The sequence below is a fragment of the Rhizobium sp. 1399 genome, from assembly GCF_031455475.1.
In the GTDB taxonomy this organism is placed as follows: Bacteria; Pseudomonadota; Alphaproteobacteria; order Rhizobiales; family Rhizobiaceae; genus Rhizobium.
Genome location: NZ_JAVDSU010000007.1, coordinates 166,699 through 280,436, shown reverse-complemented (window position 1 = coordinate 280,436; position 113,738 = coordinate 166,699). Strand labels below are relative to the sequence as shown.

The window sequence follows — 113,738 nt, the reverse complement described above, 5'->3', positions numbered from 1 at the left end:
CGGCGATCATCGCGAAGACTTCGAGCTGGCGGAAGAACTCGCCGAGATCACGACGCTCGAGGGAATCGTAGAAAGGGGCGTTCCATTCGTTGAGGATCACCTGTCCATAGGCGGTCATCAGGATGATGACGACAAGCAGGATCGCAAGTCCCACGACCTTGCCGCGAACCTGCGAATTCCAGAATGCGGAGAACATCACTCCAAGCCGATATGTCAGGCTGAGATCATACCCCACCCGGTCCTGACTCTGGATGCCCTTCCCCCCTTTGACGTCATTTTTCATTATTTTTTCCAAAATCGCCCATCACACCATTAATAACATGGGGGCGTTACTGGTCCATCAACAGATTCCACCACCCATAAAGAAAGCGTGATGGCTTGTGCAGCTGTCTCTATTGACAGTTGATTCGCAGCGCGACTGGCGCTAATTAGGATGCCTCGTGGTGATTTGGCCGGCCGGCTTGCAGCCACGTTAAATAAATCGCTAAAGGGCCGCGTGCGGACCGGTAGCGATTCTTTCGCCGCCGGTTTTTTATTTTGATCGAGTTGACCGCAATGCCCATCAAGATCCCCGATACGCTGCCCGCATTCGAAACCCTCGTGAACGAGGGCGTGCGGGTGATGACCGAAACGGTGGCGATCCGCCAGGATATCCGCCCCTTGCACATCGGGCTGCTCAACCTCATGCCGAACAAGATCAAGACCGAGGTGCAGATGGCGCGCCTGGTGGGTGCTTCGCCGCTGCAGGTAGAACTCTCGCTGATCCGTGTCGGCAACCACAAGGCCAAGAACACTTCTGAAGAACATCTGCTCGCCTTCTACCAGACCTGGGAGGAAGTGAAGCACCGTAAATTTGACGGCTTCATCATCACGGGTGCGCCGATCGAGACGCTGCCTTACGAGGACGTTACCTATTGGAAGGAAATGCAGCAGATTTTCGACTGGACGCAGACAAACGTCCATTCGACCATGAATGTCTGCTGGGGTGCGATGGCGGGGATTTATCATTTCCACGGCGTGCCGAAATATGAACTGAAGGAAAAGGCCTTCGGCGTTTACCGCCACCGTAATCTCAAGCCCTCTTCCGTTTATCTCAACGGTTTCTCTGATAATTTCGAGGTTCCGGTGTCGCGCTGGACCGAGGTGCGCCGGGCCGACATCGAGAAGGTCGACGGCCTCGAGATCCTGATGGAATCGAGCGAGATGGGCGTGTGTCTCGTCCACGAGCCGAAGGGTCGGCGGCTTTATATCTTCAATCACGTCGAATATGATTCCACGTCTCTTTCGGACGAATATTTCCGCGACGTGAATGCTGGCGTACCGATCAAGATGCCGCACAACTACTTCCCGCATAACGATCCGGCGCTCGCGCCGCAGAACCGCTGGCGCAGCCATGCGCATCTGCTTTTCGGCAACTGGATCAATGAGATCTACCAGACGACGCCCTACGATATCGAAGAGATCGGCTCGGACATCTGAGCGTCACCGGTCCAGTTTAGAAATGATGCCGTCGCATTTCTGCGACGGCATTTTGTTTTCCGGCCCTGCCCGGTTGCGGTTTGCGGCGAATGGGGGCAGGTTCCGGTTCCTGAATTCTAGGGATGGAGTAAGCGTCGATCATGACGGACAAGTTGGAACGGGAAGTTTTCGGACAGACGAAGGACGGGGAGACCGTCCATCGCGTCGTCATCCGCGGCGGCGGACTGACGGTCAAGGTATTGAGCTGGGGCGCAGTAATCCAGGATATCAGCCTCGAGGGCCATAATGCCCCGCTGGTGCTCGGCTTCGAGGATTTAGGCAGCTACCTCGCGCATTCGCCTTTCTTCGGCGCGACACCGGGACGCTGTGCCAACCGCGTCGGCGACGGCAAGTTCACGCTCGACGGCAAGGACTACCAGCTCGAACTGAACGAGAAGGGTGTCACTCATCTTCACGGCGGCAGCAACAATATCGGTACGCTCGTTTGGACGATCGTCGAGCACGAGACCGACCGTGTCGTGCTGAAGATCGTCGATCCCGATGGCCGCGCCGGTTATCCCGGCAACTGCACGATCCAGGCGACCTATCGCGTACATGGCAATGGCGAGCTTTCCGTCAACTACGAGACGACGACGGATCAACCGACGATCGCCAATGTCTGCCAGCACTCCTATTTCAATCTCGATGGCCGGGAGGATGCGCTGGCGCATGACATCATGATCGCTGCCGACCACTATCTGCCGACCAATGAGAAGCAGATACCGACCGGCGAGATCCGCTCTGTCGAAGGCACGGCGTTCGATTTCCGCGCGATGGCGCCGATGAAGCGTTTCGCCGGTCAGGAGCAGGCGCTCTACGATCATAATTTCTGCTTCTCGAGCGAGCGCACGGCCAAGCGCTCCGTCGTACTTGCCCGCAGCCTGCATTCCGGCGTCTCGCTGGAAGTGCGCACGACCGAGCCTGGCGTACAGTTCTATGCCGGCTTCAAGCTCGGCGTGCCGGTGCCGGGTCTCGGGGGCCGCAAGTATGCGCCATTCGCAGGCTTCTGCCTGGAAACGCAGATCTGGCCTGACGCCATCAATCACGCGGATTTTCCGAACGCGGTTCTGCGTCCAGGTGAGGTACTGCGGCAGGAAACGGATTACATCTTCACGAAGAACTGAGTTCAGCTATCCTGTCAGGATCAATGAAAACCCTCGCGGTGTCCCGCGAGGGTTTTTCTTTTTGGTGAAGCGAATCCGACTTGCCGATTGGTTCTAAATAGGTTCTATTATACGTCCATGGATAGAACCAGTCTGATAGCGGAACTGAATGGTCGTGGGCTGCGCGATGAGGCGGCAACGGGGCCGCTTTACAAGCGGCTGGCGCAGGCGCTCACGGGCCTCATTCAGGAAGGTCTGCTGAAGCCCGGAACAGCGCTGCCCGGCGAACGCGATCTAGCGGAAGCCCTGAAGCTTGGCCGCGTGACGGTTCGGACAGCCTATCGCGATCTCATGACATCGGGTGCGCTGGAATCGCGCCACGGCAGCGGCACCTTCGTTTCCAGCAAGGTGGAGCGCATGGAGCAGTCGCTATGGCGGCTTTCCTCCTTCTCGGCAGACATGCGCTCGCGCGGACGCTCGCCGGCGGCGAAGATCCTGTCGCGTACCATCAACAATCCGTCTCCCGAAGAATCCTTCCTGCTCGGCCTCGGTGTCGATGAGCCCGTGCTGCGGCTCGACCGCCTTCGTCTGGCTGACGGGCTGCCCCTCGCCATCGAACGCGCGGTCGTGCCGGTCAAGTTTCTCGGCGAGGATGCCGGCGGTGAAGGCTCGCTCTATGATGCGCTCGCCCAGAGCGGCCACAAGCCGGTGCGCGCCATGCAGCGGCTGACCGCCGTCACGCTCGATCCTTCATCGGCGGCTATCCTCGATGTCAAGGCCGGTGCGCCGGCGCTTCTGATCGAACGCGTTTCACGCCTGGAAGACCAGCGCGTCGTTGAATACACCCGCTCGCATTATCGTGGTGACGCCTATGATTTCGTCGCCGAACTGAGAATTGGAGATGACCTATGAGTGAGAACCAGTCGTTGATGCTGCAGGAGGCGGGCCAATCGCCCGAAGTGGTCGCTACCCTGCTCGAAAAGGAAAAGCCGGTCTTCGCAGAAATCGCCCGGCTGTTCTCGTCCGCCCGCCCGAGCGTGGTGACGACGGCGGCTCGCGGCTCTTCCGACCATGCGGCGACCTTCTTCAAATATCTGTTCGAGATTACCTGCGGCGTGCCGGTCGCCTCGATCGGGCCGTCTATTGCTTCCGTTTATGGTGCCTCCCTGCATCTGAAGGGCGGCATCCATTTCACCGTTTCACAGTCGGGCGCGAGCCCTGACATCGTGGCGCTGCAGGAGGCGGCCAAGAAGGGCGGGGCGACGACGATTGCCGTCGTCAACGTCACTGACAGCCCGCTCGCCAAGCAGGCCGATCTCGTTCTTGGCCTCAATGCCGGTGCTGAAAAGAGCGTTGCGGCGACCAAATCCTTCATCGCATCTGTTGCCGCCCTCGCTGGCGTGACGGCTGCGATCAGCGGCAAGGCCGATCTGCAGGCGGCGCTCGAGAAGCTTCCGGCCGCTCTTTCCGCGACGTCCGGCATCGAAACCAAGGCAGCCGAGGATGTGCTGTTCAATGCCGCCTCACTTTATACCGGCGGCCGCGGCACGGCTTTCGCCATCGCTCTCGAGGCGGCCCTGAAGGCCAAGGAGACAGCTGGTCTTCACGCTGAGGCCTTCTCTCTTGCGGAACTGATGCACGGCCCGATGCGCCTCGTACAACCTGGCTTCCCGATCATCGGTTTCGTGCCTGAAGATGCCGCCTACGACAACAATGTAAAGGCGCTGGAGCGTCTGCAGAAGCTTGGCGCTACCACCGTGCCCTTTTCGACGAAGCCGCTCGCCGGCGTCAATCTGCAGGTTCCGACGACCGGCAACGGTCTCGTCGATCCCCTGGTTTCGCTACTCGTCTACTATCGCCTGATCGAGTCCGTCACCCGCCGGAAGGGCTTTGATCCGGACAAGCCGGCCAACCTTCTCAAGGTGACGGAGACCGTCTGATGACCCGCAAGATCTTCACCGGCGCGCGTATCTTCGATGGCGAACGTTTCCATGACGAACGGGCGCTGATCGTCAAGGACGGACGCGTCGAGGCGATCGTCGGCCTGAATGATCTGCCCAAGGGCGAGGTCGTGACACTTGATGGAGGCGTGCTGTCTGCCGGCTTCATCGATGCGCAGGTCAATGGCGGTGGCGGCCGCATGCTGAACGACGAGCCGTCGCCGGGTTCGATGTACATGATCGCCGATGGGCATCGGCCGTATGGAACGACGGCGCTGCTGCCGACGCTGATCACCGATACGGCCGAAGCGACGGTTGCCGCGATCGAGGCGGCGAAAGTCGCGGTGAAGACCAACCGTGGTGTTGCCGGCCTGCATCTGGAAGGTCCGCATCTGGCGCCGGCGCGCAAGGGTGCGCATCTCGCCGAGCTGATGCGTCCGGTCGAGGACAAGGACGTCAAGGGCTTTATCGCCGCGCGCGAGGCGATCGGCACGCTGCTCGTCACCATGGCGGCGGAGCAGGTGACAGTTTCGCAGGTGCGTGAACTGAGCGAATCGGGTGTCATCGTCAGTATCGGTCATTCCGACAGCACCAGTGAGGCGGCGGAAGCCCGCTTCGATGCCGGGGCTCGCGGTGTGACGCATCTCTTTAACGCCATGAGCCAGCTGGCGCACCGCGCGCCGGGGCTCGTGGGTGCCGCGATCGACCATCCGGCCGTCTGGTGCGGCATCATCGCCGATGGCCACCACGTTGATCCGAAGGCGCTGCGCACGGCGCTGCGTGCCAAGCGCGGCGAGGGCAAGCTTTTCTTTGTGACCGACGCCATGTCGCTGGTCGGCTCGCAGATGGATACGTTCACGCTGAACGGCCGCACCGTGCGGCGCGAAAGGGGCGGCTTCTGTTCGAAACTGGTCCTTTCGGACGGCACGCTAGCGGGTTCGGATGTCGACATGGCTTCAACGATCCGCTACGGCGTCACCTATCTGGAACTGACGCTTGCCGAGGCACTCAGGATGGCGACGCTCTATCCGGCGCGTTTCCTTCGGCTTGCCGATCGCGGCCACCTTTCGCCAGGCGCGCGCGCCGATCTCGTGCATTTCACCGATGCAATCGAAGTGACGGCGACCTGGCTAAACGGCGAAGCGGCTTGAAGGAGAGCGGCGGATGAGTGACATCACGGACGCGTATTTCTCCAATCTGATCGGCCGGCTGGAAGAGTTGAAGCGGGCACTGGCCGAACCAATGGCGCAGGCCGCCGCCGCGATCCTTGAGGCTGCCCGTGGCGACAAGCGTGTCTATGTCTTCGGAACCGGCCATTCGCATATGCTGGCGGAAGAGGTGCATTACCGTGCCGGCGGACTTGCCTTTACCGTGCCCGTTCTCGTCGGCTCGGCCATGCTGCATGAGGGTGCGGTCATCAGCTCGGTCTATGAGCGCACCCAAGGGCTGGTGCGGCCAATGCTGGAGCGTTACGGCATGCAGCCGGGTGATGTGATCATCATCGCCTCCAATTCAGGCGTGAATGCCGCGCCGATCGAGGCGGCCGACTACGCGCGCGAGATCGGCGCCAAGGTGATCGCCATCACCTCGATCGCCTATTCGACGGCGATCGCCAATGGGCGCCGGCGGCTTGCCGATGTGGCCGACGTGGTGCTGGATAACGGGCTGCCGCCGGGTGACGCCGTTCTTGATCTCGATGGCACGGGCCTTCGGGTCGGGCCGGTCTCGACGGCTGTGGGCGTCACCGTCATCAATGCCATCTTTGCGGATGTCGCCTCCGAGCTTTCGAAATCGGGCGATGCGCCTGTTTACCTCAGCGCCAACATGCCGGGCGCTGCAGAAATCAATCAGAAGCTGGTGAAGAAATACCGGCCGCGTAACCCGCATCTCTGAGCAGGAGGCCGGCGTTTTTGCCGGTCGTTGTCTATTGGCGCTGCCGGAAGCGAATGAGTATTTCCGATCAAATGAAAACGGCCCGAAGCGGTTGCTTCAGGCCGTCCGAATGTCTGGAAACTGATGCAATCAGTTCTTGGCGCGCTCGACGTAGGAATTGTCTTCCGTTGCAATGACGACGCGGGTGCCGGCATCGATATGCGGCGGAACCAAAGTGCGGATGCCGTTCGACAGGATCGCCGGCTTGTACGAGGAGGATGCCGTCTGGCCCTTCACGACCGGTTCGGTCTCAACGATCTCGAGGGTGACGTGGCGCGGAAGTTCGAGCGCCAGCGGAATACCTTCGTGCATCGACAGGATGCAGGTCATGCCTTCCTGGAGGAAGGCCTTCTGGTCGCCCATGGTGTCAACGTCGACGACGACCTGATCATAGGTGGCCGGGTTCATGAAGTGGAAGCCTTCGCCGTCTTCATAAAGGTACTGGAAGTTCACATCTTCGACGAAGGCGCGCTCGACCTGCTCGGTGGTGCGCCAACGCTCGGAAACCTTCACGCCGTCAACGATGCGGCGCATGTCGACCTGGGTAACCGGCGTGCCCTTGCCCGGGTGGAAATTCTGAGCCGTGAGAACGACGTAGAGCTTGCCGTCGACATCGAGAACGTTGCCCTTGCGGACCGAAGAGGCGATGACCTTGACCATAAGACTTCCTTGTAAGTCGGCTTTCGGCGTCGTAGAGGACAGTCAGAATGGCCCTGAAGACGCAAAATGTTTTTTCTTCGGGGCGGCACTAACCTAAAATCGTGTAAATAGCCACCCCATCCCGGCCGAATCCGGCAAGGAAAGCGTTCAATGAACCTCACGAGCGCCACAGCGTCTCCCTGGTGGACACCATCAGTGCATGCCGATCGCCGCCCGTTCCTTATCGGGCGTAACGCGATCCAGTCAGCGCTGCGAGGTTATTTCGCCCGTGAGGATTTCATCGAGGTCGATACTGCGACGCTGCAGGTGTCTCCGGGCAACGAGGCGCATCTGCATGCCTTTGCGACGCAAGCGCTGACGACGGACGGACAGGCTGCGCCCTTCTACCTGCACACGTCGCCGGAATTTGCCTGCAAGAAGCTTTTGGCCGCCGGTGAAGAACGCATCGCCTGCTTTGCGCATGTCTATCGCAACCGCGAGCGCGGGCCGCTGCATCATCCTGAGTTCACAATGCTCGAATGGTATCGGGCGGGCGAGAGCTATGAGAGCCTGATGATGGATTGCGTGCGTATGCTGGCGCTCGCTGCCGAAACGGTGAAGACCGCAACGCTTACCTATCGCGGCACTGAGTGCGATCCCTTCGCCGGGCCGGAGCGCATCAGCGTTGCAGAAGCGTTCGGTCGCCATGCCGGCATCGATCTTCTGGCTTCTGTATCTGCTGACGGCTCGACCGAACGCGACCATCTTGCCGCTGAAATGCGGCGGGTCGGCATGCGCGTTGCCGATGACGATCATTGGGCTGATCTCTTCAGCCGGGTGTTGGTGGAGAAGGTCGAGCCTTATCTCGGCTTTGGCCGTGTCACCATTCTCGACGAATATCCTGTTTCGGAAGCGGCTCTTGCGCGGCCTTCGGCGCGCGATCCGCGCGTAGCGGAGCGCTTCGAGCTCTATGCCTGCGGGGTCGAGCTTGCCAACGGCTTTGGCGAACTGACAAATGCCTCCGAGCAGCGGCGCCGTTTCGAGATCGAGATGGCGGAGAAGATGCGGGTCTATGGCGAGACCTATCCGCTCGACGAGGATTTTCTGGCGGCGCTGGCAATCATGCCGGAAGCGAGCGGCATCGCGCTCGGCTTCGACCGGTTGGTGATGCTGGCGACAGGTGCGTCGCGGATCGATCAGGTGCTCTGGGCGCCGGTCGCGGAGTACGGCCGATGAATGTCATGCGTCCGATCAAGAGCGTCGACGATCTCGTCAGGGCGGGGCTGGTCGAGGACGCGGAGCGACTGGCGCTCGATGAGGTCGCCGCGCGCTATGCCATCGCGCTGACACCTGCCATGGCAAGGTTGATCGATTATGCCGATCCGGCCGATCCGATTGCCCGGCAGTTCGTGCCCGATGTGGCGGAACTCGTTACCACGCCCGAGGAACGGGCCGACCCCATCGGGGACCATGCGCACAGCCCGGTCGAGGGCATCGTGCATCGCTATCCGGACCGCGTGCTGTTGAAGGCCGTGCATGTCTGCCCGGTCTATTGCCGCTTCTGCTTCCGGCGCGAGATGGTGGGGCCGCAGGGGCTCGGCATGCTCGATCCGGCGGCGCTGGCTGCAGCCGTCGACTATATCCGCGGGCATGGCGAGATCTGGGAAGTGATCCTGACCGGCGGCGATCCGCTGGTGCTTTCACCAAGGCGTCTCGGCGACATTCTAAGCGAGCTTGCTGAGATCGAGCATGTGAAGATCGTGCGCTTCCACACGCGCGTGCCCGTCGTCGATCCGCAGAAGATTGATGCGGAGCTGATTGCGGCGCTGAAAGCGAGTGGCAAGACTGTATATGTCGCGCTTCACGCCAACCATCCGCGTGAGCTGACGACTGAAGCACGCGCCGCCTGCGCCCGGCTGGTGGATGCCGGCATCGTCATGGTCAGCCAGTCGGTGCTCCTGAAGGGCGTCAATGACGATCCCGACGTGCTGGCAGAACTTATGCGGGCCTTCGTCGAGACGCGCGTGAAACCTTATTATCTGCATCATCCGGACCTTGCGCCCGGCACCAGCCATTTCAGGCTGTCGATAGAAGAGGGGCAGAAGATCGTTGCCTCGCTTCGCGGCCGCATCTCCGGTCTCTGCCAGCCCACCTATATTCTCGATATTCCCGGTGGTTACGGCAAGGCTGTCATCGGCGAGAGCGCTGTGAAGGCGACCGGGGAGGGCTGCTACTCGGTGTCGGACTATCGCGGCGGCGAGCATTCCTATCCGCCTGCCGGTTAATGCAAAAGCGTGCTCCCGGCGTACCATTTCTGCACTCGATACAGCCGGGGCCATTTTCTGCCGGTCGTCTCGGGCTACATCAAACTATTGATAGGAATGAAGTATTAGGCCGCAAGCGGGCATGATTTGTAAAATGCAAAGTATGAATGATAGTCATATTTAACTAATTACATTAGCGGAATTTTCTGTTTTCCGCACTAAAAGCACTCCCATGAAAAGGCGATGAATGCCGGCTCAGGATCATGAAAATCTGGAGTTAATGGGATGAACAAGACAATCCGCGACCTCGTAGCCAAGTTCGGTAAGCTTCCTGTTCCTGTTGATCAGGTTGCCGACGATGCGGATCTCTACGCTGCGGGTCTGACGTCCTTCGCCTCGGTGCAGCTCATGCTTGGCATCGAAGAGGCATTCGATATTGAATTTCCTGACAATCTCCTGAACCGCAAGTCCTTCGCAAGCATCTCGGCGATCGCCAAGACGGTCGATCTCATCCGGGATAGTCGAAAGGTCGCCTGATGAACTTCCCGGTCAAGATCACGGAAGACAGCCTGGTCGCAAGGGCTGCCCGCGTCGCAGAAATTGCGGCAAAACATGCGGATGCCGTCGATTTCGAAGGCCGGTTCCCGCAGGAAGCCGTCAACGCGATGAAGACCGAGCGCCTGCTCGGCATCCAGATTCCCCGCCATCTCGGTGGCGAGGCCGCTTCCATCACCCAGATCGCCGAATTGTGCTCGATTCTTGGCCAGGCCTGCGCGGCAAGCGCGATGGTCTTCGCCATGCACCAGATCAAGCTTTCGAGCCTCGTCGAACACGGCGTCGACAGCGAATGGCATAGCGCCTTCATGCGCCGTATCGCCGCCGAACAGCTCCTGATCGCTTCCGCCACCACCGAAGGTGGGATCGGCGGCAATCTGCGCAACAGCATCTGCGCCATCGAAATCGACGGCGATATCTGCAGGCTGCAAAAGGATGCGACCGTCATTTCCTATGGCTCGCATGCCGATGCAATTCTTATCACCTCGCGCAGCCATCCGCAGGCCGCTTCTTCCGATCAGGTACTGACTGCCTTCCTTAGGGATCAGTACACGCTCGAAAAGACGCATATCTGGAACACGCTCGGCATGCGCGGTACCTGCTCCGACGGCTTCCTCTTCAAGGGTGAAGCGCCGGCCGCACAGATCCTGCCGAAGCCCTTCGCTGAAATCGCTGCGCAGTCGATGCTCGCCTCCTCGCACCTGCTCTGGAGCGGTGTCTGGTATGGTATCGCAGTCGATGCCGTTTCCCGTGCCCAGGCCTTCGTGCGTGCCGCTGCCCGCAAGTCTCCCGACGCCACGCCGCCCGGCGCGCTTCGCCTCGCGGAGGTTTCCAACCTCCTGCAGATGGTGAAATCGAACGTCGTTGCCGGCCTCAAGGCCTATGAGGATGCCAAAACTGACGGCGACAAGCTCTCGTCGATGGGTTTTGCCGTGGCGATGAACAATGTGAAGATCGCCTCTTCGGAAACGATCCTGGAAATCGTCAATCATACCATGCTGATCTGCGGCATCATGGGCTACAAGAACGGTACGCCCTTCAGCCTCGGACGTCATCTGCGCGATGCCCATTCCGCACAGCTCATGATCTCGAACGACCGCATCCTCGGCAATACGTCGAGCATGCTTCTTGTCCATAAGCAGGACACTAGCCTACTGGGGTAAAGCCATGGATATGCAGACTTCGTTTCTGGACCGGCTCTTCGAGTCAGGTCTGCTGATCGATACCGGCGTTGACGGTCTTTATGGCCGCAGCGGCCAGTTCGAAGATGTCATCGCTGCCTTCGAGCGGCTGATCGATAAGTTCGGCGGCGCCGATGGCGCCGAGGCGATGCGTTTTCCGCCCGGCATGAACCGCGCGCTCTTCGAAAAGAGCGGCTACATGAAGAGCTTTCCGCAGCTTGCCGGCACGGTGCACAGCTTCTGCGGCAGCGAGCTCGACCATATGAGCCTGCTGCAGTGCATGGAAGTCGGCGAGGACTGGACCAAGGACCAGAAGGCGACCGACATCGTGCTGACGCCGGCAGCCTGCTATCCGCTTTATCCGACGGTCGCCAAGCGCGGCAACCTGCCGGCCAAGGGCGGTCTCTTCGATCTGCAATCCTATTGCTTCCGTCATGAGCCTTCCAAGGATCCGGCCCGGCAGCAGCTTTTCCGCATGCGCGAATATGTCTGCATGGGCACCGAGCAGCATGTGACCGATTTCCGCCAGAGCTGGATGGACCGCGGTGTCGAAATGATGAAGCAGGTCGGTCTCGACGTGACAATCGACGTTGCCAACGACCCGTTCTTCGGCCGTGCCGGCAAGATGATGGTCAACAACCAGCGCGACCAGAACCTGAAGTTCGAGCTCTTGATCCCGATCACCTCCTCTGCAAACCCGACGGCCTGCATGAGCTTCAACTATCATCAGGACTCGTTCGGCGTGAAGTGGGGCCTGAACCTTGAAGACGGCAGCGTGGCCCACACCGCCTGCGTCGGCTTCGGGCTGGAGCGCATTGCGCTCGCGCTCTTCCATCATCACGGCCTTGACGTCAAGGAATGGCCGGCAAGTGTGCGGAAAGTCCTGTGGGGCTGAGCGGCTCGATGACATCGGTCTTTGCGGGTATCGATCCCGATACCTACAGGGCGCATGCGCTGCATTCCGGTGAGCGCATGTGGCCTGAGACCAATTGCTACATCGATCTCTGGATCGAGGTTCTCTCGACCTTCGGCGTTGTGCCGGAAGCAATGCTCGGTTTCACGTTGACCCAGGATTTCGAGGGCGACCAGTTCACCTTCTTCAAGGTGCCGCTGGAGGATCTCGAAGCGCTCTACGGCATTCGCGCCACCGAGCTTGCGATCTACGACCGCGTCGAGCGGCATATCGAGGTGCAGATCGCCCGCGGGCGGCTCTGCCTCATCGAGATGGATTCCTTCTACATGCCGGATACGCGCGGCACCGCCTACCGGCAGGAACATGGCAAGACCACAGTTGCGATCAACCGGCTGGACTTTGCCGGCAAGCGTGTCGACTACTTCCATAATGCCGGCTATTTCCGCATCGAGGGCGAGGATTTCGACGGCTTGTTCCAATCCCATCTGACGGATGAGGATGCGCCGTTCCTGCCCTATACCGAATTCGCCAAGTTCCCGGAACGCCCTGTCGGCGAAGCACATCTGCGCGAGGTTTCGCGGCGGCTCCTGGGCTTCCATTTCCATCGCCGCCCAAGCGCCAATCCGATCCGCGCCTTTGCCGAGGTCTTTCCGTTGCAGGTTGAGGCAGTAGCCGATCGGTCCTTCGGTTTCTTCCACAAATATGCCTTCAACACGCTGCGGCAGGTAGGTGCGAATTTCGAACTCGCGGCCGATCATCTGACTTGGCTTTCAGCCGGCGAGTTTGGTGTTGCGGCCGGAGAGGCGCGCCGGATCTCGGAAGTGGCGAAGTCGGTTCAGTTCCAGCTTGCCCGCGCCGTCACCCGCCGCAAGTTCGAGCCTTTGAAAGCGGCACTTGATCCGGCAGCCGATGCATGGGATTCGATGATGGCATCGCTCGCGGAGCGAGTCTGAGGCCGGAGATCTGACCATGCGGGGGCGGTTGGCAAGCATCGGGGCTGAGGAAAGCTTGCTTTCCGAAGGGTGGAATCTGGTTCTGACCGAGCCTGGCGCCTGCGCGACACCCCACGACATCCATCTTTCGGCGCAGTTCATTCCTGCACCTGTTCCCGGCACCGTTGCAGCGGCGCTCGAAAGAGCAGGGCTGTTCGACCGGGAAAATCCACAGCCGCTGAACACCAAGGACGCCTGGTACCTGACCCGCCTCTTCGATACGGAGCCGGGTGAGGCGATCCTGCGTTTTGAGGGGCTGGCGACAATCTGCCATGTTTTTCTCAACGGCCAGGAAATCCTCTTTTCCGAGAGCATGTTCACTGCGCACGAAATGCCGGTTACGTTGACAGGTGGTGATGAACTGGCGCTCTGTTTCCGGGCGCTTGGCCCTCGTCTGTCGGAGCCCGGGCCGCGTGCTCGCTGGCGACCGCAGATGATTACGCCTCAAGGGCTGAAGAATGTCCGCAACACGCTGCTCGGGCATATGCCCGGCTGGTGTCCCGAGATCCATGCCGTTGGGCCGTGGCGGCAGATTTCGCTCGCGCGCCGGGGCGTGGCCTCGGTCGATCATGTTTCGGTGCGCGCGGTGTTGGAGGAAAACGGCGCGGGGCGACTCAGCGTTTCGCTTTGTACCGCTGGCGAAGAGCCGGTGATGCTGTTGCGTTGCGCCGGCGCCGAGCAGGGTTTCGAGAAGATCGGCGATCGGCATTATTCGGCGATTCTCAAGCTTTCCGACATTGAGGCGTGGTGGCCGCATACGCATGGTGTGCCGCATCTCTATGATGTGACGCTGGTTATCGATGGCGAAGAACATTCGCTGGGCAAAGCCGGCTTTCGCCGTATCGAGGTTGACCATGGCGCTGATGGCAATGATTTCGCGCTTGTCATCAACGGCGAGCGGGTCTTCTGCCGCGGCGCGGTCTGGACAACGGCCGATATCGCACGGCTGCCTGGCGAGCGGGCCGATTACGAGCCTTTCCTGCGGCTTGCTGCCGAGGCTGGCATGAACATGATCCGCATCGGCGGTACCATGGCCTATGAAACGCCCGACTTTTTCGCGCTCTGCGATGCGCTCGGGCTGATGGTCTGGCAGGACTTCATGTTCGCCAATTTCGACTATCCGAAGAATGACAAGGCTTTTATCGGCCATGTACATGCCGAGGTGGAAGAGTTTCTGCACAGCGTACAGCTCTCGCCCTCGCTTGCCGTGCTCTGCGGCGGCAGCGAAATCCACCAGCAGGCGGCGATGTTCGGTCTGCCCCCAGATTTCTGGAGCGGGCCGATCACCGACGAGATCATCCCGGCGATCTGCCAGCGCATGCGGCCGGATGTGCCCTATGTGCCGAATTCGCCCTATGGCGGGGCGATGCCCTTTTCGCCCAACGCCGGCGTGACGCATTATTACGGCGTCGGCGCCTATATGCGGCCACTCGAGGATGCGCGCCGCGCCGAGGTGCGCTTTGCGGCCGAAAGCCTCGCCTTTGCTCATGTGCCGCAGCAGCGGACCTTGCAACGGCATCTCGACGTGCCCCCAGTTCACAGTCCGCTCTGGAAAGAGCGGGTGCCGCGCGACCGTGGTGCTTCCTGGGATTTCGAGGATATCAGAGACTTCTATCTCGGGCTTCTCTACGATCTCGATCCGGCCAGGCTCCGCCGCGACGATCCCGAGCGTTATCTCGATCTTTCGCGCGCCGTGACGGGAGAAGTGCTGGAGGAGACCTTTGCCGAATGGCGACGCAAGGGATCGTCCTGCAATGGCGCGCTCGTCTGGACCCTGCAGGATCTGTTGCCAGGTCCCGGCTGGGGCGTGATCGACTCCACCCGCGAGCCGAAGCCTGTCTGGCATGCAATGCGCCGCGCCTTCCGTCCGGTGCAGGCAGTTTTTACGGACGAGGGGACGAACGGCCTCTATGTCCACGTCATCAACGAAACCGATAAGGTGGTCGCTGTCGAACTCGATGTCGCCTGCTTGCGCGAGGGGCGCCAGCAGGTCGCGAGCGGCAGCAAGGCTTTCAATCTCGACCCGAGAAGCGTTGAGCGTATCGCTTGTACCGATCTCTTCGGCGGCTTCTTCGATGCGACCTATGCCTTCCGTTTCGGTGCGCCATCGCATGACGTCAGCGTCGCCTGGCTGCGGTCGACGATGGACGGCACGTTGCTCGCGCAGGCTTTTCATTTTCCGCGCGGCCGAGCCAAAGCCTTCCACGACGCGACGATCGAGGCGTCCTTCATGCGTGAGGGCGATGATTGGGTCATTGCGCTTGCGACCGATAGGTTGGCCCAATCTGTCCATATCGATGTCGAAGGCTACCGGGCGGAAGAGGACTGGTTCCATCTGGCACCAGGCCCTGCCAAGCGAGTGAAGCTCATCGCCGCTGCGGGCACTGATGGCGATGCATTGCCGACGGGTGAAATCAGGAGCGTCGGCGCCGCGCGCCGTTTCGCGCTTTAACGGCCAGGGAGCGGTCATGACGATCAGAGTGCAGGCGGAAGAGGCTTTGCGGGGCGTCTATCGGAACGTGCGCGGGCATCTGCTGCAGCGGCTGATCGTCAAATCGCGTCTCGCCTTCAATCCGCGCCGGCCTGTCGAGATCGTCGGCTATTTATCGATGGCGGCGGGTGTAGGCGAATCCGCGCGACTTTGCGTTGCCGCGCTCTCGCACGCGGGCCGTGAGATCATGCTTGCTGATGTCAGCACGCATCCGGACGAAGGCAAGCTGGTGGAGTGGGCATCTACACAGGTTTCCGACGGCCAGCCGGGAAGCCGCATATGGCATCTCAATCCGCCCATGCTGCCACGCGCGATCCTGAAGAAAGGCCTCGGCAATTTCACCCGTGCCTTCAACATCGGCTACTGGGCCTGGGAGCTTGAAGTGGTGCCGGCGGAATGGCGCAATGCCATGCACTATATGAACGCCGTCTTCGTTCCCTCGGAATTCACCAGGCGGGCAATTGCGCCGCATACGACTGCACCTGTCATTGTCGTGCCGCACCCTGTTACCGAGCGGCCGGCGGCTGACGGTATCAGGCAGAAATTCGGAATTGCCGAGAATGCTTTCCTCGTATCGTTCATCTTCAGTGCCGGCTCCTCGATCAACCGCAAGAACCCACAGGCGGTGATCGAAGCCTTCAGGCTCTTCAGCGCCGAATGCCCCAATGCCTTCCTGCTGATGAAGGCGAGCGGCAACCCGGCCAGAGACGAGGCGCTTCGGGCACTCATGCGATCCGTGGAAGGCGACCGCAACGTCAGGATCGTTACCGACAATCTGGCGAGTTCGGAGATCAACGGCATTATCCGCGATTCCGACGCCTATCTTTCGCTGCATCGCTCGGAGGGTTTCGGCCTGACGGTGGCTGAAGCGATCATGCACCGCACGCCCGTCGTCTCGACAGGATGGTCGGGCACGGCCGATTTCTGTGATCCCGACAATACCTGGCTGGTCGAGCCTTCGCTCGTTGCCGTCGTCGACAGCCATCCGGAATTTGCCGATCTCAAGGATGCCGTTTGGGCCGATCCCTCGCCAGTGGCCGCGGCAGCGCATTTGAAGAGCATCTATTCCGATTCTGATGGTGCGAGGCGAAAAGCGGAGGGGGCTCGGACCTATCTGATGCGCCATCTTGCCGAGCACAGTTATGACAAGGCGCTTTCGAGGCTTTCGGCGATGCAGGCAAGCTAAGCTGAGCGCTTCACTCCCCTTTATTTTAACATTTCCAATTTAGAGATGGCTTGTTTTCGGCCGCGATGCGGCTTCTAACGGATGGACGGATGTCGAAGGGCATTATTGCAAACTCGGTGATGAATGCGGCGGCGGGCATGCTGCTTCTGGTGACGGGATTCGTATCCTCGATCATAACCGCACGCCTGCTCGGCCCCGAAGCCAACGGCATCGTCGCCTTTTCGCTCTGGCTCGTTGTCACAGGGGCCTCGATTGCCGAGCTCGGCTCCAGCATCACGCTTCTGAAGACGCTGCCGCAGCTTTCGGCGCAGGGCTACAGTTTCGAGCAACGTAGGGGATTTGCCTCGATCCTGGTTACCTTCATGGTCTGCTCCACGTTGGTGCTGCTGGGGCTCTATGCCCTGTTCTTCCTGACATCGGAGGAAATGCACTGGGCCGATACCGCGCCGTCGGTGGCGCTTGTGACAGGCATTCTCTTCTTCGTCCAGGCGATTGGCTCCTTCGTCAAATTCTACCTCATCGGCGAAAAGCGGCTTGGCACCTTCTTTCAGCTGACGCTGATCGTCTCGGTCTTTCAGCTTGTGGGTGTGGCGGTCGGTGCCGTTTTTTATGGGGTGCTGGGCGTGCTCGTCGGATATGCGCTCGGCCAGCTCGTGCTTTTCGTCGCTACTTTGCCGATCCTCTTTACCCGTCGTGACCGCTGCGGCGTCTCGCTCAAATATCTGGCGTCGTCGTCGGTCATCCTGTCTATGCAGTTCATCATCGATTCGATCTTCCTCAACCGCATTGAACTGCTCTTTCTGCAGCAGTTCTGGTCGGTGGAAATGGTCGGTTTCTATGCTGCCGGCCTGTCGATCGCCAATATCGCGCTGCAGCTTCCCATCCAGATGAGCGGCAGCCTGCTGCCCTATTATTCTGAACGGCGGCATGCCAGTGCTGACTCTAAATTCCCGGTCGAGGCCTTTGCCGCCGTCATCCGCAGCATGGCCTATATTGTGCTGCCCATGAGCCTCGGGCTCGCTGCGATCTCTACTGAACTTGTACATGTGGTCTTCGGCGAAGCCTTCGACCGAAGCGGCGGAGTTGTCGCCCTGCTTGCGCTTGTCGCGCCTGCCTACACTCTCATGCAGGTTCTCAGCCTGTACCTGCTTTCAATCGACAAGGCCAATGTACGGTTGAAAATCAGTGTGATAGGTGGCCTCCTGATGGTAGTGGGTTGTTTACTCATCGTACCTAGTCTTGCCGCCGAGGGTGCCGCGCTTGTGCGCATAGCCGTATTTGTTGCGATGTCGGTAATGATGGTCAGGCAAACGGGATTCGGAACTCAGCTTTCGGGCCTTTATCTCAGCCTTACGAAGATTACTCTCGCGGCGGTATTTTGCGGCTGCGGTGCCATTACTGCACTTGAGCTCATCCAGGGTCCGATTGGTCTTGTCGCGGCGATCATCGCTGGCACATTTACTTATTTTGCTGCGTTGAAAGTCCTGCGCGCCGTTCCGGCCGAAGATATCCAGGTGCTGCGCTCGATCCTCGACAAGATGCCGGCGCTGCTGAAGGGACCGGCAAGGCGCGTGGTCAATTTCATCACCCCGCCGACCCCAGAAGGAGAAGCGAAGAAGCCGGTCAACGAAGAATTCTCGCGTGAACCAGCAGAAGGCGCCGGCCGTGCCGCTGCTCTTCCCGTTGTCTTCGATGGCACGATTGGTCTGTTCATGCCCGAAAAGCCTGATGTCGCAAGACGCTCGGCTGCCGTCCTCTTCGTCAGCCCCTGGGGTTTCGAGGAAATGTGCACGCGGAAATTCTATCGTGTGGCGGCAGAGCATTTTTCCGATATCGGTGTACCGAGCCTGCGGTTCGACTATACGGGCACGGGTGACGCACTCGATTTCGGAAATCAGACGCCGAGCCTGGAAATCTGGAAGAACTCCATCCGCGCGGCCGCTGTAAAGCTGAAGGCTCTCAGTGGTTGCTCCCAGATCATCCTTGTCGGCCAGGGTCTCGGCGGCACGCTTGCTCATTTGACTGGCCATTCGATCGAGGGCGTCGACAGTGTTGTGCTGCTTGCGCCTATTTTGAGCGGCAGAGGCCATCTGCGTGAAATCAACATGTGGTCGCGGATCATCCATGCCGACCTCGGTCTCGGCAAGGAACATGCGCCGAGCGCCCAGGTGCAGATCGCCGGTCTGACCTTGCCCGACGCGATTGCTGCGGAAATCGGCAAGCTCAATATCAGTTCACCGCAGGACCTGGCGGCGCCGAATTACCTCATCCTCGAACGCCCGGTTCGGGTTGACGATACGGCCTTCGCCGACGCACTGAAGGCGCTCGGCGGCAATGTCGAGCAGCGCGTGTTCGAAGGTTATGACGAGCTGGTCACGAACCCGCTCTTTGCCAAGACGCCGATGGCAGTCATCGACCTGCTCGCCGAATGGCTTGTCGAGACAACCACGCCTGCCGCATCCGCGGGTCACTCTCCGCAGGAGGTCGAAAACCAGCCACTCGCGGGTGATGGTTTTGAGGAAATTCCGGTTCGTTTCGGAGCCTTCCAGCATCTGATCGGCGTCATCAGCCGGCCGCAGGGCGAGATCAAGGGTAATGCCGTGCTCTTCATGTCGACGGCCTATGACCGGCATGCGGGCTGGGGTCGTACGACTGTCGATATGGCGCGTGAGCTCGCCCGCCAGGGCGTCGTTTCACTCCGCTTCGATTCCGCCAATGTCGGCGACAGCGTTCCGCGGCCGGATGCGCCGGAACAGGTTCTCTATTCGGCGACACAGACGGAAGACGCGCTCGCCTCGCTGGATCTCTTGGAAAGCTTTGTCGCCGGACCGATCATGGTCGCAGGTCGCTGCAGCGGCGGTTATGTGGCCCTGCGCGCGGGCATCGAGGATGAGCGTTTGAAGGCGATCGTTTCCATTAATCCCTTCGTCTACTACTGGGATCCCGAGATGCCGGTGCGGCGCGAGCATGTCGTCTCTGTTCCGCGCAGCGTCGACGACTACGGTCAGCGGATGATGCGGTTCGACACGGTCAAGCGGCTGTTCCGCGGCGAGGTCGATGTCTTTGCGGCCCTGCAGAACATCTTCATCGCGATCGGCCGCCGGCTTTCGCCGCGCATCGCGCCGCTTGTCGAACTCATCCCAGGCCGCCGTCATATCGCGCGGCAAGTGCGCCAGTCCTTTGCGGCGCTTGGCAGGCGCAAGGTGCCGCTGACGCTGATCTACAGCGAAGGCGATGTCGGTCTCGACCACATGTATTTCCACTTCGGCCCGCGCGGGCACAAGTTTACACGGCACCCGAATGTGCGGGTGGTGATGCTGCAGGATGCCGATCACAACCTGACACCGCCGGAATCGCGCAAGCTGGTGCTGGACGAGATCGTCCGGCTTGCGAAGGCTTGAGAATTTCCTGATTTGTTGGAGCAATTCCCGCAAAACCGTGCAGCGGTTTTGTGTTCGGAAATGCTCTAGGTGGCAATGCCGATCGACCGGTAGAGGTCGATATAGCGTTCGGCGACTGCGTCCCACGAATAAGCGTGCGCGGCCTGAACAAGGCTCTCCCGCAGCGCTGCACCCTCGGCGCTTACTTTCCGGTAAGCTTCCTCGATCGCGTCAGCGGCCCGATCCGGCTTCATGAAGTCGGCGAGAATGATCTCCTCGTGCCGTCCGGCAAGTACGCGGTAAGCCTCATTGGAGTTCAGGACCGGCTGCAGGCCGGCACTCATCGCTTCCAGCGCAACGAGGCCGAAACCTTCATATTCCGAGGCGGAAGCGAAGAGGGATGCTTTTGCGATGATCTCGCGGATCGATTGATTATCCGGCGAAATAGTCAGGGTGATCGCTGTGTCCAGCGACCTTGCGGTGATCTCGCGCCTGAGATCGGCGGCGTTGAGATCGGATTCGGCGCCGATGATATCGAGACGCCAGTCGGGATTGCGTTTGACGAGCGCTGCCGTTGCATCCAGTAGCAGATCGAGCCGTTTGTTTACCGAGAAGCGCCCGATAGTGACGACGCGCCGTTCAGGGGTGCGCGAGGAGGCATTGGCGAATTTGCCGATATCGGCACCATTCTCGATGGTAATGCCATCGGGGACGATCTGGATGAACTGGCTGAGATCTGACGCGCTGCAGCAGACAACGCGGCTATAAGCCAGTGCCGAGCGCCGTGTCAGCGTCCTGAACCAAACCTTCTTGATGGCCAGGAATTTCTTCGTGTGAAAGAAGCCGCCATGGGTCGTGACGACCATGGGCTTGCGATGCAGGAACCTGCCCCAGGCGAGTGCGTCGAAGAAGAAGTCGATCGCATGGACATGGATAAGGTCGGCATCGCCGATATGACGGAACACCTGCGGCGCCAGCGGATAGCGGCTGCTGCCCGACCAGGGGATGCGCACGATCTCGATGCCGTCGATGGTTTCGTGCGCCGGCAGCTTGTTTTCAAGTGCCGTAAAGAGGGAATTGAGCGTGACGACGCGAACACGATATCCGCGTTTCAGGGTCTGGCGGGCGAGATTTGCGACCACATCTTCCAGGCCGCCGCGGTTCGGCAGAAACTGGCGCACGACATGCACGATGAGAGGCGCAGCATCAAGCTGCGGCCTTTTTTCGACGGTCTCTGTCATGGAGACGGACATTTCCCACCTATTCTCTGTGGGAATGACCAGCCACGCCGGCCGTTAAGGTGCGGTATATGAAGATGCACCTCGAACGGCTTTATTTGCAAAAGGGTTAACCGGTTCAGAACGCCTTGAAGGTCAATGTCGTCAGCGAACGGACGATGCCCGGGATGTTGGCGATGTTGTCATTGATGAACTTGCCGATATCCTGGCCTTCTTCGATGTAGACCTTGAGCAGCAGGTCGTAATTGCCTGATGTCGAGTAGAGCTCCGAGACCAGTTCGGTCTTGTAGATGGCGTCGGCGACCTCGTAGGTCTTGCCGGGGGCGCACTGGAGCTGGACGAAGATCGGCTTCATGGGAATTTCCTGCATCGAATTCTGATGGCGCGCATAATGGTCGAAACCGCTGCTGCGATGCAAGCCTTCCTTACATTTCAGAACCCGAACGGGCTTCGGAGACAATCCAGTCGCGGAAGGCGGCAAGCGGAGCGTAATCTGCGCGTTCCGGCGGAAAAGCGAGATAATAGCGTTCGCGGCTTTCCATCTCGCGGTCGACGGCGGGGATGAGATCGCCGCGCTTCAGTTCTTCCTGGATGAGGAAAGTCGGCAGCAGGGCAACACCGAGGCCGGCGATTGCCGCTTGCGCTGCCGTCGCAAACTGGTCGAACAGCATGCCGTGCACGCTTTCGAAGACGACGCCGTTGTCGGCAAACCAGCGTTCCCAGGCGTCGGGCCGGGTTGTCAGATGCAGGAGGGGCGCTGTCAGCAGGTCTTCCGCGCGGGAAATCGCGTTGTGTTTGAGGAAATCCGGGCTGCAGGCGGGCAGCGTGCGTTCCGACATCAGAAAGGCGAGTTCCGCGCCCGGCCAGTGGGGATGACCGAAGTGGATGGCAGCATCGATAGAATCAAGGCGGAAATCGAAGGAGGAGAGCCGAGTCACGAGGTTGATCGTGACGCCCGGATTGGTGGCAAGGAAGCGGCCGAGGCGCGGCGCCAGCCAGCGCGTGCCGAAGGTCGGCAGAATGGCGAGGTTCAAAGTACCGCCATGCGGGTTAGCGCGCAGATTTAGCGAGGCGCTGGAGATACGCCGGAGTGCCTCGCGGATCTCACGCGCGTAGGCGTCTCCGGCAAGAGTAAGTCGCACGGTCTGGCGTTCGCGTAGGAAAAGCTCGACGCCGAGTTGTTCCTCCAGCGCCTTGATCTGGCGGCTCACGGCGCTCTGCGTCAGGTCGAGTTCGCGGGCGGCTGACGTAACGCTGCCGGTGCGGGCGACCGCTTCGAAGGCGGCGAGGTGCGAGATCGACGGCAAAAAACGTCTTGGTGAGAGCATGATCATTCCATTTCAGAATGAACTATTTCCGAAACGTCGATATTCACCGCTTCAGCGGCCTTGTAAAGAACTTCATCCTGCAAAATCGGAATGAACGCGGAGTTTTCTCATGCCCGGCGCTTTCGTCTCCACAGATCGCATCCGTTCGCTTTTCACCGAAGCCATGTCGCAGATGTACCGGACGGAGGTGCCGCAATACGGAACGTTGATCGAGCTCGTGGGGGAGGTCAACGCCGAAGTCCTCGCGAGAGACCAGGAACTGAGCGGGCGGCTTCGGCGTGCAGGCGAACTTGAGCGCATCGATGTCGAGCGCCATGGCGCGATCCGTCTCGGAACGGCCGAAGAGCTGTTTACGATCCGGCGGCTCTTTGCCGTCATGGGGATGCAGTCGGTCGGTTATTACGATCTGTCCGTCGCCGGCGTTCCCGTACATTCCACCTGCTTCCGGCCGGTGGATGAGGCGGCGCTGAAGGTCAATCCGTTCCGCGTCTTCACCTCGTTGTTGCGCTTGGAACTGATCGAAGACGAAGAGTTGCGCGCTGAAGCCGCGGCAATCCTCGCCAGACGGCGCATCTACACACCGCGTGCCATCGCCCTCATCGAACAGCATGAAAAGGCCGGCGGTCTGACGGAAGCGGAAGCTGCGGAATTCGTTGCCGAGGCGCTGGAAACCTTCCGCTGGCACGGCGAGGCGACGGTCAGCGCCGAGACCTACAAGCGTCTGCATGATGCCCACCGCCTCATTGCAGACGTCGTCAGTTTCAAGGGGCCGCATATCAACCATCTGACGCCGCGCACGCTCGATATTGATGAAGTGCAACGGCGCATGCCGGAGCGCGGCATCACGCCCAAGGCCGTCATCGAAGGCCCGCCGCGACGCAATTGCGATATCCTGCTGCGGCAGACGAGCTTCAAGGCTCTGGAAGAGCCGATTGCTTTTGCCGGCGAGGCCGGGACGACATCAGGCACGCATACGGCCCGCTTCGGCGAGATCGAACAGCGCGGCGTGGCGCTGACGGCCAAGGGGCGGGCGCTCTATGATCGGCTGCTTGCCTCGGTGCGAGGCGAAGTGCAGGTCGGCGCATCCGGCGCTAAGGCCGGCGACTACGATGCCGAACTTGCCGGGCGTTTCAAAGCACTGCCGGACAGCTGGGACGAGCTGCGGCGCGAGGGGTTTGCCTTCTTCCATTATTCGGCGACGCCCGAAGGTATTGCGGCCAAGGGACAGCTGCCCTCCGATCCGGACGCGTTGATCGCTAGGGGCTATCTGCGGTTCGATCCCATCATCTACGAGGATTTCCTGCCGGTCAGCGCGGCCGGTATCTTCCAGTCGAACCTCGGCACGGACCAGCAGCAGAATTATGCGACACGCTCGAATCGGGATGCCTTCGAGGAGGCGCTCGGCGCGAAGGTCCAGGACGAGCTCGCGCTCTATGCCGAGCGGCAGGCCGCCTCGCTCGACATGGCCATGGAAAAGCTCTGCCTTTCCGGCCTGGAGCTAAAGACGGTCGCCTGATATTTGGCCGCTTCCGCAAGGGCGGAGGCGGCGCTAGAGTGCCGATTTCGATCCTGACTGGACTGTCCGATGCTCAATGATCCGCGCTCCCACGGCCTGTGGGAAAAGACTGCTCCCCAGCCACCCGTCACCTCTGTGCTGGAAGGCGCTATCGAGGCCGACGTCGTCATCGTCGGTGGCGGCTATACGGGTCTTTCTTCCGGCCTGCATCTGGCCGAAGCCGGATCGCGGGTCGTGCTGCTCGAGGCCAAGGAGATCGGCTTCGGCGGCGCAGGTCGCAATGTCGGCCTCATCAATGCCGGCATGTGGGTCATGCCTGATGACCTGCCCGGTGTGCTCGGCCCGGTTTATGGCGAGCGTCTGCTCGACCTGCTTGGCAACGCGCCACGGCTGGTGATGGAACTGATCGAAAAGCATGGCATTGCTTGCGAGCTCGAAAAGCAGGGTACGCTGCATTGCGCCGTCGGTCCGGATGGGTTGAAGGAAGTCGAGGAGCGCTACAAGCAATGGTCGGCGCGCGGCGCGCCCGTCACATTGCTCAATGCGGATGAGACGGCAAAACGCATCGGTACGAATGCCTATGCCGGATCGCTGCTCGATATGCGGGCCGGCACGCTGCAGCCACTTGCCTATGCGCGCGGGCTTGCCCATGCGGCGCAGAAGGCGGGTGTCGTGTTGCATACGGCAAGCCCTGTTATCGCAACCGAGCGGCAGGGCAGCCGCTGGGTGGTAAAGACGGCGCGCGGACAGGTGAGCGCCCACTGGATCATCGTGGCGACCGACGCCTACAGCACCGGCCCCTGGGAGCAGGTGCGCAACGAGCAGGTGTTTCTGCCCTATTTCAATTTTGCCACCGTGCCGCTCGGCCACAATCTGCGCCAGTCGATCCTGCCCAATCGCGAGGGTGCGTGGGATACAAAGGAAATCCTCTCCTCCTTCCGGATGGATCAGGCCGGCCGCCTGGTCTTCGGCAGTGTCGGGGCGTTGCGCAATACTGGCCTTTCCGTGCACAAAGGCTGGGCGAAGCGCTCGCTGAAGCGGCTTTTCCCCGAGATCGGCGATATCGAATTCGAGTGCGAATGGTACGGGCAGATTGGCATGACCGACAATGCACTGCCGCGCTTCCACAAATTCGCTCCCAATGTCATCGGCTTTTCGGGCTATAATGGCCGTGGGATCGCGCCCGGGACAGTGTTCGGCCGCACTTTGGCGGAGCATATTCTTGGCCGGATGGCCGAAGCGGATCTGCCTTTGCCGCTGACCGATCCTCGCGAGCCGAGCTTCCGCGCACTCAAGGAATTATGGTACGAAGCCGGCGCTCAGGTCGCCCATTTCGCCGATGCCCGTTTCTGAGAACAACAAGAATGGAACCAAGACAATGACCATCGCCGTCCTCGATCTCGCCACCGAAACCGCCAAGCTGCTCGCCGATCTCGGCGTCGATGCCAACAGATATACCGGCGGTACGCTTTCGGTGACATCACCGATCACGGGCAAGGAAATCGGAAAGCTGAAGGAGCATTCTGTTGCGGACGCCAAGGAGGCGATCGACGCGGCGCACAAGGCTTTCCTCGAATGGCGTGCCGTTCCGGCGCCGAAGCGCGGCGAGCTGATCCGCCTGCTCGGCGAAGAGCTGCGGGCCTCCAAGGTTGCACTCGGCCGCCTGGTCTCGATCGAAGTCGGCAAGATCACCTCTGAGGGCCTCGGCGAAGTGCAGGAAATGATCGATATCTGCGATTTCGCAGTCGGCCTTTCCCGCCAGCTCTATGGCCTGACGATCGCCACCGAGCGCGCAGAGCACCGGATGATGGAAAGCTGGCATCCGCTTGGCGCCATCGGCATCATCTCGGCGTTCAATTTCCCTGTGGCTGTCTGGTCGTGGAATGCGGCACTCGCCATCGTCTGCGGCAATTCCACGGTCTGGAAGCCTTCGGAAAAGACGCCGCTGACGGCGCTTGCCGTCCAGGCGCTGTTCGAGAAGGCGCTGAAGCGTTTTGTTGCTGAAGGCGGCAAGGCGCCGGCAAATCTCTCGACGCTCCTGATCGGTGGCCGCGAGGTTGGCGAAGTGCTGGTCGACCATCCGAAGATCCCGCTCGTTTCGGCCACCGGCTCCACGGCCATGGGCCGCGCCGTAGGTCCGCGCCTGTCGCAGCGCTTTGCCCGCGCAATCCTGGAGCTTGGCGGCAACAATGCCGCAATCGTCTGCCCGACGGCCGATCTTGATCTGACGCTGCGGGGCGTTGCCTTCGCGGCTATGGGCACGGCCGGCCAGCGCTGCACGACGCTGCGCCGTCTCTTCGTGCATGAGAGCGTCTACGACCAGCTCGTTCCGCGGTTGAAGAAGGCCTATGGTTCGGTGACGATCGGCAACCCGCTGGAAACAGGCACGCTGGTTGGCCCGCTGATCGACGGGCAGGCCTTTGACAAGATGCAGACGGCTCTCGGCCAGGCAAAGGCCGCCGGCGGCGCTGTCGTAGGTGGTGAGCGCGTCGAGAACGGTTCGGCAGAAGCCTTCTATGTTCGCCCCGCACTCGTCGAAATGTCTGAGCAAACCGGCCCGGTCGAGCAGGAAACCTTCGCGCCAATCCTCTACGTCATGAAGTATAGCGATTTCGACGCTGTGCTGGAGCTGCACAACGCTGTGCCGCAGGGCCTGTCGTCCTCGATCTTCACCAACAATATGCGCGAAGCTGAGACCTTCCTGTCTTCGCGCGGTTCGGATTGCGGCATCGCCAATGTCAATATTGGTCCGTCCGGTGCTGAGATCGGCGGAGCCTTTGGCGGCGAGAAGGAGACAGGCGGCGGCCGTGAATCCGGTTCGGATGCCTGGAAGGCTTACATGCGACGCTCCACCAACACCGTCAATTACGGCAAGACGCTGCCGCTGGCGCAGGGCGTCAAGTTCGACGTCGAATAAGCTAACGCATTGGAATCTAAGAAGCGACGCCTCGCCGGCGTCGTTTTTTTTGACGAAATCCGGATTTATTCCCCGCGAAGATGAAAGATTGAGTCAAGATAATGTGATGTTATTTTTGACCTCGAAACTTGAAGTAATCAGTCAACAAAAATATACGCCTGCCATCACCCTTGGGAGCTCGGGTGACATCGCCACGGAGGCCATCATGAAAATTGCTCTTAACCGTCTTTCCGGCGCGCTTGCGCTTGCCGCTTCACTTCTCGCAGCCACCGCGCTCGCAGGCAGTGCCAATGCGCAGCAGTCTGAAGGCATCGTCGTCTATAATGCCCAGCACGAAAGCCTCGGCCGCGAATGGATCGATGCCTTCACCAAGGAGACCGGCATCAAGGTCACCATGCGCCAGGGCAGCGATATGCAGTTCGCCAACCAGATCATCCAGGAAGGCGATGCTTCGCCCGCCGACGTTTTCCTCACCGAAAACTCGCCGGCCATGACGCTGGTCGATGGTGCCGGCCTGTTTGCGCCCGTCGATAAGGACACGCTGGAGCAGGTTCCGGAGCAGTATCGCCCGGCCGACGGCATGTGGACCGGCATTGCCGCGCGCACCACGGTTTTTGCCTATGACAAGACGAAGCTGACCGAAGACAAACTGCCGAAGTCGATGCTCGACCTGCAGGACCCGGCCTGGAAGGGTCGCTGGGGCGCGGCTCCCGCAGGCGCCGACTTCCAGGCAATCGTTGCCGCCCTCCTGCAGCTGAAGGGTGAAGACGCCACCAAGGCCTGGCTGAAGGGACTCAAGGACAATGCCACCCCCTACAAGGGCAACAGCGTTGCCATGAAGGCGGTTAATGCCGGTGAAGTCGAAGGCGCGATCATCTATCACTATTACTGGTTCGGCGATCAGGCCAAGACCGGTGAGAACAGCAAGAATATCGGCCTGCACTATTTCAAGAACCAGGATCCGGGCGCCTTCGTCAGCGTTTCGGGCGGCGGTATCCTGAAGTCCACGCAACACATGAAGGAAGCTCAGGCTTTCCTGAAGTACCTCACCAGCAAGGCTGGCCAGACCGTGCTCAAGGACGGCGATTCCTTTGAATACGCCATCGGCAAGGATGCAGCCTCCAACGACAAGCTGGTACCGCTTGCCGACCTTAACGCCCCAAAGGTTGAAGCCTCGACGCTCGACAGCAAGAAGGTCGTGGAGCTGATGACGGCCGCCGGCCTTATCTAACCTTTCTGCCGCAGTCTTCTTCCAGCCAAAACTATTGCTTTTGGCTCAAGAAAACCTTAGGGCATGACGAAATCTGGCAACCGCTCCTCAAAGGCGGTTGCCTTCCTTTTTCAGCGTGTGAAGGCATCGGCCTTGCTGCAGGACAATAGATTGCTCGCATCCAGCAACGAGGCGCCAAGGGCCTCGCGAATGGTTTTGCCGCGCTGGCGCATGCCGCACGCTTCCGTCGTTCTCGTCGCATCAATCGTAGCGATCTTCAGCCTCGTGCCGCTCGGCTTCATCGGCTGGGTGACCTATGATGTCGGCTGGGAAACGGTAAAAACGCTGGTCTTTCGCCCGCGCGTCGGCGAGCTTCTCATCAATACGGTTCTTTTGGAATCGATCACCGTTCCGCTGTCTATCGCGCTTGCCGTCACACTCGCCTGGCTGACAGAGCGGACGGATATCCCGTTCGCACGGCTCTGGGCGTGGCTCGCTATTGCCCCGCTTGCCGTGCCGGCCTTCGTGCATTCCTATGCCTGGGTCAGCCTGCTTCCAGGCATGCGCGGGTTGCAGAGCGGCGTCTTTGTTTCGGTGCTTGCCTATTACCCCTTCCTCTATCTGCCGGTTGCCGCGGCACTGCGCCGGCTCGATCCGGCCATCGAGGATGCCGCTGCTTCGCTTGGCCTCGATCCGTGGCGGGTCTTCTTCCGCGCGGTCCTGCCGCAGCTTCGCCTGGCCATCTGCGGCGGCTCGCTGCTGATCGCGCTGCACCTGCTGTCGGAATACGGTCTGTTCGTGATGATCCGCTTCGACACGTTTGCAACCGCGATCGTCGACCAGTTCCAGTCTTCCTACAACAGCCCGGCTTCCAACATGCTCGGCGGCGTGCTCGTCGCCTGCTGCCTGTTCCTGCTCGGCCTCGAGATCCTGCTGCGCGGCAATGAGCGATATGCACGCGTTGGCTCCGGCTCAGCGCGCCCGGCAGGCCGTCGCCGGCTCGGCTGGTTCGTAGTGCCCGCCGTGGCGCTGCCGATCGTCCTCGCAGCGCTGACGCTCGGCGTGCCGCTGATCACGCTCGGGCGTTGGCTCTATCTCGGCGGGCTCGGCATCTGGCGCATCGAGGTGGCGAGTGCCTTTGCACAGACGATCGTTCTCGCCGTCGCCGGTGGCGTGCTGACGACGATCGCTGCTGCCCCTATGGCCTGGCTCTCGGTGCGCGCGCCGGGCCGCCTCCAGCGCATCCTCGAAGCCTGCCACTATTATGTCGGTTCGCTGCCCGGTGTCGTCGTGGCGCTTGCGCTTGTCTCGATCACCGTCCGTCTCATCCTGCCGCTCTACCAGACCTTTGCAACGCTGCTCGTCGCCTATGTACTGCTCTTCCTGCCGCGCGCCATGGTCGGCCTGCGCGCCAGCATTGCGCAGGCGCCTGTCGAGCTGGAGCGGGCGGCAATGGGGCTTGGCCGCACGCCGGGACAGGCCGTGCGCCAGATCACCATGCGGCTCGCAGCGCCGGGGGCCGCCGCCAGCGTGGCGCTCGCAGCACTCGGCATCACCAATGAACTGACGGCGACGCTGATGTTGTCGCCAAACGGCGTCGATACGCTGGCGACGAAATTTTGGTCGATGACCAGCGAGATCGATTATGTCTCTGCAGCACCCTATGCCTTCATGATGGTCGTGCTGTCGCTGCCACTCACCCTCATGCTCTATGCCCAATCGAAACGGACTGCCGGCCAATGACGCTGCTTACGATCGACGCTATCAGCAAGCGTTATGGGCCGGTTCAGGCCCTGAAGGATATCTCGCTTGAAGTGCAGGCGGGCAGCCGTACGGCGGTTGTCGGTCCCTCCGGTTCCGGCAAGACGACGCTGCTGCGCATCATTGCCGGCTTCGAACAGCCTGACGCCGGCCGGGTAACGCTCGATGGTGAGGTGCTCGCTGACGGGCCGGCGTGCGTTCCCGCCCACAAGCGCGGCATCGGCATCGTCTCGCAGGATGGCGCGCTCTTTCCGCATCTAAGTGTCGCAGAAAATATCGGCTTCGGTTTCGAGCGCGGCGCGCCGGATCGCGAAAAGCGAATTCGCGACCTTCTGGAAATGGTGGAGCTGGAAAACAGTATGCTGGATCGCCGCCCGCACCAGCTTTCGGGCGGCCAGCAGCAGCGTGTGGCGCTTGCCCGTGCGCTCGGCCGCCGGCCGCGCCTGATGCTGCTGGATGAGCCGTTTTCGGCCCTGGATACGGGGCTGCGCGAAAACATGCGAAAGGCCGTGGCCCGCGTGTTGCAGGCCGCCGGCATCACCGCCGTCCTCGTGACCCACGATCAGGGTGAGGCCCTGTCCTTTGCCGATCAGGTTGCGGTATTGCGCGAGGGGAGGCTTGTGCAGGCCGGCACGCCGCAGACGCTCTATCTCAAGCCGCGGGATCGCGAGACCGCGCTTTTCCTTGGCGATGCGGTGATGCTGCCGGCGATCATCAAGAATGGTTTTGCCGATTGTGCGCTCGGCAGCGTGCCGGTTGAGGGAGCCCATCAGGGCAAGGCGGAAATCATGCTGCGGCCGGAGCAGATCCGCGTCGTTGTCGGTGAGGACAACGCGAAATATGGCGGGCGTGTCGTGGATGTAGAATTCGGCGGCGCGACCTGCACGGTGGCGGTGTCGCTTGCCGCTGTCGCCCTGCCGCCGATCCTCATCAAGACATCGAGCGTGGCGTTGCCGGCGCGGGGCGATCTCGTTCGCCTCGATATCGCCGGCAAGGCGCATGTCTTTTCGCGGTAAGTTCAGCCTGCCTTCAGAACCAGCTCCTGCGGCTCTTCGCCGGCCAGCCAGCCGCCGGTGAAGCCAGCGCGCTCGAGGCCGAGGCGGATGACCGGCGACTTGCGCATCAGCTTCCAGATGAAGTCTGAGCGGTCGTTCTCGACCGTCATGACGAGGAGGCCCTGGTCTATGGCCACGGTTCGGTCATCGACCCAACCCTCAGGCCGCTTGGTCTGGACTGTCGGGTTGAAGCCGCCAGGGAAGCCGCCTTCCAGGAGCAGGTTCGGATAGGTCGTCAGCAGCGCCTTGGTGCCGTCCAGGGCAGCCTGCCGGTCGTAGGGCAGGCAGCCGAGCGCTGCCCAGGGCGCGATCGTGCCGTCATCGGGGCCGAGCGGAGCACCGCGGGCGGCATAACCCAGTACTTTCGGGCTGCGGCCACCGCGCATGCGCCGCGTCGGCGGCGGGCCATCGCAAGCCGTGAAGCCCCAGATATCCTTGCTGTAGCCGACGAACTGGCCGGGATTGCGTTCCGCGTAGTCGCGCTGGACGTTGATGACGACCTGCGTGTTGCGGAAATAGTCCCAGTTCCGCTCGACCATCGGCTTGTCCTGGATGCCTCGGAAATCGATCCAGGCATGGGAGAAGAGATGGATGAAGAGCGGGCCGGCATAGAGATAGGGCTGCTCGTTGAAAATCATCCACGAATAGCTTGCCGTGAAGGCGTCATAACTCGATTGCGGGATCGGGTAGGTCGGTGATGCCAGCGCCAGTGTGTAGAGAATGATCGCTTCATCGAAGCCATGGTAGCGCCAGCGCAGAAAGCCCGAAGAGGGCTTCCAGCCCATCGAGATACAATCGCCCTTGTTCAGCGCCCAGCGCCAGTCGACGCGCTCATAGATGAATTTTGCGAGCGCGCGAATCTCGGTCTCGGTTTGATCCTCGCCGTCGAAATATTGCGCGGCGGTCAGGATACCGGCGACGAGCAGAGCAGTATCGATGGTCGAAAGCTCGCTGTTCCAGGCGCGGTTGCCGGTATCCACGTGCAGGAAGTGGTAGAAGAAACCGCGATGCCCGGTCGCGTGGCGTTCCGTGCCCTGCTTGGCGTTGGCGAAAAAATGCAGCGTGTTGAAGACGCGTTCGGCAGCTTCCGCGCGGCTGATCCAGCCGCGCTCGACGCCGACGGGATAGGAGGAAAGTCCGAAGCCGACCGCGGCGATGCTCGCCGGCACGCCGGGGATCGACGTATCCGGCACAAGGCCGTTTTCAGGATTGGAGTATTTCAGGAAATATTTGAACGCTGAATGCTGCAGCCTGTCGACTAGCGCGGCATCAATGTCTTCAATCCGTTGCAGCATGTGCTCCTGCCCAACTGTTCTATCGCCCCATGCTTCAACATGGTGGCTGCCCCCAGGCAAATCAAACCTTTTTGATTCGCAAGGATAAGAGAACACAAACGTCGCCGATTGGCGTTAATAATTCCCAGTGAAATAATATCTGGAATAAATGATATAAGCGATGCAGCAAAAGGGATTAAACCGCACCCCCCGGGGATGTGGTTTAATCCCTTGCAATACCCACCATCCTTAAACTGTCGGTTGAGCCTCCTGGACTAGCTCAGGCGGCTTCCTCCATCCGCACCATATGGCCTGCTACGACCTCGCGGAACTGACGCTTCGGAGGCACGTAACCCACGGGGCGGACGGGGCTTTTCAGTTCGTCGGTGCCGAGGTTGCGGCGGATGCCGCGGCGGGCGGGATCGGGCACCGGAACAGCCGCCATCAGCTTCCTGGTGTAGGGATGCTGCGGATTGCGGAAGAGCTCTTCGCGCGGGCCGATCTCGACGATCTCGCCGAGATACATGACCGCAACGCGGTGGCTGACGCGTTCGACCACCGCCATGTCGTGGGAGATGAAAAGGAAGGCGAGGTTGAGGCTCTGCTGCAGATCCATCAGCAGATTGCAGACCTGCGCCTTGATCGAAACGTCGAGGGCGGACACGCTTTCATCTGCGACGATCACCTTCGGGTCGAGCGCAAGAGCGCGGGCGATGCAGATGCGCTGGCGCTGGCCGCCGGAAAATTCATGCGGGTAACGCTTCATCATGTCCGGCTTCAGGCCGACGCGTTCGAGCAGGTCGGCGGCTTTTTCGCGGGCCTGAAGACGGGTGCCTAGACCATGTTCGACAATGGGTTCGGCGACGGCAGCCCCTATCGTCATGCGCGGATTGAGGCTGGCGAAGGGGTCCTGGAAGATCATCTGGATGCTGCGGCGCATCTGACGCAGGCTGATCGCGTCGAGGTTCAGCACGTCATAGCCGTCAAGGCTGACAGAGCCGGCGTTCGGCTGCACCAGGCGTGTGATCGAACGTCCGGTGGTGGATTTGCCACAGCCGGATTCGCCGACGAGCGACAGCGTCTCGCCCTGGAAGAGTTCGAAGGACACATCCTCCACGGCGTGGATGGCGCCGGTCTTGCGGCCGAGGAAACCGCCGCGAATATCGAAGCGGGTAACGAGGTTCTTCACTTCGAGGATCGGCGTCTTGCGGCGGTCGACGGTTTCGGCCACTTCTACCGGCTCGCGGCGTTCGCCGGTCGCGGTGTCGATCACCGGGAAACGCAACGGCCATTTGCGACCATCCATCGAACCGAGCCGCGGCACGGCAGAGAGCAGGGCGCGTGTATAGGGATGTTTGCCGCGATTGAATATATCGTCTGTCGTGCCGGTTTCGACTGCTTCGCCGCGATACATGACGATAGTGCGATCGGCGATCTCGGCGACGACGCCCATGTCATGGGTGATGAAGAGAACGGACATGCCTTCCTCTTCCTGCAGCACCTTGATGAGATCAAGGATCTGGCCCTGGATGGTGACGTCGAGCGCGGTGGTCGGTTCGTCGGCGATCAAAAGCTTCGGCCTTGATGCGAGTGCCATGGCAATCATAACGCGCTGGCGCATGCCGCCGGAAAACTGGTGCGGATATTCATCGAAGCGGGATGCGGCGTTCGGAATGCGCACCTTCTCCAGGAGGCGGATCGTTTCGGCTCGCGCGTCAGCCTTGCTGATATCGCCGTGGCAGGTGAGTGCCTCGGAAATCTGTCGGCCAATGGTGAAGATCGGGTTCAGGCTGGTCATCGGTTCCTGAAAGATCATGGCGGCATCCTTGCCGCGCACGGAACGCATCTCCTTGTCGGAGAGGGAAAGGATATCGCGCCCATTGAGCGTGATGCTGCCCTCGACGCGGCTTGAGCCCTTGGCGAGCAGGCGCATGATGGAAAGCGAGGTGACGCTCTTGCCGGACCCGCTCTCGCCGACGATGGCGACTGTTTCCCCCGGCATGACATCGAAGGAGACGTTGCGGACGACGGATCTCCATTCGCCGTCAGATAGAAAGGAGGTCGTCAGATTCCGGACGGAAAGAACCGAAGAGACGGATGCTGCAGGCTGATCACTCATATCGTTCCCTTATTCTTTTGTGCCGGAAGCAGGTTCTTCTTCCGGAGGGGCTTCAGGTCTTCAAAGGCGTGGCGAAGGAGGCCGACGGCCGTCCTTCCGCAATGCGCACCGCTTCCAGCGCCGCGATCTTTTCATCGATCTCGCGCCTGTCAATCATTCCGTTCGGGTTCGCTTTGGTCGCCATCGTTTCGGCGACATGCATGTAGCGCTCCTGCGCCACCGCAAAGAGCCGGCGCAGTTCGGCGAGCGGGTCGGGATGATCGTCCGCGCGGATGCTAAGCCAGGGATAATCCTGATCGCGGTGGACGAGGAGAGCGGCAGACTGCTTGCCACGCTTGTCGCCGCCGGCATCTTCGCCAGCCTGCATGGCTTCGAGCAGGCGCTCGATGAAGGGCTTATCCAACGCCTTCTTATAGGTAGCAAGCGTCTCTGCGACGACATTGGGTCCGGCCAGCATATTGCCGGCGACGGAAACATTGTCGTCGATCAGATGACCGGCCCAGTCGATGCATTGGGCGCCGGTGAAGGCGGCGTTGCGGCCGCGCGCATCGATCAGGTGAAGCTGGCGCTGGTCTCGGCCGGCATCATGGGCGGTCAGTTCGGTGATGATCTCATCCGGCGCCTTGCCGGTGGCAAGCAAAGCGAGCCCATCCGTACCGTAGAGCGGGCTTACGAAAGCCTGCGTCGCGACTGCGCCGATGCCGCCGCGGATATGCGGCACCAGCCCGCCGACCGCAAAGAAGCGGGTGGCGACGGCAATGCCGAGATTGCCTGTCTCAGGATCACGGGCGACGATGGACCAGGTCATACCTACCTCCCGATCGCATAGGCCTGCATGAGGCGCGGCGTGGCGGCGGCACGCAGCAGGCCGTCGGCATCGCGGCGGGCTGCCGTCAGGCGGCCGATGGTCCAAGGCTCGGCGACGGTGAGCTTGTGGCCGCGGGCACGCAGACTGTCGAGTACGGCAGCGCTGAAATTGCCTTCCACCATCAGGCCGCCCGGTTCACGCGTGCGCGGATAGAAGGAGCCGGGGAAATGCGAGGTGTGGAAGAGCGGCTGGTCGATTGCCGCCTGCAGGTTCATCTTGTGGTGCACATACCGCAAGAAGAAGGAAAGCTGCCACTGTTCCTGCTGGTCGCCGCCGGGCGTGCCGAAGGCGAGCGTCGGGCGTCCTTCATAAAGGCCGAGCGAAGGCGTGAGCGTGGTACGGGGGCGCTTGCCAGGAGCAAGCGACGTTGGCAGTCCGGGCTTCAGCCAGAACATCTGGGCCCGCGAATTCAAGCAGAAGCCGAGGCCCGGAACGATCGGCGAGGACTGCAGCCAGCCGCCCGAGGGGGTGACCGAGACCATGTTGCCTTCACGGTCGATGACGTCGATGTGGACGGTGTCGCCGCGCTTTTCCGTCAGATGCGCCATGGTCGGCTCGTAGACGGCGCCGGTCTGGGAATCGGCGCCGAGCATGTCCATCGTCACATCATATTGTTGCTCGAAACCCGCCACCTTGCCGGGGCGAAGATCGAAGGAGGCTTCGCCCGTGATGAGCTTGCGGCGGGCGGCGGCGTAGGTGTCCGACAGAAGATGATCGAGCGGTATATCGGCGAAGGCGGGATCGCCGTAATAGACTTCACGGTCGGCGAAGGCGAGTTTCATGGCCTCGGTGACAGTATGGACGAAATCGGCGCCATCGGGCGTCATCGAGGCGATGTCCATATCCTTGAGGAGCGACAGCGTCTGCAGGAAGACAGGACCCTGGCCCCAGGGGCCGATCTTGGCGACCGTCCAGCCGTGATAGTCATAGGTCAGCGGCTCCTCGATCGTCGCCGACCAGTTCGCCATATCGTCTGCCATCAGCACCGCCTTGTGGCGACTGCCGCTTGCATCCATCACTTCGGCCGTCTTCAGATAGTTTGCGATCTTTTCGGCAACGAAGCCGCGGTAAAAGGCGTCGCGGGCCGCTTCGATCTGCGCCTCGCGGCCCTGCTTTGCTTCCGCTTCGGAAATGATACGCTTCCAAGTTTCGGCGAGAACCGGGTTCTTGAAGTTGGAATGTGGCTCGGGAACTGAACCGCCCGGCACCCAGGTCTCGTAGGAGGTCGGCCATTCCTTTTCGAAGAATTCGGCAAGACCCGTGATGGTGGCGGAGACGCGCGGCAGCATGGGATGGCCTTTTTCGGCGTAATAGATTGCCGGCTCCAGCACGTCGCGCACGCTCAGCCTGCCGTAGTCGCGCAGCATCAGCATCCAGCCGTCGAAGGAGCCGGGAATGACGGTTGCAAGCAGGCCGTCGCCGGGGATCAGCTTCAGGCCCTCGGACGTATAGTGCTCGATAGTCGCGCCTGCCGGGGCAGGGCCTTGAGCACAGATGACCTCGACCTTGTCCTTCTTCTTCGAATAGATGATCGCCGGCATGTCGCCGCCGGGGCCGACGAGGTGCGGCTCGAGGATCTGCAGGGTGAAGCCGGCAGCAACCGCCGCATCGAAGGCGTTGCCGCCCTTTTCCAGGATGCTCATGCCGACGGCCGAAGCGATCCAGTGCGTTGAGGTGACGACGCCGAATGTGCCCAGAATTTCGGGGCGGGTCGTGAATGCGGTCATTTCATATGTCCTTTCGAAGAGTCATGCTTCGCGCGGATCGAGCGCATCGCGCAGGCCGTCGCCCAAGAGATTGAAACCGATAACAACGAGGAAGATGGCAATGCCGGGCCACATCGCCATCCACGGCGCCTGGCTCAGGAAGTTCTTGGCAACGTTCAGCATCGAGCCCCAGCTTGGCGCCGGCGGCTGCTGGCCGAGGCCGAGGAAGGAGAGGCTGGCTTCGGCGATGATGGCGGTTGCTATCGTCAGCGTCGCCTGCACGAGGATCGGCGCGAAAACATTCGGCAGGATGTAGCGGGTGATGATGCTGAAATGGCGAAGACCGATGGAACGCGCGCCTTCGATATATTCTTCGGTCTTGACCGCCAGTACCTGGCCACGCGTCAGCCGCACGAAGATAGGCATGGCCGAAAGGCCGATCGCGATCATCGCATTGCTGAGGCTCGGGCCGAGGAAGGCGGCAAGTGCGATCGCGGTGATCAGGAAAGGCATCGCCAGGAAGGCTTCGGTGATGCGGGAGATGATCATGTCGATCCAGCCGCCGAAATAGCCTGAGATCAGGCCGAAGGGCACGCCGACGAAAACGGCGATCGCCACGGAAAAGACGCCGGCCATCAGCGAGGCCTGCGCGCCCCAGATCATGCGGGAGAGAATATCGCGGCCGATGTCGTCGGTGCCGAGCCAATGGGCCGCTGACGGCGCCTTGCGGATCGTCGACCAGCTCGTGGCGTTCGGATCGGGGAGCGGCAGGAGCGGCGCGATGATGGCAAGGATTGCGAAGAAGGCGATGATGGTGAGGCCGACGAGCGCACCCTTGTTGGCTTTCAGCTTGCGCCAGGCGCGGCTCGGCGAACGCTGCTCTGCAGACGTGATGGGCGCGGCTGCGACTTGATCGATTGCGGTCATAGCGAAGCTCTCATGCGCGGATTGAGAAGGACATAGAGCACATCGGCTACGAGGTTCATCAGGATAAAGCCGATCGCCGTGCAGATGACGACGCCCTGGACGACAGCATAATCGCGGTTGAAGACGGCATCGACGATGAGTTTTCCGAAGCCTGGAATGGTGAAAATCTGCTCGGTGAGGACCGCGCCGGCGAGAAGTTCGCCGAAAAGCAGAGCGGTCAGTGTGACGATCGGCAGAACCGCGTTGCGGAAGCTGTGTTCCAGCACGACGGAGCTTTCCGGAAGTCCCTTGGCGCGGGCGGTACGGATGTAGTCGGCGCTCAAGACGCTCAGCATTGCCGAACGCGTGTGGCGCATCAACGTGGCGGCGAGCGCGTTGCCGAGCACGAAGGAGGGCATCAGCATGGTTTGGATCGAGCGCAGCGGATTGGAGAAGAAGGGCTCGTAGCCTGAAGCTGGCAACCAGCCGAGATTCACCGAGATCAGCAGGATCAGCATGATGCCGAGCCAGAAATTCGGGATCGACAGGCCGGATAATGCGATGATGTTGGCGAGATAATCGATGATCGTGTTCTTCTTGACGGCCGCCAGAATGCCCATCGGCACGCCAATCACGAAGGCGAAGATCATCGACATGATGGCGAGCTGGATGGTGACCGGCAGTTTTTCGGCCACCAGTTCGAGAACCGGCTGGTTGGTGCGCAGCGAAATGCCGAGATCGCCCTTCAGGGCCGAGCCCAGCCAGTAGAAATACTGGTAAGGAACGGGGTCGTTGAGGTGATATTTTTCCCGCAGGAATTCCAACACCTGCGGATCGCGCTCTTCGCCGGCCATGGCCAGAACCGGATCGCCTGGTAGAAGTTTCTGCAGCGAGAAGACAAAGACCGAAATGATCAGCAAAGTTGGAATGGCGACCAACAGCCGCTTGGCAATAAACCTGTACATGGGCGCTCCGATACCATCAACGGAACGCGGCGAGGGTCGCCGCGTTCCTGAAGCGTGTGGCTATCAGCCTTCCTTCTTCACGCCGACGAGGCGGATCATGCCGTCGGGCGAAGCAACGAAGCCGGTGATGTTCTTGTGCAGCGCCCAGATCCACGACTGGTGGCCAAGGAAGATGATCGGCAAATCGTCATTGAGGATTGCGGTCGCAGCATCATATTTCTGCTTGCGCACGGAATCGTCAGGGGACTGGCGAGCCTCGTTCAGCAGCTTGTCGACGTCAGCATTGCAATATTTGCTGTCGTTCAGGCCGGCGCCGCAGGTGACGAACTGCTGGATATTGCCGTCAGGATCGACGCGGCCGGACCAGTCGGAGCGGCTGAGCTGGTAGTTGCCGGCGGTCTGCTCATTGAGCAGGGTCGCAAATTCCGTCGCTTTCAGGCTGACATCGAAACCGGCTTCGGCAACCATGGACTGGATGATCTGCATCATCTGCATCGTGACCGGGCTGTTCGGAACCTGCATTTCGACCGACACGCGGTCGAAGCCTGCAGCCTTGACGAGGGCCTTTGCCTTTTCGACGTCGCGAGCCTGAACCGGGACATCCTTGTCGAACCACGGACTGCTCGGCGGGAAGGGCTGGTTGCCGGCAACGCCGGTGCCTTCGAAGACGATCTGCATGGCAGCATCTCGGTCGATTGCCAGCGAGAAGGCCTGGCGCAGACGCTTGTCCTTGCCCAGCGGGTTGTCGGCGCGCGCACCATTGCCGACATTGGCATAGATGCCGAGCCAACCGGTATTGACGACATCCTTGTAGACGAGGTTCGGATCGCTCTTGACCGTCTCGGCGTCGGTTGCGGCCAGGCGTTCGATCATGTCGAGATCGCCGGAGCGCAGGTTGGCGAGGCGTACGGTCGAATCCGGGATCGGCAGATAGGTAAGCTTGTCGATGAAGACATTGTCCTTGTTCCAGTAGTCCTGGAACTTTTCGAGCACGATACGGTCCTGCTGGACGCGTTCGACGAATTTGAAGGGGCCTGCGCAGACGGGATGGTCGCCGAACTTCGCGCCGAGTTCCTTTGCGGCCTTCGGCGAGACGATCATGCCCGCGCGGTCGGAAAGTTGGGCCAGCAGGGTGACGTCGGGGCTCTTCAGCGTGAACTTGACTTCATACTCGCCCGTCGCCTCGACCTTCTGGACGGAGCTCAGCTCGCTCTTGCGACGCGATTCCGGCAGGGTCATGTTGCGCTCGATGGTGGTGACGACGGCTTCAGCATTGAAGGGCGTTTCGTCCTGGAACTTCACGCCCTGGCGAAGCTTCATGGTGAGCGCCTTGCCGTCGGCCGACCAGTTCCATTCCGTCGCAAGCTGCGGCACGATCTTCAGGTCGGGCGAGACGTCGACGAGCTTGTCGCACATTGCGGTATAGACGATGCGGCCGACGAAGGTGCGCGACTGCGCGGGATCAAGCACGTCTGCATCGTCCTGCAGGCCGATCTTCAGTTCGACCGCGAAAGCGGGAAGCGCAAAGAGCGCTGCCGCTGTGGCTGTGGTCAGCAATCTGGCGAATTTCATTTCATTCTCCTCTGTTATGTTTTTGTTTCACGTTTGTCGTGTCGAGCCGGCGGTTATCTCCGCCGTGCTTTTCCCCGCTCAGGTAGATTCCTTCTCGACCTCCGTTTCGCTGTGGTCGAGAGAGGTGATGCGGATGAGGCTTTCCTGCAGCGTCAGCAGATGCTGGCGCATGGCCTCGCCGGCTTTTCCCGGATCGCGGGCGGCGATAGCATCGACGATGGCTGTGTGCTGGCCATGGGTGACTTCGCGCGTGCGGCTGGCGCTGCGGGCGCGCTCGCGGATCGTCTGCCAGGCTTCGTCCTGGCGCACTCGGTTGATGACGTCGAAGATCGTCAGGAAGAATGTATTGCCGGCGCATTGGGCGATCTGGCGATGCAGCGCGCCATCCCAGAGTTCGCGGCCGTCGGCATCCGTGCTTTCGTAGATCTTTTTCACCAGATCATACATGCGCTCGACGTCGGCGGCCTTGGCGCGCATGGCCGCAAGCTGTGCAAGCTGCGGTTCGACGCGCAGGCGCACTTCCATGATTTCCATGAGATCGGTGTCGGCGATGATGGAATCGACATGGTTGCTCCAACCGTCCGGCCGCTTGCCAGCAAAGGTGCCGGAGCCTTGCCGGCGCCAGATGCGGCCTTCGGCTTCCAGCACTTCCAGCGCGCGCCGGATGGAGCGGCGACTGACGCCAAGGATTTCGGAGAGCGTACGCTCGGTTGGCAGCTTGCCATCGGCATCGAGACTATCCGACTGGAGGAGAGCTCTCAGCTTCTCCAGCGCATAGTTCGAATTGCCTTGCGTTTCGTCCATGATTGACTGAACCAATTTAATATTGGTTCAATGCAAACCAAATCCGGCAGATCGTCAAGCGCTTTTTTGTGCAAATAAATATCTGCCCGTTTATTGGTCGAATGGCATGGATTTGCGGCAGATCCAAAGGCAGGCGCACGTTTTGACGAGAACCGCACGCCAGGCAAGCGTGCGGTACCAAAAATCAATTGGTTCGTCTTTCAAGCCTCAGCGGTTCGCGGAGCGCGCAGAAAGGAAAGCCTGCGGCTCGAAGCTGAAATCCTTGTCGAAAGGATAGGTCGGGTGCTCTTTGCGCAGGCGCGGCAGGCGCTCGACGAACTGGTCGACGACGCCGGCCGAGAGCGCCATGAGATTGGGATTGGCGATCGGTGCGAGTTCCGGCGAGAGATAACCCGACTTGACGACGACGATCTTTGCCGTGCGCGGATCAAGACCGAGGCGGGTAAAATCGGCGATGTTGTGATAGGGGCGGCGCTTGGCGGAGAGCACCAGATCGATGCCATCGATCGAGACAACGGCCTGGCGGTCGGCCGCGTCAGCGGTCTCGTGCAGGAACTTCACCATGAAGCGTCCCGTCACCGGCTTGCTGCCCTTGGTATCGAGCGAGGCGCCGACCGTCAGCTCCAGAGCGGCACCGACGCCCACAGCATAGCAGGTCTCGGTGGCCGCCTTATCGGCGATGCCGGCGAAGACGACACCGGTGGCGCCCTTCGCAATCAGTTCGGCCAATACGTCGGCTCGGTCGCCCACGCCGCCGCCAGTCGGGTTGTCACCGGATTCGGCAAGCACGACGGGGCCGGTGGGACTAGCGATGGCCTTGGCGACGCATTCCTCGATCGAGCCGGTCTCGCAGCCGAACACGAATTCCTCACGGACGTCCCAATAGGCCTTTGCCAGGCGCTTTGCCTCGCGCTCCAGCACCGCGCGGTCGGTGCCGGTCATGATGGCGGCAGCGGTGGCGCGGGGTTCGTCAGCCCAGACGTAGCCGACCATCAGCGAAGCATCCCAGACGCCGTCTAGCGCGTCGATGCCGGGCAGTTCGGCGTAAAGGCTCTTTGCCGGTTCATCGACGGTGCTGGTGCGTTCGCCCGGCAGGACGGCGGGGATCGGCGCCCAGAGCAAGGTGGGCTTCACGCCGGTCTTCAGGCTTTTCACCAGCATGGAGACCGAGCGTCGCATGGTCTCCTCGACATCGATATGCGGCGCAGTGCGATAGGTGGAATACATATCGAGCGCATCGAGGATGCGCTGGGTGACGTTGCCATGCAGGTCATAACTGGCCGAAACCGTGCAGTGATCGCCAACAAGCGCGCGAGCAGAACTGATCCAGTCGCCTTCTGCATCCTCCATGCCCTCGACATACATGGCGCCGTGCATGGCGAGATAGAGGCCGTCGAGCGGCAGCAGGGGCTTCAAGCGTTCCAGGAACTCAGTCTTGAAGGCCTCATAGGTGTGGCGCGCGACCGGGCCGCCGGCAATGGCACGAGCATGGATCGTCGGCAGGAATTCGGCGTCGTAGTCCCCAAGGAAGGCGAAATAGGGGGCTGCCAACAGTCCCTCGCCGCGCACCACCCGGAAATCCTTCTCCTCGTTCAGGACGGGATTGTATGTGCTGCATTCGATGTGAATGCCACCGACGGCGATGCGCATGGGAAACCTCAGCTTAAATTGGGACCAATCAGGAAATTATGGGCGGCGATGCTGGCGGCGCCCCGCGCCCAGACGTCACTATCGACGCGACGGGTGCGGATCGGCGTCTGGCCGGCATAACGCGGAAGAACATTGGCTTCGATCGCCTGCTGCACGACCGTGCCGAACAAGCCTTCGAAGGAACCTTCGACATGGGTGACGAGGATCATGCCCGGATCGTTCATCTGAATCAGATGCGAGATCGCCAGGCCAAGAGCCGCGCCGGCCTTGTGGATGATGGAAATCGCTTCGGCCGTGCCGTGCGATGCTTCCTCTTCCAGTTCCGACAGCGAGGTGCATTTCAGGCCGGCGGCTCTGGCCATCTCCTTAATCGCTTTCATGGAGGCGATCGTATCCAGGCAACCGCGTTTGCCGCAACGGCAGGGTGCACCGCCGGGCTCGATCGTCGCATGGGCGATTTCGCCCGCACCGCCATGATTGCCGCGATAGAGCTTGCCGTCGATGAAATGGGCACAGCCGATGCCGTCTCCCAGCGAAACGACCGAGAAATTCGGCGTGTCGCGGGCAATACCGAACAGTTTCTCGCTGACGGCGACGGCCTTGGCGTCGTTTTCGATGAAGGTATCGACGCCGCTTGCGTGGCGGATGATTTCGGCAAGCGGCACATCTTGCCAGCCAAGCAGGGTGGACTGCACGCAGGTTGCCTGCCTTTCATCGACGAAACCGGACAGCGCCACGCCGATGCCGGCAAGCTTCGAGCTTGCCTGCGGGTGGCCCTTCAGGATTTCCGGCAGGCCGTAGGCGATGGCATTGGCGATGACCTTGGGATCACGGGAATGGGGCAACTGCTGACGGGCGATGATATTGCCGTTGAGATCGCTGAGGATCATCGGAGCGGGATCTTCAAGAAGCGAGATGCCAATGAAGAAGGCGCATTCGGGTTTCAGGTCGAGCAGCACGGAGGGCCGGCCCTGGCCGTAGATGGTCTCCGTCTCGTGCAGCACGCCGCGATCGATAAGCTCGCGGGCAATGCCGCTCATCGCCGCTTTGCTGAGCCCGATCGCGGAAGCAAGATCGGTCCGGCTTAAAGGGCCCGACTCGCTTATGACCCGCAGGAGCTCGCGCTGCGACGAATTGAACATACAAATTCCCGATCTGCCGACGTGCTATTTTGCCTTGACAATAAGTTTACAAAATGAACCAATCAACCCAAATAAATTACAAAATTGATCAAAGCCGACCTGAGAGCCGGTTTCAAGAATCAACAAGAGGGTGAACCAATGGAAATCATTCGCAAGAGATTTATCAGTACTCGCCATTTCGCATTGAGCTGCGCTGTTGCCGGAGCGCTGTTTGCGCCGTTTTCGGCCTTCGCTTCCACGCTGACGGTCATGCAGACAGAAGCGCCGCGCTCGATGGATCCGGGTGATCAGACGGCGACGTTTACAGCCGCGGTTCTGGACCCGATGTATGAGGGCCTGCTTTCCCGCGCCAAGGATTTGAGCCTGCAGCCGGCGCTCGCTATGGAATGGTCGAGCGATGCCGCCGGCATCGTCTGGACCTTCAAGCTGCGCCCGGGCGTGAAATTTCATGACGGCACGCCGTTCGATGCAGATGCCGTGGCGAAGAATTTCGCCCGCCATCTCGACACCAAGCGCGGCCTTGCCGCTAGCGGTCGTCTGCGCACCTTTATCGACAGCGTTACGGCCATCGATTCCTCGACCGTGCAATTCAAGCTCAAAAAGCCTTACCCGGCCTTCCTAGCGCTGCTGACCACAGGCGCCTGCCTCATGGTCAGCCCGTCCGCGGATGCTGCCGGCACGATCGGCAGCAAGGCCGTCGGCACCGGCCCCTATAAGCTGCAGGAATACAAGTCCGGCGAATATGTGCTGGAAACGAAGAACACCGACTGGTGGGGAGGCGCGCCGAAGGGTGCCGACGAGATCAAATGGACCTGGACGGCCGAGCCGTCGGTCATGAACATGGCGCTGCAGACGGGTGATGCCGATATCGTCAACCCGCTGCCGGCGGCCTTTGCCAAGCAGCTCGCAGCAAATCCGGACATGAAGGTCAACAAATCAGACGGTTCGGCCGTGTTCTGGGTATCTCTCAACACCAAGCTGAAGCCGCTCGACGATGCGCGCGTGCGCCAGGCTCTGAACTATGCGACCGACCGCGACGGTCTCGTCAAGGCGATCATGCAGGGCAATGCTATGCCGGCAAATTCGCCGTTGGCGCCGGTCACACCCGGCTATGACAAGACGCTTGCGCCCTACACCTATGACGTCGACAAGGCGAAGAAGCTGCTCGCCGATGCCGGCTATCCCGATGGCTTCTCGATGACAACCATCGTGCAGGAGCCCGAGGGACGCATCGGCGAACTGCTGCAGGCCATGTGGGCGAAGGCCGGCGTGAAGCTTGACGTGCAGCGCATGGAAAGCGGCGTCTGGGCGAAGGCGGCCTTTGCCGATCCGGCTGGCAAGGCGGCTGCCAATACGGGTTCGGTGATCGCGTCGTGGTCTTCGGGCGTCAATGGCGCCGACCTACAGTTCCGTCCGCTCTATTATTCGGCAAGTGCTTCGCCTGCCAGCGCCAATCTCGGCTTCTTCAACGATCCGAAGCTCGATGAGTTGATCGACAAGGCAGCCTCGACGCTGGACGAGACGGCGCGCAATGCGATCTATGTCGATGCCCAAAAGGAGGTCAACGAGCAGGCACCGCACGTTCTCCTCTATACGACGCAGGATCTCTATGCCGCCCGCAACAATGTGAAGGGCGCCTGGGTCATCCCGGGAGGCCAGGTCGTGGTCAAGGAAGCCACCAAGGACTGATGCGTAACCGGGCGGGCCGCGCAATGCGCCGTCCGCCTGCTTCACTGACAATGACGGTCCGATGAAAGCCTATATTCTCAAGAAGCTGCTCGCATTGCCGCTGATCCTGATCGGCGTGTCGCTGCTCATCTTCATCGCCATCCGCGCGCTTCCCGGCGATCCGGCCCGCATGATGGCCGGCCCCGAAGCCACGCAGGAGGCGGTCGATAATATGCGCGCCCGCCTGGGGCTCGATCGCAGCATTGCCGAACAATATGGTTCGTTCGCCTATGGCGCCGTCAGGGGCGATCTCGGCATGTCCCTCAAGTCGAAGCTGCCTGTCGTCGATGAAATCGCCGAGAGGATGCCCTTTACGCTGGGTCTTGCTATCACCGCCTATCTGCTGGCGATTGCGATCGGCGTGCCGGCCGGCATGATCGGCGCGATCTACCGGCATGGCTGGCCGGACCAGGCCGTGATGTTGCTTGCCATCGCCGGCGCTTCCATTGCCAATTTCTGGCTGGCGCTGATGGCGATGAACACGTTCTCCGTCAGCCTCGGTTGGTTGCCGCTTCTTGGCGCCACCTCGTGGAAGAGCTTCATCCTGCCGTCGATCACACTCGCGGTGCTGCCGATGGCTGTCATCGCCCGCATGACGCGCTCCAGCATGATCGAAGTGCTGGCACAGGATTATATCCGCACGGCGCGAGCCAAGGGTGTGGCACCCAGCTCGATCTACTGGAGCCATGCGCTGCGAAACGCGCTGATCCCGATCGTCACTATCGTGGGGCTGAATTTCGGCAGTCTGATCGGCGGCGCCGTCGTCACCGAATCGGTCTTCAACTGGCCTGGCATCGGCCGCTTGCTCGTCGATTCGGTGCGCTATCGCGACTATCCGGTCATCCAGGGTGTGACGCTCGTCGCTGTCACGGGTGTCGTCGTCATGAATTTCCTGGCGGAAATGGCGATCGCCGCGCTCAACCCGAAGATAAGGTTCGACTGATGGCAATGAGCGAAGCGGAAAAGGTTTCGACCGGCAACAGCGGCTTGCGCCGCGCCTTGCGCTGGCTTGCGACGCATAAGGGCATCACCATCGGCGGCGGGTTTATCGGCATCATTGTGCTGATGGCGATCTTTGCGCCACTCATCACCTCGGCCGATCCTTATTCGCAGGATCTGCTTTCGACCATGCTGGAACCATCCTGGGAACATCCCTTCGGCACCGACGATAACGGCCGGGACATTTTCGCCCGCGTGCTCTACGGCGCTCGCATTTCGCTGCTGGAGGTCATTCTCAGCGTCGGGCTTGCCATCATGGTCGGCGTGCCGCTTGGCATTGTCTCGGGCATGACGGGGCGCTATGTCGACCAGGCAATCATGTGGTGCATGGATATTCTCTTCGCCTTTCCGGGCATCGTACTCGCGATCCTGATCGTCAGCGTGCTCGGCACCAGTCTCGTCAACCTGCTGATCGCCATCGCGATCTTCTCGGTCCCAGTCTACGCGCGGCTCAGCCGCAACCTGACGCTCGGCCTCAAGGCGATGGATTATGTGGAGGCGGCGATCTCGCTCGGCGTGTCGCGCCATCGAATCATGACGCATTACATCCTGCGCAACGCGATCGGCCCGATCATCGTGCAGTCGACGCTGACGGCAGGCACCGTCATCCTGTCGGCCGCAAGCCTGTCATTCCTCGGCCTCGGCGCGCAGCCGCCGCTACCAGAATGGGGTGCGATGATGAGCGACGGCCGCAACTATCTCGGTCTCAACATCTACATGTCGCTCTTTCCGGGTCTCGCGATCATGGTCACCGTGCTCGGCTTCAACATTCTCGGCGATGGCCTGCGCGATCTACTCGATCCGCGAAAATAGCAAATAAACGCAATGCGCAATGTGTTGCGCGGTAAGCAGGACCGATTGTCCAGGAGTCGAGCCTCGTTTGGAGCCCTGCCTGCGATGTATCACCATCGCCACGGAGAAGGCTGTGCTCATCCGTTCGCGCATCATTCTCCGTCGCCCGGCCCAGGAACCCTGCGCCAGATCCTGGCATTGCAAAATCGCTCGATGGAGAAAACAGATGAAAAAATCCTCGCTCTGTTGAAAAAGTTGGGCTTGGCGCATCCTCTCACACCCGGCGACCTAGACAGCGAGCAAGACTGGTCCACTTTGCTGTCACCACGCGAACAAAGGCTCGTTGCACTTGCAAGCGCGATTATCACAGCTCCATCCTATATTCTGCTGAGAAGGCCGATGCCGTCTTCGGCCACGAACTTCTGCCCGACATCGTCGGGCTCCTGGCGGAACGAGGGATTGCGTGCGTCAACTTCGCCGAACCGGGTGATCCACGCGCAGCCTATGATGCCGTTCTCGAATATCGTTCGGACGGCTCTTGGAAGTGGATCGACCAAAATCGGAAGGAGTGACTATTCCAGGGGCTGGGCGATACCTTGTTCATGATCGACTCGTCCTTCATCGAGCCATCGGATCAGAGCCGGTGGCGGAGGTTGAACAGCTGAGCTCGCGAGCGCCGTCACAACCAGCCGCCTGAAAATCCCGCTCGTCTCAATCCGATTACGATCGGCTCGCAGTTACGCATGATATTCCACAGCAAGGCGGTTCGGTAATTCTCGATCATCAGGACGACAGGCCCTTGGTCGATGCCGAAATGGTAGGGGCTGACCCACCATCCTTCATCCTTGTCTTCCATCGTATATGTCTGATTGAACGATGGTCTGAATCCATAGAGGCGCGTCATGCCAAGCTGCATTCGAGCAAAGTTTCGCACGGTTGGGACAACGATTTCCGGAGCGAATGGCAGCGAGGCGACCACGACCCACGGAGATACGGTTCCGTCATCCGGTCCATAGGGTGCGCCACGCGCAGCGTAGTCGAAGAATTCCCTGTCGATGCCGTCCACGTTTCGCTTTGTCCACCCGGGTCCATCACTTGCTGTAAAACCCCAGCAATGTTCGCCGTAGCCTTCGAAGTTCAGCGGATTGCGGATTGCATATTCCTGCTGAACGAAAGTGGCGTGTCGGCTGTTCCGGAAGTAGTCGCTGTCATGCTCGCGCATGAACGTGTCGCGAATTTCGCGAAAATCGATCCACATATGCGAAAGCTGATGCGTAAAGAGCGGGCCGGAATAGAGCAGTTCGCGACCAAAGATGTTTCGCCATTCGTAGCTCTCCGTATAGGCCCTGTAACTCTCGGGCGGCAGCGGGTGGCTGGGCGAGCCGAGTCCGAGAATGTAAAGAAGCAGACCTTCGTCATAGCCGCGCCACCGATAGGGAATAAATCCGTTTTCCGGCCGCCAGCCATGGGTGAGGGTAGCCCCGTTGTCACGCGCCCAATTCCAGTCCACGCGCTCATAGAGCGATTTGGCGAGTGCGCGAACCTTTGCCTCGTCTTCGGTGTCTGCGTCAAAATAGGCCGCGACGGTCAAAGCACCTGCGAACAGGAAGGCCGAGTCGATGGTTGACAACTCGCACTGCCAAACCCGTCGTCCTGTCTCAATGTCCAGGAAATGGTAGAAGAAGCCCTTGTAGCCGGACGCGTCAGGTTCCGGTCCCTGGTGGCAGGACATCAGGAATTCCAGTCGACGCCGGGCGATCTTGGCGGCAAACTCGCGAATGACGATGCCGCGCTCCACGACGACAGGAATGGTGGCAAGCGCCATGCCGACGGCAGCAATACTTGCCGGTGCGCCGGCCTGTGTCTTGTCCCGAACCAATCCGTTATCCGGATTCGTGCAATGCAGATAGTAGAGCAATGTCGTGAACTGAAGACGACCGAGATCCTCCTCCGTCGGCATTCGGTTCAGTTCGGGATCGGTGGACAGTAACTCCGACATGATAGGTTAACCGAGGAGATCAGATGGTTTCGTCGAGCATCTGGAGGCGGCCTCGATAGGACGCCTGCCGGCATGATCGTTTGCGCGCAACGCGTAGCCTAGGCATTGTCTCCCTCTGTGGAGGTCGCAGCCTTCGCTTTCTCCGCACTCTTGACGCCCCATGTCCAGCCGCTGATCTGCGGCATGTCATCACCGTGCGCTTCGATATATTGGCGATGCTCGATCAGCCTGCCGCGGATCGCCTGCTTGAAGTAGGCCGCGCGCGCGCCAAGTTGCGGCAGCCGATCGATCACGTCTTCTACGAGATGAAAGCGATCGAGCTGGTTCAGAACGACCATGTCGAACGGTGTCGTGGTTGTTCCTTCCTCCTTGTACCCTCGAACATGCAGATTCTTATGGTTGGTCCGTCGATAAGTCAGCCGGTGAATCAACCAGGGATATCCGTGGAACGCGAAGATGATCGGCTTGTCCTTTGTGAAAAGCGCATCGAAGTCAGGGTCCGAAAGCCCATGGGGATGTTCGCTTGAGGGCTGCAGCTTCATCAGATTGACTATATTGATGACCCGCACCTTCAATTGGGGGAGGTGTTCTCGGATCAGCTGGACGGCAGCGAGCGTTTCCAGAGTCGGCACATCGCCACAGCAGGCCATGACCACATCCGGTTCCGAGCCTCGGTCATTGCTGGCCCATTCCCAGATGCCGAGGCCTTCGGCACAGTGTTTGATGGCCTCATCCATAGTCAGCCATTGGGGCGCGGGCTGCTTGCCGGCCACAACCACATTCACATAGTTGCGGCTGCGCAGACAGTGGTCGGTAACGGATAGAAGTGTATTGGCGTCCGGCGGAAGATAGACCCGGATAACCTCCGCCTTCTTGTTGATCACATGGTCGATGAAGCCCGGATCCTGATGAGAAAACCCATTGTGATCCTGCCTCCAGACATGCGAACTCAGGAAGTAGTTCAGCGAGGCGATCGGTCGCCGCCAGGAAATGTGGTTACACACTTTCAGCCACTTGGCGTGCTGATTGAACATCGAGTCTATGATGTGAATGAACGCCTCGTAGCAGGAGAAGAAGCCGTGACGCCCGGTCAACAGATAGCCTTCAAGCCAGCCCTGGCATTGATGCTCGCTTAAGACCTCCATGATGCGGCCGTTAGGGGAAAGGTGGTCGTCCTCGGGATAGATCTCGGCCATATAGCAACGATCGGTGACCTCCAGCACGTCCTGCCAACGATTGGAATTGTTCTCGTCGGGGCTAAATAGCCGGAAGTTCTTGTTGCGAAGGTTCAGCTTCATCACGTCGCGCAGGAACTTGCCCATGACGCGAGCGGATTCTGCGGTCACCGATCCGGGCTTGGGCACCGAGACGGCATAATCGCGGAAATCCGGCATCTTCAGATCGCGTAATAACAAACCACCGTTTGCGTGCGGATTGTCGCTCATCCGGCGATGTCCCGTCGGTGCCAGGGCAGCCAATTCAGCCCGCAGCCTTCCGTCGCCGTCGAAAAGTTCTTCGGGTCTGTAGGTCTTCATCCAGTGTTGAAGCACCTTGATATGGTCCGGTTTGTCCATATCGCCCATCGGAACCTGGTGCGAGCGCCAATAGTCTTCGCATTTCTTGCCGTCGATTTCCGACGGGCAGGTCCAGCCCTTCGGTGTGCGGAAGACGATCATCGGCCAAGCCGGACGGGTAACATTCCCCTTGTCCCGCGCTTCCGCCCAGATCGTCTTGATCGTCGCGACGGCGGTGTCCATGGCTCCGGCAAGCTGCTGCTGCACCTGATCGGGCTCATGGCCTTCGACGAAGAGAGGCGCATATCCCATGCCCTCGAAAAACTTCTCCAACTCCTCCCTGGGAATACGGGCAAGGAAACAGGGATTGGCGATCTTGTAGCCATTGAGATGCAGGATCGGCAGAACGCATCCGTCGCGAGCGGGATTGAGAAACTTGTTGCCATGCCATCCCGTGGCGAGGGGGCCGGTTTCGGCTTCCCCGTCACCGACGACACAGGCGACGATCAGATCGGGATTGTCGAAGGCTGCGCCATAGGCGTGGCTGAGTGCATAGCCGAGCTCGCCACCTTCATGGATGCTCCCCGGTGTTTCGGGAGCGACGTGGCTCGGGATGCCGCCGGGAAAGCTGAACTGCTTGAAAAGCCGTTTCATGCCCTCCTCGTCCTGGCCAATATTCGGGTAGAATTCGCTGTAGGTTCCCTCCAGATAGGCATGTGCAACGAGCGACGGTCCACCGTGGCCGGGGCCGATTACATAAATCATGTTGAGATCGTCGCGCTTGATTACCCTGTTAAGGTGCACATAGAGCATGTTCAGGCCCGGCGAAGTTCCCCAATGGCCGAGCAGCCGCGGCTTGATGTGCGCGCGTGCGAGGGGTTTTTTGAGCAAGGGATTGTCGAGCAGGTAGATCTGCCCGACTGACAGATAGTTCGATGCGCGCCAGTAAGCATCCATCAGGCGGAGTTCCTCGGCTGAGAGCGTTGCTTTTCCATGCGACGCTACCGAGGCTGTTTTTTTCATCACTGCCGTGTCGGGCGAAACCATCTGAGTCTCCCAATCAAAATGACATTGCTGAATCTCATGAGGCCTTTTTCATGAAGGCCGGGGCAGTCTCATGTCGGCGCTGTGGCACTATTGAGGAGGAGATTCCGGGAAATGCTCCACCACGCCGTGGACACCGTTGACGCCCTCCGCCAGAATCCGCGCGGCCCTGCGGCAAGCCGCCGTTTCGACGTTGCCCCACAAATGCACGATCCCGTCAGCGACCGTGACGGACACGTCCAATCCTTCCAGGCCGGTATTTTCACCGAGCCGAACGAGAATGCTGCGGCGAATGGCTTCGTCTCCAGCTGCTGTGTCGTCTGGTTTTGCGGAGTAGATTACCTGCAGAAGGTCGGCGCGGCTGACGATGCCGACCAGTTTACCGTCCCGCAGAACCGGAATGCGCTTGATGCCATGGTCCTGCATGAGGCTGGCGACACGCGAAAGGGGGGCATCCTCGTCAATTGTTACAGGATCGGGCGTCATGACGTCACCCACTCTCCAGCCGCATCGCTTGACGAAGGCGTTCGCTCTATCATCGGCGCCAACCCCCATGTCCGCCTTCAGGACGAATGCGCCACTCGACAGTTCCGTTCGGCGGATCAGATCGCCCTCGCTGATGACGCCCAGCAAGCGCCCACCGTCGTCAACGACAGGAGCGCCGCTTATGTGCTGATCGGACATCAGCTTGGCTGCATGCCGAACGCTATGGTCAGGTGATAATCCGACGACCTTTGTCGTCATTACATCTTTGACCAGCATGTCGATATAACTCCGGCTATATCCTCTCAAGATACTACAGTTAGCTGTCGCTAATTTAAATCCATCATTGGGTTCGGCAACAAGCGTTCACCATGCGTCGTGAGGAGACAGAACGACGCGGACCCTGTCCGCCTGCGCAAGGTGTGGAAAAACCTAGCCAGATACCGCCGTCGTTTGCATTGAGTAGGATCAATCGGGGCCGAAAGTTGTGAAGGAAACCGTGACCGATGGTTTTATGAGGATCGATCTGCGGTGGTGGTGCAGCCGGAGCGTTGGGCAGGAAGGCACCCGAAGGATATCAGTCTGACTGAAAGCGGACGCTGTTAGCGAGATCGCGGGTACCGTCAGTATCCCATCAAAGGTGTGAAGTAGCCGATCGGCTACGTCAAAAGAGGCCTGAGAGCGTGGCCACACATGGAACCCAACATCTTCATTGATATGAGAAGGAAACTGGAGCGGGCGAAGGGATTCGAACCCTCGACCCCAACCTTGGCAAGGTTGTGCTCTACCCCTGAGCTACACCCGCTCAAATCCGCACCGGTCCGGGGTAGTAAGTAGCGGACCGTGGGCGCCACCTTGCGGCGACGGGCGCTATATCGCCCAAACGATTTTCAAATGCAACAGGGAAATGACGGAAAAACGAAGAAAAGTTCTAGCGGTGGAAAACCGGCTTCGGAAACGCCGCGAATGCAGGGCAAAGCGTCGGTCCTGAAGATTGCCAAGCTCATGAGGCAGACGTAAGCAGACAGTCCAATCTGCCTTTCTCCTGTCTGATGGAATGACGATGACCGAAAACAAGCCCAAGACTCGCCAGGATCTTCTCGCCTTTCTCGACGGCCTTGGCATTGTCCACAGCACCAAGGACCATGCGCCGGTCTTCACGGTGGCCGAATCGGTGGCGCTGCGGGATGAGATCCCGGGCGGGCATACCAAGAACCTGTTCGTGAAGGACAAGAAAGATCGTTATTTCCTGCTGACCGTGGAAGAAAATGCCGCCGTCGACCTCAAGCAGGTCCATACTCTTATCGGCGCTTCCGGCCGCGTCTCTTTCGGCAAACCCGAGAAGCTAATGGAATATCTTGGTGTCATTCCGGGCGCTGTCACCGCACTCGGCGCGATCAACGATGCCGGCAACAATGTCACCTTCGTGCTCGATGCGGATCTGATGCATGACGAGATCATCAACTGCCATCCGCTTTCCAACGATGCGACGACTTCGATCGTCAGCGCCGATCTGATACGATTCATGGAGGCGACTGGGCATAAGCCGCTTGTCTTGAAAGTGACGTCCTGACATACGATTTTAGCGCTATCAGAGAACGCCGGCAGATCGGCGCGGCGGGAGATACCTATGAGCGGCAGCGACAATCCTTATAACGGTTCCTTTGGCAACCAGATGTCGGCAACGGCAAGTTATGGCGCGGTACCTCAGCCTGCGGCGGGCGGCGGCTATATCAAGGACACGACGACGGCGAATTTCGCGAAGGACGTTCTCGAGGAATCACGCAACCAGCCGGTGCTGGTCGATTTCTGGGCGCCATGGTGTGGCCCGTGCAAGCAGCTGACGCCGGTCCTGGAAAAGGTTGTCAATGAGGGTCAAGGCCGCGTCAAGCTCGTCAAGATGAACATTGACGATCATCCCTCGATCGCCGGCCAGCTCGGCATCCAGTCCATTCCAGCCGTCATCGCATTCGTCAACGGCCGCCCGGCGGATGGCTTCATGGGCGCGGTGCCGGAAAGCCAGGTTCGTCAGTTCATCGATCGTCTTGCAGGTCCTGAGGGTGCGGATCAGGCTGCCGAAATCGAAGGTGCTCTGGCGCAGGCTGGCGAACTGCTTGCTGCCGGCAACATCAACGAAGCGGGTCAGCTTTATGGCGCGGTCATGCAGGCCGATCCGGAAAATGCCAAGGCGCTTGCCGGCATGGCCGAATGCCTGATCGCAGCCGACCAGCACGGTGAAGCCCGCCAGATGCTGAGCGAGCTGCCGGAAGAGCTTGGCAAGGATGCCGGCATCCAGGCGGTCCTGAAGAAGCTCGACCAGATCGAGGAAGCCCGCAAGCTCGGCGATCCCGTCGCCCTGGAGCGCGAGCTGGCATTGAACCCCGATCATCATGAAGCTCGCCTGAAACTAGCCAAGATCCTCAATGTCGAAGGCAAGCGCGAGGAGGCGGCCGAACACCTGCTCACCATCATGCGCAAGGATCGCGCCTTCGATGATGATGGTGCGCGTCGCCAGCTTCTGCAGTTCTTCGAGGTTTGGGGCTTCAAGGATCCGGCGACGGTTTCGGCCCGCCGCAAGCTTTCATCGATCCTGTTTTCCTGAGTTTGCCGCATCCGCCCTTGCGTTTTTACGCAAGGACACCACATTTCTCGTGAGGACGGGCGCCGCAGATGCGCGCGCCGAGAGAGCGCGGGACTAGTCTTCATGCAAGTCGGCAATGCGAGATATCTGAAGCCCGGCGATCTACCGGATGAGATTGCAGTTTTTCCTTTGACCGGTGCGCTTCTTCTACCTGCCGGGCAGCTGCCGCTCAATATCTTCGAACCGCGTTATCTTGCGATGTTCGATGCCGCACTGACTGGAAACCGTCTGATCGGCATGGTGCAGCCGGCACATGGCGAGCATGAAGACAAGACGCATGCCCCTGAGCTTGCGGCTGTCGGCTGCCTCGGCCGGATTACCTCTTATGCCGAAACCGGTGACGGGCGCTATATCGTCTCGCTCACGGGCGTGTGCCGCTTCCGGCTGCTGGAAGAGAGATCGCATGGCCAACCATTCCGCAGCTTTCGTATCGCGCCGTTCATATCAGATCTCTCCGCCGAGAACGAAGAAGATGCCGTTGACCGCAGTGCGCTGCTGACGGCTTTCAAGGCCTATCTTGATGCCAATAAGCTCGAGGCGGACTGGGAGAGCGTTGAGCGGGCGAGCAACCTTACCCTCGTCAATTCGCTGGCGATGATGTCGCCTTTCGGCCCGGCCGAAAAACAGGCGCTCCTCGAAGCGCCCGATCTCAAGACGAGGGCGGAAACCCTGATCGCCATCACCGAAATCGTGCTTGCCCGCGTTTTCGGCGATTCCGATACCGTGCTGCAGTAGAGGGCGCGATGGACGAAAAACTGAGCCGGGTCGATCCCAAACTTCTCGAACTTCTCGTCTGCCCGCTTACCAAGGGACGGCTTTCCTATGACCGAGAGCACAACGAGTTGGTCTCGGAAAAGGCGCGTCTTGCCTATCCGATCAGGGACGGCATTCCGATCATGCTCGTTTCGGAAGCGCGCACACTCGAAGACTGAGCTCTAAAGAGTTCCTTTGTTTTTACGCAATTCCGGACGCAAAACCGCAGCACACTTTTGCTGGAATTGCTCTCATTCAGATCGTTTCGCCCGACAGCAGCCGCGGATTGTCTCTGGCGGTCGTTCCAGCCGCCTGGCCGATGAAGAAGGATTTCAGGCCCGGCAGGCGATCGACGATGCCGAGGCCAAAGTCCCGGGCGATGCGGATCGGCGCCATGTCATTGGAAAACAGCCGGTTCAACACATCTGTCGTGACGCCCATGCGGAAGGTATCGAAGCGGCGCCAGCTCTGGTAGCGCTCCAGAATATTGATGGCGCCGATGTCGAGCCCAAGGCGATCGGCGTCCACGATGGTTTCGGCGAGGGCGGCCACATCCTTGAAGCCGAGATTGAGGCCCTGGCCGGAAATCGGATGGATGCCATGTGCGGCATCACCGGCAAGCGCAAAGCGCGGCGCGACGAAGGAGCGCGCGAGTGTGAGGCCGAGCGGGAAGGCGCGCTTGTCGCCAACCACCTTGAGAGCGCCGAGCTTGTGGCCGAAGCGGCGTTCAAGTTCCTCCTCGAAAACCAGATCGTCGGCGGTAACGAGACGGTTGGCGTCATTCGTTCGCTCGGTCCAGACTAGTGACGAGCGGTTGTTGCGCAGCGGCAGGATAGCGAAGGGGCCGGATGGCAGGAAATGTTCTTCGGCGCAGCCGTGGTGCGGGCGCTCGTGCTCGACGGTCGTGACGATGCCGGACTGACCGTAATCCCAGGTGACAGTCTTGATCCCTGCAAAATCGCGCAGTCTGGAGCGCACGCCATCGCAGGCAACCAGCAGGCGCGATTGCAGCGTGCTGCCGTCGGACAGGCTGATCTCGATATCGGTATCACCCGTCTTCAGGCCGGTGGCGCTCAAGCCATGGCGGATTTCGATGCCGAGCCGCTCGCAGGCGCCGCGCAGCGCGCCGACCATAACGACATTTGGGATCATGTGGGCAAACGGCCGGCCATCGGCGACTTCGCCGTCGAAGGTCAGGAAGATCGGGCGGACAGGATCGGACATCTTGGAATCGGTCACGATCATCTTGGTGATCGGCTGTGCCTCCGGCTCGATCTCGTTCCAGATGCCGAAGACTTCGAGCATCTTCGTCGCCGCAGCGATGATGGCGGAGGCGCGCATATCCTTTTGCCAGGCATGCTCGGGTGCTGCCTCGACGACGGCGATATTGAGATGCGGGGCGGCCTGCTTGACCGCCACGGCCACAGACAGGCCAACATAACCCCCACCTGCAACCAGCATGTCCAGCATCGTCCGCTCCTGTTACTTTTTACGACTAGATGCGATCTATATAGATCATCATATTACCACTTCCTACCGCCGGGAGCAGAACAAATGACGGAACAAACGGGTAAGCCTACCGCTATGGAAACATTGATTTCGACGCTCGATATCGAGCCGATCGAGGTCGATATTTTTCGCGGCCGCAGTCCGCAGGTCGGCTGGCAGCGTGTGTTCGGCGGGCAGGTGATCGCCCAGGCGCTGATGGCGGCGCAGCGCACTGTAGAAGGCGAGCGGTTCATTCACTCGCTGCACGCCTATTTCATGCGTCCCGGCGATCCCTCCGTGCCGATCATCTATCAGGTCGAGCGCATCCGGGACGGGTCGAGCTTCAACACACGCCGGGCCGTCGCGATCCAGCACGGCAAGGCGATCTTCGCGCTCTCGGCCTCGTTCCAGGTCGAGGAACCGGGCTTCGATCATCAGATCCCCATGCCGCCCGTGCCGATGCCGGAAACGCTGCTCGGCGAACAGCAGATCAAGGAGCAGTATCTCGCTCATGCTCCGGCGGCGGTGCGCAAATATTGGGAGCGCGAAAGGCCGATCGAAATCCGGCCCATCTCGCTCAAGCACTATTTTACGAGTGAGAAGCTCGAGCCGCGGCAGGATGTCTGGGTTCGTGCTACCGGTCCCGTGCCCGACAACAGGCTCTATCAGGCCGCCGTGCTTGCCTATCTCTCGGACATGACGCTGCTTGATGCATCGCTGCATGCCCACGGAACGTCCATTTTCGACCAGAACCTGCAGGTTGCAAGCCTCGACCATGCCATGTGGTTCCACCGTCCCGACAAGCTTGATGACTGGCTGCTCTATACGCAGGACAGTCCGTCGGCTTCGGGCGCTCGGGGATTGACTCGCGGTAGCCTTTTTACTCGATCCGGTGTCCTGATCGCGTCGGTGGCGCAGGAGGGTCTGATTCGGAAAAAGGCAAATGAATAAATAATGTGCATATTTATAAATTTGCGCATTATTTGTGCGCTTATTGGCCCATCATTTGCCTGTTTATTGGCGTCTTCAATTATAATCTTTATATTTCAATAACTTATAGACTGCCGCGAATCTGGCACGTCCTTTGAATGTCTATCGCCGGTCGCTGGTCAAGAAACCGTCAGCGGCAAGGAGAGTCGGCTCCGCGCCGAGGATAACGAAGGATGGGAAACCAGATGAAAATTGTGATGGCCATTATCAAGCCGTTCAAGCTCGATGAGGTCCGCGAAGCCCTCACGGCGATCGGCATTCAGGGCCTGACTGTGACCGAAGTGAAGGGCTACGGTCGCCAGAAGGGGCACACTGAAATCTATCGCGGCACTGAATATGCGGTCAGCTTCCTGCCGAAGCTCAAGATCGAAATCGCGGTCGCATCCGAAATCGTCGACAAGGCGGTAGAGGCCATCGCAGCATCTGCCAAGACCGGCCAGATCGGTGACGGCAAAATCTTCGTCTACTCGATCGACCATGCCGTGCGCATCCGTACGGGCGAGACCGATTCAGAAGCGCTGTAAAAAGAACGGCAGATCAAGGAGCTATTTCCAATGTCAATTTCGAAGTTTTCCTCCAACATCGCACGGGTAGGCGCCCTTTCGGCCGCTCTCCTGGCGCCGGTCGTCGCTTTCGCGCAGGAAGCAGCCCCGGCAGCCGCTGATGCTGCAGCCGCCGCTGCTCCGGCCTTCACCATGGACAAGGGTGACAATACCTGGATGCTCGTCTCCTCGGCGCTCGTCCTCCTGATGACGATCCCCGGCCTTGCGCTTTTCTACGGCGGCCTCGTGCGTGCCAAGAACATGCTCTCCGTGCTGATGCAGGTCTTCATGATCACCGCCGTCGTGGCGCTGATCTGGGTGACCTACGGCTATTCGCTCGCCTTCACCGACGGTGGCTCGCTGAACAGCTTCGTCGGCGGCTTCTCCAAGGCTTTCCTCGCCGGGGTTAATACCTCATCGCTAGCAGAGACCTTCTCGAAGGGCGTCGCCATCCCTGAATACACCTTCATCGTATTCCAGATGACCTTCGCCTGCATCACGCCCGGCCTGATCGTCGGCGCATTCGCCGAGCGCATCAAGTTCTCGGCCGTCATGCTGTTCGTCGTGCTCTGGGTTACCTTTATCTACTTCCCGATGGCGCACATGGTCTGGTTCTGGGGCGGTCCGAGTTCCTACACCTCGCCGGCCGGCCTGATCTTCTCCTATGGCGCAATTGATTTCGCCGGCGGCACGGTCGTTCACATCAATGCCGGTATCGCCGGCCTCGTCGGCGCGATCATGCTCGGCAAGCGCACCGGCTATAAGAAGGAGATCATGGCTCCGCACTCGATGACGCTCACCATGGTCGGCGCATCGCTGCTCTGGGTCGGCTGGTTCGGCTTCAACGCCGGCTCTAACCTCGAAGCCAATGCCTATGCATCGCTCGCCATGATCAACACCTTCGTCGCGACGGCCGCCGCCGCCGTGTCCTGGTGCATCGTCGAAAGCTTCGCTCGCGGTAAGGCCTCCATGCTCGGCGGCGCTTCCGGCGCCGTCGCCGGCCTCGTCGCTGTCACTCCGGCGGCAGGCTTTGCCGGCCCGATGGGTTCGATCGTTCTCGGTCTCATCGTCTCGCCGGTCTGCTACTTCTTCGTCGACGTCGTGAAGAACAAGTTCAACTATGACGACAGCCTCGACGTCTTCGGTGTCCATTGCATCGGCGGCATCATCGGCGCTCTCGGTACCGGCATCCTCGTCAACCCGGCCCTCGGCGGCGCCGGTATCGTCGACTATTCGACGGCTGATTTCGCTGCCTCCTATGCCGGCACGGCTACGCAGGTCCTGGCCCAGGCCAAGGGCGTGCTCACGACGCTGCTATGGTCGGGCATCGGCTCGGCGATCCTCTACAAGATCGTCGATGTCATCATCGGCCTGCGCGTTTCGGTCGAGGCCGAGCGCGAAGGTCTCGACCTCGCAACGCACGGCGAAGCCGCTTACCACTCCTGATCGCAGGGTTTGCGGCGCCCGACACAAGGGCGCCGCTGAACGGCCCGTCGCGGCCTATCTAACCATAAGCCGCTCTTGGCCCGGACCTTCACAGGTTCGGGCCCTTTTCTTTTTAGTGATCCGGCATATGCATGGTTAACATCGCTTTAACTCTACTTTGATTAGGTGGAGCGGACGCATTTGGCGCGGCGAAGCATTGGCGATTCGCGTGCCCCCAGGCATTGGACGGGTTAGACACATGGCAAGAAGCACGTCGCCGGCGATGGATGGTCGTCCTGACCGGTTCTCCTTCTCGGCATTCATGCTGCGGCAGATCCAGGCTCTTACCGGCTTTGCGGTCTTCCTGGTCTTGGCGCTCGCGGTCGCGGCGCTTGCAACATGGAACGTCACCGATCCCAGCTATTCCTACGCCACCGGTAACCTGCCGACCAACATACTCGGTTATAGCGGTGCTGCCTTTGCCGACGTCGCCATGCAGTTCCTGGGGCTCGCAAGCGTCGTCTCGATGCTGCCGATCGTCGCCTGGGCGCTGGCGCTGATTTCCGGCCGTCGCATCAGCCGCATTCCGGCGCGCGCCGGCGCCTGGCTCGTGGGCACCATACTTTCTTCCGCCGTCATCGGCTGTTTTCCACCACCGCTCACCTGGCCGATCCCGAACGGTATTGGCGGTGTTATCGGCGACATGATCCTGCGTTTTCCCGCACTCTTTGTCGGCGCTTATCCGACCGGCGTTTTCGCCACCGCAGTCGGCTGCATCTTCGCCGTCCCGACCGCGTGGATGATGCTCTTTGCAGCCGGCATCGTCGGACGCAGCGAGCTCGATGAGGAGGAAAACGAAGAAGAGGATTATGTCGATACGCGCAGCAAGGTGCGTGTCGTCGGCGATGAGGACGATGAGGACGATGGGTCCCGCTGGATGGCCTTTAGCGGTGCCATGACTCACGCCTGGTATATGAACCAGGCGCGTTTCCGACGGCTTTTCGGCATGGGACCGCGCAAGCGCCGCCAGAGCGATTTCGAATCGCCCTATGACTTCAACGATGACGAATTCGGTACGCTGAACGAGCCGGTGCGCGCCAAGCCCGCAGCGCGCGGCGAGCGCATGGATCCTTCCATGGAGCCGCGTTCCGCTTCGAGCCGTCGGGTCGTTTCGGCGCCTTCCGTCTCGCTCAACGACGATGAGGACGAGGACGACGATCCGCCATTCAATACCGACATGCCGCCGCGTCCGGCCGATATCCTGCCTGATGACGATGATGACGATTGGATGATCCGCGCGCCGGCCAAATCGGCCGGTAAACCCGAGCCGCGCGTCATTCCTGCCTCCGCCCGCCCAAAGCCCGGCGCCCGCGTCGAGCGCGAGGCGCAAGGTTCGTTCATCCGGCCGGAAGGCTTCCAGCTTCCCTCCATGCATCTGCTTGCGGAGCCGAAGAATGTCGTGCGCGATTCCACGCTTTCGGCCGATGCGCTGGAGCAGAATGCCCGCATGCTGGAAGGCGTGCTGGAAGATTTCGGGGTCAAGGGCGAGATTATCCATGTTCGCCCCGGTCCGGTCGTCACACTCTATGAACTGGAGCCGGCACCCGGCATCAAGTCGTCCCGCGTCATCGGCCTTGCCGACGATATCGCCCGCTCGATGAGTGCTATTGCCGCCCGCGTCGCCGTCGTGCCGGGCCGCAATGCGATCGGCATCGAGCTGCCGAACCAGACGCGTGAAACCGTCTATCTGCGCGAGCTCATCGCCTCGCGTGATTTCGAAGGCTCCAAGGCGAAGCTTGCCATGGCGCTCGGCAAGACGATCGGCGGCGAAGCCGTGATCGCCGATCTCGCGAAGATGCCGCATCTGCTGGTGGCCGGTACGACCGGCTCGGGTAAGTCCGTCGCCATCAACACGATGATCCTGTCGCTGCTCTACCGTATGACGCCGGAGCAGTGCCGCCTCATCATGATCGATCCGAAGATGTTGGAGCTCTCCGTCTACGACGGCATTCCGCATCTGCTTTCCCCTGTCGTCACCGATCCGAAGAAGGCTGTCGTCGCGCTCAAATGGACCGTCCGCGAGATGGAAGAGCGTTACAAGAAGATGTCTAAGATCGGTGTTCGCAACATCGACGGCTTCAATACGCGCGTCGAGCAGGCACTTGCCAAGGGCGACACGATCTCGCGCACGGTGCAGACCGGTTTTGACCGGCAGACCGGCGAAGCGGTCTACGAGACCGAAGAATTCGATCTGCAGCCGATGCCCTATATCGTCGTCATCATCGACGAAATGGCCGACCTGATGATGGTCGCCGGCAAGGATATTGAAGGTGCCGTGCAGCGCCTCGCGCAGATGGCGCGCGCGGCCGGTATCCATGTCATCATGGCAACGCAGCGTCCGTCAGTCGACGTCATCACCGGCACGATCAAGGCGAACTTCCCGACCCGCATCTCCTTCCAGGTTACGTCCAAGATCGACAGCCGCACGATCCTCGGCGAGCAGGGTGCCGAACAACTGCTCGGTATGGGTGATATGCTCTATATGGCAGGGGGCGGCCGCATCCAGCGCGTCCATGGTCCGTTCGTGTCCGACGTTGAGGTCGAAGAGATCGTCTCCTACCTGAAGACGCAAGGTTCGCCGCAATATCTCGATGCCATCACTGCCGATGACGACGAGGACGGCGATTATGGTGGCGGTCCGGCAGGTACGTCAAATCTTGCCGATTCCGAAGATCCCTACGATCAGGCCGTCGCCATTGTGCTGCGCGATGGCAAGGCCTCTACTTCCTATGTTCAGCGCAGGCTCGGTATCGGATATAATCGTGCGGCATCGCTGATCGAACGCATGGAGCAGGAGGGCATCATTGGCCCTGCCAACCATGCCGGCAAACGTGAGATTCTCGTGCCGACGGATGGAGATATCCTCGACCGTTGAGGAAAGAATATTTGATGGCGCAGCCCATCTGGTGGAAACCTCGGAGGATGTAATCCGTTACCTTTCACCGGGCGATCGCGGCGCCTTGAAGACGCCGCCTTTCGGCGGCATGCAGACCGCATACAGGAGGTTCACATGACCAACTCCGCGTCCATATTTTCCGGCCTGCCGGTAACCCGCCGTGACGTTCTTGGCGTCTTCGCTGTTGCCGCCGTTGCAAGCGCCGTTCCGTTTCCCGCTCTCGCCCAGGTCGCCCAGGCGGCAGCACCCGCTGCCAACAGCGCCACGGCACAGGCGATTGCCGATCATTTCTCGGGCGTCGCCACCATGCAGGGCGAGTTCGTGCAGTTTGGCCCCCGTGGCGAACAGACCGGCGGCAAATTCTTCATCGAGCGTCCCGGCAAGCTGCGCTTCAACTATGACGATCCGTCGCCGATGCGCGTCATTGCCGACGGCAGGAACGTCGCGATCGGCAACGTGAAGCTGAAGACCTGGGATCTCTATCCGCTTTCCAAGACGCCGCTCAGCCTGTTACTTGCGCCGCGTATCGACCTTTCCGCCGGAATGGTGAAGGGCGTGAAGCAAGAGTCCGATTTGACGACGATCTCGCTCGGCAACAATACGGTGTTCGGCAACTCGACCATCACGATGATGTTCGACCCGAAGACTTATGACCTGCGCCAGTGGACGATCACCGACAACCAGGGCAAGGACACGTCGGTGATGATCTTCAACGTGAAGACCGGCGTTGCCTTCGATGAGCGTGTCTTCCGCGTGCCATACGAGGATATCAAGGGCACCTCGGCCAACCGGGATTGATGCTTTTCGGTTGATCGCCGGCCGCTTTTGCCTGCGGCCGGTTTTCTCGCTCACGCCTTTGCTCTAAAGCCTTTTCAGAGGGATCTGAAAGGGCATCGGCATGAGCTTCTCCATTACCACCTGGAATATCAATTCGGTGCGGCTGCGCATGCCGATCGTCGAGCAGCTCGTGCTGAAGCACAGGCCCGATATCCTCTGCCTGCAGGAAACCAAGGTTACGAACGACCTCTTCCCGTTGGCACCGCTGCGCGCCATGGGCTACGAGCACATCATCATCCACGGCCAGAAGGGCTATCATGGCGTTGCTATAGCCTCCCGCGTGCCGCTGACCGAAGACCACCGGCAGGACTACTGCAATGTCGGCGACGCGCGCCACATCTCGGCGGTCTTCGAGCGCGGCAACCGTCGCATCCGCCTGCACAATTTCTATGTTCCTGCCGGCGGCGACGAGCCGGACCGCATGATCAATCCGAAATTCGGCCACAAGCTCGATTTCATCGAGGAGATGAAGAACCTCAAGGCGAGCGCCGAGCCGAACACGTCAGCCATTCTCGTCGGCGATCTCAATATCGCGCCGCTGGAACATGATGTCTGGTCTCACAAGCAGCTTCTGAAGATCGTCAGCCATACGCCGGTCGAAACCGACGGGCTGCTCGAGGTGATGAAGCGTGGCGGCTGGCACGATCTCATGCGCCAGCATGTGCCTGCCAATGAGAAGCTCTATACGTGGTGGAGTTACCGCGCGAAGGATTGGGAAGCTGCCGACAAGGGCCGGCGTCTCGACCATATCTGGTCTTCGCCCGACCTCGGTCCGCATCTGCAGCGCATCGAGGTACTGAAGGAAGCACGCGGTTGGGAGCGGCCATCCGACCATGTGCCGGTGACCGTACATCTCAACCTCTGAAACGTCAGCTGAAACGGTGAAACTGGCTTGCGGCCTGTGCCGCGAGATCGGCAATACTGTCGCGGATACGGTTTTCCATGATGCGCGCCGCCGAGGGATATTCCTCGATCAGGCGAAGGAACAGCGCCCGCGTAATGCGGATGATGCCGGTATCTTCGCGGGCAATTGCAGTGAACTTGCGCTCCACCAGCGTTATAAGAGCCAGCTCCGAAATCAATGCACCGGGGCCAGCGATGGCTTCGGTCCGTGCCATGCCATCCGAGCCCGTCACGCTGAGTTCGAGGCTGCCGCTCGTGATCACATAGGCGCTTTCGGCGGGTGATCCCTGACGGAACAGCATCTGCCCGGCCGCAATCACGCGACGGTCTGCGCCGAAGGCAATCAAGCGCAACTGGTCGTCGTTCATGTCCTTGAAGAGCGGAAGCTGCGCCAGCAGATGGATATCGTCGGAAAGAGACATGCTACGGGATGATCTTGTAGCCGCCGTTTTCCGTCACGAGGATCTCGGCGTTGGACGGATCCCGCTCGATCTTCTGGCGCAGACGGTAAACGTGGGTTTCCAGCGTGTGCGTGGTGACGCCGGAATTGTAGCCCCAGACTTCTTCCAGCAGCACGTCGCGGGTCACGACCTTCTGTTCGGCGCGGTAGAGGTAGCGGATGATCGCCGCCTCCTTTTCCGTCAGACGGATCTTCTGGCCGTTATCTGTGGTCAGCAGCTTCTGGCTCGGCTTGAAGAGATAAGGGCCGACAGTGAAAGTGGCATCTTCGCTCTGCTCGTGCTGGCGAAGCTGCACGCGGATGCGAGCCAAAAGCACGGCGAAGCGGAAAGGTTTTGTCACATAGTCGTTGGCGCCGGCCTCAAGGCCAAGGATCGTGTCCGAATCCGTGTCATGACCGGTCAGCATGATGATCGGCGCCTTGAAGCCACCCTTGCGCAGCAGCTTTACCGCCTCGCGGCCGTCCATATCGGGCAGGCCGACGTCCATGATCAGCAGATCGACCGGATTGGAGCGGGCGGCCTGGACGCCCTTGCCCGCGGTCGCTTCCTGCAGGACCGAGAATTCCTCATACAACGACAATTGCTCCGTCAGCGTCTGGCGAAGGTCGTCGTCGTCATCCACCAGAAGAATGGTGCGTGCGGTCATGCGGGTGCGTCCTTGCGTTGGTCAGATACTCCTACGCCAAATTCCACATTTGGCAAGGATTGGCGATCTGCTGCTGTTGCTGCCTAGGGTCTCATATGGTTTCAATCGAAGCCCAAGGCAATTCAAGAACATGCGAGAAAAATGGAAAAAGCAAGGCGAGAGCGAAATGGGCAGCCCTCAACGCTCGTGGTGCGTGCCGCGCCGGGCAAGCCAAACAGAGCCATCGTCCGTTTTGGCCCGCTCACCTTGCCCGCCGCGATCGGCCGTAGCGGCCGGACCGTGATCAAGCGGGAAGGCGACGGGGCGACGCCGATTGCTGCCATGCGGCTGCTCTACGGTTTCCGGCGCGGCGAACGAAACGGCCGTCTCCCTACAGCGCTGCCCATCAAGCGCATCCACTCCGACATGCTGTGGTGCGATCAGCCCACCGATGCGAATTACAACAGGCTGGTCAAGGCGCCGTTCAAACCGAGCCATGAAGAAATGAAGCGGAAGGACGGACTCTACGATATCTGCTTGGTGCTCGACTGGAACATGACCTCCCGGGCGCGCAATCGCGGCTCAGCGATCTTTTTCCATCTGATCCGGCCAGGATACGAGCCGACCGCCGGCTGTGTAGCGATCAGCGCCCGCGACATGCGCCGCATTCTGCCTCACCTCAGAAAGGGAACGATCCTCCGCGTTCTCTGATTGTATTGCGGGCTCTCTGTCCTATATGGACTTTCGACCGGATGCGCGGGCTGCGATGCGTCCAGGGAAAACCGCTTCGCGGCTTCAATTCATGCCCCATTCAATTCGTGTCTTTGGCCATTCCTTCAAACTTCCGGAGATATATTGTGACCACTCAGCCCATCATTACTTTCCACGACGGACATTCCATTCCCCAGGTGGGTCTCGGCGTCTGGCAGACGCCCCAAGATATCGCGGCTCCGACCGTGCGCACCGCACTGGCCGCCGGCTATCGCCACATCGATACGGCGTCCGGCTATGACAACGAAGAGGGCGTCGGCGAAGGCATCCGCTCCTCCGGCATCGACCGCAAGGATATCTTCGTCACGACGAAACTGCGCAATACCGACCAGGGCTATGACAATGCACTGCGTGCCTTCGAGGTCAGCCTGCAGAAGCTCGGTAGCGATTATATCGATCTCTATCTCATCCACTGGCCATCGCCGCATCGCGGGCTTTATCGCGAAACCTGGAAGGCTTTCGTGCGCTTGAGGGAAGAAGGTCGCGTCCGCTCCATCGGCGTGTCGAACTTCTATCCAGACCATCTCGACCATATCGTCGGCGATACAGGCGTGGTTCCTGTTATCAACCAGATCGAGCTGCATCCGGACTTTCAGCAGAAGGCGGCGCAGGAGGCGCATAAGAAGCTGAATATCGTCACGGAATCCTGGAGCCCGCTCGGTCAGGGCCGCTTCATTTCCAATCCGATCATCGGTCAGATTGCTGCCAAGCATGGCAAGACGCCGGCGCAGGTGATCATCCGCTGGCACATCGATACCGGCCTTGTCGTCATTCCGAAGTCGGTGACGCCCTCGCGCATCGAAGAGAATTTCAACGTCTTCGACTTCAAGCTGGATGGCGAAGACATGGCAGTGATCGCCAAGCTCGATAGCGCCGGCGCTCGCATGGGTCCGGATCCGTACACGGCGACGTTCTAAGCCTTGAACAGATGGCCCCCACCGGGCTGGAGAGGGTCATCTAATGCTGCAGCCGATCAATAATTGCAGCTCGAGCCGCTCCCTGGATTGAAACGGAGGTTGCAGTCCATATCCAAGGGGCGCTTCCTATCCATCCGATAGGGCGTGGGCCCGGCGAGCGGGGCTGGCATGCCGACGGAGCCGGTCGTTTCAGATGAAACGCCAAAGGCCTTGGCAGGGTACCAATAGCCGTCTGGCCCTCGGCGATAGCCTTCACGCGGATTCTCGTAGCCACGGTAGCCATTCCAGCTGTGCTCTCGCGTAGCGACTTGTTCCACAGTGCCGGGTGTTTCAGGCGACGTGCCCATAGGCACCGGCGCCGCAAGGGCAGCATTGGCTGCTGCGAGGCAAAGGACTGCGCCGAAGGCTATCGGCAAGCGCTTGATCAGTGTCTTGTTCATAGCTCTTCTCCGTTGAAATCAATGGAGACCCCACCTCCGGTCGTTGTCTGCGAAACGGCGGGCGTCATTCGTTAACGGGCGAGTGGCAGGAAAGAAGCAGGGATTTTCGGTCGACAGATGAAATTTCATCCAAACGTCACATAAAACATATGATTTCACGCCGATTCAACCATCGAGCAGCAAGATAGCAGCTTTAGAGAATGCCTACCGACAACGGCGCCTGCTGGCGCCGCGGCCGGTCGGAGCGAGAATATTCGATCCAAAGAGCGTGATCGCTATTTCACCAATAAAAAGCCCGGCGCGGAGTGAACTGACCCCGAAGGTTGTCGTCCAACTTTCGGGAGTTAGTTCAGAGGCGCCAGGCTTTTTTAGGTTCAGTCCTCCGAAAGAGCCTAGTTCCACTCGCGGATATCGACGAAGTGACCGGCAATCGCGGCTGCGGCGGCCATGGCCGGCGAGACGAGATGCGTGCGGCCCTTGAAGCCCTGGCGGCCTTCAAAGTTGCGGTTCGAGGTCGATGCGCAGCGCTCGCCCGGCTTCAGGCGGTCGTCATTCATGGCAAGGCACATAGAGCAACCCGGCTCGCGCCAGTCGAAGCCTGCGGCCTTGAAGATCTTGTCGAGACCTTCGGCTTCCGCCTGTTCCTTCACGAGACCGGAGCCCGGTACGATCATGGCATCGACGGTCGAGGCAACGGTCTTGCCTTCAACGACCTTGGCGACCTCGCGCAGATCCTCGATGCGGCCGTTGGTGCAGGAGCCGATGAAGACGCGGTCGAGGGTGATATCGGTCATTTTGGTGCCCGGCTTCAGGCCCATATAGTCGAGCGCGCGCCATTTGGAGGTGCGCTTCGTCTCGTCCTGGATATCGTCAGGGTTCGGTACGATACCCTGTACGGAAATCACGTCCTCGGGTGAGGAACCCCAGGATACGATCGGCGGCAGGTTGGCAGCATCGAGCACTACGACGCGGTCGTAATGAGCGCCTTCATCGGTCTGCAGTGTCTTCCAGTAGGCAATCGCCTGTTCCAGCGCCTCGCCCTTCGGCGCACGCGGCTTGCCCTTGATGTATTCGAAGGTCTTTTCGTCAGGGGCGATCAGACCAGCGCGGGCTCCGCCTTCGATCGTCATGTTGCAGATCGTCATGCGACCTTCCATCGACAGCGCGCGGATAGCTTCGCCCGCAAATTCGATGACGTGGCCGGTGCCGCCGGCCGTGCCGATCTCGCCGATGATGGCGAGGATGATGTCCTTGGCGGTTACATGCGGCGGAAGCAGGCCGTCGACCCGCACCAGCATGTTCTTCGCCTTCTTCTGGATCAGCGTCTGGGTCGCCAGGACATGTTCGACCTCGGAGGTGCCGATCCCATGCGCCAGCGCGCCGAAGGCGCCGTGCGTCGAGGTGTGGCTATCGCCGCAGACAATGGTCATGCCGGGCAAGGTGAAACCCTGTTCCGGACCGACGATGTGAACGATGCCCTGACGCTTGTCGCTTGCCGAGTAATACTCGACGCCGAATTCGGCTGCATTGGTTGCCAACGCTTCGACCTGGATGCGGCTTTCCTCATTCTTGATGCCGAGATGGCGGTCGGGTGAGGTCGGAACGTTATGGTCGACGACGGCAAGCGTCTTTTCAGGCGCGCGAACCTTGCGGTGGGTCATGCGCAGGCCTTCGAAGGCCTGCGGCGAGGTGACTTCATGGACCAGGTGACGGTCGATATAGAGAAGACAGGTGCCGTCAGGCTGTTCATCCACCAGGTGGTCGGCCCAGATCTTGTCGTAAAGGGTACGCGGTGCGCTCATGGCTATAGTCCGTTTTGGCTGGAGCATGGAATTTAAGGATATGGCGGACAGGCTCCGCCGGCCGTCATTCGATCAACGAAGTCGGCTGTTGAGCGCACCGGAAACGGACGCAAAGAAACGTGCCGGCAGGCGATAATGGTCCTGCAGCACGAAAATATGCGCACCGATGCATCTGAACTTGGATTCCATGGCGCTGGATATAGCGATTTTTGATCGAAACGGCAATTCGAATCGTGCGACGGCTCTAGCGTCGCGGCATCTGCTTCATCTTCTTCTCGATCCGCCGCAGGAAGAGCGACAGGCCGATTGTCAGGATCAGGTAGATATAGGTGACGATCGAATAGGTCTCGAAGAAGCGGAAGGAGCCGGAGGCATAGACCTTGCCCATCTGCGTGATGTCGGCGACGCCGAGGACGGAGACGAGGGAGGAATCCTTCACCATCGAGACGAAGTCGTTGGAGAGCGGCGGGAAGATCACCCGGATTGCTTGCGGGAAGACAACGAGCCTGAAACGGCGGTAGCGCGACAGGCCGAGCGACTTGGCCGCCTCGATCTGGCCGATATCGACCGACTGGAAACCGGCGCGAAAGATTTCGGCGATGAAAGAGGAATAGCCGATCATCAGGGCGATGATGGCGCGCCACATCAGCGACAGATCACGCACGAGGATCGGCTCGGCAATACCGGCCTTCACCAGGGGGGTGATCAGGAAATTATAGGCTGCGACAACGCCCGGCGCGCCGACGAAGGCGATATAGAAGAGCAGCACGAGGATTGGAATGCCCCGGATGATCTCGATGTAGAAGCGGGCGATCTGGCGCAGCACGATATTGTCGGAGAGGCCAAGTAGCGCAATGCCCAGACCGAGTACGGTCGCCAGCACAAAGGCGACGAGCGTCACGAAGACGGTAATGCCGGCACCATTCACGACGGTCCGGAAGACCTGCGTGTAAATATCGTTGGTAATGATGACGACGGCGAGAACGACGCCGATCAGAACAAGGACGACCAGCCACCAGGGACGGTCGTCCTTCTCGTGTCGCGGGGATGGTGGTAATGCCATCTGCGATCGCTCGGGGGACTACTGGCCCATCTTGTAGTCGAGGAACCACTTTTTGTTCAGTGCATCAAAGGTGCCGTCCGCCTTCAGGTCGGCAATGGCGGCATTGACGGGAGCGACGAGATCGGAACCCTTCGGGAAGATGAAGCCGAAATCCTCGGTGCCGAGCGGTTCACCGACGACCTTCAGCCCGCCATTCGAAGAATCGACATAACCCTTGGCAGCGACGCTGTCGGTCAGGACGAGATCGACATCGCCGGTCTTCAGAGCCTGCACGGTTGCGCCGAAGGTTTCGAAGAGCTTGATGCGCGGGTTCTGTTCGTTGCCATCCAGGATTTCATAGACGGCGGTATAGAAAGGCGAAGTGCCGGGCTGGGCGCCGATCAGGCCATCGTTGAAGGCACCGAAGCTCTTGGCGTCGGTGAAACGCTTCTCATCGCCACGAACAAGCATGAATTGCTGCGAGCGCATATAGGGATCGGAGAAATCAACCTTCTGCTTGCGATCGTCCTTGATGGTGATGCCGGTCATGCCGATATTGTACTGGCCGTCGGATACGGCCTGGATCATCGCGTCCCAGCTGGTGTTCTGGTATTCGACCTGGAAGTTCAGCCGCTTGGCAATCTCGTTCATCGCGTCATATTCCCAGCCGATCTGCTGACCGGACTTGGGGTCGACGAACTGCAGCGGCGGATAGGCGTTTTCCGTCACCACGACGACAGTCTTGCCGCCAAGGTCCGGCAGGCTGCCGGCGAAAGCTGCGAGCGGCGAAAGCATTGCGGCGGTCAGGCTGGCAAGAACAGTGCGGCGAAAGAACATGGTGTGGCTCCCCAATATTTGAACGGCAGAATTGTCATGGAAGATGCTGATATGGCAAGGCTGCAAGCGCTGCACACTGGCGCAAAAAAGAAAAGGCGGCCCAAAGACCGCCTTTCCCATGCAATGATTTCGCTTTCGCGAGCTGCTTATTCAGCCGAACCTTCAGCAGCGGCTGCAGCTTCTGCGGCGGCCTTTGCTTCAGCGGCTTCTGCTGCTGCCTTTTCGGCGGCGAGAGCCTGAGCTGCTGCAACCTTTTCAGCTTCGATACGTGCCTTTTCCTCGGCAAGGGCCTGACGCTCGGCATCGTTGAGCTTGCGGGCGCGGGTGCCGGTGTTCTCGACGATACGAGCCGACTTACCGCGACGATCGCGCAGGTAGTAGAGCTTGGCGCGACGGACCTTACCGCGGCGAACGACTTCGACGCTTTCGATCATCGGGGAGTAGACCGGGAATACGCGCTCGACGCCTTCGCCGTAGGAGATCTTGCGGACCGTGAAGTTTTCCTGCAGACCGCCGCCGGAGCGCGCGATGCAAACGCCTTCGTAGGCCTGAACGCGGGTACGGTTGCCTTCCGTGACCTTCACGTTGACACGGACGGTGTCGCCCGGGGAGAATTCAGGAAGGGTGCGCTTGGCTTCGATCTTGGCGGCCTGTTCGGCCTCAAGCTGCTGAATGATGTTCATCGTCTTAACCTTTGGTTCTTCTGAAACAGCCAGAGCGCTCACACTGTCCTTCGGTCGATGCCTCCGGAGTTTGCCCTTGCGGGCGGGAGCGGATTCGCCATTCTTTGTTTGCTGGCAGACAGGGTTAAACCCCATTTCCGCGTGCGCCATTACACGAAAGACTTCCACCTGTCATCCCTTGGGCGACAAATTTGTGAAATCAGCCTGCTTTTTCGGGCTTCTGCGCCCCAATCAGGTCTGGCCGCCGTTCTTTTGTCAGCGAGACGGATTGTTCATGGCGCCACTTCTCGATGGCGCCGTGATTGCCGGAAGTGAGGATCGCCGGTATCTCGCGGCCTTCCCATTCCTGCGGGCGGGTATAATGCGGATGTTCCAGAAGTCCGCCTTCGAAGCTTTCATGCAGGCCGGAGAGGTCATTGCCCATGACGCCCGGAAGGATGCGCACGATCGCGTCGAGCAGGATCAACGCTGCCGGCTCGCCGCCTGACAGTACGTAATCGCCGATCGAGACTTCCTCGAGTTCGCGTGCCTCGATCACACGCTGGTCGACGCCTTCGAAACGGCCGCAGACGATGATCACCCCGTCGCCGACCGCCAGCTGCCGCACGCGCTCCTGCGTCAGCGGTTTGCCGCGCGGGCTCATCAGGAGGCGCGGGCGGTTGTCATTTTCAGAAGCGCTGTCGATGGCCCGGGCGAGCACATCGGGCTTCAGCACCATGCCGGCGCCGCCGCCGGCCGGTGTATCATCGACGGTTCGGTGCTTATCCGCCGCAAAATCGCGGATCTGCACGGTATCGAGCGACCATTGTCCACGCTCTGCCGCCTTGCCGGCGAGCGAAAAATCCAGATGGCCCGGAAACATTTCCGGGTAGAGTGTCAGCACGGTCGCCCGGAAAGCCATGGCGCCTACTTCTTTTTCTTCGGCTTGCCGGGGGCGAGCCCCTTCAGGTCGTCGGGATTGTCGACGAGGCCGGCCGCAAGCGGATCAATGAGCAGCTTGCCGGCTTCAAGGTCGATTTCCAGCACGGAGGCTTCCGAAAAGGGGATCAGCACCGGGCGCTTGCCGGGACCTTTGAGTTCCAGAAGATCGCCGGCGCCGAAATCGAAGACTCCGGTCACTGTGCCGTAACTGATGCCCTGATCGTCGAAGGCTTCGAGCCCTTCCAGATCGGCATAGAAGAACTCGTCGTCCTCCAGTTCCTCATCCGACAGGTTGTCGCGTTCGATATAGAGTTCCAGGCCGTTCAACGCCTCGGCGGCGTTGCGGTCGTTGACGCCGCGGAAGCGGACGACGACAATGTTCTTCATCTCGCGCAGTTCGAGAACTTCGAAAACGCGTCCATCCATGCTGTGCAGGTGGCCGTAGTCGCCGAGCGCGGTCGGATCGGCCGTATAGGCCTTTACACGCACCTCGCCACGAATGCCCTGCGCGCCGCCGATGGTTGCCATCAGCACCGGATTTTCAAGCTTGGTCATGGGTTCCTTCATTCGAACGCAGGCAAGAAGCTGGGATCACGCTTCTCATAAACGAAGTGCGTGGGAATGGAAACGAAAACGGGCGGCATGTCGCCATGCCGCCCGTCCGGATTGGGTCGAAACCTATTATTCGGCGGAAGCAGCAGTTTCAGCGGCGTCAGCAGCCTTCTGAGCCTTTTCGGCAGCGCGCTCCTGAGCCTTCTTGCCCGGCTTTGCCTTTTCCGGGTTGTTGCGGGTTTCGCGCTTGGAGATGCCGGCTTCGTCGAGGAAGCGCAGAACGCGGTCGGTCGGCAGCGCGCCCTGGTCGAGCCAGTGCTTTATGCGTTCGCCGTTCAGCTGAACGCGCTTCTCGTCGTCCTTGGCGAGCATCGGGTTCCAGGAACCGAGGCTCTCAAGGAAGCGGCCGTCACGCGGGCTGCGGGCATCGGCGAGAACGACGTGGTAGTACGGGCGCTTCTTGGAACCACCGCGTGCGAGACGAATTTTCAGTGCCATATTCTTTACTCCTTAGGCTTTTCTTGAACCGCTTCGTTGAGCGGCATGGTTATCGGGCTGCGGCGCTCTGTTCAGCGTGGTCCGCAGCGATCTGCTCATGATGTCGGATGACTTCCTTGATGACGAAGTTCAGGAACTTCTCGGCGAAATCCGGGTCCAGATGCGCATCTTCGGCAAGCTGACGAAGACGAGCGATCTGGTATTCCTCGCGCGCCGGATCCGCCGGCGGCAACTTGTACTTAGCCTTCAGCACGCCGACCTCTTTGGTGCAGCGAAAGCGTTCGGCCAGAATGTGGACGAGCGCCGCGTCGATATTGTCGATCGACTGGCGGTAGCTCGAAAGCTGGGCTTTGACGTCTGGATCAATCATGGGGCAGGCGATCCTTTCACTTCTTCTTGGGCAATCCGGGCAGGCCCGGGAAACCACCACCGAGGCCCGGCAGCTTTGCGCCGCCAAGACCGGGCAATCCGCCCGGCAAGCCTCCGCCTAGACCGGGCATACCCCCACCCGGCTTTCCGAGACCCACGGCTTCCGCCTGCTTCTGTAGCGCTTCAAGCTGCTTCGGGTCGATATTCGAGAGATCAGGCATGCCGCCCATGCCGCCGAGGCCCCCCAGCCCCATTTTGCCGGCAAGGCCGCCCATCATCTGCTTCATCATGCCGCCTTTGCCCTTGCCGCCCATCATCTTCATCATGTCGGCCATCTGCCGATGCATCTTCAGAAGCTTGTTGATGGCAGCCGCATCGGTGCCGGAACCGGCAGCGATGCGCTTCTTGCGCGAATGCTTGAGCAGGTCGGGATTGGCGCGCTCGGCCTTTGTCATCGACTGGATGATGGCGATCTGGCGGCCGAACAGCTTGTCGTCCAAGCCGGCGGCGGCCATCTTGTCCTTCATGCCGGCCATACCGGGCATCAGGCCCATAATGCCGCCCATGCCGCCCATCTTCTGCATCTGACGCAGCTGGTCGGCGAGGTCGTTCAGGTCAAACTTGCCCTTGGCCATCTTGGCGGCCATGGCAGCCGCCTTTTCGGCGTCGATGTTTTCAGCCGCCTTCTCGACGAGCGAGATGATATCGCCCATGCCGAGGATACGGTCAGCGATACGACGGGGATGGAATTCCTCCAGTTCGCCCATTCGTTCGCCGACGCCGATCAGTTTGATCGGCTTGCCGGTGACGGCGCGCATGGAAAGGGCCGCACCGCCGCGTCCATCGCCATCCATGCGGGTCAGTACGAGGCCGGTGATGCCGACACGTTCATCGAAGTTGCGGGCAAGGTTGACGGCGTCCTGGCCGGTCAGGCTATCGGCGACCAGCAGGATTTCGTGCGGGTTCGACTTCTTCTTGATGTCGGCCATTTCGACCATCAAGGGTTCGTCGATATGGGTACGGCCGGCGGTGTCGAGAATGACGACGTCATGGCCGCCGAGCTTGGCGGCCTGAACGGCGCGGGCGGCGATATCGGTCGGAGACTGGCCGGCAATAACAGGCAGGGTGTCGATGTTTGCCTGAGCGCCGAGTTGGCGAAGCTGCTCTTGCGCTGCCGGACGGCGCGTGTCGAGCGATGCCATCAGCACCTTCTTCTTCTCGCGCGTCGTCAGGCGATTGGCGATCTTTGCCGTCGTCGTCGTCTTACCGGAGCCCTGCAGGCCGACCATCATGATGACGACTGGGGCGGCTGCATGAAGGTCGACACCGACACCCTCGCCGCCGAGCATTTCGATGAGCTCGTCATGGACGATCTTGACGACCATCTGGCCGGGCTTGATCGACTTCAGGATCTCGGCGCCAACGGCCTTTTCACGCACGCGGTCGGTAAAGGAGCGGACCACCTCCAGCGAAACGTCGGCTTCCAGAAGCGCACGGCGAACCTCCCGCAGCGCTGCGGAAACATCACTTTCCGAAAGCGCGCCACGGCCTGTCAGTCCATTCAGGATGGAACCAAGACGGTCCTGGAGGTTCTCAAACATCGGCTCTTCCTTGATACGTTTCGGGGAGTTTTTGGATGCCCTGGAACGTCGTGCTTTTCCTTGACGAAAACAAGACGCAAAGCCAAAAAGCACCCGAGGGCGCAGCGCGCTGTCGGATGTTGACCTCCGGAATCCAGTCCCGGTCGGCGGCTCGGAGTCTATTACTCGTCGCAGATTTAGCGCGATAAACAGGAAAGCCGCGGGAAAGTCAAGGCGAATGCGTTCAACGACGTCGTGGCGGACTTTTCTGAAGTCGTGTGGTCTGAAGTCGTGCGGCAGGAGCGGTGCGCGGATATTCCGCTATGCAGCCGGTCGCGGCAACGGAAGTACATATTTGTATATACTAACATATCCGCTTTAAAATTCACCCATATTTAGTTGAATATTTTGATCGGCAAGCCGAATTCGCGCTGAATGCCAGTTGCAAAATATTCAGCTTCTGATTCTATTTTCTACTTAAGTAAATTCTGTAAAATGATTCGTGAATATCCTTGATGCCGAATGAATCGGCGGAGATATCAAATGATAAACCCAGATATAGAAAGCTGGGCGTTGGCACGCGCCCATAATATAGTTCTGCGGGAAGGCCTGAATTTGGCGAAGGCGGCACAAGACCTGGATCGCAAGCGGTCCCGCTTGCTGGTCTACGAGCTCAGAAAGGTGATTACCGCTGCTATCGTCGAAGCCCACGCGGCGTCTCTCAATCCCGAGGGCACGGTGCGATAGATCTGGATTTTGCGCGATTTCCAAAGGCTGACTGTGCCGTACCCGGTCTGATTTCGCGGGGCCTGGCTTTTATGCGTAAGAAAGAGGGCGAACCTCGCTTGGCGCTCACCCACTGGTAATCCCCGAGCATTTCCGCCATATACAGCCAAAACGCAGCGGAAATAGTCAGATGAGTAACACGGTCGAATTCGCGAAGATGAACGGGCTTGGCAACAAGATCCTGGTTGTCGACATGCGTGGGCGGACCGACAAGGTGACGCCGCAGGCGGCGATCGCACTCAATGCCGATGCCGAGACGCAGTTCGATCAGATCATGGCGATCCATGATCCGAAGGCGCAGGGAACCGACGCATATATCGACATCCTCAATTCCGATGGCTCGAAGGCGCAGGCCTGCGGCAATGGTACGCGCTGCGTCGTGCAGGCGCTGGCCGCCGAGACCGGCAAGAAGGCCTTCACCTTCCAGACGGTCGCCGGCATCCTGAACGCAGTCGAGCATGAGGATGGCACGATCTCCGTCGATATGGGCCGGCCGGTTTTCGAATGGAATCGTATTCCACTCGCGGAAGAATTTCACGATACGAGCCGCATCGAGCTGCAGATCGGGCCGATCGACAATCCGGTGCTGCATTCGCCTTCGGCCATGTCGATGGGTAATCCGCATGCGATCTTCTGGGTCGACCGCGATCCGATGAGCTTCGATCTCGAACGTTTCGGGCCGCTGCTCGAAAACCATCCGATGTTCCCGGAAAAGGCGAATATCACGCTGGCGCAGGTCATCTCGGATTCGGCGCTGCGGACACGCACCTGGGAGCGCGGCGCCGGCCTGACGCTTGCCTGCGGTTCGGCTGCCTGTGCCTCTGCCGTCAGTGCTGCGCGCACCGGCCGCACCGGCCGCAAGGTGACGATCGACGTCGCCTCCAGCCCGATCCGCCAGCCGCTGGTCATCGACTGGCGCGAAGACGACCATGTCGTCATGACCGGCCCTGCCGAATGGGAATGGTCCGGTGCGCTCGATCCTTCGACCGGCACATGGTCTCGCGATGCCGAACGTGGGGCGGAAGCGCGGTGAGCGGCGTCGAGGTCATTACCTTCGGCTGCCGTCTCAATACCTATGAATCCGAAGTCATGAGATCGCAGGCGGAAGCGGCCGGGCTCAACAATGCCATTCTGGTCAATACCTGCGCCGTGACCGGCGAGGCCGTGCGCCAGGCCCGGCAGGCGATCCGCCGCGCGCGCCGCGACAATCCGCATGCCCGCATCATCGTCACTGGCTGTGCCGCCCAGACTGAAAAGCAGACCTTCGCGGAAATGGCCGAGGTTGATGCCGTGCTCGGCAATGAGGAGAAGCTGAAGGCTGCCTCTTATCGCGCGCTTCCGGATTTCGGCGTTTCGGCGGAAGAGAAGCTTCGTGTCAACGATATCATGAGTGTGCGCCACACCGCGCCACAGATGGTCAAGCATATTGACGGCCACGTGCGCGCCTTCATCCAGGTGCAGAACGGCTGCGACCATCGCTGCACATTCTGCATTATCCCCTATGGCCGCGGCAATTCGCGTTCGGTGCCGATGGGGGCCGTGGTCGATCAGGCCCGCAATCTCGTTGACAGCGGCTATCGCGAAATCGTTCTGACCGGCGTCGATGCTACGAGCTATGGCGCAGATCTTCCCGGCGAGCCGACGCTTGGTCTGCTCGCAAAGGCACTGCTCAAGCAGGTGCCTGACATACGCAGGCTGCGGCTATCGTCGATCGACAGTATCGAGGCCGATCGCCATCTCATGGACCTCATCGCGGACGAACCGCGTTTCATGCCGCATCTGCATCTTTCCCTGCAGCACGGCGATGACATGATCCTCAAGCGCATGAAGCGCCGCCATCTGCGTGCCGATGCTCTGCGTTTCATCGAAGAGGTGCGCCGGCTGCGGCCGGAGATAAGTTTCGGCGCAGACATGATCGCCGGCTTCCCGACGGAGACCGAGGAGATGTTCGAGAACGCGGCGCGCCTCGCCGAAGAAGCCGACATCGCGCATCTGCACGTCTTCCCCTATAGCCCGCGGCCCGGCACGCCTGCCGCGCGCATGCCGCAGCTCGATCGCTCGCTCATTAAGGATCGCGCCGCTCGCCTCCGCGCCACTGGACAGATGCTGCACCAGCGCCATCTGGACAAGATGGTCGGAACGCGGCAATGGCTACTGGTGGAAAATAACGGTCTTGCCCATACGGAAAACTTCACGCTTGTCACTGTCCCCGGTCTTCGCCCGCGCGATATCGTCGAAGCGACGATATCAGGCCACAACGGCAAGCATCTCCACATGCAATTGACGGCTGCCGCGGCGGCCTGACTTCACGGACAGCTCATGGCGCTCAGTTTCATCAAAAAGGTCTTCACCTTCGGCAAGCCGGCGGAAGAGCCTGTGCCGGAGGCAGTTGAAAGGGAGCTGGAGCCGCGCTCGCGCGACGAAGATCTGCCAGTTGCTGACGATCCAGTTCTTGCCGAGGAGATGGACACGGCTGGCGGACCTGCGGCCGATCTCGATGAAGCTGTAGCAGAACAGGAGCCTATTGAAGGCGAGCCGGAACTGCTCCCGATCGCCGATGATCTGAGCGATATGGGTGTCGTGCCCTTGTCGCTGCTGGAAGCCGAAGCGGAAGCGGCTGCAGATGACGTCGCAGTGGCACCCCCCTCTGTCGCTTCGGGACATCTCCCCCACAAGGGGAAAGATCATTTGGAGGATGATGCTGCCGTAAGAGCGGAAGGCAGGGTCGAGCCAACTGAGACATTTCCAGAGGAGATTCCGACTCGCGACGCCCTGGAAATTTCGGCTGAGCTAGAGCAGGATTCTCGTTCCATGCCGATCTCCCCTCTTGGGGAAATGTCCGGCAGGACAGAGGAGGGTGCCACCTCCGACAGGTCGGCACCGAACTCCATCCTTCCCAAAGGCTTCGCCACCGGACCGGCCGCTGAACCGGAACCGGTAGCCGCGCCGCAGCCGAGACTCTCCTGGTTCCAGCGCCTGCGCAATGGTCTGGCGCGCACCTCCTCGCAGCTTACTGGCCAGATCACCGCACTCTTCACCAAGCGCAAGCTTGACGACGAGACGCTTCAGGATCTCGAAGACCTGCTCATCCAGGCCGACCTCGGCGTCGAGACGGCTATGCGGGTGACCGATACGCTCGCTTCGGAGCGTTACGGCAAGGATGTGACCGGCGAAGATGTCAGCCGTATCATGGCGAACGAAATCGCTAAGGTGCTGAAGCCGGTCGCCAAGCCGCTGCAGCTCGATCTTTCGCACAAGCCGCATGTGATCCTCGTTGTCGGCGTCAACGGCACCGGCAAGACGACGACGATCGGTAAGCTTGCGGCGAAGCTATCTGGCTCCGGCCTGAAGGTGATGCTGGCGGCCGGCGATACGTTCCGTGCTGCGGCCATCGAGCAGCTGAAGATCTGGGCCGATCGCACCAAGTCCGAATTCATCGGCACCAAGCTCGGCGCGGATGCGGCAGGCCTTGCCTATGACGCTTTTGAGCAGGCGAGGGCTAGGAAATGCGATGTGCTGATCATTGATACGGCTGGCCGGCTGCAAAACAAGGCGGAGCTGATGGCCGAGCTCGAGAAGATCGTGCGCGTGCTCGGCAAGCTCGACCCGGATGCGCCCCACACCGTTCTCCAGACGCTCGATGCGACGACGGGCCAGAACGCGCTCAATCAGGTGGAAATCTTCCGCAATGTCGCCGGCGTCAGCGGGCTGATCATGACCAAGCTTGACGGCACGGCGCGCGGCGGCATTCTGGTAGCGATCTCCGCCAAGCATAAGCTGCCAGTCTATTTCATCGGTGTCGGGGAAGGGGTCGACGATCTCGAACCGTTCGAGGCAGAGGATTTTGCGCAGGCCATTGCCGGCATTGGCCAATGATGCCACAGATTAGCCGTTGATGGCTTGCATGCATTGCAAAAAAGCAGGTTTGAAGAAGCATGACGACTGAAAGCGATATTACTCCCAGCGCCGCAGACCGGCATCATCCGCTTCTGAAACTGGCGCTGGAACTCGGACCGCTTATGGTCTTTTTCTTTGCCAATCTGCGTGGTGAATGGCTTGTCGCGCGTTTTCCGGCATTGGCCGAACTCGGCGGTCCGCTCTTCGTGGCGACCGGGCTGTTCATGGGCGCAACTATTCTCTCGCTGGTGGTTTCCAAGATCATGCTCGGCCATCTGCCGATCATGCCCTTCGTTTCGGGCATCGTCGTGTTGATCTTCGGTTCTCTGTCGATCTGGCTGCAGAACGAAACCTTCATCAAGATGAAGCCGACGATCGTCAATGCGCTCTTCGGTTTTGCCCTGCTTGGCGGCCTCGCCTTCGGCAAGTCGCTGCTCGGCTATGTCTTCAACGCCGCCTTCCAGCTCGATGCCGAAGGCTGGCGCAAGCTGACGATCCGCTGGGGTATCTTCTTCCTATTTCTTGCGGTGCTGAACGAAGTCGTCTGGCGTAATTTCTCGGATAATTTCTGGATTACCTTCAAGGTCTGGGGCACGATGCCGATCACCATCATCTTCACCATGGCGCAGATGCCGCTGGTGCTGAAGCACAGCATTTCCACCGAGGCTGAAAGCGAGAAGTGACTGTTATCGAGGGCACCGACCGGTCACGGCATCAGATCTTCTGGTTTTCCGCCTGCCTTGCGGTGCTGGTCGCGCAGATCGTTGCCGAATATCTGATGGGCCGGGTGCCGATCTGCACTTGCGGCTATGTCAAGCTGTGGGAAGGCACGGTCAATTCCAGCGGCAATTCCCAGCACCTGTCCGACTGGTACACGCCGTCGCATATCATTCACGGTTTCCTGTTCTACGGGCTGGCGCATCTCGTGCTACGCGGCAAGCCGTTTGCGGCGCGCCTGCTCCTGGCTGTTCTCATCGAATCCGGCTGGGAGCTTCTGGAAAATTCGCCTCTGATCATCGACCGCTACCGCACGGCGACGATCTCGCTCGACTATTACGGCGACAGCATCATCAATTCGGCCATGGACACGATCTTCATGGTCGTCGGCTTTTTCTTCGCCTCGAGAGCGCCTGTGGCGCTGACCGTTGCCATTGCCATCTTCTTCGAGATTTTCACCGGCTACATGATCCGGGATAATCTGACACTGAATGTGCTGATGCTGATCTGGCCGGTTGAGGCCATCAAGGTCTGGCAGGGCGGTGCTTAGGAAACCGGCTTGCCCAGTACCTTTTCCATCGCCGGGAAGAGGCCCTCTTTCAGGCTGATATCGTCGAAGGGGCCGACACGCTTGTAGATGATCGTGCCGTCAGGTGCGACGAGATAGCTCTCCGGAATGCCGTAGACACCCCAGTCGATCGCCGCCTTGCCGTTCGGGTCGATGCCGATGGCGTGATAGGGATTGCCGAGTTCACCAAGGAAACGCAGGGCGTTCTCGTTCTTGTCCTTGTAGTTGATCGCGACGATGTTCAGCCGCCCATCCTTGGCAAGCTGTTTGAGAAGGGGATGCTCATCGCGGCAGGGAATGCACCAGGAGGCGAAGACGTTGACGAGGGTGAGCTTGCCCTTGACCGCTTCATCCGTCAGCGCCGGCAGATTGGAGCCTTCGAGCGGCGGCAGGTTCAGCGACGGCGCCTTGGTGCCGATCAAAGCGGAGGGGATTTCGGCGATATTCTTGCCGTGGAAATCCTGATCGTAGAGCATTTTGGCTGCCGTTGCCGCGATGCCGCCGAAGATGAGCAGCGGGATCAGGGCAAGCGCATAGCGGCTCTTCGGCTTATTGTCTTGCTGAGCTTCGGTCATTCGCCGTCCTTCGGTCGGGCGGACCGGCGGCGGATACCGGCGGCTTCAAGCGCTGCCAATTCCTTCTGGCGTGCACGCCCGTCAGTCCAGGTCCAGAGCGTCACTGCGATCGTCACAATAGCGGCAAAGCCATAGGAGCCGTAGACGTAGAATGCGTAGGAGCCCATCGTCAGTCCTCCCGGCTTGCCATGCGGGCGGCCATGCGGCGCTGGGAGGCGATGCGGCGGCGCCAGATCTCGTTTCTCATCGCCATCAGATGCAGCGTGAAGAAAAGCAGGGTGAAGGCGATCGCCATGATCAGCAGCGGGCGCAGGAATTCCGGATCGATCGCCGGTCCATCGAGGCGCAGGACGCTTGCAGACTGATGCAGCGTGTTCCACCAGTCGACCGAAAACTTGATGATCGGAATATTGACGAAGCCGACGAGAATGAGGACGGCGGTGACGCGCGCAGCCTTCGAGGGCTCATCCATGGCGCGGTTCAGCGCTATGAGGCCGAGATACATCAGGAAGAGGATGAAGACGGAGGTCAGCCGAGCATCCCAGACCCACCATGTGCCCCACATGGGCTTGCCCCAGAGTGAGCCGGTGACGAGTGCAAGCATCGTGAAGGCAGCGCCGAGCGGAGCTGCGGCCTTGGCCGAAACATCCGCCAGCGGATGGCGCCAGACGAGCGTGCCGATCGCCGAAATGCTCATGATCGTATAGCACATCATGGAGAGCCAGGCGGAAGGCACATGCACATACATGATGCGCACCGTCTCGCCCTGCTGATAGTCGCCCTCGGTCGAGAAGCTCAGATAGAGCCCGATGATAAAACAGAGGGCCGTGATGCCCGCCAGCCATGGAATGACGCGCGATGCCAGCGCCAGAAACCGCGTTGGGTTGGCGAGATCGCTGAATTTGCTGATGGCAAGGCTCGTTTCGCTCATATCCGCTTCCTTACCTTGATCCGCCGGGAGCCGCAATCGAAGCGCCGATCAATCCGCCGTGTTTCTGAGCGCAAGGGCTGCCGCTGCCGGACCGATGACGGCGAAGAAGAGCGTCAGGGCGATGAGGATCAGAAACGGCGGCAGGAAGGGCGACGGTCCCACAACCGCTGCATATGTAGCGCTGACGCCAAAGATCAGCACGGGGATCGTCAGCGGCAGGATCAGTACCGAGACCAGCAGGCCGCCGCGAGGCAGCGCGACGGCAACGGCTGCGCCGACAGCGCCAATGAAGGTGATTGCCGGCGAGCCGACAAGGAGGGTGAGCATGGTCGCGCCGATCGCCGTTTCGTTCATGTTCATGAAGAGGCCGAGCAATGGGGAGGCGATGACGAGCGGCAGGCTTGTCGCCGTCCAGTGTGCGGCGCATTTGATGAGCACGGTCAGCACCAGCGGCGTTTCCTGCATCAGCATCAAATCGAGCGAACCGTCGTCACGCTCCGCCTGGAACAAGCGGTCGAGCCCGAGCAGGGCAGCGAGCAGCGCACCGATCCAGACAATGGCCGGGCCGATGCCGGAGAGAAGCGCAAGATCAGGCCCGATGCCGAAGGGGATGACGGCGACGATCGTCAGGAAGAACAGAATGCCGATCAGGGCACCGCCGCCGGCGCGGATGGAGAGTCTCAGGTCACGCAGGAAGAGGGCGGTCATCCCCACACTCCCTGGTCCACCCCGGCAAAACCGGTCATTTTCAATTCCCTGGTCCCTTCCAGCCCAAGAGGCTGATGCGTCGCGGCGACGACAATCCCGCCTTCCCTGAGATGCGCTTCAATCAATTCCGTGAACAACCTGTCTGCACTTGCATCCAGCGCTGCAGTCGGCTCGTCCAGGATCCAGACCGGGCGATGCGCGACCAGAAGCTTGGCGAAGGCGAAGCGGCGTTGCTGGCCGGCCGAGAGGTAGCCGAAGGGCAGGTGGGTGATGCCGGGCAGGCCGACGGCGTCGGCGGCTTCCTGGGTGCTCATGCCGGCGGCTTTGCCGGGTCCAAGGAAGGATCTCCAGAAATCCAGGTTCTCTGCAACCGTAAGTTCTGTCTTCATGGCGTTACGATGGCCAAGGTAGTGGCTCGCTTCCGCTGCCGGACGCCTCTCGGCACCGACCGAATCAGCGACGGTGACGGAGCCTTTTTCCGGTCTCAAAAGACCGGCGATGACGCGCAATAAAGTGGACTTTCCCGATCCGTTTTTACCCGTCAGAATCAGCGCTTCGCCGGCCTGCAAGTGAAAGGAAACGTTAACGAAAATCAGATCCTCACCGCGCCGGGCTGCCAGATTTTCAGCGGTGAGATGCATGCATCGGCTCTTTCTTCATTGGCACCATCGGCAAGCTCAAAAAATGTCCGATTTTGACCTTTGTCGCTATGGCAAGTCTTTACGAAATTATCTATAAGACCTGCAACCACGCCAGCGGTCGGCGTGAACTTCATCCTTGCGCCGAACTTGGGGTCTTTCCTCACGTGCGGACAGCGGAAATGGCCGTACCCGCATCCTGATGTGCATTAAGTGCATAGGCGTTCGCACGACTGTGTTGGCTATCAGAAACGGGGTTTCTCGTGTCTAAATCTCTTGACAGTTTCAATTGTCGGTCCACGCTTTCCGTGAACGGAAAGGACTACGTCTACTACAGCCTGCCGAAGGCTGAGGCAAACGGTCTCGCCGGCGTATCGAAGCTCCCCTATTCGATGAAGGTGCTGCTGGAAAACCTGCTGCGCTTTGAAGACGGTCAGTCGGTCACCAAGGAGCACATCCTTGCCGTCGCCGAATGGTTGAACAACAAGGGCGCTGTCGAGAATGAAATCGCCTATCGTCCGGCCCGCGTGCTGATGCAGGACTTCACCGGCGTTCCCGCCGTCGTCGACCTTGCCGCAATGCGCGACGCAATGGTCTCGCTCGGCGGCGACCCGGAAAAGATCAATCCGCTCGTTCCCGTCGACCTCGTCATCGACCACTCCGTTATCGTCGACGAATTCGGCACGCCGCAGGCTTTCGCCAGGAATGTCGAGCTGGAATATCAGCGCAACGGCGAGCGTTACCGCTTCCTGAAGTGGGGCCAGCAGGCATTCAAGAATTTCCGCGTCGTTCCTCCGGGCACCGGCATCTGTCATCAGGTCAATCTCGAATATCTCGGCCAGACCGTCTGGACGAAAGAAGAGGACGGCGAAACGATCGCCTATCCGGACACCTGCGTCGGCACCGATTCGCATACGACGATGATCAACGGCCTCGGCGTTCTCGGCTGGGGTGTCGGTGGTATCGAAGCTGAAGCCGCCATGCTCGGCCAGCCGGTCTCGATGCTTCTGCCCGAAGTTATCGGCTTCAAGCTGACCGGCAAGTTGAAGGAAGGCGTAACCGCGACCGACCTCGTTCTGACCGTCGTGCAGATGCTGCGCAAGAAGGGCGTCGTTTCCAAGTTCGTCGAATTCTTCGGCCCGGGCATGGACAACATGCCGCTCGCCGATCGCGCGACGATCGGCAACATGGGTCCGGAATATGGCGCGACCTGCGGCTTCTTCCCGGTCGATGGCGAAACCATCAACTACCTCACGATGTCCGGCCGCACGCATGACCGGATCGCGCTCGTCGAAGCCTATTCGAAGGCCCAGGGCATGTGGCGCGACGGCGATGGTTCCGACCTTGTCTTCACCGACACGCTGGAACTCGACCTCGGCGACGTTGTACCCTCGATGGCCGGTCCGAAGCGTCCGGAAGGCCGTATCGCGCTCGAAAACATCGCTACCGGCTTTGCCGGTTCGATGGATGCCGACTACAAGAAGCCCGGTCAGCTGAACAACCGCTATGCGGTCGAAGGCACGGATTTCGATCTCGGCCATGGTGACGTCGCGATTGCCGCCATCACTTCCTGCACCAACACGTCCAACCCGTCGGTGCTGATCGCTGCCGGCCTTCTCGCCCGCAATGCCGTTGCCAAGGGCCTGAAGACCAAGCCGTGGGTCAAGACCTCGCTTGCTCCGGGATCTCAGGTTGTCGGCGAATATCTCGCCAAGTCCGGCCTGCAGGCTGATCTCGACAAGCTCGGCTTCAACCTCGTCGGCTTCGGCTGCACGACCTGCATCGGCAATTCCGGCCCGCTGCCGGCACCGATCTCCAAGACGATCAACGACAAGGGCCTGATCGTTTCCGGCGTGCTCTCCGGCAACCGTAACTTCGAAGGCCGTATCTCGCCGGACGTTCAGGCGAACTACCTCGCTTCGCCGCCGCTCGTCGTCGCCTACGCTCTTGCCGGTACGGTCCAGAAGGACCTCACCAAGGAGCCGATCGGCGAAGATCAGAACGGCAACCCGATTTATCTCAAGGATATCTGGCCGACTTCAAAGGAAGTTCAGGAATTCATCCTGAAGTACGTCACCCGCGAACTTTACGAAACGAAGTACGCCGACGTGTTCAAGGGTGACGAGAACTGGCAGGCCGTTCAGGTTCCCCCGGGCCAGACCTACGCCTGGGACGACGATTCGACCTATGTCCAGAACCCTCCGTACTTTGTCGGCATGGGCAAGAAGGGCACAGGCACCTCCGATATCAAGGGCGCACGCGTCCTCGGCCTCTTCGGCGACAAGATCACCACCGACCACATTTCTCCGGCCGGTTCGATCAAGGCTGCTTCGCCGGCCGGCGCCTACCTGCTTGGCCACGACGTCGCAGTTGCCGACTTCAACCAGTACGGCACGCGCCGCGGCAACCACGAAGTGATGATGCGCGGCACCTTCGCCAATATCCGCATCCGCAACTTCATGCTCGGTGCGAACGGCAAGGAAGGTGGCTACACCATCCACTATCCGTCCAAGGAAGAGACCTCGATCTACGATGCGGCCATGCAGTACAAGGCCGAAGGCGTTCCGCTCGTCATCTTCGCCGGTGTGGAATATGGCAACGGCTCCTCGCGTGACTGGGCTGCGAAGGGCACGAACCTGCTCGGCGTCAAGGCCGTGATCGCCCAGAGCTTCGAGCGTATCCACCGTTCGAACCTGGTCGGCATGGGTGTCATCCCCTTCGTCTTCGAAGAGGGCACGACGTGGCAGAGCCTCAACCTGAAGGGCGATGAACTCGTTACCATCGAGGGCCTCGAAAACATCAAGCCGCGCGAAAAGAAGATCGCCAAGATCACCTACGCCGATGGCACCGTGAAGGACGTTCCGCTGGTGTCGCGCGTCGATACGCTGGACGAGGTCGTCTACCTCAACAATGGCGGCATCCTGCAGACGGTTCTGCGCGATCTCGCAGCCTGATTGTTAAGATACTTGCCTGATAATGACCGCCGGAGAGCAATTTCCGGCGGTTTTTCTTTGCGGAAAACGAGGCTGTTTCAATGCTCACGGTGATGTGTTTCGGCGGCCATCCGCCTGGGGCTCCGTCTCACCCGTTCGTGACTTTCCGTTTGGACCCGGAAGGATTATTCGTACGTTCATATCTCAGAGCCGGCAGTTCAGGACCGCTGCTGACGCTGGAAAAGAGGTGCTGGTGAATGTCCCCGCGTTTTATGATCCCGCTGATCGCCGGGCTTGCTTTTGCAAGTCCGCTCCTAGCCGAAGATGGCGCGCCGAAAGGCGTCGTTGAGCTGTTCACGGCGCAGGGCTGCGCCTCCTGTCCGCCGGCCGATGCCGCATTCCGCAAGCTCGTCAGCCAGGGCAATGTCATCGCCCTCGCCTATCACGTCGATTACTGGAATTATCTCGGCTGGGCCGACACGCTGAGCTCGAAGGAAAATACCGAGCGGCAATACGGCTATGCCCGGATGATGGGCCGCAGCAACGTCTATACGCCGCAGGCGATCGTCAATGGCCGTGACCATCTCGCAGGCGCCGATCTTGCCGGCATCAACGGCAAGATAAATGGCTATGCCAACGAGGGCAAAGGCCTGACCGTGCCCGTCAGTGCTCGCATGAGCGGCGACCAATTAGAGATCAAGCTCGGCGCCGGCCAGGGCAAGGCCAATGTGGTGATCGTCTATTTCGACAAGGAAAAAACGATCGACGTCGAGAAGGGCGAAAACAGCGGCCAGAAGATCTCCTACCTTCACAGCGTGACCGATGTGGAGACCGTCGGCATGTGGGATGGCAAGGCGACGACGCTGACTCTGCCGGCCAGCGTGATGGAAAAACCCGATCTCGAAGGATCAGCGATTCTCTTGCAGTCCGTGACGGACAACGGCGATCCGGGAGCGATCCTCGGCGCAACAGTCGTCATGGCAGGGAAAAACATCTAAGGATTTCATCCGCTTGCGGATGAATGTCAGGCGGCCCGGCCAAGCGTATTCGGGGCTGGGGTTAAGGTCGATACGCTCCGCCGGGCCCTTTGGCGCGCTGGCGCCAAACTGGAGCCTATAGTTCTCTTGGAAATGAGGCGCTGTTTTGACTGAAATGCGGCACACCGGAGAAAGCAGGTTTCGTCCCCAGTGTGACAGTCGGTCCCTTGCAATTTGCCGCGGCTCGGGCAAACTGTCACTCTCCTGTCACACGTGGAGGTCTTGGGAGTCTGATGACAGATACGCCGGATTTGCGACACGGCGAAAGCCGCTCCGTCGACAATAGCTCTTCAACCGTCGTTGATCTCAAGGAATACAGACAAAATAAAGATCCGATGCCAGTGACATTTCACCGGCGGGAGCTCGACCAGATTCTGTGGATCTACGGTCGAATGGTGGGCGAAGGCGAGTGGAAAGACTATGCCATCGACCACACGGGGGAGAAGGCGGTGTTCTCCGTCTTCAAGCGTTCGGGCGAAATGCCGCTCTTCCGCATCGAGAAGAATCCGAAGCTTGCTGCCAAGCAGGGCGCCTTTTCGGTCGTGAACACCAACGGCATGATCCTGAAGCGCGGCCACGAGCTTGGGCCAGTCCTGAAGGTTTTCGACAAATCGCTGAAGCTCGTCGACAAGTAAGCGATATCACCCCTTGAACAGCGTGCCCGGATAGGCCTCAGGATCGGGATGGGTTTCCGTTCCTTCGCCCAGTCTGCGCTGCATCAGCATCGTATCCAGCCAGCGGCCGTGCTTGTAACCGGCACCCTTCATCAGACCGATCTCTTCAAAACCCAGTGAACGGTGAAGCGAGATAGAAGCCGGGCTTGCACCGCCGATGACGGCGGTCATCTGGCGGAAGCCAGAGACGGTGCAGCGCGAAATCAACTCTCCAAGGAGTAGTTTGCCAATACCCTTGCCGCGCGCCGCCGTGCCCAGATAAATCGAATCCTCGACCAGCCAGCGATAGGCAGGACGGGTGCGGAATGCCGAGGCATAGGCATAGCCGAGCAGGCTTCCGTCCTCGGCTGTCGCGGCGATGTAGGGATAGCCCTGCTCGCGAATGGCGGAGTAGCGAGCCGTCATTTCCGCTTCGGTTGGCGGCACGATTTCATAACTCGAGATGCCGTTCAGCACGGACTCGCGGTAGATTTCAGTAATGGCAGGAAGATCGGAAGGAAGGGTGTCGCGTAGGAGAGGGAGCATTTCGGATCGATCGGCACTGTTGAACGAAGGCTCACGTTGAAGCACTCCAGCGAACTGCCCGCAACAAAAAAGGCGGCCGAAGCCGCCTTTTCGTTTTTCAGTCCGGCCTGCTTACTTACGGTTGCCCATGAACTGTAGCAGGAACATGAAGAGGTTGATGAAGTCGAGGTAGAGCGTCAGCGCGCCCATGATGGCCTTGCGGCCGGCGACGTCATAACCATCTGCTTCGAAATACATTTCCTTGATGCGCTGCGTGTCGTAGGCGGTGAGGCCTGCAAAGATCAGCACGCCGATCGCGGAGATCGCGAACTGCACGGCGGACGAAGCCAGGAAGATGTTGACGATCGAAGCGATGATCAGGCCGAAGAGGCCCATGATCAGGAACGAACCCATTGCCGACAGGTTGCGCTTGGTCGTGTAGCCGTAAAGCGACAGCGCACCGAAGGAGGCGGCCGTCACGAAGAAGGTCTGTACGATGCTCTGGCCCGTATAGATTATGAAGATTGACGAGAGCGACAATCCAACCAGTGCGGAATAGACCCAGAAAGTGGTCTGCGCTGCAGCCACGCTCATCTGGTTAATACGGAAGCTCAGGAAGAACACGGCAGCAAGCGGTGCAAGGATCACAACCCACCGAAGCGGGCTTGCATAAATCGCCTGACCGAATGCAGTTAGCTCGCCATTGGCGAAAGCGAACTGGAATGACAGATAGGCGGCCACACCAGTGATCGCCAGACCCAGCGCCATCAGGTTGTAGACCTTGAGCATATAAGCGCGGAGGCCTTGATCAATCACTTCGCCGGCTTGTGCGCGGCTTTGATAGTTACGGAGATCAGCCATAGTTTCCTCTTACAAGCTCCGATGGAAATACGGTGTCGGGTTTACGACCCGGGCGCCGCTGCGGAGCTTCCAGCATGCCTGCTGACAATATGAGGCTTTCGTCCAATTCAAACAAGGCCTTTGCAATCTGCCGTTCGGTTAAATCGCCGTAAGGTGAAGGGATTTGGGGCCTTCACCCATTACAGCTCGCGCAAAACTGGTGCTGCCTTCTGTCCGAGGATGCGCCAGGTGCCGATCAAGCCGATACCGACGGTCAATACTAGGGCTGTGACAAGGGTGAGACCTGCGACATCCGGCATGAAGCTGGAGGGCAGGCGCATGATGCGGCTGACGATGAACCAGGCAGCCACACTGCCGGCAAAAAGCGCGAAAATGGCGGTGGCAACACCGAGGATGAGATATTCATAGCTGAAGGCGCGGATCAGCATGGTTCTCGTCGCACCAAGTGTCTTCAGCACCACCGCATCATGCGTGCGCGCCCGATTTCCGGCGGCAAGTGCGCCTGCCAGCACGAGAACGGAGGCGATCAGTGCAACGGAAGCTGCGGCGCGGATCGCAGTCGCAAGCTCGCCGACCAGCTGATTGACGATATCGATCGCGTCCTTGACGCGCACGCTCGTGATCGTCGGATAGGCGTTGGTCACCGATTTCAGGATCGCGGCGTCTTCAGTCTCGGTCGATGCGGGATCCGTCAGTGTCGCCAGCCATGCATGCGGAGCGCCACGAAAGGTGTTCGGCGAGAACACCATGACGAAATTGATCGACAGCGATTCCCATTCGACCCGCCGCAGATTGGCAATTTTGGCAGTGATGTTGCGGCCGAGAACGTTGACGGTGACGGTATCGCCGATCTTGAGGCCCAGTTCATGCGCCTCCTCGCTCGAGAAGGAGACGAGCGGCTCGCCGCTATAGTCCTTGCCCCACCACTGGCCTTCGGTAAGGACGGAATTCTCCGGTGGGCTTTCCTCGTAGGTAATGCCGCGGTCGCCATTCAGCACCCAGCGGCCCGCTGCCGGCACATTCATCTTGGTCACATCCTGGCCATTGAAGGCGATGATGCGGCCGCGGAGCATCGGCACTTCCACCAGCTTGCCATTCGGTGACTGGGTGTGGATCAGGTTGCGGAAGGCATCGACCTCGGCGCTCTGGATATCGACGAAGAAGAAGTTCGGCGCACCCTCGTTCATGCGGCCGGTTAGCTGCTGGCGCAGGTTGCCGTCGATTAGTGTGAGGGTGACCAGCAACGCAAGGCCGAGACCGAGCGAGAGGACGACGGAGGGTGTCAGTGCTCCGGGGCGATGAATATTGCCGATCGCCAGCCGCAGCGCCGGCGAGTTGACGCGCGGGCTTCTGCGCGCCAGCCAGGCGATCAAGGCTGCGACGAGGCGCAGGATGACGAAGGCGAAGATGATGGCGCCGACGAAGATCACGGCGATGAAGCGGTCATAGGCGGTAAAGATGGCAAGGCCTGCGAGCGCAGCCATGAAGAGCGCGGCGAGTAACACATAGGGCCAGGAGGGCAGGTGGCGTGCCTCAAAACCCTGCTCGCGGAAGAGTGCGGTTGCCGGCACTTCGCGCGCATGGCCGAGCGGCAGGATGGCAAAGGCAAGCATCGTCAGCATGCCGAAGAGGGCCGCAAGCACTAGAGCGCCGGGATAGAGGGTTGGATCGGTAGAGACCGGCAGGAACTGGGCGAGGAACTGTGCAGCCAGCATCGGGGACAAGGCGCCGAGCACAAGACCGATCAGGATGCCGACTGCCGCGATGATGGCGATCTGGAAGAGATAGATCCAGACCACGACGGCTGCCGGGGCGCCCAGGCATTTGAAGGTCGCGATCGTCGTACGTTTGGCATCAAGGAAGGCGCGCACGGCATTGGCGACGCCGACGCCGCCGACGATCAGAGCGGTCAGGCCGACCAGCGTGAGGAATTGCGAGAATCGGGTTATGTTTTCCGTCAGCGATGGGGCGGCGCGATCGCTGGTGCGGACGGACCAACCGGCCGAAGGGAATTCGGTGGTGGCGCGGGCTTGGATACCGCTCATCGTGCTGCGGTCTTCCAGCTTGATCTTGTAGGCATGTTCCACAAGGCTGCCGGTCTGGATCAGGCCGGATGCCTGAAGTGCGTTTCGGCTGACGAGCATGCGGGGGGCGAAGCCGAAGCCTTCCGAGAGCGCATCCGGCTCGGTCTTGACCGTGCCCGTGATGCTGAGCTTGACGTTGCCGAGCAGAAGTTCGTCGCCGATCTGCAATCCCAGTCGCTCCAGCAGCAGTGGAGCTACAACAGCGCCATAGGTGCCGCCTTCGCCTGATAGCAGGGAGGCGAGCGGGTAGTTCGGCTCCGCTTCAAAGGTGCCGTAGAGCGGATAGGCATCGTCGACGGCCTTGACCTCGACCAGCGCTTGATCGGATCCATCCGGCTTGCGAGCCATGGAGCGCAGGCCGGTGGAAACGGAGACTTCGCCAAGGCCACGCAGGAAATTCATTTCCTCTGGCGTTGCCTCGCGGTTGTTAAGCTCGAAGCGGACGTCACCGGCCAAGAGTTCCTGCCCCTGCGAGGCGATCGTATCGGTGATCGACTGTGAGACAGAGTTGACGGCAGCGATCGCGGCGGTGCCGAGCGCGATACAGGCGAGGAAGATGTAGAAACCCCTCAAGCCGCCGCGCAGCTCGCGAAGGGCCAGACGGAAGGCGAGCGAGATGCGCGGAGTGACGATCGTCATGCAATCGCCGCCTCGGACTGACGGACGGCGCTATCGCCCTCGATGCGCCCGGAGCGGACGCGGATCTGGCGCGAGCAGCGATTGGCAAGGCCGATATCGTGGGTCACCAGCAGCAGGGTCATGCCGCGCTCGGCCTGTTTGGAAAATAGGAGGTCGGCGATTTGCCGGCCGGTATCGGTGTCGAGATTGCCGGTCGGCTCGTCAGCTATCAACAGGGCAGGCGAGGGGGCGAGCGCACGGGCGATCGCCACACGCTGCTGCTCGCCACCCGAGAGCTGGCCGGGATAATGGCTCAGGCGTTCACCAAGACCGACGGAATTCAGCTCGCGTTCGGCGATCTCGAAGGGGTTGGGAACATTGGCGAGCTCAAGCGGCACTGCGACATTTTCCAGCGCCGTCATGTTGGCGATCAGATGGAAGGACTGGAAGACGATGCCGATGTTGCGGCCGCGGAAATCGGCGACCTGATCCTCACTCAGCGCATGCAGGGGCGTGTCATTGATGTTGATCTCGCCGCTGTCGAGCTTTTCCAGGCCTGCAAGCACCATCAACAGCGTGGACTTGCCGGAGCCCGAAGGGCCGACGATGCCGACGGATTCGCCCGCGCTGATCTCCAGGTCAATGCCTTTCAGCACATGGACCGAGGCAGCGGCATTACCGAGCGTCAAATCGGCGTGTTTCAGATCGATGATGGTTTTGGCCAACAGAAATCGCCCTATATAGTTCCGTAACCGAATGGCCGCATAACGGCACCTAGCCAATCTAGGGAAAGCATTATGAGATTTAAAGTTGCCGCCCTTCACTTCGCTGTCATCGTCTTCTCGCTGATTTTCTCGACAGTTGCCGAAGCGCGCACGATCAATCTGGTCGGGTTTGGCGACAGCCTGATGGCGGGTTACCAGTTGCCGCCAGGCGACGGCTTTCCCGAGAAGCTGCAGGCTGCACTGAAGGCCGGAGGGATCGACGTTTCGATCACCAATGCCGGCGTCTCGGGCGACACCACCACGGGCGGGCTTGCGCGAATCGACTGGTCCATTCCTGACGGAACCGACGGGGTGATTCTCGAACTCGGCGCCAATGATGCGCTTCGCGGCATCCCGCCGGAGCAGAGCGAAAAGAATCTCGACCAGATGATAAGCCGGTTAAAAGAGCGCGGCATTGCTGTATTCCTTGCCGGCATGATGGCGCCGCCGAACATGGGTGCGGACTATGCCGAACGCTTCAACCCGATCTACCAGAAACTTGCGGAAAAACATGGGGTTGAGCTTTATCCATTTTTTCTCGACGGTGTGGTCCTGCATGCCGGTCTGAAGCTCGACGATGGCATGCATCCCAATGCCAAGGGCGTGGATGTGATGGTGGATAAGATGGAGCCGGCTGTCACAAAATTCATCGAGACGATTTCTTCTGTGAAGAAATAGGGGCTTGCACAGGTTTGTAATGCGTGATTCCGTGTGAGCACCTGCAAAAGATTCGGGGAGTGCTCGTTATGCCGAGACTTTTTACCGCCCTCGAAATTCCGCGCAATGCGGCGATGAGCCTGTCATTGTTGCGCGGTGGTCTTCCCGGAGCACGATGGATCGATGTGGAGAATTACCACATCACACTTCGCTTCATCGGCGATGTCGATGGACGCACGGCAGACGAAATCGTCGAGCGTCTCGATCGCATCGACCGGCCGGAATTCCAGCTCCGGCTTGAAGGCATTGGCTCCTTCGGCTCCAAGAAACCGCATTCGATCTGGGCGGGAGTTTCTCCTTCGCCTGAAATGTACGCCTTGCAGGGCGAGATCGAGCGGATCTGCCAGCGCATCGGCCTGCCGCCGGACCCGCGCAAGTTCACGCCGCATGTCACGCTTGCCCGCCTCAAATATTCGCGCGTCGACGATGTCGTCCATTACCTCGCCGGCCGCGGCAACTTCCAGACCTCGACCTTCACCGTGCCGCGCTTCGTGCTTCTGTCGTCGCGCGAATCGGTCGGCGGCGGACCTTACCTGACTGAAGAGGTCTTCCCGCTCCACGAGCCAAGGCTGGTGCCGAGCCTCTCTACCAGCGTGCTGCAGCCGCTGAAGAGCCTGGCGTAAACGAACTCGAAGTCTTCCCGGTCGCCATAATAGGGATCGGGAATATCTTCCCCGGTGCCGAGCGCGAAATCGCCGAAGAGATGGATGTTGTCTGCGTACGATGAGCGCCGGCTCAGTTCCGCGACATTCGAGCGGTCCATGGCGAGGATCAGATCGAAATCGTCAAAATCCTCAGGTAATATCTTCCGGGCGCGCTGCCCGGTGATGTCGATGCCATGCGCGCTTGCGGTGATGATCGAGCGTCGGTCGGGAAGTTCTCCCTGATGCCAGCCGCCGAGACCGGCGGAACCGATGCGGAAAGCATCGCCAAGGCCCGCCTCACCCGCGACATGGCAAAATATCCCCTCGGCAAGCGGAGAGCGGCAGATATTGCCCATGCAAACAAAGAGGATGCTGATACGTTTCATCTGAGGATCCGACGGAAGGATGAAAGGAACATGGCATGAAAATGGAAAAGCTGGAAAGGCCGGCAATCAACCAGTTGCTTGGCGAACTCACGGGTTGGACGCTCGATGATGTGGCAGGTTCGATTTCGAAGACATTCAAATTCGCGAATTTCGTGGAAGCTTTCGGTTTCATGACGGAATCGGCGCTTGCGGCCGAAAAACTCAACCATCATCCGGAATGGTTCAACGTCTATTCCCGCGTCGAGGTGAAGCTCAACACGCATGATGCTGGCGGGTTGACGGAGCTGGATTTCAAGCTCGCAAAGGCCATGGAGAAGGCGGCGGCGCGGCGGGCTTGATTGAATCGGCCGATTGAAACGGCTTGCGCCGTCACCATATTTTCGGAGCGACCACAGGGGATATCGGGATGGACGACGTCAAATACGGGGAAATTCTGTTACCGGGCGACGAGGATACGCAGAACCGTCGTGAAAAGACGGTGCGGCAGAAATTCTGGCCGACCTTTCGCCGCGCCGTGCGGCAGATTCCATTCTCCCGCGATGTGGTTGCCGGTTTTTATTGCGCGCTCGATCCGCAGACGCCCACCAGAGTGCGCGGCGTTCTTCTGGCAGCCCTTGCCTATTTCGTCATGCCGGTCGATATCATCCCCGATATCTTCGCCGTTATCGGCTTTTCGGACGATGTCGCCGTCCTGTCGGCTGCCTTTGCCATGGTGAGGGGCAATATCCGGCCTAGCCACTACGAGGCGGCCGATCGCGTTCTGGCAGACCGTTCCGAAGAGGGCATGAAGACGATCTAAAGCGCGTCCCTATCTTTCAGATCCGCTCGCCGCGCTTTAGGTCTTTGTTTTTACGCATGTCGTTATCGCAAAACCGCTGCACACTTTTGCGCGACATGCTTTAGACCTCTTCCCGCTCCAGCAGGTTTCTGAGCTTGCCGAAGGCGAGCCTGATGCGTGATTTCACCGTGCCGAGCGGCAGGCCGGTCGCATCTGCGATTTCGGTATGCGACTGGCCAAGGAAGAAGGCAGCCTGCAGCAGCGCCCGCTGCTCCTCGGGCAACTGACTGACGGCATCGCGCACCTGGGCATCGCGGTCGTCATTGGCGACGATTTCGTCGGCGCGCAATTCCGCCGGCGGCTGCAGCGTCGGATCCTCGCCATCGAGAACACGAACCTGAGCGCGGCGCTGCAGATCGATGCGCCGGTTGCGGGCGATGCAAAAAAGCCAGGTGGAAAGCGAGGATCGGGCCGGGTCATAGAGCGCGGCCTTATGCCAGAGAACGATCATGATTTCCTGCACCAGTTCCTCGGCCTCGCCTGGTGTCATTTTCTGGCGCATCAGCCATGATTTCAGGCGCGGTGCGAAATAGTCGAAGAGTATGGAGAATGCGGACTCGTCGCGCTCATCGGCAACGGCCTTTGCGAGGGCAGCGAAACGCTGTCTTTCCTCGGCATCCATCCCTCTCACGAACTCCCTGCAGTCAAGATTTCGGTCTGAATTTCCTTATCTTAACGACCTACAACGGATTTTAGAAAGGTCAAACTCTTGCCTGAATCTTTGTGTCTTAAATTCACCCGAACCGATGGGCTGGGCCATCAAGACAGAGCGCAATCCCACGCGCCGCTGTCGGTTCGCAAGTTAACAGTCGGGCGAAAATGAAACAGGCAGATACAATTCGCAGCCATTGTTGACCATTTGGTAACCTGAATTAAGTCAAAATAAAGCAGATCGTGATTATGCGCCGCCCGCAATGATCGCTTCGGGCCTTGAACCGCAAGAACCGGCAGGAATTCCATGTTCGTAAAAAGTATCGTATCCGCTTTCGCCCTCACAGTTGTTATGACCGGAGTGGCGGCAGCGCAGCAGGCGGCTCCGACCCGCATCCAGCAGTTCCAGGCATGGGGCGCTTATTCCTATAAATCGGGCGCTTCCACCGTCTGCTACGTGCTTTCGGTGCCCACCGCCAAGCAGCCGGCGAGTGTCGATCACGGCGACAATTTCTTCATCGTGTCGCAGCGCCCGGGCCAGAACATCTCCTACGAGCCGCAGGCGATGATGGGCTATTCGCTGCAGGAAAACTCCAAGGTCAACGTGGTCATCGACAACAAGACTTTCGTGATGTTTACCAAGGACAAGGCCGCCTGGGTCGAGAACGCCGCTCAGGAGCCGGCGCTCGTCGCAGCCATGAAGACGGGTCATTCCATGACTGTCAACGCGGTTTCGCGCAAGGGCACCGGCACCTCCTACAGCTATTCGCTGTCGGGCATTTCGGCTGCACTGAAGCAGATCGAAAGCTGCAAGTAAGCTGATTGATGAAGGCAATGTTTCGAAGGCCGGCCTTGTGCCGGCCTTCGTCGTTTCCATCTATAGTGACGTTTCCATCTATAGTGACGTGGGGCAAAAATGATGCTAAAGCGGCGCGCAACTGCGGAAGGATGGCGATCTTATCGCCGCTCCGCCCATTCATTTCTGCAATCATGCGTCAACGGCCCCGTAAGTCTTCCGGCTTTCCGGGATGGTTGCCATGTTGAGTTCGGGATTAGAAGATTATGTCCGTTATGGATGCGATGACCGTTGCCAAGCCCGCTGCGCGGGCGCCTCTCGACACGGAGCTTTCGCCAAAGCCCTCGCTGATCGGTCTGACGCGCGAGGAAATGGGTGCGGTGCTGCGCGAAACGGGCGTGCCGGACAAGCAGATCAAGATGCGCGTTTCGCAGCTCTGGAACTGGATCTATGTGCGCGGCGTCTCCGACTTCGACCACATGACGAATGTCGCCAAGGACATGCGCGAGATGCTGAAGCAGCATTTCACCATTGCCCGGCCTGAAATCGTCGAAGAACAGATTTCCAACGACGGTACGCGCAAGTGGCTGCTACGCTTTCCGCCGCGCGGCGCCGGCCGTCCGGTCGAGATCGAGGCTGTCTACATTCCCGAGGAAGGGCGCGGCACGCTCTGCATTTCCAGCCAGGTCGGCTGCACACTGACCTGTTCCTTCTGTCATACCGGCACGCAGCGGCTGGTGCGCAACCTGACGGCCGAGGAAATCCTCTCCCAGCTTCTGTTGGCCAGAGACCGGCTGGGCGACTTCCCGGACCGCGACGTGCCGGTCGGCGCCGTCGTGCCCGCCGAGGGCCGCAAGGTCAGCAACATCGTGATGATGGGCATGGGCGAGCCGCTCTATAATTTCGACGCCGTGAAGCAGGCCTTGCTGATTGCTACGGATGGTGATGGCCTATCGTTGTCCAAGCGCCGCGTAACGCTTTCTACCTCCGGCGTCGTGCCTGAGATCTTCCGAACCGGCGATGAAATCGGCGTCATGCTGGCGATCTCGCTGCATGCGGTGCGCGACGACCTGCGCGATATCCTCGTGCCGATCAACAAGAAGTATCCGCTGAAGGAACTGATCGACGCCTGCCGGAGCTATCCGGGGCTTTCGAATGCACGGCGCATCACGTTTGAATATGTGATGCTGAAGGACGTCAATGACAGCCTGGAAGACGCCAAGGGGCTCATCCAGCTTCTGAAGGGCGTGCCGGCAAAGATCAATCTCATCCCTTTCAATCCCTGGCCGGGCACGAACTACCAGTGTTCCGAATGGTCGCAGATCGAGAAGTTTGCCGATTTCATCAATTCGGCCGGCTACGCTTCGCCGATCCGCACGCCGCGTGGCCGCGACATTCTCGCCGCCTGCGGCCAGCTCAAGTCAGAATCCGAGCGCATGCGCAAAACCGAGCGCCTTGCCTTCGAAGCGATGATGATCGCCAACCACGGCGCCGACGACTGATCAGCAAGTTTGATCCTCATTACAATTCTCCGCGATTGATTAAAGGGGGCGCTTTTCCTAAAAGTGCCCTCAAAATCATCCTGGAGGACACCCATGCGTTCAATTCTACTGGCTTTTGCCGCAACTTTGGCCGTGACGCTGCCGGCGAAGGCCGATGATGTCACGGTTGCCGTAACTGCGATCGTCGAACATCCGGCGCTCGATGCGGCCCGCAACGGCGTGCGCGATGCGCTGGCCGCTGCCGGCTACAAGGAAGGCGAGAACCTCAAGTTCGTCTTCGAATCCGCGCAGGGTAATCCGGCAACGGCAGCCCAGATCGCTCGCCAGTTCGCGGGTGACGAACCCAATGTCATCGTGCCGATCTCCACGCCGTCGGCCCAGGCCGTCGTTTCCTCAACGCGTGATATCCCCGTCGTCTTTACCGCCGTGTCCGATCCGCTCGGCGCGCAGCTTGTCAAAAACATGGACAAGCCAGGTGGCAACGTGACCGGTCTTTCCGACATGTCGCCGGTCGGCGAGCATATCGCGCTCATCAAGGAAATCCTGCCGAACGTGAAGACGATCGGCTACCTCTACAATTCCGGCGAGGCGAACTCCGTCTCGCTGCTCGCCGCGCTGAAGGCCGAAGCCGACAAGGCCGGCATCACCATTGTTGAATCGGCTGCAACGAAGTCCGCCGAAGTGCAGGGCGCAGCGCGTGCGCTCGTCGGTCGCGCCGACGCCATCTACATCCCGACCGATAACACGATCATCTCGGCGCTCGAAGGTGCGGTTGCCGTTGCGGAAGAAAGCAAGCTGCCGCTCTTTACCGCTGATACGGATTCCGTTTCGCGTGGCTCGATCGCAGCGCTTGGCTTCAACTACTATGATGTCGGCAAGCAGACGGGAGAGATCGTCGTGCGGGTGCTGAAGGGTGAAAACCCGGGCGACATCGCGGTGAAGACCGCAGCTGGCAGCGACCTCGTCATCAACAAGGCTGCCGCAGCCAAGATGGGCGTGACTCTGCCGGAAAGCGTCGTTTCACGCGCCAACAAGGTCATTGAATAAACGACCGTCGTTCCAAGGTCTTAGTGACAATCAGCCGCTCCCGTCTGCACGGGGCGGCTGTTGCATTACAGCGCCGCGCGCCAGATGGCGCGCAAAGGACGCTGTAACAGTGCAAAAACTGCGCATAATCCTTTCCTTAAATCGGTTCCGATTTAAGGGGTTATGCGCTAAAAGGCTCCGGTTTCGCGACGGGCGGAACGGAAACAAAAAGGGGCTGAAAGCCTTGAGCCAAATCGCATTCTGGGGGGCCGTCGAGCTCGGCCTGGTCTATTCTTTCGTCGCTCTCGGCGTCTATCTAGCTTTCCGAGTCCTCGATTTTCCGGACCTGACGGTGGACGGCTCGTTTCCGCTCGGTGCAGCCGTGACAGCCGTATTGATCATCGCCGGCGTCAATGCGTGGGTTGCGGCGTTGATCGCGATGGGAGCGGGGGCTGCTGCCGGCATGGTGACGGCACTCCTCAATGTGCGCTTCAAGATCCTCAACCTTCTCGCCTCGATCCTGACGATGATTGCGCTTTTTTCCGTCAATCTGCGGGTGATGGGAAAGCCGAATGTCGCGCTCATCAATGCCGATACGATGATCAGCCCCTTCTTCGGCCATGGGCTCAGGGATTTTTACGTGCGGCCGCTCTTCGTTGGCGTTCTGGTTGTCATTGCTGTCATCGTCGTCTGGCGCTTCCTTGAAAGCGATGCCGGGCTTGCGATGCGTGCGACAGGCGCCAATGCCCGCATGGCCCGCGCCCAGGGCGTCGATACCAGCCGGCAGATCTATCTGGGCATGGCGATTTCCAATGCGCTGGTGGCGCTTGGCGGCGCGCTCTTTGCGCAGACCAACGGTTTTGCGGATGTCACTTCTGGTGTCGGCACCATCGTCGTCGGCCTAGCTGCCGTCATCATCGGTGAGACGCTGCTCGGTCGGCGCGGACTGCTGATTGCACTTGTCGGATGCGTGTTCGGCTCGATCATCTACCGCATCGCCATCCAGCTTGCGCTGTCGAGCGATGTCATCGGCCTGCAGGCCTCCGACCTCAATTTCGTGACCGCGGTTCTCGTGACGGTCGCGCTTATTCTTCCCCGCCTTCGCGGAGGTGCCGCATCGTGATCAGTGTCAAGGATATCAAGGTTGTTTTCGGGCGTGGCACGCCGCTGCAGAAACAGGCGCTGAACGGTGTCAGCCTCACTATTGAGGAGGGCTCTTTCGTGACCGTCATCGGCTCCAACGGCGCCGGCAAATCGACATTGCTCGGCGTGCTTGCTGGCGATGTTATTCCGAGCGAAGGCTCGGTTCTGATCGGCAAGACCGATGTGACGCGCAAGTCCACATCGGCACGCGCCGGTCTGGTGGCACGTGTCTTCCAGGATCCGCTGACGGGAAGCTGCGGTGCGCTGTCAATCGAGGAAAACCTGGCTCTGGCCGCCCGCCGCGGCGAAAAACGCGGGCTTGCATCGGCGCTTGGCGGCAACAGGCGCGACTATTTCCGGGAGCGGATTGCCGAGCTGAACCTCGGGCTGGAAAACCGACTGAAGGACCGAATGGATCTTCTCTCGGGCGGCCAGAGGCAGGCCGTGTCGCTCGTCATGGCGACGCTTGCCGGCTCCGAAGTGCTGCTGCTCGATGAACATACGGCAGCGCTCGATCCGGGCATGGCGGAGTTCGTGATGAACCTCACGCAGAAGATCGTCTCGGAGCGCAAGCTGACGACGATGATGGTGACACATTCCATGCGGCAGGCGCTGGATTACGGCCACCGCACGATCATGCTGCATGGCGGCGAGATCGTTCTCGACGTGGCCGGCGACAACAGGAAGAACCTGCAGGTTGAAGACCTGATCGCCATGTTCCGCAAGATGCGTGGCCAAACGCTCGATGACGATGCCTTGCTGATAGGCTGATCAGCGTGCCTGTGTAAGCAGGATCTTGGCGGCAAAGACCGAGAAGACGCCGGCGAAGGTATAGTCCATGCCGCGCAGCACCTTCCTGTTGTTCTGCAGCCAGCTCGACAGCCAGTCGGCCGCCATGACGACGGCCGCGTTGACCGGCATGCCGATCACGATAAAGCAGAAGCCGAGGAAGAGCAGCTTGTGCGTGACGGCGGGATCGTTGGCGCTGACGAACTGCGGCAGGAAGGTCATGAAGAAGATGATGACCTTCGGGTTCAGTAGGTTAACCCAGAAACCCGAGGAAATGTTCGACAGGATCGTGCCCTTCGGGCCGTCGACCTTGGCAACCGTCAGCTTCGAGCCAAAACGGATCGCCTGCACGGCCAGCCAGAAAAGATAGGCCGCACCGCCGGTCTTCAGGATCAGAAAGGCGGTCGGGGAAGCGGTAATCAGCGCCGAAATACCGAAGGCAACCAGCATCGTGTGCACGACGATGCCGAGGCTCGTGCCGAGCACCACGAAAAGCGCTGCCTTCTTGCCCTGCGCAAGCGCACGGCTGATCGACAGAGTCATGTCGGGGCCTGGTGTCGCCGCAAGCAACAGTGTGGCGGCGGCAAAGGCGAGAAGCGTCGGAAAGCTCGGCAGGAAATCCATGGTCTACTCTGAAAGCCGGAAAGTTCTGACGATCTCTTACCCGGCTTTCTGAAAATTACCAATCAAACCTTCTGATGGTGCCGATTACTTCTGCTCAAGGAAAGCCTTGAACTTATCGGCGTAGTCCTTGTGCCAGCGCGATAGCGGCGGGCGGTTCTCGATAATATCGCCCATCGCCCAGGCCATGCGCCGCTCGTCCACAGGACGCGCGACATCGTTATCAGGGCAGAGGATGTAGAAATCACCGCGTTCAAGGCTTTCGACCATGAAATCAACAGTCTGTTCCGGCGTCCAGGCGCCAGCAGGCTTTTCCCTGCGGTCGCCTTTGGTGAGGCCGGTGAAGACGAAGCCGGGGATCAGCAAGTGCGCGGAAATGCCTGCACCTTCGGTGTTGCGCAGCTCATGCTCGAGCGCCTCGGTGAAGACCTTCACGCCGGCCTTGGAGATATTGTAGGCGGGGTTGCCGGGCGGCGTGGTGATGCCCTGTTTGGAGCCGGTGTTGATGATGAGGCCCGGCTCGTTATGGGCGACCATGCCGGGGCCGAAGGTTCTGACGCCGTTGATGACGCCGAGAAGGTTGACGGCGAGGATATTGTCCCAATTGGACTGGGCGCTGAAGATCGAGGTTTCCGGGCCGATGCCGGCATTGTTCATCAGCACATGCACGCGGCCAAAGCGCTGGATGACGGCGCGTTCGAGGGCCTCGATCTGCTCCTTCTGAGAGACATCGGTCTCGACGGCCATCACATGTTCCTGGCCGGTAATTGCCTCGAGTTCGGCGCGGGCATCCGCCAGCCTGTCGCCGCCAAGGTCGGCGATCACGACGCTCATACCGACCTTTGCAAAGTATTTCGCGGCGGCAAGGCCGATGCCGGAAGCACCGCCGGTGATGACGGCAACATTGGATTTCTTGAAAATGGCTTGAATATTCGTCACGGGACGGGCCTCTCCTCAGAGCATTGTTCGGACGATGCCGAATATGGGCTCCGGTTCCGTGCTGTCAAACCTTATCACGCCCTATCGGACCGGTTGCTATCCTCCTTGCCCTTGCGTCACGCGCTAATCTCGCTAAAAGTGCCGCGATACCGGGCTTTGCGGGTGTGCCGCGGCCTCTATGCAACGGACCTCATCATCATGGCATCATACAAAGACGTGAAGAAAGTCGTGCTCGCCTATTCGGGCGGTCTCGATACCTCGATCATCCTGAAGTGGCTGCAGACCGAACTCGGCGCCGAAGTCGTTACCTTCACGGCCGATCTCGGCCAGGGCGAAGAGCTGGAGCCGGCGCGCAAGAAGGCTGAGATGCTCGGTATCAAGGAGATCTATATCGAGGACGTGCGCGAGGAATTCGTGCGTGATTTCGTCTTCCCAATGTTCCGTGCCAATGCCGTCTATGAAGGTGTCTACCTGCTCGGCACTTCGATTGCCCGTCCGCTGATTTCCAAGCACCTCATCGATATCGCCCGGAAGACTGGCGCAGATGCGATCGCACACGGTGCGACAGGCAAAGGCAACGACCAGGTCCGTTTCGAGCTTTCGGCCTATGCGCTGAACCCCGATATCAAGATCATCGCACCATGGCGCGACTGGTCCTTCAAGAGCCGTACCGACCTGCTCGAATTCGCCGAGAAGCACCAGATCCCGGTCGCAAAGGACAAGAAGGGCGAAGCGCCTTTCTCCGTCGACGCCAACCTGCTGCACTCCTCTTCCGAGGGCAAGGTTCTGGAAGATCCGGCACAGGAAGCCCCCGAATATGTGCATATGCGCACCATCTCGCCGGAAGCGGCCCCCGACAAGGCGACCACCATCAAGGTCGGTTTCCGCAAGGGCGACGCCGTTTCGATCAATGGTGTCGAGATGTCTCCGGCTACGCTGCTCGCGACCCTCAACAATTACGGCCGTGACAACGGCATCGGTCGCCTCGATCTCGTCGAGAACCGCTATGTCGGCATGAAGTCGCGCGGTGTTTACGAGACCCCCGGCGGCACGATCCTGCTTGCGGCCCATCGTGCCATCGAGTCGATCACGCTCGACCGGGGTGCTGCTCATCTCAAGGACGAGCTGATGCCGCGTTATGCCGAGCTCATCTATTACGGTTTCTGGTTCTCGCCGGAACGCGAGATGCTGCAGGCCCTCATCGACAAGAGCCAGGAGCATGTCGAAGGCGAAGTGACGCTGAAGCTCTACAAGGGCAATGTCATGGTCATCGGCCGCGAGAGCGAAAAGTCGCTCTATTCCGACAAGCTCGTTACCTTCGAAGACGACCAGGGCGCTTACGATCAGAAGGATGCTGCCGGCTTCATCAAGCTTAACGCGCTGCGTCTTCGCACGCTCGGCAAACGTAACCTCAAGAAGTAAGTCACGCCAGACCGATCCTGAAAGGCCCGCCGGCTCCGCTGCGCGGGCCTTTTTTTGTCGCACCGATTGCAGGTTGTAATGTCTTGACGCGGCAGGGCTATCGCATAAGCTGAGTCGTCATTACCGGAGCATTTCCATGCCGCTTTCCCTGCTTCTCGGCGCCTTTCTGGCGGCGCTTTTTTATGTACTCATTCCCGGCCCGGCCTTCCTGCAGCTTCTCGGCATTGGCGCCGGGCAGGGGCGCAAGGCTGGTGCCTTCTTCATGATGGGTCATCTCGTTGGCGACATCATCTGGTCGGGACTGGCGCTGATTGCGATCGTCGGGGCCAAGACGATCGGCACCTTCGTGTTCGACCTGCTCGGACTTGCCTGCGGTTTCTATCTCGCCTGGATCGGCTGGAGTGCCGTCAATGCCAAGCCGAAGGCCGAGGGGCAGGCGCTGATGGTGGTGGAGCGGCCATTCCGCCGAGGACTGATTTTCGGCGTCACCAATCCGAAGGGCTATCCAGTGGCGCTTGCCACCTTCACGGCACTGGTCGCGGGCTCGGCAAGCGCGCTCGATTTCGAGGCTCTGCCCATGCTGCTCAGCGTTTCCTTCGTCGGTTTCGTCACGGCTGACATCATCCTGATCGGCATCATCGGCGCCGGCGTCGTGCGTCGCTTCTACCGCGCGCATGAGCGGCTGATCGTCCGCTGCTCTGGTGTGCTCTTCATGGGCTTTGCCGTACAGGCGCTGTGGCACGCCACACCCGGCCTGCTTGGCTGGCGAAAGGCCTGATCAGGCCTCGTTGACGAGGAAGCCGACGACCGAATTCAGCGTCTGAACCTCATTCGGATCGCCGATCGACATGGCGATCTGAAGCTGGTTGCGATAATAGTCGAGGAAGTTGAAGCTCGTGCCGTCTGTGACGTTGGACAGGTCGATGACATTGCCGAGCGGATCGATCGCGTGCATCGGCAGCGGTTCGGATATTGCGGCAAACGTATTCTGATCGATCAGGCCGTTATCGTAGCCCTGGCGCGCATAGCTGCGCAATTCACCCGGGCTGACGGCTGTAAAATCGAGCGCCTGCCTGTTGTCAGAGTCTTCGATCTGGAATGAGCCTTGGGCGAGAGTGGGCTTCGGCTCAATTGTAATATCAGCGGTCTTCGAACTTTTTGCGTTATTATTGGGATTATTTTTGAATAGCAAACTCTGAGAAGACCGCACGGAAAAGATTTCCATGCGCATGTCCTCTTACATGAAGATTAAAGAGAAACTAGCGTCTTGGCCTGATTCGCGTCAATCGTTAACGATTGGTTAATTTTTATGTATCAATTCTTGCCCCTAAGATTTAGCCGGGCGGGCAAAAGTCCAAGTCAGCCACATATCAATCCCATGATAGCCTCCCTATATTACCGATCCACTTGCCGGCATAAAGGACTTTCATATGTCTTCTCCCAGTCAATTCAATCAGGCACTTGTCAACTGGAATGGCCTTCATGGCCTGCCGCGTTTCGATGCGGTCGCCGATGGCGATTTCGCTGCGGCCTTTGAGTCCGCTCTCGCCTCGCACGAAAGAGAGATCGACGCGATCGCCAGTAACAAGGAAGAACCGAGTTTCGACAATACGGTCGTCGCGCTCGAAATCGCCGGAGATGAGCTGTCGCGCGTTTCCGCGCTTTTCTGGAATCGGGCAGGTGCCCATACCAACGACGTCATCCAGGCGCTGGAGCGGGATATTTCGCCGAAGATGTCGCGGCATTATTCGAAGATCGGTATGAATGCGGATCTCTTCAGGCGCATTGATACACTCTGGGAAAAGCGCGAAAGCCTTGGTCTGACGCTGGAACAGACACGTGTGCTGGAGCGGCACTGGAAAGGCTTCGTGAAATCGGGCGCCAAACTGCCGAAGGCCGAGCAGGAGAAACTTGCCACGATCAACGAAAAGCTCGCGGGCCTCAGCACCGGCTTCGGGCAGAATGTGCTCGCCGACGAGAAGAGCTGGTCGCTGATCCTCTCCAGCGGAGACGAACTTGCCGGCATTCCTGATTTTCTGCGCGACGCGATGGCGGCGGCTGCCCGTGAGCGCGGTGAGGGCAGCAAATATGCCGTGACCCTGTCGCGCTCGATCATCGAGCCCTTCCTGACTTTCTCGGAGCGCCGGGATCTGCGCGAGCAGGCCTTCAAGGCCTGGGTGGCGCGCGGGGAGAATGTCGGTGCGACCGACAATCGCGGCATTATCAGAGAGACGCTGGCCCTGCGTGACGAAGTGGCGAAGCTTCTCGGCTACGGCAACTTCGCCGAATTGAAGCTCGATAACACGATGGCGAAGACACCCGAGGTTGTGAACGATCTGTTGCGCGCCGTCTGGGCGAGAGCGGTGAAACGAGCCCATGAGGAAGAAGCCGATATCGCCGGGCTGATCGCTACTGAGGGCAAGAACCACGAGGTCATGCCTTGGGACTGGCGCCATTATGCGGAGAAGATCCGCGCGCAGCGGTTCAATTTCTCGGAAGCGGAATTGAAGCCCTATCTGCAGCTCGAAAAGATCATCGATGCCTGCTTTGACGTTGCCGGCCGGCTGTTCGGCATTCGCGCGGTGGAGAAGAAGGGTATTGCTGCCTATCATCCCGACGTGCGCGTCTTCGAGATCCGCGATCGGGACGACAAGCTGGTCGCGCTCTTCCTCGGCGATTATTTCGCTCGCAGCTCGAAACGCTCAGGCGCCTGGATGAGCTCCTTCCAGTCGCAGCACAAGCTGGTGCTGAAGAATGGCCATCACGGCGAGTTGCCGATCATCTACAATGTCTGCAACTTCGCAAAACCGGCCGAAGGCAAGCCCGCCCTGCTTTCGCTCGACGATGCGCGCACGCTGTTTCACGAGTTCGGTCATGCGCTGCATGGCATGCTCTCCAACGTCACCTATCCCTCGGTCGCCGGTACAGGCGTCTCGCGTGATTTTGTGGAATTGCCCTCGCAGCTCTACGAACACTGGCTGACGGTTCCCGCCATCCTCAAGGAATATGCCGTGCATTTCGAGACCGGGCAGCCGATGCCGCAAGCATTGCTCGACAAGGTTCTGGCAGCCCGCACCTTCAATTCCGGCTTCAACACGGTGGAGTTCACCTCCTCGGCATTGGTCGACATGGCCTTCCATACCCGCGACAAGGTGGAAGACCCGATGGCGGTGCAGGCGGAAGTGCTTGCTGAAATCGGCATGCCGAAATCGATCGTCATGCGCCACGCCACGCCGCACTTCCAGCATATCTTCTCCGGCGGCTATTCGGCCGGTTATTACTCCTACATGTGGTCGGAAGTGCTGGATGCCGATGCCTTCGCCGCCTTCGAGGAGACGGGCGATGCCTTCAATGGCGAAATGGCCAGGAAGCTTCGGGACAATATCTACTCCACGGGCGGCTCCGTCGATCCGGAAGATGCCTACAAGGCGTTCCGCGGCAAGCTGCCGAGCCCGGACGCGATGCTGGTCAAGAAGGGGCTTGCGACCTTCGAGGAATTGACAGGCAGCGACGCTTAAGACAGTTTGATGACATGGAGCAGAGCGGCATGGTGATAGCCATGCCGCAGCTTTCGCGTGCCACCCCCTTTCGCAATCGCGAAAAAAACGGTATGAGCGCGCCAAACATAAATGGCGCGTCCACTAAGCGTAGCGCCCCAGCCTCAGAGATTATGACAAATGGCACTTCGCAACATCGCGATCATCGCGCACGTTGACCATGGCAAAACGACCCTCGTCGACGAGCTCCTGAAACAGTCCGGTTCGTTCCGCGAGAACCAGCGCGTTGCAGAACGCGTGATGGACTCGAACGATCTCGAAAAGGAGCGCGGCATCACCATTCTCGCCAAGGCGACCTCGGTGGAATGGAAGGGTGTCCGCATCAACATCGTCGACACCCCCGGCCACGCCGACTTCGGCGGTGAAGTCGAGCGCATTCTTTCGATGGTGGATGGCGCGATCGTTCTCGTCGACTCCTCCGAAGGCCCGATGCCGCAGACGAAGTTCGTTGTCTCGAAGGCATTGAAGGTCGGTCTTCGTCCGATCGTCGCGATCAACAAGATCGACCGTCCGGATGGCCGCCATGAAGAAGTCATCAACGAAGTCTTCGATCTCTTCGCCAATCTCGATGCGACTGACGAGCAGCTCGACTTCCCGATCCTCTACGGTTCCGGTCGCGATGGCTGGATGAACGTCAACCCGGAAGGTCCAAAGGATCAGGGTCTCGCGCCGCTTCTCGACCTGGTGCTCAAGCATGTGCCTGAGCCGACTGTCGAAGAAGGTCCGTTCCGCATGATCGGCACGATCCTCGAAGCCAACCCCTTCCTCGGCCGTATCATCACCGGCCGCATCGCATCGGGTTCGATCAAGCCGAACCAGGCCGTCAAGGTCCTCGGCCAGGACGGCAAGCTAATCGAAACCGGCAGAATTTCCAAAATCCTCGCCTTCCGCGGCATCGAGCGCACGGCGATCGAAGAAGCGCATGCGGGCGACATCGTCGCGATTGCAGGCCTCTCCAAGGGTACCGTCGCCGACACTTTCTGTGATCCGGCCGTCTCGGAAGCCATGAAGGCGCAGCCTATCGATCCGCCGACGGTCACCATGTCCTTCATCGTAAACGACAGCCCGCTGGCGGGCACCGAAGGCGACAAGGTGACGAGCCGCGTCATCCGCGACCGTCTCTTCAAGGAAGCCGAAGGCAACGTCGCCCTGAAGATCGAGGAAGCCGAAGGCAAGGATTCGTTCTACGTGTCCGGCCGCGGCGAACTTCAGCTCGCCGTTCTCATCGAAACCATGCGTCGCGAAGGCTTCGAACTTGCCGTATCGCGTCCGCGCGTCGTGATGCACAAGGATGAAAGCGGCCAGCTTCTGGAGCCGATCGAGGAAGTCGTCGTCGACGTCGACGAAGAACATTCCGGTGTCGTCGTGCAGAAGATGTCCGAGCGCAAGGCCGAAATGGTCGAGCTGCGTCCGTCGGGCGGCAATCGTCTTCGCCTGCGTTTCTACGCACCGACCCGTGGCCTGATCGGCTACCAGTCGGAGCTACTGACGGATACGCGGGGCACGGCGATCATGAACCGCCTGTTCCACGACTACCAGCCCTACAAGGGCGTCATCGGTGGCCGCGTTAACGGCGTGCTGCTCGCCAACGCTTCCGGCGAAGCCGTCGCTTACGCAATGTTCAACCTGGAAGATCGCGGCCCGATGATCATCGAGCCGGGCGAAAAGGTCTATGCCGGCATGATTATCGGCATCCATTCGCGCGACAACGACCTTGAAGTGAACGTCCTGAAGGGCAAGCAGCTCACCAACATCCGCGCCGCCGGCAAGGACGAAGCGGTGAAGCTGACGCCGCCGATCCGCATGACGCTCGATCGCGCGCTCTCCTGGATCCAGGACGACGAACTGATGGAAGTGACGCCGAAGAACATTCGTCTGCGCAAGATGTATCTCGATGCCAACGACCGCAAGCGTTTCGAAAAGTCGAAGGCAGCTCTCTAAGAGCCTCGGCTACTCCTTTAAAACCCCGGCCTTCGCGCCGGGGTTTTTTATTGTGCGCTGCGTCGATTCCGACTTGTGACAATCGTTAAAAAAGCGTTAAATTTTGCCTGTCGTCCACATATCAAGTCTGTGGGCAATTGATCACAATGCGGTCGACGCATATGGTTAATTGCCTCCGGCAGGACCAGAGTAAGCGTTATGAAGACGTTGTCGATCGATGTCCGGCGGGCTGAACCGCATGATGCCCGAGCCATTTCGGAAGCCCATCGGCTTTCCTGGCAGCATACTTATGCGGGCATCATTCCGCATCGTGCTCTGAACCAGATGATCGAGCGCCGCGGTGAAAACTGGTGGCGCAAGGCAACTCGCGGCCCGGCGACATTGCTCGTTCTAGATGTGGCGGGGACCGTCGCTGGTTACGCGACCCTCGGCCTTAATCGCGCACGCGCGCTGCCTCAGGAAGGCGAAATCTACGAGCTCTATTTGCGTCCGGAATATCAGGGTATCGGCCTCGGCAAGCTGCTTTTTGGCGAAGCCCGGCGGCTTTTGAAATCTCTGGGCTGCAACGGCCTGGTCGTCTGGTGCCTGGAAGAAAATGAAACGGCCGCCGACTTTTATCGCGACCATGGCGGTATCGATTTCTGCGAAGGCATGGAAAATTTCGACCATAAGCAGATCAAAAAGATCGGCTTCATCTGGAACTGATTGCGGGTGCCGCAGCCTCGCATCCTTTATTAGAGAAATTATATATTCTGCCCGTCTCGCATATTAAGCATTGCTTGCGAGGCATGTTGCGTTGCGTCATGAAACCGATTAACTGGCTTCGAGCAATTCAACCTCCCGGGAGTTTCCTATGCGCATCGATGCCGTTTCAATCGGTAAGAATCCACCTGAAGACGTCAACGTTATCGTCGAAGTTCCCGTCGGCGGTCATCCGATCAAGTATGAAATGGACAAGGAAGCCGGCACGCTGGTTGTCGATCGCTTCCTCTATACCCCGATGACCTATCCGGGTAACTACGGCTTCGTGCCGCACACGCTTTCTGAAGACGGCGACCCGATCGACGTGCTGATCGCCAGCACCCGCCCGCTGGTTCCGGGCTGCGTCATCAACGTCCGCCCGATCGGCGTTTTGAAGATGGAAGACAATTCGGGCAAGGATGAGAAGATCATTGCCGTTCCGTCGCCGAAGCTGACGCAGCGCTACGACAAGGTCAAGGATTACACCGACCTTCCGGAAATCACGCTGAAGCAGATCGAACACTTCTTCGAGCACTACAAGGATCTGGAACCCGGCAAGTGGGTAAAGATCTTCGGCTGGGGTGATTACAAGGAAGCCGGTGAGCTCATCCTCGAAGCGATCGAACGCGCCAAGAAGGAAAAGGCCTGAGCCTAGCTTTTAGGCAATGTCGGACGCAAAACCGCTGCACAGTTTTGCTGGAATTGCTTTAGTCGAACAGCCCTTCGAGCTTTTTCATCACATCCTCCGGGTCGCCATCGATCCGGAGGATTTTTTTGCGCGACGTATCGCCGGAAGCAAGGCTGACCGAGGACTTAGGAATGCCCAAAGACTTGGCGACGAGCGCTATCAGTGCCTTGTTGGCTTTTCCCTTTTCCGGGACGGCGGTGACGCGTGCCTTCAAGAGCATGCCGCCTTCGCCATCTGGTTCGATGCCGTCGATGGCGTCCCGCCCGCCATTCGGCGTCAGCCGCATGGCGAGACGGATGTGATCACCGGAAAGCCTCCAGGGGCG

The 113,738-nt window shown here is 60.0% G+C and carries 107 protein-coding genes, 1 tRNA gene and 1 riboswitch (2 of these 109 only partly in view); of the genes, 60 read left to right on the top strand and 48 right to left on the bottom strand.

Annotated elements, in window-relative coordinates; translation table 11 throughout:
- Positions 1-283, bottom strand: partial view of an ABC transporter ATP-binding protein/permease gene (locus J2X71_RS22875; RefSeq protein ID WP_310385201.1) — the start only. It extends 1,559 nt beyond the left edge of the window; only the first 283 of its 1,842 coding nucleotides appear in the window; the start codon lies at positions 281-283; its stop codon lies beyond the left edge, outside the window.
- Positions 284-430: 147 nt separating this feature from the next.
- Positions 431-508: riboswitch (SAM riboswitch) on the top strand.
- 47 nt (positions 509-555) lie between these two features.
- On the opposite strand from J2X71_RS22875, the gene metA reads away from it, so the two are divergent.
- From metA to J2X71_RS22845, 6 genes are all read left to right on the top strand, one after another.
- Positions 556-1,479 (top strand): homoserine O-succinyltransferase, encoded by a 924-nt coding sequence (metA, locus tag J2X71_RS22870; RefSeq protein WP_310385199.1) that lies wholly within the window; start codon positions 556-558, stop codon positions 1,477-1,479.
- Positions 1,480-1,619: 140 nt separating this feature from the next.
- Positions 1,620-2,642, top strand: a complete 1,023-nt coding sequence (locus J2X71_RS22865; RefSeq protein ID WP_310385197.1) for an aldose epimerase family protein — start codon at positions 1,620-1,622, stop codon at positions 2,640-2,642.
- 117 nt (positions 2,643-2,759) lie between these two features.
- Entirely contained in the window at positions 2,760-3,533 is a 774-nt protein-coding gene (locus J2X71_RS22860) for a GntR family transcriptional regulator (RefSeq protein ID WP_310385194.1), read from the top strand.
- Positions 3,530-4,561, top strand: coding sequence for an SIS domain-containing protein (locus tag J2X71_RS22855; RefSeq protein WP_310385192.1), 1,032 nt, complete (start codon positions 3,530-3,532; stop codon positions 4,559-4,561). The genes J2X71_RS22860 and J2X71_RS22855 overlap by 4 nt, the downstream gene beginning before the upstream one ends.
- Positions 4,561-5,712 carry an N-acetylglucosamine-6-phosphate deacetylase gene (gene nagA, locus J2X71_RS22850; RefSeq protein ID WP_310385190.1) on the top strand — a complete coding sequence of 384 codons (1,152 nt, stop codon included), beginning with the start codon at positions 4,561-4,563 and terminating at the stop codon, positions 5,710-5,712. The genes J2X71_RS22855 and nagA overlap by 1 nt, the downstream gene beginning before the upstream one ends.
- Before the next feature lie 13 nt (positions 5,713-5,725).
- A complete protein-coding gene (locus tag J2X71_RS22845; RefSeq protein ID WP_037101955.1) occupies positions 5,726-6,454 on the top strand; it encodes an SIS domain-containing protein in 729 nt (242 codons plus the stop codon).
- A gap of 129 nt (positions 6,455-6,583) precedes the next feature.
- Here J2X71_RS22845 and efp read toward each other — a convergent pair whose 3' ends face one another.
- Entirely contained in the window at positions 6,584-7,153 is a 570-nt protein-coding gene (gene efp / locus J2X71_RS22840; RefSeq protein ID WP_310385186.1) for an elongation factor P, read from the bottom strand.
- Between the two features lie 150 nt (positions 7,154-7,303).
- Here efp and epmA point away from each other — a divergent pair, with 150 nt between their 5' ends.
- From epmA to J2X71_RS22795, 9 genes are all read left to right on the top strand, one after another.
- The gene (epmA, locus tag J2X71_RS22835) at positions 7,304-8,368 is read left to right on the top strand and encodes an EF-P lysine aminoacylase EpmA (protein WP_310385184.1); all 1,065 of its coding nucleotides are present in this window, start codon (positions 7,304-7,306) and stop codon (positions 8,366-8,368) included.
- Positions 8,365-9,417 carry a lysine-2,3-aminomutase-like protein gene (locus tag J2X71_RS22830; protein WP_310385182.1) on the top strand — a complete coding sequence of 351 codons (1,053 nt, stop codon included), beginning with the start codon at positions 8,365-8,367 and terminating at the stop codon, positions 9,415-9,417. The genes epmA and J2X71_RS22830 overlap by 4 nt, the downstream gene beginning before the upstream one ends.
- Positions 9,418-9,681: 264 nt before the next feature.
- Complete coding sequence (locus J2X71_RS22825; RefSeq protein WP_112564399.1) at positions 9,682-9,933, top strand: acyl carrier protein; 252 nt, start codon at positions 9,682-9,684, stop codon at positions 9,931-9,933.
- Positions 9,933-11,114: an acyl-CoA dehydrogenase family protein gene (locus tag J2X71_RS22820; RefSeq protein ID WP_310385179.1), complete on the top strand. Its 1,182-nt coding sequence runs from the start codon at positions 9,933-9,935 to the stop codon at positions 11,112-11,114. The genes J2X71_RS22825 and J2X71_RS22820 overlap by 1 nt, the downstream gene beginning before the upstream one ends.
- A 4-nt stretch (positions 11,115-11,118) precedes the next feature.
- Complete coding sequence (locus tag J2X71_RS22815; protein ID WP_310385176.1) at positions 11,119-12,027, top strand: amino acid--[acyl-carrier-protein] ligase; 909 nt, start codon at positions 11,119-11,121, stop codon at positions 12,025-12,027.
- Positions 12,018-12,998, top strand: coding sequence for a DUF1839 family protein (locus J2X71_RS22810; protein WP_310385174.1), 981 nt, complete (start codon positions 12,018-12,020; stop codon positions 12,996-12,998). The genes J2X71_RS22815 and J2X71_RS22810 overlap by 10 nt, the downstream gene beginning before the upstream one ends.
- Positions 12,999-13,014: 16 nt before the next feature.
- Positions 13,015-15,489: a glycosyl hydrolase 2 galactose-binding domain-containing protein gene (locus J2X71_RS22805; protein WP_310385173.1), complete on the top strand. Its 2,475-nt coding sequence runs from the start codon at positions 13,015-13,017 to the stop codon at positions 15,487-15,489.
- Between the two features lie 46 nt (positions 15,490-15,535).
- Positions 15,536-16,714: a glycosyltransferase family 4 protein gene (locus J2X71_RS22800; protein WP_310385477.1), complete on the top strand. Its 1,179-nt coding sequence runs from the start codon at positions 15,536-15,538 to the stop codon at positions 16,712-16,714.
- A gap of 89 nt (positions 16,715-16,803) precedes the next feature.
- Positions 16,804-20,115, top strand: a complete 3,312-nt coding sequence (locus J2X71_RS22795) for an oligosaccharide flippase family protein (RefSeq protein WP_310385172.1) — start codon at positions 16,804-16,806, stop codon at positions 20,113-20,115.
- 65 nt (positions 20,116-20,180) lie between these two features.
- Here J2X71_RS22795 and J2X71_RS22790 read toward each other — a convergent pair whose 3' ends face one another.
- The 3 genes from J2X71_RS22790 to J2X71_RS22780 form a co-directional block, all read right to left on the bottom strand.
- Complete coding sequence (locus J2X71_RS22790; RefSeq protein WP_310385170.1) at positions 20,181-21,347, bottom strand: glycosyltransferase family 4 protein; 1,167 nt, start codon at positions 21,345-21,347, stop codon at positions 20,181-20,183.
- A 103-nt stretch (positions 21,348-21,450) separates the two neighbouring features.
- On the bottom strand, positions 21,451-21,687 hold the full coding sequence (locus J2X71_RS22785) for an Lrp/AsnC ligand binding domain-containing protein (protein WP_007825394.1): 237 nt from the start codon (positions 21,685-21,687) through the stop codon (positions 21,451-21,453).
- 70 nt (positions 21,688-21,757) lie between these two features.
- Positions 21,758-22,666, bottom strand: a complete 909-nt coding sequence (locus J2X71_RS22780) for a LysR substrate-binding domain-containing protein (RefSeq protein WP_310385168.1) — start codon at positions 22,664-22,666, stop codon at positions 21,758-21,760.
- Positions 22,667-22,769: 103 nt separating this feature from the next.
- Here J2X71_RS22780 and J2X71_RS22775 point away from each other — a divergent pair, with 103 nt between their 5' ends.
- The 6 genes from J2X71_RS22775 to J2X71_RS22750 all read left to right on the top strand — a co-directional run bounded on the left by J2X71_RS22775 (position 22,770) and on the right by J2X71_RS22750 (position 31,080).
- Positions 22,770-24,176 carry a VOC family protein gene (locus tag J2X71_RS22775; protein WP_310385166.1) on the top strand — a complete coding sequence of 469 codons (1,407 nt, stop codon included), beginning with the start codon at positions 22,770-22,772 and terminating at the stop codon, positions 24,174-24,176.
- A gap of 69 nt (positions 24,177-24,245) precedes the next feature.
- Positions 24,246-25,529: an FAD-binding oxidoreductase gene (locus tag J2X71_RS22770; protein ID WP_310385163.1), complete on the top strand. Its 1,284-nt coding sequence runs from the start codon at positions 24,246-24,248 to the stop codon at positions 25,527-25,529.
- A 25-nt stretch (positions 25,530-25,554) separates the two neighbouring features.
- On the top strand, positions 25,555-27,093 hold the full coding sequence (locus J2X71_RS22765) for an aldehyde dehydrogenase family protein (protein WP_310385161.1): 1,539 nt from the start codon (positions 25,555-25,557) through the stop codon (positions 27,091-27,093).
- A gap of 205 nt (positions 27,094-27,298) precedes the next feature.
- A complete protein-coding gene (locus J2X71_RS22760; RefSeq protein WP_310385159.1) occupies positions 27,299-28,324 on the top strand; it encodes an iron ABC transporter substrate-binding protein in 1,026 nt (341 codons plus the stop codon).
- Between the two features lie 63 nt (positions 28,325-28,387).
- Complete coding sequence (locus J2X71_RS22755; RefSeq protein ID WP_310385158.1) at positions 28,388-30,046, top strand: iron ABC transporter permease; 1,659 nt, start codon at positions 28,388-28,390, stop codon at positions 30,044-30,046.
- The gene (locus J2X71_RS22750) at positions 30,043-31,080 is read left to right on the top strand and encodes an ABC transporter ATP-binding protein (RefSeq protein WP_310385156.1); all 1,038 of its coding nucleotides are present in this window, start codon (positions 30,043-30,045) and stop codon (positions 31,078-31,080) included. Before J2X71_RS22755 ends, J2X71_RS22750 begins: the two co-directional genes overlap by 4 nt.
- Positions 31,081-31,082: 2 nt before the next feature.
- Here the strand turns inward: J2X71_RS22750 and J2X71_RS22745 are convergent, their stop codons facing one another.
- The 10 genes from J2X71_RS22745 to J2X71_RS22700 form a co-directional block, all read right to left on the bottom strand.
- Entirely contained in the window at positions 31,083-32,414 is a 1,332-nt protein-coding gene (locus tag J2X71_RS22745; RefSeq protein ID WP_310385154.1) for a glucoamylase family protein, read from the bottom strand.
- 259 nt (positions 32,415-32,673) lie between these two features.
- The gene (locus tag J2X71_RS22740) at positions 32,674-34,512 is read right to left on the bottom strand and encodes an ABC transporter ATP-binding protein (RefSeq protein WP_310385152.1); all 1,839 of its coding nucleotides are present in this window, start codon (positions 34,510-34,512) and stop codon (positions 32,674-32,676) included.
- A gap of 52 nt (positions 34,513-34,564) precedes the next feature.
- Positions 34,565-35,320 (bottom strand): DUF1028 domain-containing protein, encoded by a 756-nt coding sequence (locus tag J2X71_RS22735; protein ID WP_310385150.1) that lies wholly within the window; start codon positions 35,318-35,320, stop codon positions 34,565-34,567.
- Between the two features lie 2 nt (positions 35,321-35,322).
- Positions 35,323-37,107, bottom strand: a complete 1,785-nt coding sequence (locus J2X71_RS22730) for a gamma-glutamyltransferase family protein (RefSeq protein ID WP_310385148.1) — start codon at positions 37,105-37,107, stop codon at positions 35,323-35,325.
- A gap of 21 nt (positions 37,108-37,128) precedes the next feature.
- Positions 37,129-38,013 carry an ABC transporter permease gene (locus J2X71_RS22725; RefSeq protein WP_310385146.1) on the bottom strand — a complete coding sequence of 295 codons (885 nt, stop codon included), beginning with the start codon at positions 38,011-38,013 and terminating at the stop codon, positions 37,129-37,131.
- Entirely contained in the window at positions 38,010-38,957 is a 948-nt protein-coding gene (locus tag J2X71_RS22720; RefSeq protein ID WP_007814628.1) for an ABC transporter permease, read from the bottom strand. The genes J2X71_RS22725 and J2X71_RS22720 overlap by 4 nt, the downstream gene beginning before the upstream one ends.
- 63 nt (positions 38,958-39,020) lie before the next feature.
- Positions 39,021-40,529, bottom strand: coding sequence for an ABC transporter substrate-binding protein (locus J2X71_RS22715; RefSeq protein WP_310385142.1), 1,509 nt, complete (start codon positions 40,527-40,529; stop codon positions 39,021-39,023).
- A 78-nt stretch (positions 40,530-40,607) separates the two neighbouring features.
- Positions 40,608-41,333 (bottom strand): FadR/GntR family transcriptional regulator, encoded by a 726-nt coding sequence (locus tag J2X71_RS22710; RefSeq protein ID WP_310385140.1) that lies wholly within the window; start codon positions 41,331-41,333, stop codon positions 40,608-40,610.
- A 207-nt stretch (positions 41,334-41,540) separates the two neighbouring features.
- Positions 41,541-42,983 (bottom strand): M81 family metallopeptidase, encoded by a 1,443-nt coding sequence (locus J2X71_RS22705; RefSeq protein WP_310385138.1) that lies wholly within the window; start codon positions 42,981-42,983, stop codon positions 41,541-41,543.
- Between the two features lie 8 nt (positions 42,984-42,991).
- Positions 42,992-44,125 (bottom strand): ROK family transcriptional regulator, encoded by a 1,134-nt coding sequence (locus tag J2X71_RS22700; RefSeq protein ID WP_310385136.1) that lies wholly within the window; start codon positions 44,123-44,125, stop codon positions 42,992-42,994.
- A 138-nt stretch (positions 44,126-44,263) separates the two neighbouring features.
- Here J2X71_RS22700 and J2X71_RS22695 point away from each other — a divergent pair, with 138 nt between their 5' ends.
- The 3 genes from J2X71_RS22695 (at position 44,264) to J2X71_RS22685 (ending at position 47,665) form a co-directional block, all read left to right on the top strand.
- The gene (locus J2X71_RS22695; protein WP_310385134.1) at positions 44,264-45,814 is read left to right on the top strand and encodes an ABC transporter substrate-binding protein; all 1,551 of its coding nucleotides are present in this window, start codon (positions 44,264-44,266) and stop codon (positions 45,812-45,814) included.
- Between the two features lie 61 nt (positions 45,815-45,875).
- Complete coding sequence (locus tag J2X71_RS22690) at positions 45,876-46,796, top strand: ABC transporter permease (RefSeq protein ID WP_113319798.1); 921 nt, start codon at positions 45,876-45,878, stop codon at positions 46,794-46,796.
- Positions 46,796-47,665 carry an ABC transporter permease gene (locus J2X71_RS22685; RefSeq protein WP_310385130.1) on the top strand — a complete coding sequence of 290 codons (870 nt, stop codon included), beginning with the start codon at positions 46,796-46,798 and terminating at the stop codon, positions 47,663-47,665. The genes J2X71_RS22690 and J2X71_RS22685 overlap by 1 nt, the downstream gene beginning before the upstream one ends.
- Before the next feature lie 658 nt (positions 47,666-48,323).
- On the opposite strand, the gene J2X71_RS22680 is transcribed toward J2X71_RS22685, so the two are convergent.
- The 4 genes from J2X71_RS22680 to J2X71_RS22665 form a co-directional block, all read right to left on the bottom strand.
- Complete coding sequence (locus tag J2X71_RS22680) at positions 48,324-49,643, bottom strand: glucoamylase family protein (protein WP_310385128.1); 1,320 nt, start codon at positions 49,641-49,643, stop codon at positions 48,324-48,326.
- Positions 49,644-49,741: 98 nt separating this feature from the next.
- Entirely contained in the window at positions 49,742-52,204 is a 2,463-nt protein-coding gene (locus J2X71_RS22675) for a phosphoketolase (protein WP_405049740.1), read from the bottom strand.
- An 87-nt stretch (positions 52,205-52,291) separates the two neighbouring features.
- Positions 52,292-52,963, bottom strand: a complete 672-nt coding sequence (locus tag J2X71_RS22670) for a CBS domain-containing protein (protein WP_310385127.1) — start codon at positions 52,961-52,963, stop codon at positions 52,292-52,294.
- Between the two features lie 451 nt (positions 52,964-53,414).
- Positions 53,415-53,489: transfer RNA gene (locus tag J2X71_RS22665), tRNA-Gly, on the bottom strand.
- Between the two features lie 258 nt (positions 53,490-53,747).
- Here J2X71_RS22665 and J2X71_RS22660 point away from each other — a divergent pair.
- The 4 genes from J2X71_RS22660 to J2X71_RS22645 all read left to right on the top strand — a co-directional run bounded on the left by J2X71_RS22660 (position 53,748) and on the right by J2X71_RS22645 (position 56,257).
- Positions 53,748-54,257: a prolyl-tRNA synthetase associated domain-containing protein gene (locus J2X71_RS22660; protein ID WP_310385125.1), complete on the top strand. Its 510-nt coding sequence runs from the start codon at positions 53,748-53,750 to the stop codon at positions 54,255-54,257.
- A 57-nt stretch (positions 54,258-54,314) separates the two neighbouring features.
- The gene (trxA, locus tag J2X71_RS22655; RefSeq protein WP_310385123.1) at positions 54,315-55,286 is read left to right on the top strand and encodes a thioredoxin; all 972 of its coding nucleotides are present in this window, start codon (positions 54,315-54,317) and stop codon (positions 55,284-55,286) included.
- Between the two features lie 102 nt (positions 55,287-55,388).
- Complete coding sequence (locus J2X71_RS22650; protein ID WP_007814604.1) at positions 55,389-56,060, top strand: LON peptidase substrate-binding domain-containing protein; 672 nt, start codon at positions 55,389-55,391, stop codon at positions 56,058-56,060.
- A gap of 8 nt (positions 56,061-56,068) precedes the next feature.
- The gene (locus J2X71_RS22645) at positions 56,069-56,257 is read left to right on the top strand and encodes a Trm112 family protein (RefSeq protein ID WP_007814601.1); all 189 of its coding nucleotides are present in this window, start codon (positions 56,069-56,071) and stop codon (positions 56,255-56,257) included.
- Positions 56,258-56,333: 76 nt separating this feature from the next.
- Here J2X71_RS22645 and J2X71_RS22640 read toward each other — a convergent pair whose 3' ends face one another.
- Positions 56,334-57,548, bottom strand: coding sequence for a ubiquinone biosynthesis hydroxylase (locus tag J2X71_RS22640; protein ID WP_310385120.1), 1,215 nt, complete (start codon positions 57,546-57,548; stop codon positions 56,334-56,336).
- A gap of 84 nt (positions 57,549-57,632) precedes the next feature.
- On the opposite strand from J2X71_RS22640, the gene tesB reads away from it, so the two are divergent.
- The 6 genes from tesB (at position 57,633) to J2X71_RS22610 (ending at position 65,181) form a co-directional block, all read left to right on the top strand.
- Positions 57,633-58,517, top strand: a complete 885-nt coding sequence (gene tesB, locus J2X71_RS22635) for an acyl-CoA thioesterase II (protein ID WP_310385118.1) — start codon at positions 57,633-57,635, stop codon at positions 58,515-58,517.
- A gap of 212 nt (positions 58,518-58,729) precedes the next feature.
- A complete protein-coding gene (locus J2X71_RS22630) occupies positions 58,730-59,080 on the top strand; it encodes a P-II family nitrogen regulator (RefSeq protein ID WP_007814595.1) in 351 nt (116 codons plus the stop codon).
- Between the two features lie 30 nt (positions 59,081-59,110).
- Entirely contained in the window at positions 59,111-60,544 is a 1,434-nt protein-coding gene (locus J2X71_RS22625; protein WP_310385116.1) for an ammonium transporter, read from the top strand.
- A gap of 238 nt (positions 60,545-60,782) precedes the next feature.
- Positions 60,783-63,458, top strand: a complete 2,676-nt coding sequence (locus tag J2X71_RS22620; protein WP_310385113.1) for a DNA translocase FtsK — start codon at positions 60,783-60,785, stop codon at positions 63,456-63,458.
- Between the two features lie 135 nt (positions 63,459-63,593).
- Positions 63,594-64,277, top strand: a complete 684-nt coding sequence (locus tag J2X71_RS22615) for an outer membrane lipoprotein carrier protein LolA (RefSeq protein WP_310385111.1) — start codon at positions 63,594-63,596, stop codon at positions 64,275-64,277.
- Between the two features lie 100 nt (positions 64,278-64,377).
- Complete coding sequence (locus J2X71_RS22610; RefSeq protein ID WP_113319876.1) at positions 64,378-65,181, top strand: exodeoxyribonuclease III; 804 nt, start codon at positions 64,378-64,380, stop codon at positions 65,179-65,181.
- A 4-nt stretch (positions 65,182-65,185) separates the two neighbouring features.
- On the opposite strand, the gene J2X71_RS22605 is transcribed toward J2X71_RS22610, so the two are convergent.
- Positions 65,186-65,641 carry a cyclic nucleotide-binding domain-containing protein gene (locus J2X71_RS22605; protein WP_037101863.1) on the bottom strand — a complete coding sequence of 152 codons (456 nt, stop codon included), beginning with the start codon at positions 65,639-65,641 and terminating at the stop codon, positions 65,186-65,188.
- Position 65,642: 1 nt separating this feature from the next.
- On the bottom strand, positions 65,643-66,326 hold the full coding sequence (locus J2X71_RS22600) for a response regulator transcription factor (protein WP_007814583.1): 684 nt from the start codon (positions 66,324-66,326) through the stop codon (positions 65,643-65,645).
- A 141-nt stretch (positions 66,327-66,467) separates the two neighbouring features.
- Here J2X71_RS22600 and J2X71_RS22595 point away from each other — a divergent pair, with 141 nt between their 5' ends.
- Positions 66,468-67,016 carry a L,D-transpeptidase gene (locus J2X71_RS22595; RefSeq protein WP_310385106.1) on the top strand — a complete coding sequence of 183 codons (549 nt, stop codon included), beginning with the start codon at positions 66,468-66,470 and terminating at the stop codon, positions 67,014-67,016.
- A gap of 146 nt (positions 67,017-67,162) precedes the next feature.
- Positions 67,163-67,993 carry an aldo/keto reductase gene (locus tag J2X71_RS22590; RefSeq protein ID WP_310385104.1) on the top strand — a complete coding sequence of 277 codons (831 nt, stop codon included), beginning with the start codon at positions 67,163-67,165 and terminating at the stop codon, positions 67,991-67,993.
- A gap of 56 nt (positions 67,994-68,049) precedes the next feature.
- Here J2X71_RS22590 and J2X71_RS22585 read toward each other — a convergent pair whose 3' ends face one another.
- From J2X71_RS22585 to ffh, 10 genes are all read right to left on the bottom strand, one after another.
- Complete coding sequence (locus tag J2X71_RS22585) at positions 68,050-68,433, bottom strand: cell surface protein (RefSeq protein WP_310385102.1); 384 nt, start codon at positions 68,431-68,433, stop codon at positions 68,050-68,052.
- A gap of 392 nt (positions 68,434-68,825) precedes the next feature.
- Positions 68,826-70,235 carry a 3-isopropylmalate dehydratase large subunit gene (leuC, locus tag J2X71_RS22580; protein WP_113319781.1) on the bottom strand — a complete coding sequence of 470 codons (1,410 nt, stop codon included), beginning with the start codon at positions 70,233-70,235 and terminating at the stop codon, positions 68,826-68,828.
- 244 nt (positions 70,236-70,479) lie between these two features.
- Positions 70,480-71,298 carry an amino acid ABC transporter permease gene (locus tag J2X71_RS22575; RefSeq protein ID WP_310385100.1) on the bottom strand — a complete coding sequence of 273 codons (819 nt, stop codon included), beginning with the start codon at positions 71,296-71,298 and terminating at the stop codon, positions 70,480-70,482.
- An 18-nt stretch (positions 71,299-71,316) separates the two neighbouring features.
- A complete protein-coding gene (locus J2X71_RS22570) occupies positions 71,317-72,114 on the bottom strand; it encodes a basic amino acid ABC transporter substrate-binding protein (protein WP_310385097.1) in 798 nt (265 codons plus the stop codon).
- 146 nt (positions 72,115-72,260) lie between these two features.
- Positions 72,261-72,797, bottom strand: a complete 537-nt coding sequence (gene rplS, locus J2X71_RS22565; protein WP_037070794.1) for a 50S ribosomal protein L19 — start codon at positions 72,795-72,797, stop codon at positions 72,261-72,263.
- A gap of 199 nt (positions 72,798-72,996) precedes the next feature.
- A complete protein-coding gene (gene trmD, locus J2X71_RS22560) occupies positions 72,997-73,698 on the bottom strand; it encodes a tRNA (guanosine(37)-N1)-methyltransferase TrmD (RefSeq protein ID WP_310385092.1) in 702 nt (233 codons plus the stop codon).
- A 5-nt stretch (positions 73,699-73,703) separates the two neighbouring features.
- Positions 73,704-74,273: a ribosome maturation factor RimM gene (gene rimM / locus J2X71_RS22555; protein WP_113319875.1), complete on the bottom strand. Its 570-nt coding sequence runs from the start codon at positions 74,271-74,273 to the stop codon at positions 73,704-73,706.
- Positions 74,274-74,399: 126 nt separating this feature from the next.
- On the bottom strand, positions 74,400-74,768 hold the full coding sequence (gene rpsP / locus J2X71_RS22550) for a 30S ribosomal protein S16 (protein WP_310385089.1): 369 nt from the start codon (positions 74,766-74,768) through the stop codon (positions 74,400-74,402).
- A 49-nt stretch (positions 74,769-74,817) separates the two neighbouring features.
- Positions 74,818-75,138 (bottom strand): chorismate mutase, encoded by a 321-nt coding sequence (locus tag J2X71_RS22545; protein WP_037101839.1) that lies wholly within the window; start codon positions 75,136-75,138, stop codon positions 74,818-74,820.
- A 16-nt stretch (positions 75,139-75,154) separates the two neighbouring features.
- Positions 75,155-76,738, bottom strand: coding sequence for a signal recognition particle protein (gene ffh, locus J2X71_RS22540; RefSeq protein WP_310385084.1), 1,584 nt, complete (start codon positions 76,736-76,738; stop codon positions 75,155-75,157).
- 501 nt (positions 76,739-77,239) lie between these two features.
- Between ffh and J2X71_RS22535 the strand changes: the two genes are divergently transcribed.
- The 6 genes from J2X71_RS22535 to J2X71_RS22510 all read left to right on the top strand — a co-directional run bounded on the left by J2X71_RS22535 (position 77,240) and on the right by J2X71_RS22510 (position 82,667).
- Positions 77,240-77,464, top strand: a complete 225-nt coding sequence (locus tag J2X71_RS22535; protein WP_310385081.1) for a hypothetical protein — start codon at positions 77,240-77,242, stop codon at positions 77,462-77,464.
- A gap of 169 nt (positions 77,465-77,633) precedes the next feature.
- Positions 77,634-78,536, top strand: a complete 903-nt coding sequence (dapF, locus tag J2X71_RS22530; RefSeq protein ID WP_310385079.1) for a diaminopimelate epimerase — start codon at positions 77,634-77,636, stop codon at positions 78,534-78,536.
- Positions 78,533-79,807: a tRNA (N(6)-L-threonylcarbamoyladenosine(37)-C(2))-methylthiotransferase MtaB gene (gene mtaB / locus J2X71_RS22525; protein ID WP_310385077.1), complete on the top strand. Its 1,275-nt coding sequence runs from the start codon at positions 78,533-78,535 to the stop codon at positions 79,805-79,807. The genes dapF and mtaB overlap by 4 nt, the downstream gene beginning before the upstream one ends.
- Before the next feature lie 15 nt (positions 79,808-79,822).
- Positions 79,823-81,379: a signal recognition particle-docking protein FtsY gene (gene ftsY / locus J2X71_RS22520; protein WP_310385074.1), complete on the top strand. Its 1,557-nt coding sequence runs from the start codon at positions 79,823-79,825 to the stop codon at positions 81,377-81,379.
- A gap of 59 nt (positions 81,380-81,438) precedes the next feature.
- Positions 81,439-82,083, top strand: coding sequence for a septation protein A (locus J2X71_RS22515; RefSeq protein ID WP_113319771.1), 645 nt, complete (start codon positions 81,439-81,441; stop codon positions 82,081-82,083).
- Positions 82,080-82,667 (top strand): DUF2585 domain-containing protein, encoded by a 588-nt coding sequence (locus tag J2X71_RS22510; RefSeq protein ID WP_310385072.1) that lies wholly within the window; start codon positions 82,080-82,082, stop codon positions 82,665-82,667. Before J2X71_RS22515 ends, J2X71_RS22510 begins: the two co-directional genes overlap by 4 nt.
- On the opposite strand, the gene J2X71_RS22505 is transcribed toward J2X71_RS22510, so the two are convergent.
- The 6 genes from J2X71_RS22505 to J2X71_RS22480 are packed head-to-tail and all read right to left on the bottom strand — an operon-like array spanning position 82,664 to position 85,674.
- The gene (locus J2X71_RS22505) at positions 82,664-83,260 is read right to left on the bottom strand and encodes a DsbE family thiol:disulfide interchange protein (RefSeq protein ID WP_310385070.1); all 597 of its coding nucleotides are present in this window, start codon (positions 83,258-83,260) and stop codon (positions 82,664-82,666) included. The genes J2X71_RS22510 and J2X71_RS22505 overlap by 4 nt on opposite strands.
- Positions 83,257-83,427, bottom strand: a complete 171-nt coding sequence (ccmD, locus tag J2X71_RS22500) for a heme exporter protein CcmD (RefSeq protein WP_310385068.1) — start codon at positions 83,425-83,427, stop codon at positions 83,257-83,259. Before ccmD ends, J2X71_RS22505 begins: the two co-directional genes overlap by 4 nt.
- A gap of 2 nt (positions 83,428-83,429) precedes the next feature.
- On the bottom strand, positions 83,430-84,191 hold the full coding sequence (locus J2X71_RS22495; protein ID WP_310385067.1) for a heme ABC transporter permease: 762 nt from the start codon (positions 84,189-84,191) through the stop codon (positions 83,430-83,432).
- Between the two features lie 48 nt (positions 84,192-84,239).
- Positions 84,240-84,899, bottom strand: a complete 660-nt coding sequence (gene ccmB, locus J2X71_RS22490) for a heme exporter protein CcmB (protein ID WP_310385065.1) — start codon at positions 84,897-84,899, stop codon at positions 84,240-84,242.
- Entirely contained in the window at positions 84,896-85,540 is a 645-nt protein-coding gene (ccmA, locus tag J2X71_RS22485) for a heme ABC exporter ATP-binding protein CcmA (RefSeq protein WP_310385063.1), read from the bottom strand. Before ccmA ends, ccmB begins: the two co-directional genes overlap by 4 nt.
- Positions 85,492-85,674, bottom strand: a complete 183-nt coding sequence (locus J2X71_RS22480) for a hypothetical protein (RefSeq protein ID WP_310385480.1) — start codon at positions 85,672-85,674, stop codon at positions 85,492-85,494. The genes ccmA and J2X71_RS22480 overlap by 49 nt, the downstream gene beginning before the upstream one ends.
- Before the next feature lie 126 nt (positions 85,675-85,800).
- On the opposite strand from J2X71_RS22480, the gene acnA reads away from it, so the two are divergent.
- From acnA to J2X71_RS22465, 3 genes are all read left to right on the top strand, one after another.
- Positions 85,801-88,491: an aconitate hydratase AcnA gene (acnA, locus tag J2X71_RS22475; protein WP_310385062.1), complete on the top strand. Its 2,691-nt coding sequence runs from the start codon at positions 85,801-85,803 to the stop codon at positions 88,489-88,491.
- Positions 88,492-88,727: 236 nt separating this feature from the next.
- Positions 88,728-89,468, top strand: a complete 741-nt coding sequence (locus tag J2X71_RS22470) for a thioredoxin family protein (RefSeq protein WP_113319765.1) — start codon at positions 88,728-88,730, stop codon at positions 89,466-89,468.
- Between the two features lie 272 nt (positions 89,469-89,740).
- Positions 89,741-90,142, top strand: a complete 402-nt coding sequence (locus tag J2X71_RS22465; RefSeq protein ID WP_113319764.1) for a DUF2794 domain-containing protein — start codon at positions 89,741-89,743, stop codon at positions 90,140-90,142.
- 6 nt (positions 90,143-90,148) lie between these two features.
- On the opposite strand, the gene J2X71_RS22460 is transcribed toward J2X71_RS22465, so the two are convergent.
- The 4 genes from J2X71_RS22460 to J2X71_RS22445 all read right to left on the bottom strand — a co-directional run bounded on the left by J2X71_RS22460 (position 90,149) and on the right by J2X71_RS22445 (position 94,973).
- Positions 90,149-90,706 carry an N-acetyltransferase family protein gene (locus J2X71_RS22460; protein WP_310385061.1) on the bottom strand — a complete coding sequence of 186 codons (558 nt, stop codon included), beginning with the start codon at positions 90,704-90,706 and terminating at the stop codon, positions 90,149-90,151.
- Between the two features lie 111 nt (positions 90,707-90,817).
- The gene (locus tag J2X71_RS22455) at positions 90,818-91,546 is read right to left on the bottom strand and encodes a Bax inhibitor-1/YccA family protein (RefSeq protein ID WP_007814543.1); all 729 of its coding nucleotides are present in this window, start codon (positions 91,544-91,546) and stop codon (positions 90,818-90,820) included.
- A gap of 179 nt (positions 91,547-91,725) precedes the next feature.
- Complete coding sequence (locus J2X71_RS22450) at positions 91,726-94,269, bottom strand: ABC transporter permease (RefSeq protein ID WP_310385058.1); 2,544 nt, start codon at positions 94,267-94,269, stop codon at positions 91,726-91,728.
- On the bottom strand, positions 94,266-94,973 hold the full coding sequence (locus J2X71_RS22445) for an ABC transporter ATP-binding protein (protein WP_037101799.1): 708 nt from the start codon (positions 94,971-94,973) through the stop codon (positions 94,266-94,268). The genes J2X71_RS22450 and J2X71_RS22445 overlap by 4 nt, the downstream gene beginning before the upstream one ends.
- Positions 94,974-95,045: 72 nt before the next feature.
- Here J2X71_RS22445 and J2X71_RS22440 point away from each other — a divergent pair, with 72 nt between their 5' ends.
- Together J2X71_RS22440 and thpR are read left to right on the top strand one after the other, a co-directional pair.
- A complete protein-coding gene (locus J2X71_RS22440) occupies positions 95,046-95,690 on the top strand; it encodes an arylesterase (RefSeq protein WP_310385055.1) in 645 nt (214 codons plus the stop codon).
- A gap of 68 nt (positions 95,691-95,758) precedes the next feature.
- Complete coding sequence (gene thpR, locus J2X71_RS22435; RefSeq protein ID WP_007814535.1) at positions 95,759-96,352, top strand: RNA 2',3'-cyclic phosphodiesterase; 594 nt, start codon at positions 95,759-95,761, stop codon at positions 96,350-96,352.
- On the opposite strand, the gene J2X71_RS22430 is transcribed toward thpR, so the two are convergent.
- Entirely contained in the window at positions 96,259-96,759 is a 501-nt protein-coding gene (locus J2X71_RS22430; protein WP_310385052.1) for a low molecular weight protein-tyrosine-phosphatase, read from the bottom strand. The genes thpR and J2X71_RS22430 overlap by 94 nt on opposite strands.
- Positions 96,760-96,794: 35 nt before the next feature.
- Between J2X71_RS22430 and J2X71_RS22425 the strand changes: the two genes are divergently transcribed.
- Complete coding sequence (locus J2X71_RS22425) at positions 96,795-97,097, top strand: 4a-hydroxytetrahydrobiopterin dehydratase (RefSeq protein ID WP_113319759.1); 303 nt, start codon at positions 96,795-96,797, stop codon at positions 97,095-97,097.
- A 68-nt stretch (positions 97,098-97,165) separates the two neighbouring features.
- The gene (locus tag J2X71_RS22420) at positions 97,166-97,558 is read left to right on the top strand and encodes a YkvA family protein (protein ID WP_113319758.1); all 393 of its coding nucleotides are present in this window, start codon (positions 97,166-97,168) and stop codon (positions 97,556-97,558) included.
- A gap of 100 nt (positions 97,559-97,658) precedes the next feature.
- Here J2X71_RS22420 and J2X71_RS22415 read toward each other — a convergent pair whose 3' ends face one another.
- Positions 97,659-98,219, bottom strand: a complete 561-nt coding sequence (locus tag J2X71_RS22415; protein WP_310385048.1) for a sigma-70 family RNA polymerase sigma factor — start codon at positions 98,217-98,219, stop codon at positions 97,659-97,661.
- 336 nt (positions 98,220-98,555) lie between these two features.
- On the opposite strand from J2X71_RS22415, the gene J2X71_RS22410 reads away from it, so the two are divergent.
- The 5 genes from J2X71_RS22410 (at position 98,556) to J2X71_RS22390 (ending at position 103,486) form a co-directional block, all read left to right on the top strand.
- Positions 98,556-99,065 (top strand): invasion associated locus B family protein, encoded by a 510-nt coding sequence (locus tag J2X71_RS22410; RefSeq protein WP_113319756.1) that lies wholly within the window; start codon positions 98,556-98,558, stop codon positions 99,063-99,065.
- 245 nt (positions 99,066-99,310) lie between these two features.
- Positions 99,311-100,546: a 23S rRNA (adenine(2503)-C(2))-methyltransferase RlmN gene (gene rlmN / locus J2X71_RS22405; protein ID WP_310385045.1), complete on the top strand. Its 1,236-nt coding sequence runs from the start codon at positions 99,311-99,313 to the stop codon at positions 100,544-100,546.
- Between the two features lie 93 nt (positions 100,547-100,639).
- The gene (locus tag J2X71_RS22400) at positions 100,640-101,593 is read left to right on the top strand and encodes an ABC transporter substrate-binding protein (protein ID WP_310385043.1); all 954 of its coding nucleotides are present in this window, start codon (positions 100,640-100,642) and stop codon (positions 101,591-101,593) included.
- Between the two features lie 223 nt (positions 101,594-101,816).
- Positions 101,817-102,695 carry an ABC transporter permease gene (locus J2X71_RS22395; RefSeq protein WP_310385041.1) on the top strand — a complete coding sequence of 293 codons (879 nt, stop codon included), beginning with the start codon at positions 101,817-101,819 and terminating at the stop codon, positions 102,693-102,695.
- Entirely contained in the window at positions 102,692-103,486 is a 795-nt protein-coding gene (locus J2X71_RS22390; protein ID WP_310385039.1) for an ABC transporter ATP-binding protein, read from the top strand. Before J2X71_RS22395 ends, J2X71_RS22390 begins: the two co-directional genes overlap by 4 nt.
- Here J2X71_RS22390 and J2X71_RS22385 read toward each other — a convergent pair whose 3' ends face one another.
- Together J2X71_RS22385 and J2X71_RS22380 are read right to left on the bottom strand one after the other, a co-directional pair.
- The gene (locus tag J2X71_RS22385; protein ID WP_310385037.1) at positions 103,487-104,128 is read right to left on the bottom strand and encodes a LysE family translocator; all 642 of its coding nucleotides are present in this window, start codon (positions 104,126-104,128) and stop codon (positions 103,487-103,489) included.
- Between the two features lie 84 nt (positions 104,129-104,212).
- Positions 104,213-105,064, bottom strand: a complete 852-nt coding sequence (locus tag J2X71_RS22380) for an SDR family NAD(P)-dependent oxidoreductase (protein ID WP_310385035.1) — start codon at positions 105,062-105,064, stop codon at positions 104,213-104,215.
- 198 nt (positions 105,065-105,262) lie between these two features.
- Between J2X71_RS22380 and J2X71_RS22375 the strand changes: the two genes are divergently transcribed.
- Together J2X71_RS22375 and J2X71_RS22370 are read left to right on the top strand one after the other, a co-directional pair.
- Complete coding sequence (locus J2X71_RS22375; RefSeq protein ID WP_007814510.1) at positions 105,263-106,486, top strand: argininosuccinate synthase; 1,224 nt, start codon at positions 105,263-105,265, stop codon at positions 106,484-106,486.
- Between the two features lie 136 nt (positions 106,487-106,622).
- The gene (locus J2X71_RS22370) at positions 106,623-107,264 is read left to right on the top strand and encodes a LysE family translocator (RefSeq protein WP_310385033.1); all 642 of its coding nucleotides are present in this window, start codon (positions 106,623-106,625) and stop codon (positions 107,262-107,264) included.
- Here J2X71_RS22370 and J2X71_RS22365 read toward each other — a convergent pair whose 3' ends face one another.
- Positions 107,265-107,711 (bottom strand): hypothetical protein, encoded by a 447-nt coding sequence (locus J2X71_RS22365; RefSeq protein ID WP_310385031.1) that lies wholly within the window; start codon positions 107,709-107,711, stop codon positions 107,265-107,267.
- 205 nt (positions 107,712-107,916) lie between these two features.
- Here J2X71_RS22365 and J2X71_RS22360 point away from each other — a divergent pair, with 205 nt between their 5' ends.
- From J2X71_RS22360 to ppa, 4 genes are all read left to right on the top strand, one after another.
- On the top strand, positions 107,917-110,004 hold the full coding sequence (locus tag J2X71_RS22360; protein WP_310385029.1) for a M3 family metallopeptidase: 2,088 nt from the start codon (positions 107,917-107,919) through the stop codon (positions 110,002-110,004).
- 159 nt (positions 110,005-110,163) lie between these two features.
- Positions 110,164-111,984, top strand: coding sequence for a translational GTPase TypA (typA, locus tag J2X71_RS22355; RefSeq protein WP_097617978.1), 1,821 nt, complete (start codon positions 110,164-110,166; stop codon positions 111,982-111,984).
- A gap of 198 nt (positions 111,985-112,182) precedes the next feature.
- Complete coding sequence (locus tag J2X71_RS22350) at positions 112,183-112,689, top strand: GNAT family N-acetyltransferase (protein ID WP_310385024.1); 507 nt, start codon at positions 112,183-112,185, stop codon at positions 112,687-112,689.
- Positions 112,690-112,837: 148 nt separating this feature from the next.
- Entirely contained in the window at positions 112,838-113,374 is a 537-nt protein-coding gene (ppa, locus tag J2X71_RS22345) for an inorganic diphosphatase (protein ID WP_037101776.1), read from the top strand.
- A gap of 58 nt (positions 113,375-113,432) precedes the next feature.
- Here ppa and J2X71_RS22340 read toward each other — a convergent pair whose 3' ends face one another.
- A protein-coding gene (locus J2X71_RS22340) for a DUF167 domain-containing protein (RefSeq protein ID WP_310385021.1) crosses the window boundary here: on the bottom strand, positions 113,433-113,738 show its 3' portion. It continues 6 nt past the right edge of the window; the window shows 306 of its 312 coding nt (coding positions 7-312); the start codon falls outside the window, past its right edge — the gene reads right to left on this strand; the stop codon is at positions 113,433-113,435.

Excerpts from the sequence above, each read along its gene's own strand:
- J2X71_RS22410 (WP_113319756.1), top strand. The coding sequence starts at position 98,556 with ATGTTCGTAAAAAGTATCGTATCCGCTTTCGCCCTCACAGTTGTTATG.
- J2X71_RS22620 (WP_310385113.1), top strand. The coding sequence starts at position 60,783 with ATGGCAAGAAGCACGTCGCCGGCGATGGATGGTCGTCCTGACCGGTTC.
- J2X71_RS22640 (WP_310385120.1), bottom strand. The coding sequence starts at position 57,548 with ATGCTGGACATGCTGGTTGCAGGTGGGGGTTATGTTGGCCTGTCTGTG.
- J2X71_RS22865 (WP_310385197.1), top strand. The coding sequence starts at position 1,620 with ATGACGGACAAGTTGGAACGGGAAGTTTTCGGACAGACGAAGGACGGG.
- J2X71_RS22495 (WP_310385067.1), bottom strand. The coding sequence starts at position 84,191 with ATGAGCGAAACGAGCCTTGCCATCAGCAAATTCAGCGATCTCGCCAAC.
- J2X71_RS22755 (WP_310385158.1), top strand. The coding sequence starts at position 28,388 with ATGACGAAATCTGGCAACCGCTCCTCAAAGGCGGTTGCCTTCCTTTTT.
- epmA (WP_310385184.1), top strand. The coding sequence starts at position 7,304 with ATGAACCTCACGAGCGCCACAGCGTCTCCCTGGTGGACACCATCAGTG.
- J2X71_RS22695 (WP_310385134.1), top strand. The coding sequence starts at position 44,264 with ATGGAAATCATTCGCAAGAGATTTATCAGTACTCGCCATTTCGCATTG.
- rplS (WP_037070794.1), bottom strand. The coding sequence starts at position 72,797 with ATGAACATCATTCAGCAGCTTGAGGCCGAACAGGCCGCCAAGATCGAA.
- J2X71_RS22470 (WP_113319765.1), top strand. The coding sequence starts at position 88,728 with ATGTCCCCGCGTTTTATGATCCCGCTGATCGCCGGGCTTGCTTTTGCA.
- J2X71_RS22515 (WP_113319771.1), top strand. The coding sequence starts at position 81,439 with ATGACGACTGAAAGCGATATTACTCCCAGCGCCGCAGACCGGCATCAT.
- J2X71_RS22825 (WP_112564399.1), top strand. The coding sequence starts at position 9,682 with ATGAACAAGACAATCCGCGACCTCGTAGCCAAGTTCGGTAAGCTTCCT.
- J2X71_RS22750 (WP_310385156.1), top strand. The coding sequence starts at position 30,043 with ATGACGCTGCTTACGATCGACGCTATCAGCAAGCGTTATGGGCCGGTT.
- J2X71_RS22715 (WP_310385142.1), bottom strand. The coding sequence starts at position 40,529 with ATGAAATTCGCCAGATTGCTGACCACAGCCACAGCGGCAGCGCTCTTT.
- J2X71_RS22775 (WP_310385166.1), top strand. The coding sequence starts at position 22,770 with ATGCCCGGCGCTTTCGTCTCCACAGATCGCATCCGTTCGCTTTTCACC.
- J2X71_RS22740 (WP_310385152.1), bottom strand. The coding sequence starts at position 34,512 with ATGAGTGATCAGCCTGCAGCATCCGTCTCTTCGGTTCTTTCCGTCCGG.
- J2X71_RS22440 (WP_310385055.1), top strand. The coding sequence starts at position 95,046 with ATGAGATTTAAAGTTGCCGCCCTTCACTTCGCTGTCATCGTCTTCTCG.
- J2X71_RS22685 (WP_310385130.1), top strand. The coding sequence starts at position 46,796 with ATGGCAATGAGCGAAGCGGAAAAGGTTTCGACCGGCAACAGCGGCTTG.
- J2X71_RS22780 (WP_310385168.1), bottom strand. The coding sequence starts at position 22,666 with ATGATCATGCTCTCACCAAGACGTTTTTTGCCGTCGATCTCGCACCTC.
- thpR (WP_007814535.1), top strand. The coding sequence starts at position 95,759 with ATGCCGAGACTTTTTACCGCCCTCGAAATTCCGCGCAATGCGGCGATG.
- leuC (WP_113319781.1), bottom strand. The coding sequence starts at position 70,235 with ATGAGCGCACCGCGTACCCTTTACGACAAGATCTGGGCCGACCACCTG.
- metA (WP_310385199.1), top strand. The coding sequence starts at position 556 with ATGCCCATCAAGATCCCCGATACGCTGCCCGCATTCGAAACCCTCGTG.
- J2X71_RS22855 (WP_310385192.1), top strand. The coding sequence starts at position 3,530 with ATGAGTGAGAACCAGTCGTTGATGCTGCAGGAGGCGGGCCAATCGCCC.
- J2X71_RS22675 (WP_405049740.1), bottom strand. The coding sequence starts at position 52,204 with ATGGTTTCGCCCGACACGGCAGTGATGAAAAAAACAGCCTCGGTAGCG.
- J2X71_RS22815 (WP_310385176.1), top strand. The coding sequence starts at position 11,119 with ATGGATATGCAGACTTCGTTTCTGGACCGGCTCTTCGAGTCAGGTCTG.
- J2X71_RS22375 (WP_007814510.1), top strand. The coding sequence starts at position 105,263 with ATGGCATCATACAAAGACGTGAAGAAAGTCGTGCTCGCCTATTCGGGC.
- J2X71_RS22650 (WP_007814604.1), top strand. The coding sequence starts at position 55,389 with ATGCAAGTCGGCAATGCGAGATATCTGAAGCCCGGCGATCTACCGGAT.
- J2X71_RS22760 (WP_310385159.1), top strand. The coding sequence starts at position 27,299 with ATGAAAATTGCTCTTAACCGTCTTTCCGGCGCGCTTGCGCTTGCCGCT.
- tesB (WP_310385118.1), top strand. The coding sequence starts at position 57,633 with ATGACGGAACAAACGGGTAAGCCTACCGCTATGGAAACATTGATTTCG.
- J2X71_RS22720 (WP_007814628.1), bottom strand. The coding sequence starts at position 38,957 with ATGTACAGGTTTATTGCCAAGCGGCTGTTGGTCGCCATTCCAACTTTG.
- J2X71_RS22820 (WP_310385179.1), top strand. The coding sequence starts at position 9,933 with ATGAACTTCCCGGTCAAGATCACGGAAGACAGCCTGGTCGCAAGGGCT.
- ccmA (WP_310385063.1), bottom strand. The coding sequence starts at position 85,540 with ATGCATCTCACCGCTGAAAATCTGGCAGCCCGGCGCGGTGAGGATCTG.
- J2X71_RS22860 (WP_310385194.1), top strand. The coding sequence starts at position 2,760 with ATGGATAGAACCAGTCTGATAGCGGAACTGAATGGTCGTGGGCTGCGC.
- ppa (WP_037101776.1), top strand. The coding sequence starts at position 112,838 with ATGCGCATCGATGCCGTTTCAATCGGTAAGAATCCACCTGAAGACGTC.
- J2X71_RS22615 (WP_310385111.1), top strand. The coding sequence starts at position 63,594 with ATGACCAACTCCGCGTCCATATTTTCCGGCCTGCCGGTAACCCGCCGT.
- J2X71_RS22605 (WP_037101863.1), bottom strand. The coding sequence starts at position 65,641 with ATGTCTCTTTCCGACGATATCCATCTGCTGGCGCAGCTTCCGCTCTTC.
- rimM (WP_113319875.1), bottom strand. The coding sequence starts at position 74,273 with ATGACCAAGCTTGAAAATCCGGTGCTGATGGCAACCATCGGCGGCGCG.
- J2X71_RS22645 (WP_007814601.1), top strand. The coding sequence starts at position 56,069 with ATGGACGAAAAACTGAGCCGGGTCGATCCCAAACTTCTCGAACTTCTC.
- J2X71_RS22535 (WP_310385081.1), top strand. The coding sequence starts at position 77,240 with ATGAATCGGCGGAGATATCAAATGATAAACCCAGATATAGAAAGCTGG.
- J2X71_RS22460 (WP_310385061.1), bottom strand. The coding sequence starts at position 90,706 with ATGCTCCCTCTCCTACGCGACACCCTTCCTTCCGATCTTCCTGCCATT.
- trmD (WP_310385092.1), bottom strand. The coding sequence starts at position 73,698 with ATGGCTTTCCGGGCGACCGTGCTGACACTCTACCCGGAAATGTTTCCG.
- J2X71_RS22660 (WP_310385125.1), top strand. The coding sequence starts at position 53,748 with ATGACCGAAAACAAGCCCAAGACTCGCCAGGATCTTCTCGCCTTTCTC.
- J2X71_RS22765 (WP_310385161.1), top strand. The coding sequence starts at position 25,555 with ATGACCATCGCCGTCCTCGATCTCGCCACCGAAACCGCCAAGCTGCTC.
- J2X71_RS22370 (WP_310385033.1), top strand. The coding sequence starts at position 106,623 with ATGCCGCTTTCCCTGCTTCTCGGCGCCTTTCTGGCGGCGCTTTTTTAT.
- J2X71_RS22625 (WP_310385116.1), top strand. The coding sequence starts at position 59,111 with ATGTCAATTTCGAAGTTTTCCTCCAACATCGCACGGGTAGGCGCCCTT.
- J2X71_RS22575 (WP_310385100.1), bottom strand. The coding sequence starts at position 71,298 with ATGGCATTACCACCATCCCCGCGACACGAGAAGGACGACCGTCCCTGG.
- trxA (WP_310385123.1), top strand. The coding sequence starts at position 54,315 with ATGAGCGGCAGCGACAATCCTTATAACGGTTCCTTTGGCAACCAGATG.
- J2X71_RS22710 (WP_310385140.1), bottom strand. The coding sequence starts at position 41,333 with ATGGACGAAACGCAAGGCAATTCGAACTATGCGCTGGAGAAGCTGAGA.
- J2X71_RS22610 (WP_113319876.1), top strand. The coding sequence starts at position 64,378 with ATGAGCTTCTCCATTACCACCTGGAATATCAATTCGGTGCGGCTGCGC.
- J2X71_RS22730 (WP_310385148.1), bottom strand. The coding sequence starts at position 37,107 with ATGACCGCATTCACGACCCGCCCCGAAATTCTGGGCACATTCGGCGTC.
- J2X71_RS22680 (WP_310385128.1), bottom strand. The coding sequence starts at position 49,643 with ATGTCGGAGTTACTGTCCACCGATCCCGAACTGAACCGAATGCCGACG.
- efp (WP_310385186.1), bottom strand. The coding sequence starts at position 7,153 with ATGGTCAAGGTCATCGCCTCTTCGGTCCGCAAGGGCAACGTTCTCGAT.
- J2X71_RS22570 (WP_310385097.1), bottom strand. The coding sequence starts at position 72,114 with ATGTTCTTTCGCCGCACTGTTCTTGCCAGCCTGACCGCCGCAATGCTT.
- ccmD (WP_310385068.1), bottom strand. The coding sequence starts at position 83,427 with ATGGGCTCCTACGCATTCTACGTCTACGGCTCCTATGGCTTTGCCGCT.
- J2X71_RS22480 (WP_310385480.1), bottom strand. The coding sequence starts at position 85,674 with ATGAAGTTCACGCCGACCGCTGGCGTGGTTGCAGGTCTTATAGATAAT.
- J2X71_RS22360 (WP_310385029.1), top strand. The coding sequence starts at position 107,917 with ATGTCTTCTCCCAGTCAATTCAATCAGGCACTTGTCAACTGGAATGGC.
- rlmN (WP_310385045.1), top strand. The coding sequence starts at position 99,311 with ATGTCCGTTATGGATGCGATGACCGTTGCCAAGCCCGCTGCGCGGGCG.
- J2X71_RS22790 (WP_310385170.1), bottom strand. The coding sequence starts at position 21,347 with ATGTCCGTCTCCATGACAGAGACCGTCGAAAAAAGGCCGCAGCTTGAT.
- J2X71_RS22795 (WP_310385172.1), top strand. The coding sequence starts at position 16,804 with ATGTCGAAGGGCATTATTGCAAACTCGGTGATGAATGCGGCGGCGGGC.
- J2X71_RS22425 (WP_113319759.1), top strand. The coding sequence starts at position 96,795 with ATGAAAATGGAAAAGCTGGAAAGGCCGGCAATCAACCAGTTGCTTGGC.
- J2X71_RS22785 (WP_007825394.1), bottom strand. The coding sequence starts at position 21,687 with ATGAAGCCGATCTTCGTCCAGCTCCAGTGCGCCCCCGGCAAGACCTAC.
- J2X71_RS22585 (WP_310385102.1), bottom strand. The coding sequence starts at position 68,433 with ATGAACAAGACACTGATCAAGCGCTTGCCGATAGCCTTCGGCGCAGTC.
- J2X71_RS22770 (WP_310385163.1), top strand. The coding sequence starts at position 24,246 with ATGCTCAATGATCCGCGCTCCCACGGCCTGTGGGAAAAGACTGCTCCC.
- J2X71_RS22385 (WP_310385037.1), bottom strand. The coding sequence starts at position 104,128 with ATGGATTTCCTGCCGAGCTTTCCGACGCTTCTCGCCTTTGCCGCCGCC.
- J2X71_RS22595 (WP_310385106.1), top strand. The coding sequence starts at position 66,468 with ATGGAAAAAGCAAGGCGAGAGCGAAATGGGCAGCCCTCAACGCTCGTG.
- J2X71_RS22805 (WP_310385173.1), top strand. The coding sequence starts at position 13,015 with ATGCGGGGGCGGTTGGCAAGCATCGGGGCTGAGGAAAGCTTGCTTTCC.
- J2X71_RS22705 (WP_310385138.1), bottom strand. The coding sequence starts at position 42,983 with ATGCGCATCGCCGTCGGTGGCATTCACATCGAATGCAGCACATACAAT.
- J2X71_RS22505 (WP_310385070.1), bottom strand. The coding sequence starts at position 83,260 with ATGACCGAAGCTCAGCAAGACAATAAGCCGAAGAGCCGCTATGCGCTT.
- J2X71_RS22690 (WP_113319798.1), top strand. The coding sequence starts at position 45,876 with ATGAAAGCCTATATTCTCAAGAAGCTGCTCGCATTGCCGCTGATCCTG.
- J2X71_RS22830 (WP_310385182.1), top strand. The coding sequence starts at position 8,365 with ATGAATGTCATGCGTCCGATCAAGAGCGTCGACGATCTCGTCAGGGCG.
- dapF (WP_310385079.1), top strand. The coding sequence starts at position 77,634 with ATGAGTAACACGGTCGAATTCGCGAAGATGAACGGGCTTGGCAACAAG.
- J2X71_RS22430 (WP_310385052.1), bottom strand. The coding sequence starts at position 96,759 with ATGAAACGTATCAGCATCCTCTTTGTTTGCATGGGCAATATCTGCCGC.
- J2X71_RS22630 (WP_007814595.1), top strand. The coding sequence starts at position 58,730 with ATGGGAAACCAGATGAAAATTGTGATGGCCATTATCAAGCCGTTCAAG.
- ccmB (WP_310385065.1), bottom strand. The coding sequence starts at position 84,899 with ATGACCGCCCTCTTCCTGCGTGACCTGAGACTCTCCATCCGCGCCGGC.
- J2X71_RS22365 (WP_310385031.1), bottom strand. The coding sequence starts at position 107,711 with ATGGAAATCTTTTCCGTGCGGTCTTCTCAGAGTTTGCTATTCAAAAAT.
- J2X71_RS22600 (WP_007814583.1), bottom strand. The coding sequence starts at position 66,326 with ATGACCGCACGCACCATTCTTCTGGTGGATGACGACGACGACCTTCGC.
- J2X71_RS22845 (WP_037101955.1), top strand. The coding sequence starts at position 5,726 with ATGAGTGACATCACGGACGCGTATTTCTCCAATCTGATCGGCCGGCTG.
- ftsY (WP_310385074.1), top strand. The coding sequence starts at position 79,823 with ATGGCGCTCAGTTTCATCAAAAAGGTCTTCACCTTCGGCAAGCCGGCG.
- J2X71_RS22420 (WP_113319758.1), top strand. The coding sequence starts at position 97,166 with ATGGACGACGTCAAATACGGGGAAATTCTGTTACCGGGCGACGAGGAT.
- ffh (WP_310385084.1), bottom strand. The coding sequence starts at position 76,738 with ATGTTTGAGAACCTCCAGGACCGTCTTGGTTCCATCCTGAATGGACTG.
- J2X71_RS22455 (WP_007814543.1), bottom strand. The coding sequence starts at position 91,546 with ATGGCTGATCTCCGTAACTATCAAAGCCGCGCACAAGCCGGCGAAGTG.
- J2X71_RS22350 (WP_310385024.1), top strand. The coding sequence starts at position 112,183 with ATGAAGACGTTGTCGATCGATGTCCGGCGGGCTGAACCGCATGATGCC.
- typA (WP_097617978.1), top strand. The coding sequence starts at position 110,164 with ATGGCACTTCGCAACATCGCGATCATCGCGCACGTTGACCATGGCAAA.
- J2X71_RS22745 (WP_310385154.1), bottom strand. The coding sequence starts at position 32,414 with ATGCTGCAACGGATTGAAGACATTGATGCCGCGCTAGTCGACAGGCTG.
- J2X71_RS22700 (WP_310385136.1), bottom strand. The coding sequence starts at position 44,125 with ATGTTCAATTCGTCGCAGCGCGAGCTCCTGCGGGTCATAAGCGAGTCG.
- J2X71_RS22450 (WP_310385058.1), bottom strand. The coding sequence starts at position 94,269 with ATGACGATCGTCACTCCGCGCATCTCGCTCGCCTTCCGTCTGGCCCTT.
- J2X71_RS22670 (WP_310385127.1), bottom strand. The coding sequence starts at position 52,963 with ATGCTGGTCAAAGATGTAATGACGACAAAGGTCGTCGGATTATCACCT.
- rpsP (WP_310385089.1), bottom strand. The coding sequence starts at position 74,768 with ATGGCACTGAAAATTCGTCTCGCACGCGGTGGTTCCAAGAAGCGCCCG.
- J2X71_RS22415 (WP_310385048.1), bottom strand. The coding sequence starts at position 98,219 with ATGGATGCCGAGGAAAGACAGCGTTTCGCTGCCCTCGCAAAGGCCGTT.
- J2X71_RS22735 (WP_310385150.1), bottom strand. The coding sequence starts at position 35,320 with ATGACCTGGTCCATCGTCGCCCGTGATCCTGAGACAGGCAATCTCGGC.
- J2X71_RS22465 (WP_113319764.1), top strand. The coding sequence starts at position 89,741 with ATGACAGATACGCCGGATTTGCGACACGGCGAAAGCCGCTCCGTCGAC.
- J2X71_RS22545 (WP_037101839.1), bottom strand. The coding sequence starts at position 75,138 with ATGATTGATCCAGACGTCAAAGCCCAGCTTTCGAGCTACCGCCAGTCG.
- J2X71_RS22400 (WP_310385043.1), top strand. The coding sequence starts at position 100,640 with ATGCGTTCAATTCTACTGGCTTTTGCCGCAACTTTGGCCGTGACGCTG.
- nagA (WP_310385190.1), top strand. The coding sequence starts at position 4,561 with ATGACCCGCAAGATCTTCACCGGCGCGCGTATCTTCGATGGCGAACGT.
- J2X71_RS22725 (WP_310385146.1), bottom strand. The coding sequence starts at position 38,013 with ATGACCGCAATCGATCAAGTCGCAGCCGCGCCCATCACGTCTGCAGAG.